The sequence below is a fragment of the Mesorhizobium sp. B2-3-6 genome (genome assembly GCF_006442305.1).
In the GTDB taxonomy this organism is placed as follows: domain Bacteria; phylum Pseudomonadota; class Alphaproteobacteria; order Rhizobiales; family Rhizobiaceae; genus Mesorhizobium.
Genome location: NZ_VFVW01000004.1, coordinates 391,532 through 505,302, shown reverse-complemented (window position 1 = coordinate 505,302; position 113,771 = coordinate 391,532). Strand labels below are relative to the sequence as shown.

Annotated in this window: 100 protein-coding genes, 1 tRNA gene and 1 pseudogene (2 of these 102 running past the window's edge); 44 read left to right on the top strand and 58 right to left on the bottom strand. The window is 63.5% G+C overall.

Features of this window, described 5'->3' with window-relative positions; genetic code table 11:
* Positions 1-521 carry the 5' portion of a TetR/AcrR family transcriptional regulator C-terminal domain-containing protein gene (locus tag FJ953_RS14975; protein ID WP_140624647.1) on the bottom strand. The gene continues 100 nt to the left of window position 1, outside the view, so only the first 521 of its 621 coding nucleotides appear in the window; the start codon lies at positions 519-521; the stop codon falls past the left edge of the window.
* A gap of 80 nt (positions 522-601) precedes the next feature.
* Between FJ953_RS14975 and FJ953_RS14970 the strand changes: the two are divergent.
* Positions 602-1,791 (top strand): annotated as a pseudogene (locus tag FJ953_RS14970) (TCR/Tet family MFS transporter).
* A gap of 24 nt (positions 1,792-1,815) precedes the next feature.
* On the opposite strand, the gene sthA reads toward FJ953_RS14970, so the two are convergent.
* Complete coding sequence (gene sthA / locus FJ953_RS14965) at positions 1,816-3,204, bottom strand: Si-specific NAD(P)(+) transhydrogenase (RefSeq protein ID WP_140494088.1); 1,389 nt, start codon at positions 3,202-3,204, stop codon at positions 1,816-1,818.
* Positions 3,205-3,405: 201 nt separating this feature from the next.
* On the opposite strand from sthA, the gene FJ953_RS14960 reads away from it, so the two are divergent.
* The 3 genes from FJ953_RS14960 (at position 3,406) to FJ953_RS14950 (ending at position 5,802) form a co-directional block, all read left to right on the top strand.
* A complete protein-coding gene (locus FJ953_RS14960) occupies positions 3,406-3,876 on the top strand; it encodes an RDD family protein (protein ID WP_140494090.1) in 471 nt (156 codons plus the stop codon).
* 138 nt (positions 3,877-4,014) lie between these two features.
* Entirely contained in the window at positions 4,015-4,779 is a 765-nt protein-coding gene (locus tag FJ953_RS14955) for an arginyltransferase (RefSeq protein WP_140494092.1), read from the top strand.
* Positions 4,780-4,905: 126 nt separating this feature from the next.
* A complete protein-coding gene (locus FJ953_RS14950; protein ID WP_140583745.1) occupies positions 4,906-5,802 on the top strand; it encodes a DMT family transporter in 897 nt (298 codons plus the stop codon).
* Here FJ953_RS14950 and FJ953_RS14945 read toward each other — a convergent pair.
* From FJ953_RS14945 to FJ953_RS30475, 3 genes are all read right to left on the bottom strand, one after another.
* Positions 5,790-6,989, bottom strand: coding sequence for an AI-2E family transporter (locus tag FJ953_RS14945; RefSeq protein ID WP_140624646.1), 1,200 nt, complete (start codon positions 6,987-6,989; stop codon positions 5,790-5,792). The two genes, FJ953_RS14950 and FJ953_RS14945, sit on opposite strands and share 13 nt — an antisense overlap.
* Before the next feature lie 244 nt (positions 6,990-7,233).
* Positions 7,234-9,486, bottom strand: a complete 2,253-nt coding sequence (gene parC / locus FJ953_RS14940; protein WP_140624645.1) for a DNA topoisomerase IV subunit A — start codon at positions 9,484-9,486, stop codon at positions 7,234-7,236.
* 115 nt (positions 9,487-9,601) lie between these two features.
* Complete coding sequence (locus tag FJ953_RS30475) at positions 9,602-9,853, bottom strand: hypothetical protein (protein WP_181172070.1); 252 nt, start codon at positions 9,851-9,853, stop codon at positions 9,602-9,604.
* Here FJ953_RS30475 and FJ953_RS14935 point away from each other — a divergent pair.
* The gene (locus tag FJ953_RS14935; RefSeq protein WP_140494100.1) at positions 9,798-10,988 is read left to right on the top strand and encodes a hypothetical protein; all 1,191 of its coding nucleotides are present in this window, start codon (positions 9,798-9,800) and stop codon (positions 10,986-10,988) included. The two genes, FJ953_RS30475 and FJ953_RS14935, sit on opposite strands and share 56 nt — an antisense overlap.
* 123 nt (positions 10,989-11,111) lie before the next feature.
* Here the strand turns inward: FJ953_RS14935 and aspS are convergent, their stop codons facing one another.
* Positions 11,112-12,902 (bottom strand): aspartate--tRNA ligase, encoded by a 1,791-nt coding sequence (aspS, locus tag FJ953_RS14930; RefSeq protein WP_181175033.1) that lies wholly within the window; start codon positions 12,900-12,902, stop codon positions 11,112-11,114.
* A gap of 179 nt (positions 12,903-13,081) precedes the next feature.
* A complete protein-coding gene (locus tag FJ953_RS14925) occupies positions 13,082-13,948 on the bottom strand; it encodes a LysR family transcriptional regulator (RefSeq protein ID WP_140624643.1) in 867 nt (288 codons plus the stop codon).
* Here FJ953_RS14925 and FJ953_RS14920 point away from each other — a divergent pair.
* From FJ953_RS14920 to rnd, 3 genes are all read left to right on the top strand, one after another.
* Positions 13,948-14,952: a DMT family transporter gene (locus FJ953_RS14920; protein WP_318012625.1), complete on the top strand. Its 1,005-nt coding sequence runs from the start codon at positions 13,948-13,950 to the stop codon at positions 14,950-14,952. The two genes, FJ953_RS14925 and FJ953_RS14920, sit on opposite strands and share 1 nt — an antisense overlap.
* Before the next feature lie 99 nt (positions 14,953-15,051).
* Entirely contained in the window at positions 15,052-16,296 is a 1,245-nt protein-coding gene (locus FJ953_RS14915; RefSeq protein ID WP_140624642.1) for an MFS transporter, read from the top strand.
* A gap of 75 nt (positions 16,297-16,371) precedes the next feature.
* Entirely contained in the window at positions 16,372-17,523 is a 1,152-nt protein-coding gene (rnd, locus tag FJ953_RS14910; RefSeq protein WP_140624641.1) for a ribonuclease D, read from the top strand.
* Positions 17,524-17,553: 30 nt separating this feature from the next.
* Here rnd and FJ953_RS14905 read toward each other — a convergent pair whose 3' ends face one another.
* The 5 genes from FJ953_RS14905 to FJ953_RS14885 form a co-directional block, all read right to left on the bottom strand.
* The gene (locus FJ953_RS14905) at positions 17,554-17,973 is read right to left on the bottom strand and encodes an MAPEG family protein (RefSeq protein WP_140494110.1); all 420 of its coding nucleotides are present in this window, start codon (positions 17,971-17,973) and stop codon (positions 17,554-17,556) included.
* Between the two features lie 29 nt (positions 17,974-18,002).
* Positions 18,003-18,632, bottom strand: coding sequence for a hypothetical protein (locus FJ953_RS14900; protein ID WP_140494112.1), 630 nt, complete (start codon positions 18,630-18,632; stop codon positions 18,003-18,005).
* On the bottom strand, positions 18,583-20,085 hold the full coding sequence (guaB, locus tag FJ953_RS14895; RefSeq protein ID WP_140494114.1) for an IMP dehydrogenase: 1,503 nt from the start codon (positions 20,083-20,085) through the stop codon (positions 18,583-18,585). The genes FJ953_RS14900 and guaB overlap by 50 nt, the downstream gene beginning before the upstream one ends.
* Positions 20,086-20,222: 137 nt before the next feature.
* Entirely contained in the window at positions 20,223-20,672 is a 450-nt protein-coding gene (locus FJ953_RS14890; RefSeq protein WP_140494116.1) for a PIN domain-containing protein, read from the bottom strand.
* Positions 20,669-20,914 carry a type II toxin-antitoxin system prevent-host-death family antitoxin gene (locus FJ953_RS14885; protein ID WP_140494118.1) on the bottom strand — a complete coding sequence of 82 codons (246 nt, stop codon included), beginning with the start codon at positions 20,912-20,914 and terminating at the stop codon, positions 20,669-20,671. The genes FJ953_RS14890 and FJ953_RS14885 overlap by 4 nt, the downstream gene beginning before the upstream one ends.
* A gap of 209 nt (positions 20,915-21,123) precedes the next feature.
* Here FJ953_RS14885 and FJ953_RS14880 point away from each other — a divergent pair, with 209 nt between their 5' ends.
* The gene (locus FJ953_RS14880; protein ID WP_140624640.1) at positions 21,124-22,545 is read left to right on the top strand and encodes an MFS transporter; all 1,422 of its coding nucleotides are present in this window, start codon (positions 21,124-21,126) and stop codon (positions 22,543-22,545) included.
* A 6-nt stretch (positions 22,546-22,551) separates the two neighbouring features.
* On the opposite strand, the gene FJ953_RS14875 is transcribed toward FJ953_RS14880, so the two are convergent.
* Positions 22,552-23,349: an RlmE family RNA methyltransferase gene (locus tag FJ953_RS14875; RefSeq protein WP_140624639.1), complete on the bottom strand. Its 798-nt coding sequence runs from the start codon at positions 23,347-23,349 to the stop codon at positions 22,552-22,554.
* A gap of 343 nt (positions 23,350-23,692) precedes the next feature.
* Positions 23,693-25,042, bottom strand: a complete 1,350-nt coding sequence (locus FJ953_RS14865; RefSeq protein WP_140624638.1) for a Ppx/GppA phosphatase family protein — start codon at positions 25,040-25,042, stop codon at positions 23,693-23,695.
* 426 nt (positions 25,043-25,468) lie between these two features.
* Here FJ953_RS14865 and FJ953_RS14860 point away from each other — a divergent pair, with 426 nt between their 5' ends.
* The 4 genes from FJ953_RS14860 (at position 25,469) to FJ953_RS14845 (ending at position 28,609) form a co-directional block, all read left to right on the top strand.
* Positions 25,469-26,401 (top strand): lysylphosphatidylglycerol synthase domain-containing protein, encoded by a 933-nt coding sequence (locus tag FJ953_RS14860; RefSeq protein WP_140583754.1) that lies wholly within the window; start codon positions 25,469-25,471, stop codon positions 26,399-26,401.
* A 136-nt stretch (positions 26,402-26,537) separates the two neighbouring features.
* Positions 26,538-26,611, top strand: a tRNA-Gln gene (locus FJ953_RS14855).
* A 148-nt stretch (positions 26,612-26,759) separates the two neighbouring features.
* Positions 26,760-27,254, top strand: a complete 495-nt coding sequence (locus FJ953_RS14850) for a hypothetical protein (protein ID WP_224705650.1) — start codon at positions 26,760-26,762, stop codon at positions 27,252-27,254.
* 350 nt (positions 27,255-27,604) lie between these two features.
* The gene (locus tag FJ953_RS14845; protein WP_140583756.1) at positions 27,605-28,609 is read left to right on the top strand and encodes a L,D-transpeptidase; all 1,005 of its coding nucleotides are present in this window, start codon (positions 27,605-27,607) and stop codon (positions 28,607-28,609) included.
* A 94-nt stretch (positions 28,610-28,703) separates the two neighbouring features.
* Here FJ953_RS14845 and FJ953_RS14840 read toward each other — a convergent pair whose 3' ends face one another.
* A complete protein-coding gene (locus tag FJ953_RS14840) occupies positions 28,704-29,390 on the bottom strand; it encodes a D-lyxose/D-mannose family sugar isomerase (RefSeq protein ID WP_140560557.1) in 687 nt (228 codons plus the stop codon).
* A 186-nt stretch (positions 29,391-29,576) separates the two neighbouring features.
* Here FJ953_RS14840 and FJ953_RS14835 point away from each other — a divergent pair, with 186 nt between their 5' ends.
* Positions 29,577-30,635, top strand: coding sequence for a D-TA family PLP-dependent enzyme (locus FJ953_RS14835; RefSeq protein ID WP_181175032.1), 1,059 nt, complete (start codon positions 29,577-29,579; stop codon positions 30,633-30,635).
* Between the two features lie 24 nt (positions 30,636-30,659).
* Here FJ953_RS14835 and FJ953_RS14830 read toward each other — a convergent pair whose 3' ends face one another.
* From FJ953_RS14830 to hutI, 8 genes are all read right to left on the bottom strand, one after another.
* Positions 30,660-31,424: a heme ABC transporter permease gene (locus FJ953_RS14830; RefSeq protein WP_140624636.1), complete on the bottom strand. Its 765-nt coding sequence runs from the start codon at positions 31,422-31,424 to the stop codon at positions 30,660-30,662.
* A gap of 164 nt (positions 31,425-31,588) precedes the next feature.
* Entirely contained in the window at positions 31,589-33,361 is a 1,773-nt protein-coding gene (locus tag FJ953_RS14825; protein ID WP_140494133.1) for a glucan ABC transporter ATP-binding protein/ permease, read from the bottom strand.
* A 354-nt stretch (positions 33,362-33,715) separates the two neighbouring features.
* Positions 33,716-42,292, bottom strand: coding sequence for a glucoamylase family protein (locus FJ953_RS14820; protein ID WP_140624635.1), 8,577 nt, complete (start codon positions 42,290-42,292; stop codon positions 33,716-33,718).
* Positions 42,293-42,556: 264 nt separating this feature from the next.
* Entirely contained in the window at positions 42,557-43,144 is a 588-nt protein-coding gene (locus FJ953_RS14815) for a HutD family protein (protein ID WP_140624634.1), read from the bottom strand.
* A gap of 11 nt (positions 43,145-43,155) precedes the next feature.
* Positions 43,156-44,826 carry a urocanate hydratase gene (gene hutU, locus FJ953_RS14810; RefSeq protein ID WP_140521725.1) on the bottom strand — a complete coding sequence of 557 codons (1,671 nt, stop codon included), beginning with the start codon at positions 44,824-44,826 and terminating at the stop codon, positions 43,156-43,158.
* Between the two features lie 36 nt (positions 44,827-44,862).
* Positions 44,863-45,678, bottom strand: a complete 816-nt coding sequence (gene hutG / locus FJ953_RS14805; RefSeq protein WP_140583764.1) for an N-formylglutamate deformylase — start codon at positions 45,676-45,678, stop codon at positions 44,863-44,865.
* 70 nt (positions 45,679-45,748) lie between these two features.
* Positions 45,749-47,284, bottom strand: coding sequence for a histidine ammonia-lyase (gene hutH / locus FJ953_RS14800; protein ID WP_140521721.1), 1,536 nt, complete (start codon positions 47,282-47,284; stop codon positions 45,749-45,751).
* Positions 47,281-48,516, bottom strand: coding sequence for an imidazolonepropionase (gene hutI / locus FJ953_RS14795; RefSeq protein ID WP_140557050.1), 1,236 nt, complete (start codon positions 48,514-48,516; stop codon positions 47,281-47,283). The genes hutH and hutI overlap by 4 nt, the downstream gene beginning before the upstream one ends.
* Positions 48,517-48,612: 96 nt before the next feature.
* On the opposite strand from hutI, the gene FJ953_RS14790 reads away from it, so the two are divergent.
* Together FJ953_RS14790 and hutC are read left to right on the top strand one after the other, a co-directional pair.
* Positions 48,613-49,968: a formimidoylglutamate deiminase gene (locus FJ953_RS14790; protein WP_140624633.1), complete on the top strand. Its 1,356-nt coding sequence runs from the start codon at positions 48,613-48,615 to the stop codon at positions 49,966-49,968.
* A 13-nt stretch (positions 49,969-49,981) separates the two neighbouring features.
* Positions 49,982-50,728, top strand: coding sequence for a histidine utilization repressor (hutC, locus tag FJ953_RS14785; protein ID WP_140624632.1), 747 nt, complete (start codon positions 49,982-49,984; stop codon positions 50,726-50,728).
* Between the two features lie 62 nt (positions 50,729-50,790).
* Here hutC and FJ953_RS14780 read toward each other — a convergent pair whose 3' ends face one another.
* Positions 50,791-51,135 (bottom strand): RidA family protein, encoded by a 345-nt coding sequence (locus tag FJ953_RS14780; RefSeq protein WP_056562755.1) that lies wholly within the window; start codon positions 51,133-51,135, stop codon positions 50,791-50,793.
* Positions 51,136-51,356: 221 nt separating this feature from the next.
* Between FJ953_RS14780 and aztA the strand changes: the two genes are divergently transcribed.
* The 4 genes from aztA (at position 51,357) to FJ953_RS14760 (ending at position 54,518) form a co-directional block, all read left to right on the top strand.
* Positions 51,357-52,190: a zinc ABC transporter ATP-binding protein AztA gene (aztA, locus tag FJ953_RS14775; RefSeq protein ID WP_140624631.1), complete on the top strand. Its 834-nt coding sequence runs from the start codon at positions 51,357-51,359 to the stop codon at positions 52,188-52,190.
* The gene (gene aztB, locus FJ953_RS14770) at positions 52,190-53,065 is read left to right on the top strand and encodes a zinc ABC transporter permease AztB (RefSeq protein ID WP_140515812.1); all 876 of its coding nucleotides are present in this window, start codon (positions 52,190-52,192) and stop codon (positions 53,063-53,065) included. Before aztA ends, aztB begins: the two co-directional genes overlap by 1 nt.
* A gap of 28 nt (positions 53,066-53,093) precedes the next feature.
* The gene (aztC, locus tag FJ953_RS14765; protein ID WP_140494154.1) at positions 53,094-54,035 is read left to right on the top strand and encodes a zinc ABC transporter substrate-binding protein AztC; all 942 of its coding nucleotides are present in this window, start codon (positions 53,094-53,096) and stop codon (positions 54,033-54,035) included.
* A 144-nt stretch (positions 54,036-54,179) separates the two neighbouring features.
* A complete protein-coding gene (locus FJ953_RS14760; protein ID WP_140494156.1) occupies positions 54,180-54,518 on the top strand; it encodes a TIGR01244 family sulfur transferase in 339 nt (112 codons plus the stop codon).
* Here FJ953_RS14760 and FJ953_RS14755 read toward each other — a convergent pair.
* Positions 54,515-54,982: an Lrp/AsnC family transcriptional regulator gene (locus FJ953_RS14755; protein ID WP_140494158.1), complete on the bottom strand. Its 468-nt coding sequence runs from the start codon at positions 54,980-54,982 to the stop codon at positions 54,515-54,517. The genes FJ953_RS14760 and FJ953_RS14755 overlap by 4 nt on opposite strands.
* Positions 54,983-55,120: 138 nt before the next feature.
* On the opposite strand from FJ953_RS14755, the gene hppD reads away from it, so the two are divergent.
* The 3 genes from hppD (at position 55,121) to FJ953_RS14740 (ending at position 56,902) form a co-directional block, all read left to right on the top strand.
* The gene (hppD, locus tag FJ953_RS14750; protein WP_140624630.1) at positions 55,121-56,233 is read left to right on the top strand and encodes a 4-hydroxyphenylpyruvate dioxygenase; all 1,113 of its coding nucleotides are present in this window, start codon (positions 55,121-55,123) and stop codon (positions 56,231-56,233) included.
* A 70-nt stretch (positions 56,234-56,303) separates the two neighbouring features.
* Positions 56,304-56,528, top strand: a complete 225-nt coding sequence (locus FJ953_RS14745) for a type II toxin-antitoxin system prevent-host-death family antitoxin (RefSeq protein ID WP_140624629.1) — start codon at positions 56,304-56,306, stop codon at positions 56,526-56,528.
* Complete coding sequence (locus FJ953_RS14740; RefSeq protein ID WP_140624628.1) at positions 56,525-56,902, top strand: type II toxin-antitoxin system VapC family toxin; 378 nt, start codon at positions 56,525-56,527, stop codon at positions 56,900-56,902. Before FJ953_RS14745 ends, FJ953_RS14740 begins: the two co-directional genes overlap by 4 nt.
* Positions 56,903-56,911: 9 nt before the next feature.
* Here FJ953_RS14740 and FJ953_RS14735 read toward each other — a convergent pair whose 3' ends face one another.
* From FJ953_RS14735 to hmgA, 3 genes are all read right to left on the bottom strand, one after another.
* Positions 56,912-57,448 (bottom strand): DinB family protein, encoded by a 537-nt coding sequence (locus FJ953_RS14735; protein ID WP_140624627.1) that lies wholly within the window; start codon positions 57,446-57,448, stop codon positions 56,912-56,914.
* 19 nt (positions 57,449-57,467) lie between these two features.
* Complete coding sequence (locus tag FJ953_RS14730) at positions 57,468-58,481, bottom strand: fumarylacetoacetate hydrolase family protein (RefSeq protein WP_140624626.1); 1,014 nt, start codon at positions 58,479-58,481, stop codon at positions 57,468-57,470.
* A gap of 118 nt (positions 58,482-58,599) precedes the next feature.
* Positions 58,600-59,913 (bottom strand): homogentisate 1,2-dioxygenase, encoded by a 1,314-nt coding sequence (hmgA, locus tag FJ953_RS14725; RefSeq protein WP_140515599.1) that lies wholly within the window; start codon positions 59,911-59,913, stop codon positions 58,600-58,602.
* A 99-nt stretch (positions 59,914-60,012) separates the two neighbouring features.
* Here hmgA and FJ953_RS14720 point away from each other — a divergent pair, with 99 nt between their 5' ends.
* From FJ953_RS14720 to FJ953_RS14705, 4 genes are all read left to right on the top strand, one after another.
* On the top strand, positions 60,013-60,456 hold the full coding sequence (locus tag FJ953_RS14720; protein ID WP_140494170.1) for a MarR family transcriptional regulator: 444 nt from the start codon (positions 60,013-60,015) through the stop codon (positions 60,454-60,456).
* A gap of 158 nt (positions 60,457-60,614) precedes the next feature.
* The gene (locus FJ953_RS14715; protein ID WP_140624625.1) at positions 60,615-61,253 is read left to right on the top strand and encodes a lysophospholipid acyltransferase family protein; all 639 of its coding nucleotides are present in this window, start codon (positions 60,615-60,617) and stop codon (positions 61,251-61,253) included.
* Positions 61,250-62,200 (top strand): phosphatidate cytidylyltransferase, encoded by a 951-nt coding sequence (locus FJ953_RS14710; RefSeq protein ID WP_140624624.1) that lies wholly within the window; start codon positions 61,250-61,252, stop codon positions 62,198-62,200. The genes FJ953_RS14715 and FJ953_RS14710 overlap by 4 nt, the downstream gene beginning before the upstream one ends.
* A 4-nt stretch (positions 62,201-62,204) precedes the next feature.
* Positions 62,205-62,852: a CDP-alcohol phosphatidyltransferase family protein gene (locus tag FJ953_RS14705; RefSeq protein WP_181167398.1), complete on the top strand. Its 648-nt coding sequence runs from the start codon at positions 62,205-62,207 to the stop codon at positions 62,850-62,852.
* A 39-nt stretch (positions 62,853-62,891) separates the two neighbouring features.
* Here the strand turns inward: FJ953_RS14705 and tdh are convergent, their stop codons facing one another.
* Positions 62,892-63,926: an L-threonine 3-dehydrogenase gene (gene tdh / locus FJ953_RS14700; RefSeq protein WP_140624623.1), complete on the bottom strand. Its 1,035-nt coding sequence runs from the start codon at positions 63,924-63,926 to the stop codon at positions 62,892-62,894.
* Between the two features lie 52 nt (positions 63,927-63,978).
* Positions 63,979-65,166, bottom strand: coding sequence for a glycine C-acetyltransferase (locus tag FJ953_RS14695; RefSeq protein ID WP_140494178.1), 1,188 nt, complete (start codon positions 65,164-65,166; stop codon positions 63,979-63,981).
* Positions 65,167-65,473: 307 nt separating this feature from the next.
* Here FJ953_RS14695 and FJ953_RS14690 point away from each other — a divergent pair, with 307 nt between their 5' ends.
* On the top strand, positions 65,474-67,546 hold the full coding sequence (locus tag FJ953_RS14690; protein WP_140494180.1) for an EAL domain-containing protein: 2,073 nt from the start codon (positions 65,474-65,476) through the stop codon (positions 67,544-67,546).
* A gap of 72 nt (positions 67,547-67,618) precedes the next feature.
* Positions 67,619-68,353, top strand: a complete 735-nt coding sequence (locus FJ953_RS14685) for a polysaccharide deacetylase family protein (RefSeq protein ID WP_140557067.1) — start codon at positions 67,619-67,621, stop codon at positions 68,351-68,353.
* A gap of 67 nt (positions 68,354-68,420) precedes the next feature.
* Here the strand turns inward: FJ953_RS14685 and FJ953_RS14680 are convergent, their stop codons facing one another.
* Entirely contained in the window at positions 68,421-68,819 is a 399-nt protein-coding gene (locus FJ953_RS14680) for a MarR family winged helix-turn-helix transcriptional regulator (RefSeq protein ID WP_224655784.1), read from the bottom strand.
* A gap of 146 nt (positions 68,820-68,965) precedes the next feature.
* On the opposite strand from FJ953_RS14680, the gene FJ953_RS14675 reads away from it, so the two are divergent.
* Entirely contained in the window at positions 68,966-69,373 is a 408-nt protein-coding gene (locus tag FJ953_RS14675) for a hypothetical protein (RefSeq protein ID WP_140521694.1), read from the top strand.
* Between the two features lie 126 nt (positions 69,374-69,499).
* Here the strand turns inward: FJ953_RS14675 and FJ953_RS14670 are convergent, their stop codons facing one another.
* On the bottom strand, positions 69,500-71,545 hold the full coding sequence (locus FJ953_RS14670; protein WP_140624622.1) for an NADH:flavin oxidoreductase: 2,046 nt from the start codon (positions 71,543-71,545) through the stop codon (positions 69,500-69,502).
* A 141-nt stretch (positions 71,546-71,686) separates the two neighbouring features.
* Here FJ953_RS14670 and queF point away from each other — a divergent pair, with 141 nt between their 5' ends.
* Positions 71,687-72,148, top strand: a complete 462-nt coding sequence (queF, locus tag FJ953_RS14665; RefSeq protein WP_140515582.1) for a preQ(1) synthase — start codon at positions 71,687-71,689, stop codon at positions 72,146-72,148.
* A gap of 9 nt (positions 72,149-72,157) precedes the next feature.
* Here the strand turns inward: queF and FJ953_RS14660 are convergent, their stop codons facing one another.
* The 5 genes from FJ953_RS14660 to FJ953_RS14640 form a co-directional block, all read right to left on the bottom strand.
* Positions 72,158-72,763 (bottom strand): hypothetical protein, encoded by a 606-nt coding sequence (locus FJ953_RS14660; protein ID WP_140624621.1) that lies wholly within the window; start codon positions 72,761-72,763, stop codon positions 72,158-72,160.
* 4 nt (positions 72,764-72,767) lie between these two features.
* Entirely contained in the window at positions 72,768-73,247 is a 480-nt protein-coding gene (locus tag FJ953_RS14655; RefSeq protein ID WP_140624620.1) for a DUF3828 domain-containing protein, read from the bottom strand.
* Between the two features lie 140 nt (positions 73,248-73,387).
* The gene (locus FJ953_RS14650; RefSeq protein ID WP_140624619.1) at positions 73,388-75,370 is read right to left on the bottom strand and encodes an FAD-dependent oxidoreductase; all 1,983 of its coding nucleotides are present in this window, start codon (positions 75,368-75,370) and stop codon (positions 73,388-73,390) included.
* A 117-nt stretch (positions 75,371-75,487) separates the two neighbouring features.
* On the bottom strand, positions 75,488-77,137 hold the full coding sequence (locus FJ953_RS14645; RefSeq protein WP_140624618.1) for an ABC transporter substrate-binding protein: 1,650 nt from the start codon (positions 77,135-77,137) through the stop codon (positions 75,488-75,490).
* Positions 77,138-77,177: 40 nt separating this feature from the next.
* Positions 77,178-78,725 (bottom strand): trimethylamine methyltransferase family protein, encoded by a 1,548-nt coding sequence (locus FJ953_RS14640; protein ID WP_140624617.1) that lies wholly within the window; start codon positions 78,723-78,725, stop codon positions 77,178-77,180.
* 92 nt (positions 78,726-78,817) lie between these two features.
* Between FJ953_RS14640 and FJ953_RS14635 the strand changes: the two genes are divergently transcribed.
* Together FJ953_RS14635 and mutL are read left to right on the top strand one after the other, a co-directional pair.
* A complete protein-coding gene (locus FJ953_RS14635) occupies positions 78,818-79,720 on the top strand; it encodes a LysR substrate-binding domain-containing protein (protein ID WP_140494187.1) in 903 nt (300 codons plus the stop codon).
* 67 nt (positions 79,721-79,787) lie between these two features.
* Complete coding sequence (gene mutL, locus FJ953_RS14630; RefSeq protein WP_140624616.1) at positions 79,788-81,665, top strand: DNA mismatch repair endonuclease MutL; 1,878 nt, start codon at positions 79,788-79,790, stop codon at positions 81,663-81,665.
* A gap of 37 nt (positions 81,666-81,702) precedes the next feature.
* On the opposite strand, the gene FJ953_RS14625 is transcribed toward mutL, so the two are convergent.
* Together FJ953_RS14625 and FJ953_RS14620 are read right to left on the bottom strand one after the other, a co-directional pair.
* Positions 81,703-82,461, bottom strand: a complete 759-nt coding sequence (locus tag FJ953_RS14625) for a hypothetical protein (RefSeq protein ID WP_140624615.1) — start codon at positions 82,459-82,461, stop codon at positions 81,703-81,705.
* 120 nt (positions 82,462-82,581) lie between these two features.
* Positions 82,582-83,475, bottom strand: a complete 894-nt coding sequence (locus FJ953_RS14620; RefSeq protein ID WP_140624614.1) for an EamA family transporter — start codon at positions 83,473-83,475, stop codon at positions 82,582-82,584.
* A 93-nt stretch (positions 83,476-83,568) separates the two neighbouring features.
* On the opposite strand from FJ953_RS14620, the gene FJ953_RS14615 reads away from it, so the two are divergent.
* Positions 83,569-84,495, top strand: coding sequence for a LysR family transcriptional regulator (locus FJ953_RS14615; RefSeq protein ID WP_140624613.1), 927 nt, complete (start codon positions 83,569-83,571; stop codon positions 84,493-84,495).
* A 116-nt stretch (positions 84,496-84,611) separates the two neighbouring features.
* Here the strand turns inward: FJ953_RS14615 and FJ953_RS14610 are convergent, their stop codons facing one another.
* Positions 84,612-85,169 (bottom strand): hypothetical protein, encoded by a 558-nt coding sequence (locus FJ953_RS14610; protein WP_246674811.1) that lies wholly within the window; start codon positions 85,167-85,169, stop codon positions 84,612-84,614.
* Positions 85,170-85,326: 157 nt separating this feature from the next.
* Here FJ953_RS14610 and FJ953_RS14605 point away from each other — a divergent pair, with 157 nt between their 5' ends.
* Positions 85,327-85,560, top strand: coding sequence for a DUF2093 domain-containing protein (locus tag FJ953_RS14605; protein ID WP_140494196.1), 234 nt, complete (start codon positions 85,327-85,329; stop codon positions 85,558-85,560).
* A gap of 92 nt (positions 85,561-85,652) precedes the next feature.
* Here FJ953_RS14605 and lpxK read toward each other — a convergent pair whose 3' ends face one another.
* From lpxK to FJ953_RS14575, 6 genes are all read right to left on the bottom strand, one after another.
* Positions 85,653-86,684 carry a tetraacyldisaccharide 4'-kinase gene (gene lpxK, locus FJ953_RS14600; RefSeq protein WP_140515566.1) on the bottom strand — a complete coding sequence of 344 codons (1,032 nt, stop codon included), beginning with the start codon at positions 86,682-86,684 and terminating at the stop codon, positions 85,653-85,655.
* A gap of 1 nt (position 86,685) precedes the next feature.
* A complete protein-coding gene (gene waaA, locus FJ953_RS14595; RefSeq protein WP_140624611.1) occupies positions 86,686-88,002 on the bottom strand; it encodes a lipid IV(A) 3-deoxy-D-manno-octulosonic acid transferase in 1,317 nt (438 codons plus the stop codon).
* Positions 87,999-88,790, bottom strand: a complete 792-nt coding sequence (locus tag FJ953_RS14590) for a lysophospholipid acyltransferase family protein (protein ID WP_140521674.1) — start codon at positions 88,788-88,790, stop codon at positions 87,999-88,001. Before FJ953_RS14590 ends, waaA begins: the two co-directional genes overlap by 4 nt.
* Positions 88,791-88,795: 5 nt before the next feature.
* On the bottom strand, positions 88,796-89,041 hold the full coding sequence (locus tag FJ953_RS14585; protein WP_140494203.1) for a DUF4170 domain-containing protein: 246 nt from the start codon (positions 89,039-89,041) through the stop codon (positions 88,796-88,798).
* A gap of 76 nt (positions 89,042-89,117) precedes the next feature.
* Positions 89,118-89,921: a 3'(2'),5'-bisphosphate nucleotidase CysQ gene (locus FJ953_RS14580; protein WP_140624610.1), complete on the bottom strand. Its 804-nt coding sequence runs from the start codon at positions 89,919-89,921 to the stop codon at positions 89,118-89,120.
* Positions 89,908-91,251: a TldD/PmbA family protein gene (locus FJ953_RS14575; protein WP_140494207.1), complete on the bottom strand. Its 1,344-nt coding sequence runs from the start codon at positions 91,249-91,251 to the stop codon at positions 89,908-89,910. Before FJ953_RS14575 ends, FJ953_RS14580 begins: the two co-directional genes overlap by 14 nt.
* A 157-nt stretch (positions 91,252-91,408) precedes the next feature.
* On the opposite strand from FJ953_RS14575, the gene FJ953_RS14570 reads away from it, so the two are divergent.
* Positions 91,409-91,825 (top strand): VOC family protein, encoded by a 417-nt coding sequence (locus tag FJ953_RS14570; RefSeq protein ID WP_140494209.1) that lies wholly within the window; start codon positions 91,409-91,411, stop codon positions 91,823-91,825.
* 26 nt (positions 91,826-91,851) lie between these two features.
* Here the strand turns inward: FJ953_RS14570 and epmA are convergent, their stop codons facing one another.
* On the bottom strand, positions 91,852-92,898 hold the full coding sequence (epmA, locus tag FJ953_RS14565) for an EF-P lysine aminoacylase EpmA (RefSeq protein ID WP_140624609.1): 1,047 nt from the start codon (positions 92,896-92,898) through the stop codon (positions 91,852-91,854).
* A gap of 123 nt (positions 92,899-93,021) precedes the next feature.
* On the opposite strand from epmA, the gene efp reads away from it, so the two are divergent.
* Entirely contained in the window at positions 93,022-93,591 is a 570-nt protein-coding gene (efp, locus tag FJ953_RS14560; protein ID WP_140494213.1) for an elongation factor P, read from the top strand.
* A gap of 37 nt (positions 93,592-93,628) precedes the next feature.
* On the opposite strand, the gene FJ953_RS14555 is transcribed toward efp, so the two are convergent.
* Positions 93,629-94,528 carry an HNH endonuclease gene (locus tag FJ953_RS14555; RefSeq protein ID WP_140624608.1) on the bottom strand — a complete coding sequence of 300 codons (900 nt, stop codon included), beginning with the start codon at positions 94,526-94,528 and terminating at the stop codon, positions 93,629-93,631.
* A 171-nt stretch (positions 94,529-94,699) separates the two neighbouring features.
* Between FJ953_RS14555 and FJ953_RS14550 the strand changes: the two genes are divergently transcribed.
* The gene (locus FJ953_RS14550) at positions 94,700-95,242 is read left to right on the top strand and encodes a dihydrofolate reductase family protein (protein ID WP_140624607.1); all 543 of its coding nucleotides are present in this window, start codon (positions 94,700-94,702) and stop codon (positions 95,240-95,242) included.
* A 97-nt stretch (positions 95,243-95,339) separates the two neighbouring features.
* Here FJ953_RS14550 and FJ953_RS14545 read toward each other — a convergent pair whose 3' ends face one another.
* From FJ953_RS14545 to FJ953_RS14525, 5 genes are all read right to left on the bottom strand, one after another.
* Complete coding sequence (locus tag FJ953_RS14545) at positions 95,340-96,209, bottom strand: patatin-like phospholipase family protein (protein ID WP_140494217.1); 870 nt, start codon at positions 96,207-96,209, stop codon at positions 95,340-95,342.
* The gene (locus FJ953_RS14540; protein WP_181167395.1) at positions 96,206-97,582 is read right to left on the bottom strand and encodes a pitrilysin family protein; all 1,377 of its coding nucleotides are present in this window, start codon (positions 97,580-97,582) and stop codon (positions 96,206-96,208) included. The genes FJ953_RS14545 and FJ953_RS14540 overlap by 4 nt, the downstream gene beginning before the upstream one ends.
* Before the next feature lie 2 nt (positions 97,583-97,584).
* Positions 97,585-98,967 carry a pitrilysin family protein gene (locus FJ953_RS14535; RefSeq protein WP_140624606.1) on the bottom strand — a complete coding sequence of 461 codons (1,383 nt, stop codon included), beginning with the start codon at positions 98,965-98,967 and terminating at the stop codon, positions 97,585-97,587.
* A gap of 140 nt (positions 98,968-99,107) precedes the next feature.
* Positions 99,108-99,662 (bottom strand): 16S rRNA (guanine(966)-N(2))-methyltransferase RsmD, encoded by a 555-nt coding sequence (rsmD, locus tag FJ953_RS14530; protein ID WP_140624605.1) that lies wholly within the window; start codon positions 99,660-99,662, stop codon positions 99,108-99,110.
* Positions 99,659-101,716 (bottom strand): pseudouridine synthase, encoded by a 2,058-nt coding sequence (locus FJ953_RS14525; protein ID WP_140624604.1) that lies wholly within the window; start codon positions 101,714-101,716, stop codon positions 99,659-99,661. The genes rsmD and FJ953_RS14525 overlap by 4 nt, the downstream gene beginning before the upstream one ends.
* 182 nt (positions 101,717-101,898) lie before the next feature.
* Here FJ953_RS14525 and FJ953_RS14520 point away from each other — a divergent pair, with 182 nt between their 5' ends.
* Complete coding sequence (locus FJ953_RS14520) at positions 101,899-102,348, top strand: nucleoside deaminase (RefSeq protein ID WP_140522168.1); 450 nt, start codon at positions 101,899-101,901, stop codon at positions 102,346-102,348.
* Positions 102,349-102,391: 43 nt separating this feature from the next.
* Here FJ953_RS14520 and FJ953_RS14515 read toward each other — a convergent pair whose 3' ends face one another.
* Positions 102,392-103,069: a hypothetical protein gene (locus FJ953_RS14515; protein WP_140494227.1), complete on the bottom strand. Its 678-nt coding sequence runs from the start codon at positions 103,067-103,069 to the stop codon at positions 102,392-102,394.
* A 203-nt stretch (positions 103,070-103,272) separates the two neighbouring features.
* Positions 103,273-106,236 (bottom strand): isoleucine--tRNA ligase, encoded by a 2,964-nt coding sequence (gene ileS / locus FJ953_RS14510; RefSeq protein ID WP_140624603.1) that lies wholly within the window; start codon positions 106,234-106,236, stop codon positions 103,273-103,275.
* A gap of 296 nt (positions 106,237-106,532) precedes the next feature.
* Here ileS and FJ953_RS14505 point away from each other — a divergent pair, with 296 nt between their 5' ends.
* Complete coding sequence (locus FJ953_RS14505) at positions 106,533-106,976, top strand: antitoxin Xre/MbcA/ParS toxin-binding domain-containing protein (RefSeq protein ID WP_140494231.1); 444 nt, start codon at positions 106,533-106,535, stop codon at positions 106,974-106,976.
* 2 nt (positions 106,977-106,978) lie between these two features.
* Entirely contained in the window at positions 106,979-107,413 is a 435-nt protein-coding gene (locus tag FJ953_RS14500; protein ID WP_140624602.1) for an RES family NAD+ phosphorylase, read from the top strand.
* Positions 107,414-107,425: 12 nt separating this feature from the next.
* On the opposite strand, the gene FJ953_RS14495 is transcribed toward FJ953_RS14500, so the two are convergent.
* Positions 107,426-108,196, bottom strand: a complete 771-nt coding sequence (locus tag FJ953_RS14495) for a MipA/OmpV family protein (protein WP_246674809.1) — start codon at positions 108,194-108,196, stop codon at positions 107,426-107,428.
* Between the two features lie 229 nt (positions 108,197-108,425).
* On the opposite strand from FJ953_RS14495, the gene FJ953_RS14490 reads away from it, so the two are divergent.
* Positions 108,426-108,980, top strand: coding sequence for an HdeD family acid-resistance protein (locus tag FJ953_RS14490; RefSeq protein ID WP_140521651.1), 555 nt, complete (start codon positions 108,426-108,428; stop codon positions 108,978-108,980).
* Positions 108,981-109,096: 116 nt separating this feature from the next.
* Here the strand turns inward: FJ953_RS14490 and FJ953_RS14485 are convergent, their stop codons facing one another.
* Together FJ953_RS14485 and FJ953_RS14480 are read right to left on the bottom strand one after the other, a co-directional pair.
* Positions 109,097-110,077, bottom strand: coding sequence for a bifunctional riboflavin kinase/FAD synthetase (locus FJ953_RS14485; RefSeq protein WP_140624764.1), 981 nt, complete (start codon positions 110,075-110,077; stop codon positions 109,097-109,099).
* Between the two features lie 6 nt (positions 110,078-110,083).
* Positions 110,084-110,944, bottom strand: a complete 861-nt coding sequence (locus FJ953_RS14480) for a TIGR01459 family HAD-type hydrolase (RefSeq protein ID WP_140624763.1) — start codon at positions 110,942-110,944, stop codon at positions 110,084-110,086.
* Positions 110,945-111,193: 249 nt separating this feature from the next.
* Here FJ953_RS14480 and FJ953_RS14475 point away from each other — a divergent pair, with 249 nt between their 5' ends.
* The gene (locus FJ953_RS14475) at positions 111,194-113,119 is read left to right on the top strand and encodes a pilus assembly protein (protein ID WP_140624600.1); all 1,926 of its coding nucleotides are present in this window, start codon (positions 111,194-111,196) and stop codon (positions 113,117-113,119) included.
* A gap of 195 nt (positions 113,120-113,314) precedes the next feature.
* Positions 113,315-113,771: the beginning of a TadE/TadG family type IV pilus assembly protein gene (locus FJ953_RS14470; RefSeq protein WP_181165124.1), read on the top strand. It continues 1,520 nt past the right edge of the window; 457 of the gene's 1,977 nt are visible here — the first part of the coding sequence; its start codon is at positions 113,315-113,317; the stop codon falls past the right edge of the window.

Below are 113,771 nucleotides of genomic sequence, written 5' to 3'. Positions count from 1 at the left end.
GCCTGGCTGAGCAGCGGGTAACCGCTTGCCTTGGCATCGAGCGCCGCACCTCGACCCGGGCCGGCCGGATATTCTGCCTGTTCCTCGAGGACGCAGCCCACCGTGTAGCGCCCGACGATCATCAGCAACCGCATGGCCATGACGGAAGGCATGCCGGCCTCGCGCAGAAAAGTGAGGAACCGTTCGACATGTTCGAGATCGCCCGGATCGGCCTCGGTACCGGCATGGACGCGCGCACCGTCGCGATAGGCCATCAAGGCGCCGCGGAAGCTGCGGGCGTTGTTGCGTACGAATTCCTGCCAGCTCTCGCCCGGCAGCGGTACCTGATGTCCATGGCCGCGCCGCAGGATCTCCTCGTTCATTGCGTCGAGCAGGGCGCGCTTGGTCCTGAAATGCCAGTAGAGTGCCGGCTGCTGGACCTTGAGCCGCTGCGCCAGCAGCCGGGTCGAGAGCGCATCGATGCCGACGTCGTTCAACAGCTCGAGCGCCTGCGCGACGATCAGCGCCTTGTCCAGCTTCATATGCACCTCGCTTGCCCAGCCAATTTATCGGTGATAAACGCCACCTTATCACCGATAAATTTTAGGAAAGAAGCATCTCGATAAAAAGGGCCTATCTTGTCGTGCTGACGGCAATGGCGCTGGACGCGGCCGGCATCGGGCTGATCATGCCGGTGCTGCCGGGGCTGTTGCGCGAGGTTGGCCATGTCGAGGACATTGGCTGGATTTTCGGCGCGTTCCTCGCCGCCTATGCCGCGATGCAGGTGCTGTTTTCGCCCCTGCTCGGCGCGTTGTCCGACCGCTACGGCCGCCGGCCGGTGCTGCTTCTGTCGCTTGCCGGGTCGATGCTCGATTATCTGTTCATGACCTTCGCGCCGTCGCTGCCGCTGCTGTTCGTCGGCCGACTGATCGCCGGCATAACGGGCGCCAGCATGGCGGTGGCCTCCGCCTATATGGTCGACATCAGCAGCGAAGAGCGGCGCGCCCGCGCCTTCGGCCATCTGAGCGCCGCTTTTGGCGTCGGGTTCATCGCCGGTCCGGCGCTCGGCGGCCTGCTCGGCGATGTATGGCTGCGCGCGCCGTTCCTGGCGGCGGCAGGGTTCACCGGCATCAATCTGGCGCTGGCCTTCCTTCTGCTGCCGGAGCCGGAGCGGGTCGGCGGCACAGGCGAGCCGCTGTCGTTCAACCCGCTGGCGCCGCTGCGTTGGGCCCTGACTTTTCCGGCCCTCCTGCCGCTGCTCGGCGCCTTTACCGTGCTCGGCCTTGTCGGCGAAGTCGGCGGCACGGTCTGGGTTCTCTACGTACAGGACAAGTTCGGCTGGAGCCTTTTCACCGTGGGCATATCGCTGGCATTGTTCGGCCTCTTCCATGCCGGCGCCCAGGGTTTCGTCGCCGGACCGATCGCCGAGCGCTGGGGCGAAAGGCGAGCGCTCATGGTCGCCATCCTTGCCGACAGCACGGCCTATGTATCGATCGCGCTGGCCTGGCGAGGCTGGATGGCGTTCGCGCTGTTGCCGCTTTTCTGTCTCGGCGGCATCGGAGCCCCGGCGCTGCAATCGTTGCTGACTCACGTGTCGCGGCAAATCACCAGGGGCGATTGCAAGGTGTGCTCACCAGCATGACGAGCCTGGTCTCGGTGTTCGGACCACTCGTGATCGCCATGCTCTATTTTCGCACTCGAATGGTCTTCCCAGGCATGGTGTGGGTCGCGGGCGCGACCCTCTATGTCCTCTGCCTGCCCCTGCTGCTCGCAACCGGATCGCCCACGGCCAAACGGGAGGCGGCGGAGTGAGGATAATAGTGGCTGGCGACAGGGTTATCCCTGCCCCATCCTGTTCCAGGCGTCCAGCCCGGCGATCTTATAGGCCTCGGCCAGCGTGGGATAGTTGAATGTATTATTGACAAAGAAGTCGACCGTGCCACCCAGATTGATCACCGCCTGGCCGATGTGAATCAGTTCGGTGGCGCCCTCGCCGACGATATGCGCGCCGAGCAAGCGGCGTGTCTCGATCGAGAACAGAAGCTTCAGGAAGCCGGTGTTGACGCCCATGATGTGGCCCCGCGAGGTCTCGCGGAAACGGGCCACGCCAACCTCGTAGGCGGCGCCGCTCTCGCGCACCTGTTCCTCGGATTGGCCGACGGTGGAGATCTCGGGCACCGCGTAAATGCCATAAGGAAAGGTTTCCGGCGGCGGCGGCAAGGTCACGCCGAAAGCATGGCACGCGGCTACCCGGCCCTGCTCCATCGAGGTGGAGGCCAGGCTCGGAAAGCCGATCACGTCGCCGGCGGCGTAAATGTTGGGCACGCTGGTCTGGAAGGTGTGCGGATCGACCTTGATGCGTCCCCTGGAGTCAGCCTCGATGCCGACCGCATCGAGGCCGAGGCTACCGACATTGCCGGTGCGGCCCGCGGCGTAGAGCACGATCTCGGAACGTATGGTGCGCCCGTCGGCCAGCGTGACCTCTGCATGGTCGGGCCTGGAGGCAATCTCCTTCACGGCGCTTCCCAGCCGGATGGTCATGCCGCGGTCGCGCATCTGGTGGATGAAGTCGTCGACGATCTCGCGGTCGACGAAATCGAGGATCGTGTTGCGCGGCTCGACCAGCGTCACCGGCACGTCGAGTGCCGAAAAGATCGTCGCGTATTCGACGCCGATGACCCCGGCGCCGATGACCGTCAGCGTGCGCGGCAAGCGGTCGAGCTCGAGCATTTCGTCACTGTCGAACACGCGGCTCTTGTCGAACGGCACGTCGCCCGGCCGGTGCGGCCTGGTGCCGACGGCGATCAGCGCATTGGCGAAGCCGACCTCGCTGTAGTCGCCATTGTCCGATGTCAGGCTGACCCTGTTGGGCCCGAGAAATTTCACCGCGGCGCGGGAGCTCTTGACCGTGTTGCGCATGAACTGGTGCTGCAGCACCTCGACCTCGTGGTCGAGCGTCTTGTGCAGGCGCTCGACCAAGTCTCCGACCGAGATGTCCTGCTTAACCCGATAGCCGCGCCCATAGAAGCCGCGCTCACGCCAGCCCGAGAGATTGAGCACGGTTTCGCGCAGCGTCTTCGACGGAATGGTGCCCGTGTGCACGGAAACGCCGCCCAGGCGCCGCCCCCTGTCGACGACCAGTACCGATTTGCCGAGTTTGGCCGATTGTACAGCGGCACGACGGCCGGAAGGGCCGCTGCCAATGACCAGCATGTCGTAATCCATCCTGCCCGTCCCTGCCCCTTGGCGCTTTTGGTGCGCCGCAACAAGCTAACGCCATGTCAGGCGCGAATTCAACCGGCCCGCCGGCCGCTTCCCCCGCCTTGCGCACCGGGAAAGGCTCGATCTTGATTCCGCCATCAGCCTTTACCATTTTCCCAGCAGGTGGGGCGCAGGCTAAGCAGGCCCCTGTTACGAGGAAATGACATGAACGCTCGCGTTCTCGACGGTGAAATCATCAATACCAGGCTCGACGACGTGAGGGCCTATGAAGGGGTACGCACGCGGCGTGTCCTGGCGGTCATGATCGACTATGTCATTGTCGCGCTGCTCACCATCCCTGTCGCCATCCTGGTGTTCTTCCTCGGGCTTTTGACCCTCGGCCTTGGCTGGATGCTGTTTGGCGTCCTGGTCCCGGCCGTCGCGATTCTCTACATCTGGAACACGCTTGGCAGCGCCGACCAGGCGACCACGGGCATGAAGATGATGGGCATCCGGCTCGATCGGCTCGACGGCAGGCCGATCGACGGGCTCACGGCAGTGGTCCATTCGGTGCTGTTCTGGGCCGGCAACGTCATCCTGTCGCCGCTGGTGCTGCTGGTGACGCTGTTTTCCGATCGCAAGCGCACGCTGCACGACCTGCTGCTCGGCACGGTGGTCAGCCGCACCGGCCGCTGAGGCGCATTTTCGCAAGCATCGCCGCGGCGTCGGCACAAATGTGAAGGCGTCCGCATGGCCACGCCTTCACAATCCTGTTGAATTTTTCGCTTTCCGCGCCAAAGGTAGAGCGATTCGAAGGAGTGTTTCCGAGACTCGATGACGCAGCACCCGACCCAGTCGCCGCAGTTCTTCCTGACCGCGCCGTCGCCGTGCCCCTATCTCGACGGCCAGTTCGAGCGCAAGGTGTTCACGCATCTGGTCGGCGACAAGGCGTCAGAGATGAATGATCTCCTGACCCAAGGCGGGTTCCGCCGCTCCCAGAACATCGCCTACAGGCCGGCCTGCGAAACCTGCCGCGCCTGCGTCTCCGTGCGCATCCTGGCGCAGGAATTCGTCGCCAGCCGCAACATGAAGCGCGTGCTGCAGCACAATTCCGATCTCGTCGGCGCCATGCACAATGCCGAGCCCTCGACCGAACAATATTCGCTGTTCCGCAGCTATCTCGATGCCCGCCACCGCCGCGGCGGCATGTCGGACATGACGGTTCTGGACTACGCCATGATGGTCGAGGACACCCATGTCGACACCAAGGTCATCGAATATCGCCGGCGCGGGCCCGATACTTTCATCACCGGCAAGGGACAGGGCGAGCTGATCGCGGTGGCGCTCACCGACAAGATGGCCGACGGCCTGTCGATGGTGTATTCCTACTTCAATCCCGACTTCGAGGAGCGGTCTCTCGGCACGTTCATGATCCTCGATCACATCGCTCGCGCCAGGGCGATGGGGCTGCCCCATGTCTACCTGGGATACTGGGTCAACGGCTCGCGCAAGATGAATTATAAGATGCGCTTCATGCCGCAGGAGCATCTCGGCCCGAAGGGCTGGGAGCGCTACACCAACGAAGCGGTCTCACGCTGAGTTTTTCCAAGATCCACGTTTAACTGTTTCAACGCAGGGGATGCTGGTCTTTCAGCCGCTTGGCGGGAGAGTGCGTCATTGCGCCGATCGGCTGTCCCATCTGTATTTCATTACGAAAGTTTGCAAATGACGTCCCACAGCGACCACCAGAAGGGCCTTCTGATAACCGCCATTGGCGGCCTAACGCTGACCCTCGACATTCCGCTGATCCGCCTCGCCGATGGCGGCGCATGGACGATCCTGCTCTTGCGCGGGGCCGCCACCTTCATCGCCGCAATGATCACATGGGCTGTCTGGCGGGCGCTGAGCCGAAACGCGCCCGAGCTCATTCCAGGCTGGTCGGGACTTGCGGCCGCGATATGCTACGGGCTGACCTCGATCACGTTCGTCACCGCCGTCTTCTACACCTCGACCGCCGACCTGGTGTTCATCCTGGCCTTCAACACGGTGTTCGCTGCGCTCTTGTCCTGGTTGTTTCTCCAGGAAAAGCCGCGGGCGGTGACGCTCGCGGCGATGCAGGTCATGATCCTCGGCGTGCTGGTAATCGTCGGCGGATCTGTCGGCACCGGACACCTGTTCGGCAATTTCATGGCGCTGTGTTCGGCCTTCTTCATTTCCGTGGCCATCACCATTTCGCGGGCCAGCGGCAAGGACATGGGCTTCACGGCGCTCGTCGGGGTGGTTCCGTCGCTCGTGCTGGCGGCCTTCATGGTGTCAGGTGAAGGCATCCATGTGAGCGCGCCCTGGTGGATCATCTTTAATGGCGCCGTGATCATGCCGATTTCGTTCTTCTGCCTGGCGGCCGGCCCCAAATACATCTCCGGACCGGAAGTGGCGATGTTCTACCTTCTGGAGACCGTGCTGGCACCGGTGTGGGTATGGCTGATCTTTTCCGAAACGCCGTCACGCAACAGCCTGATCGGCGGCGCGATCCTGATCGTCACATTGGTGGTCCATTCGGTGTGGCAGTTGCATGACGGACGCAGGCGCCGCGCCGCACTTGCGGTGCGTCATCCGGCCTGAATCTTCTTCGCCTCGCCGTCGATCTCGATCAGCGACGGCGAGCCTTCCTGTTCAGGGGAAGCAGGCATCTCGTCCATCATTTCCACCTCGCGCAGCCATTCGCGCCAGATCGCCACCAGCAGTGCCATCAGCACCGGGCCGATGAACAGGCCGAGAAAGCCCATCGTCTTGACGCCGCCGATCAGGCCGAAAAAGGTCGGCAGGAAGGGCAGTTTTATCGGCCCGCCGACGAGCTTCGGTCGCAAGGTCTTGTCGACGATGAACAGTTCGACCGTCCCCCAGATGAACAAAGCCAGGCCGGCCACCGGTGAGCCGCTGGCAGCGAGATAGATCGAAACCAGCGTGAAGGACAGCGGTGCCCCGCCGGGAATCAGCGCCATGACCCCGGTGAGCGCGCCAAGCGTCACGGGCGACGGCACGCCGGCCAGCCAGTAGGCGATGCCGAGCACCAATCCCTCGCCGATGGCGATGACGGTCATGCCGGTCACGGTCGAGGAAATGGTCGCCGGCACGACCCGCGAGATGCGCTCCCACCTCGTCGGCAGGATGCGCTCGCCCAGGCGATCGACCTGGCCCGCGAAATGCTCGCCGTCGCGATAGGCGAAGAACAGCGCGATCATCATGAACAAAAGCGTCAAAAGCAGGCCGAAGGCGCTGCCGCCAGCGGCAAGGACGCCGCGATAGATGCTGCCGATATTGGCGCCGCTGACCAGTTGGATCAGTTCGCCGATGCCGCCGGGATGGCCGAAATTGGTCGTCCATTGCTGGTTCAGCCATTCTCCTATGATAGGCAGCGTGGCGATCCAGTGCGGTGTCGGGGCGCCGTGCCGGTTGGTCTCGATCGCCCAGCCGACCCATTCGCGCACCTCGTTGATGGCGTAGGTGCCCGCGAGCGCGATCGGTATGACCAGGAAGGCAAGGATGAACAATATGGCGAAGGTGGCGGCGATGGTGCGGTTGCCGCCGACACCGGCCAAAAGCCGCCGGTAAAGCGGCCAGCTTGCGAAGGCGATGACCAGCGCGGCCAGCACCGGGAACAGGAAGCCGTGGAAGAAATAGACGCCGGCGGCAACGATCAGCACCAGCAGCCAGCGCGCCGCCGAGAGCGGTGGGATGACGGCGGCTCTGAGCGGCGTCGACAGACCGAACAGGCGCTGCCCCGGTTTCTGGATTTTCGCTTCCTTCAAACGCTCGTCTCTCCCCGGCCATCCCGCAGCTTATGCTCTGATATAGTGCAGCAATCGTGACGATAGTTCAAAAGGTGATGGTGAAGCTGCGGATCTCCCCCCTCGAGGGGGAGATGGCCGGCAGGCCAGAGGGGGTAGCCGCGCGTAAGGCGCTAGCATTCTTTGTTCAAAGCGATGAGGTTGCGTCCAGTCGAACCGACCCCCTCTGTCGCCTTCGGCGGCATCTCCCCCTCGAGGGGGGAGATTACCCAAATTTCCCGGTCCTCGGGAAACCCTTCGGCACCATGCGGCCAGCCGACGCGCGGGCGCCGATCCATTCGGCCAATTCCTCGCGCGACCTTATAAAGGTGCGGTCGGCCGAATCCTGCCAGGAAAGGCCGGTCTCCAGCGTAAACGGCTTGAGATCGAGAAGCCCGCCATCCTTGTATTTCTGCAGCCGCACGCCCTTGCCGCGGCTCATTTCCGGAATGTCGGACAGCGGAAACACCAGCATCTTTCGGTTCTCGCCGACGATAGCCAGATGATCGCCGCCGACCGGCACGCAGCGCTTGGCTTCGTCGGGCGCCTTGACGTTCATCACCTGCTTGCCCTTGCGGGTGTTGGCGACGACCTCTTCCTCCGGCACGATGAAACCGTTGGCGTCATGCGAGACCAGCAGCAGCTTGCGCTTCGGATCGTGGACGAAGGCGGTGACGATGTCCTGGTCATTGTCCATGTCGACGATGATGCGGATCGGCTCGCCATGGCCGCGCCCGCCTGGCAGCCGATCGGCGCCGATGGTGTAAAATTTGCCGCCGGTGGTGAACACCAGGATCTTGTCGGTCGTCTGCGCATGGAAGGCGAGTTTCAGGCTGTCGCCTTCCTTGAACGCAAGCTGCGAATGATCGGTCAGATGACCCTTCATCGCACGCAGCCAGCCCTTTTCCGAGACCACCACGGTGACCGGCTCGCGCTCGATCATGGCATGTGCGATGTCGGTCAGGTCATGCTCGGGCGCATCGGCGAACTGGGTGCGGCGCTTACCGAGCTCGGTCTCGGGGCCGAATTTGTCCCGCAGGCTCGCAACCTCCCACTTGATCGTCCCCCATTGCTTGGCTTCGGACGCAAGCAGCGCCTCGATCTGCTTCTTTTCGGCAGTGAGGCCGTCGAATTCCTTGCGGATCTCGAATTCTTCCAGCTTGCGCAGGGCGCGCAGGCGCATGTTGAGAATGGCTTCGGCCTGGGTGTCGGTGAGCGACCAGCGGGCCATCATGACCTGCTTTGGCTCATCCTCCTCACGGATGATCTTGATCACCTCGTCGATATTGAGATAGGCGATCAGGTAGCCGGCAAGGATCTCCAGCCGTCTTTCGATCTCGCCGAGGCGGTGTTTCGAGCGGCGGATCAGCACGTCGCGACGATGCTCGAGCCATTCCTGCAGCACGCCTTTCAGTGACAGGACGTTAGGCACCTTGCCGCGCGACAGCACGTTCATGTTGAGCGGGAAACGGCTTTCAAGCTCGGTGAGCTTGAACAGCGACTCCATCAGGATGCCGGGATCGACGGAACGGCTCTTGGGCACCAGCACGACGCGGATGTCCTCGGCGCTCTCGTCCCTGATGTCCTCGAGCAGCGGCAATTTGCGCGCCATCAGGAGCTCGGCGATCTTCTCGATCAGGCGCGCCTTCTGCACGCCATAGGGGATTTCGGTGACGACGATGCTCCAGGTGCCCCTGCCCTGGTCTTCCTGGCTCCATTTTGCCCGCACGCGAAAGCCGCCACGGCCGGTTTCATAGGATTCGAGGATGGAGGCTCGGCTATCGACGATGATGCCGCCGGTCGGGAAATCCGGGCCCTGGACGAAATCCATCAGCTTGGCCACCGGCGCGTCCCGATGCTCGATCAGGTGAAGGGCGGCGTCGCAAAGTTCGGCCGCGTTGTGCGGCGGGATCGATGTCGCCATGCCGACAGCGATGCCGGACGAGCCATTGGCCAGCAGATTGGGGAAGGCGCCCGGGAGCACCACCGGCTCCTCGTCCTCCTCATTGTAGGTCGGCCGGTAGTCGACGGCATCCTCGGTGATGCCCGCGAGCAGCTCGGTCGCCACATCGGTCATGCGCGCTTCGGTGTAGCGCATGGCGGCGGCGTTATCGCCGTCAATGTTGCCGAAATTGCCCTGGCCGTCGACCAAGGGGTAGCGCATCGAGAAATCCTGCGCCAGCCGCACCAGCGCATCGTAGATCGACTGGTCGCCATGCGGGTGGAACTTGCCCATCACCTCGCCGACGATACGAGCGCATTTGGCGAAGCCTTGGTCGGGGTTGAGGCGCAGCAGGCGCATGGCGTGCATGATGCGGCGATGGACGGGCTTCAGCCCGTCGCGGACATCGGGCAGCGCCCGGTGCATGATGGTCGACAGCGCATAGGCAAGATAGCGCTCTTCGAGCGCCTTCTTCAGATCGACCGGTTCGATGTGATCGCCGCCACCATTGTCAGGCGGCAAAAGCCTTTTTCCCATGGGCTGGAACTAGCCGAGCGGGTGATTCGCGGCAAGAGGGCAAGCCTTGAAGTGGGTGCATGCCCTGCCCTGCAACACGAAGCCGCAGGCAAGCCCGCCAGCCAACATCAATCCGTTACATGCCGTCTCTATTGGGAAGCGCGACGACGCTCGGCGGCCCGGTCTCCAGCATGTTCGGATCGAGTTTGCCTTTCGCCGCGATTTTTGACCATTGTGGCGGGATGCGCCTTTTTCCCGTCCAGTTCGTCACTGAAGGGTGATGGCGCCAAAAATTGAAAATAATTTTCAGGACACTCGCAGGGGCATTCGCGATGACAATCAAACGCTCGACTCTCAGGAAATTCGCCTTTTTGACCTTCTTGCTCACACTGCCGCTGAACGCGGCGCTCGCCCAGGACACCGCGGTCGCCGACCGGCTGAAGGCGGCACTTGCCGCGCAGGGCGTCAACATCTCCTGGACCGGCGTGACCGGCGACAACGCCAGCATGGTGTTGCAGGGCGTATCCATCAAACCGGGCGCGGAAAAAGAGGCCCTTGCGATCGGCGACGTCAAACTCGAAGGCGTGACCGAAGCCAATGGCGGCTATGATATCGCAACCGTGTCGACCTCGGCATTCGAACATAGCACGGACGGCGTCACCCTCAATTTAAGCCCCCTCGTCATCCACGACATGATGGTTCCGGCCAGCGGCGCCAGCGGCCCGCTGGGCTCGCTGATGATGTACAAGTCCGCCGAACTCTCGAACATGAGGGTCAAGATCGCCGACAAGACCGCTTTCTCGATGGACGGGCTTGCCATCGAAATCACGCCGCCGGCCGACGGCCAAGCGATGAAATTCACCGGCACCACCGAGAAGTTCAATGCCGACCTGACGCTGGTCGAGGATCCCAAGTCGAAGGAAGTCATCAACGCACTCGGCTACCAGAACATTGCGGGCAATTTCGAGATGGCCGGCACCTGGCAGCCCACTGACGGCAAGATGGAGCTGTCGAAATACAACATTTCGGTCGAGAATGCCGGCACGCTCGGCATGACCTTCGATCTCGGCGGCTACACGCTCGACTTCATCAAGTCGCTGCAGGAAATGCAGAAGAAGATGGCCGCGCAGCCCGAAGGGGCCGACAACTCGGCGCAAGGCATGGCCATGCTCGGCCTGTTGCAGCAGCTTTCCTTCAACAGCGCCTCGATCCGTTTCGACGACGATTCGCTGACGGGCAAGGTGCTGGACTATGTCGGCAAGCAGCAAGGCATGTCGGGCAAGGATATCGCCAACCAGGCCAAGGCGATCGTGCCGTTCGGCATGGCGCAGCTCAACAATCCCGAGCTGACGGCGCAGGTAACGGCGGCGGTCGGCAAATATCTCGACGATCCGAAGAGCCTCGAAATCTCGGCTAAGCCGCCGGCGTCGGTGCCGTTCGCACTGATCATGGCGGGCGCCATGTCCAATCCGACCGACCTGCCGAAGACGCTCGGCGTCACCGTCAAGGCCAACGAAGACTGATCGAAGCGACCTCGACTTGCTTCAAGATACGAAAAGCCCGGCAGCGATGCCGGGCTTTTGCCTGCGATTCTCAATCGAACGAGTCACTTCGGAGGCTTCTTTAAAGCGCCGTCCGGAGCGCCATCATGCCTCTTTCTTGATCGGTGCGACACGCAGCGACAAGTCGCGAAGCTGCTGCGGCGTGGCTTCCGACGGCGCATTCATCAACAGGTCGTAAGCCTGCTGGTTCATCGGGAACATGGTGATCTCGCGCAGGTTCTTGGCGCCCACCAGCAACATCACGACGCGGTCGATGCCGAATGCCGCTCCGCCGTGCGGCGGGGCGCCGTACTGAAACGCACGGTAAAGGCCGCCAAAGCGCTCCTCGACGGTCTGGCGATCCAGTCCGACCATCTCGAAGGCCCTGACCATGGTTTCGGGCAAATGGTTGCGGATGCCGCCCGAGGCAATCTCGAAGCCGTTGCACACGGCGTCGTACTGGAATGCCTTGATGCCGAGCGGCTCCTGGTTGTTGAGGGCGTCGATGCCGCCCTGCGGCATCGAAAACGGATTGTGGGCGAAATCGATCTTCTTCTCGTCCTCGTTCCACTCGAAGAACGGAAAGTCGACGATCCAGCACAGCTCGAAACGGTCGCGGTCGACCAGGTTCAGTTCCTCGCCGGCGCGGGTGCGCGCAGCACCCGCGAAGGAGACGAATTTCTTGGGATCGCCGGCGACGAAGAAGGCGGCATCGCCATCGGCAAGGCCCAGCTGAAGGCGGATCGCCTCGGTGCGCTCCTCGCCGATGTTCTTGGCAAGCGGACCCGCGCCTTCGAGTTTCTCGCCTTCCTTGCGCCAGAAGATGTAGCCCAATCCGGGCTGCCCCTCGCCTTGCGCCCAGCTGTTCATGCGGTCGCAGAAGGCACGGCTGCCCCCGGTCTTGGCCGGAATGGCCCAGACCTCGGCCTTGGGATCGTTGGCCAGGATGTTGGCGAAGACCTTGAAGCCGGAATCACGAAAATGGTCAGAGACCGCCTGCATCTCGATCGGGTTGCGCAGATCCGGCTTGTCGGTACCGTATTTGCGCATCGCAACATCATAGGGAATGCGCGGCCAGTCCTTCGTGACGGGCTTGCCGTTGGCAAAGGCCTCGAAGACCGATGTCATCACCGGCGCCATGGTGGAAAGCACGTCATCCTGCTCGACAAAGCTCATTTCGAGGTCGAGCTGGTAGAATTCGCCGGGCAGGCGGTCGGCGCGCGGATCCTCGTCGCGGAAGCAGGGCGCGATCTGGAAATAACGATCGAAACCCGAGACCATGATCAGCTGCTTGTATTGCTGCGGCGCCTGCGGCAGCGCATAGAAAGTGCCGGGGTGAATGCGCGACGGCACCAGGAAGTCGCGCGCGCCTTCGGGCGACGATGCGGTGAGGATCGGCGTCGAGAATTCGGTGAAGCCGACCTCGCCCATGCGCTTGCGCATCTCGGCGATGATCTTCGTGCGCGCCACGATGTTCCTGTGCAGCGTCTCGCGGCGCAGGTCGAGGAAGCGGTATTTCAGCCTGATGTCCTCGGGATAGTCCGGCTCGCCGAAGACCGGCAGCGGCAATTCCTTGGCCGCCGAAAGCACTTCGATCTCGCGCGCGAAAATCTCGATCTCGCCGGTCGGCAGGTTGGCATTGGTGGTTTCAGGCAGGCGCACCTTGACCTCGCCGTCGACGCGGATCACCCATTCGCCGCGCACTGTTTCGGCGATCTTGAAGGCCGGCGAATCGGGATCGGCGACGATTTGGGTCAGGCCATAGTGGTCGCGCAGGTCGATGAACAGCAGGCCGCCATGGTCGCGCACGCGATGCACCCAGCCCGACAGGCGAACGGAAGCGCCGACGTCGCTCTTTCTCAACTGGGCACAGGTATGGCTGCGGTAACGGTGCATTGTCATGGGCAAAAGTCCGGGATGTTGGGTTGCCGGCCGAAGCATCGCGGCCCGGCCTGAAAAATTTGCGCGAAAAGCGCATGGGAGGCCCGGTTTGTCAAGGCGAGTGGGCGGAGGGCCAGGGCAACGAACCCGGGTTGACGGGTTCTTTCGGAGCATTCGCCGGCGCGCAGGTCGCCCTATGAACCAAGGCTTGACAACCGCAGGCGATGCGCGAGGTGATCGACGACCAATGCGGCGCTTGCGGAAGACGTTGTGGCCCGATGAAGGCGGATCTCCGCCCCGGGCAGCGGCGGCACATAAGGGCCAGGATGGACATCGCGCAGGCCGGGCGCGAGCATGCTGCCCTTGACCACGGTAACCGCAAGGCCCTGCTCGACGATCGCCTCCGTCGCGGCAAGGCTCGGGCTGACATAGGCCAGTCGCCACGGCCGGCCCGCTCTGTCGAGCGCGTCAGTCGCCCATGCGCGAAACAAGCAATCAGGGTCCGACAACGCGACGGGCAGCGGATCGAGTTCTTCGACAGAGTGGGTCCTCGCCGCCGCCCATATCGCTCTTTCGCGGCATATCAGATCGCCCTCGGCCACACCTTCCGGATGCATGGCGATGACCGCGTCAAATGATGAGCCGAGCCGTTTCAGCAGCCGCGCCGTGAGGCCGATCTCCATTTCGACCTGCATGAGCGGAAATCGCACGGCGATATCGGCGAGGAGGCGTGGCAGGATCTTGGTGCCGTAGTCCTCCATGACGCCTATCCGGATGCGTCCCGCTACCCGTTGGTTGGAGACACGGGCAATCGCCTGCTCGTTAAGTGCAAGAATGCGGCGTGCGTCGATCAGAAACCCCTCGCCGGCGGCCGTAAGCTCGACATGGGCCGTCGATCGACGGAACAGCGAAATGTCGAGGCGCTCTTCAAGGCGCTTCACCTGCAAGCTGACGGTGGCTTGCGTTCGATTGAGCTGCTCGGCGGCTCGCGTGAAAGAGAGCCGCTCGGCAACGACGACGAAAGTCCGCAACAATTCCGGATCGAGACTCCGACTGCTCATTGCGCAAGCTTATCAAGCTCATTGCATTTATTCGATTCCTTTTACCCGGTTTGCCCGATACCGCTGGACTCCGAACTGGCAGAGGGGAAGCGATGGAAACTGGAGGCGTGCTCGCGGCGATTCTCTCCAGCGCCTTTGGCGGCACCGCTGTCGGTGCAACGCGCTATCTCGCGCGTTCGCTGGATCCGCTCACCATCGGCGCGATCCGGTTCGGGGGTGGTTTTCTAGTGCTCGCCGCCGTAGCGCTTCTGCGGCGGGACAAGTGGCCTGCGAAAAGCGATTGGCCGGGCGCCGCCGCATTGGGCCTGCTGTTCTTCGGCCTATTCCCGGTGCTCTTCAACGGAGCCCTTGTCTACACGACGGCGGCGCGAGGAGCTCTGGCGCTTTCGACGCTGCCTGTGCTCACAATGCTCGCAGGCGCGGTTCTAGGGATCGAACCGCCGACGACGCGCAAGATCGTCGGCGTCCTGGTCGCGATGGCCGGAGTGGCTGTCGCGCTTGGCAGCAGCCTGACGACAGCTCCCCAGGGCGCCTGGCGCGGAGACCTCCTGATGATCGCGGCGGCATTCTGCATGGCGCTCTACAATGTCTGGTCGCGACCTTTTCTCACCCGCTGCGCGCCGACATCATTCGCCGCGTTTGGCATGGCCGTCGGCACGGCCTGCCTGTTGGCGCTGTCGACTTTGACTGGAGGCCTGACGCGACTTGCCGCGCTTGAGGCGTCGCAATGGGTTGCCAGCGGATACCTGGCCGTAATTTGCGGCGCCCTGATCTTCTTCCTCTGGGCGTTCGCGCTTGAACGTGCGCCGCCAACGCTGGTTGCCGTTTCAGTTGCCGTGAACCCCGTGACGGCATCGATCTTCGGCGCCGTCTTTCTCGGTGAGCAAATCAATGCAAACCTAATTGTCGGGCTCATCGCTGTCCTCGCGGGAATAGCCATCGCGTCGGGAGCAGCCGGGCGGTTCGCCGTGGGACGTCGAGGAGGCAGGCGCCGACTTCCTTGAACAGAAAGGCGGACACATCCTGTTGGCGCGGGGAATTGCCGCTGGTATTGACGGAAGCGATGGTTCAAGAAGGGATCACAGACATGTGATCGCCTCTTAATGTCCTCCATCCGTCCGCTGATCCCGCTCCTCATCGCCGCAGGCATCCTGCTCGGCGGCAATGGGCTGCAAAGCACGCTGATCGCGCTGCGCGGCGCGCAGGAAGGTTTTTCGGCTTCCGACATCGGCCTGATGGGCACGTTCTATTTCGCCGGCTTCCTGCTCGGCTGCCTGGCCGTCACCCGCATCCTGAAGGCGGTCGGCCATGTCAGGACCTTCTCGGCGCTGGCCGCGGCCGCCTCGGCCGGCACATTGCTCCTGGTTCTGGTCATCGACCCGGTGATGTGGTGCGCGGTGCGTTTTGCCGGCGGTTTCTGCTTCGCCGGCCTGTTCACGGTGATGGAGGCCTGGCTCAACTCCGGGGTCAGCAACAAGGACCGCGCCCGCGTGCTTGCCATCTACCGCATGGTCGACATCGGCTCGGTCACCGGCGCGCAGTTCCTCATCCCGATCTTCGGAGCAGGCGGCTTCGCCATATTCGCCATCATGTCGATGATGATCACGCTGTCGCTGGTGCCGGTATCGCTGGGCGATCGCTCCAGCCCGACGCCGCCGGAAGACGTCAAGCTCGACCTGGCGCGGGTCTGGCGCATCTCGCCGCTCGGCTGTTTCGGCTGCATCGCCGTCGGCGTCACCAACAGCGCGTTCCGCACGCTGTCGCCGGTCTATGCCGAGCAGATCGGCATGTCTGTCGCCGATGTCGTAACCTTCGTCAGCGTCGGTATCTTCGGCGGCGCACTCATCCAATACCCGCTAGGCTATCTCTCCGATCGCTGGGACCGGCGCTCGGTGCTGCTGGCGACGACATGCTGCGCCATGCTGGCAGCGCTGGCGCTTGCGTTCGTGGCGGGAGCCGACCCGTTTCTCAACTTCCTCATCATTTTCATCTTCGGCTGTTTCGCCATGCCGCTCTACTCGCTGTCGGCGGCGCACTCCAACGACCGCGCCGGCGCGGGCGAGTTCGTTCTGATCAACGCCGCCTTGATGCTGTTTTATTCCTTCGGCGCCATTGGCGGCCCTTTCGCCGCATCGACGGCGATGCAGTATTTTGGCCCAAGCGCGCTGTTCGTGTTCAGCGCGCTGGTCTATGCAATCTTCATCGCCGTCATCCTCTATCGGATGCGGGCACGATCGGGCGTGCCGGCTGGCAAGCGCAGCCGCTTCACCGCGCTGTTGCGCACCTCGACGGTTTTCGCCCGGCTGGCGAGAAGAAACGGCGATCCGGACGGGCCGGACGGGCCGTGATGCGAGCGCCAACGCTTGACGAAAGCCTTCCCGGCTGAAATCTAGGAAGACCCTACTCCTGCCAAAAGCGATTTGATGCACGTCATCACCACCCAAAAAGAACTCGAGACCGTTCTCGCCGCTTTCGAAAAATCGGATTTCGTCACCGTCGACACCGAATTCATCCGGGAAACGACCTTCTGGCCGATCCTGTGCCTGATCCAGATGGCGGCGCCCGGAATAACGGCGCTGATCGATCCGCTGTCGCCAGACATCGACCTGAAGCCGTTTTTCAGGCTGATGGCCAATGAATCTGTCGTCAAAGTCTTCCATGCCGCGCGGCAGGACATCGAAATCATCGTCCATCTGGGCGATCTCGTTCCCCATCCGGTGTTCGATACCCAGGTTGCGGCGATGGTCTGCGGGTTCGGCGACAGCGTTTCCTACGATCAGCTCGTGCAGCGCGTCACCGGCGCGCGGCTCGACAAGTCCTCGCGCTTCACCGACTGGCGCCACCGGCCGCTGTCCGAAAAGCAGCTCGACTATGCGCTTGCCGACGTCACCCATCTTATCGAGGTCTACCAGCATCTCAGCGCCGAACTGGAGCGGGAGAACCGCGCCCACTGGCTGAACGAGGAGATGGACGTCCTGACCTCGCGCGAAACCTACGATCCGCACCCCGAGGATGCCTGGAAGCGGCTGAAGATGCGGCTGCGCAAGCCGCAGGAGCTGGCGATCGTGCAGGCCGTGGCGGCATGGCGCGAGCGCGAGGCGCGCGAACGCGACGTACCCCGCGGCCGCGTGCTCAAGGACGACGCCATCTACGAGGTGGCGCAGCAGGCGCCGTGCGACGCGGCCGCGCTGGCCAAGCTGCGCACGATACCGAAGGGCTGGGAGCGCTCCTCGACCGCGGCGGCGCTGCTTGGCGCGGTCAACACCGCACTAGCTCTGCCCAAGGAGCAATTGCCGAAGCTGCCAAAGAGTTTTCAGCCGCCCGAGGGATCGAGCGCCGCCGCGGAGCTGTTGAAGGTGCTGCTCAGGATCGTGGCCGAAAAGCAAGGCGTCGCATCGAAGGTCCTGGCTTCCAGCGACGACATCGACCGCATCGCTGCCGAAGGCGAAGCCGCCGACGTGCCGGCGCTGCAGGGCTGGCGCCGCGCCGTTTTCGGCGAGGCGGCGCTGAAGCTGGTGCGCGGCGAGATCGGCATCAAGTTCGACAAGCGCAAAATAGCGGTGTTCGATTTGTAGGCGGAGCGCCCCAACGAAGGGGAGTACTGCTCAAACCACCCGGAGCAGGTGCAGCGCGAGCCAGATCCAGCCCAGCAAAAGAATCACTGCCCCCAGGGAGAAAGACCGGCTGCGCAGGAGCAGATTGTTGCTGGTCAGGTGAACCCAGGCATGAAAATAGCGGGTCGCGACAAAGATCCACATCAGGGCCAAGGTCAGATAGTTGACGCCGTTGGTCAGGTGCAACATCAGGCACAGCACATAGAAAAGCACCGGCAGTTCGAACTGGTTGCTGAGGTTGCTGGCAACTGTCACGCAGGAGGCCGGCTCGGTCGAGCGCGCCTTGTACTGGCTGACTTTGGCTTCGCCCGACTGGATGGCGACATACCTGCGCCGGGCCATGGCGCCATAGACGATGTAGACCAGCAACACGTGCGCCAGAACAGGCCAGAAAATCGATGTCTGGTTCATGAACCCTCCCCGCCCGGTGCCGGGTCAGATCAATTCTGTTTCTGACCCGCCAGCCAGAAGACGGCGATGACGATCACCGGAATTGCGAGCAGCGCGAATTTGGTGACGATCAGCGCCGAGGCGAGACCCAGGGAATCGGGATTGGCCGACAGGAAATCCGACAGAAGGCGGGCCACGGCGATGTTCTGGGCGTAGTTGGCGATCGTGTAGGGCAGCACCAGGATCAGTGCGAAGATCGATTGCATCTGGCCCGGAAGCACGCGGAAATTCCTCAACCGCCTTCCCGTTGCCAGGATCAGGCTGACCAGCGTCACCGACAACAGCGCGGGGAACAGAAGATCGAAGGTCAGATAGTGCCAGACCAGGATGATCTCGCCGCCGCGCCGGCCGAGCGCCGTCAGCCAGGCCATGCCTTCATCCGGCGTGAAGCCAAAAACGCGCATGTCGAGCGACGGCAAACCGCCACTCAACTGGCGGAAATAGAAGAATTCCATGAGCGTCATGGCGATGAAAACCGCCACCGATGCGGTGCAAAGGGCGGCAGCGTGGCGCGATAGCCGCAAGATGGTCGCGGCCAGATTGCGCCAGAACGTGTACTGGTCGGGCCGATCAGGCTCCGCCGGGATAGTTGGGGCTTTCGCGGGTGATCGTGACGTCATGGGCGTGGCTTTCACGAAGTCCGGCGTTGGATATGCGCACAAAGGTGGCGCGTTCGCGGAAATCGGCAAGGTCGCGGCCACCAACATAACCCATAGCGGCTTTCAGGCCGCCTGCAAGCTGGTGCAGCACGCCAGACACAGGTCCTTTGTAGGGGACCTGCCCCTCGATGCCTTCCGGCACCAGTTTCAGCGTGTCGCGAACCTCCGCCTGGAAGTATCGGTCGGCCGAGCCGCGCGCCATGGCGCCGACCGAACCCATGCCGCGATAGGCCTTGAAGGAGCGGCCCTGGTGCAGATAGACCTCGCCCGGGCTTTCGTCGGTGCCGGCAAGCAGCGAGCCGATCATGGCGGCACTGGCGCCGGCGGCAAGCGCCTTGGCCAGATCGCCGGAATATTTGATGCCGCCATCGGCGATCACCGAGGCGCCCGATTTGTGCGCAGTTTCCACCGCCGACATGATGGCCGACAGCTGCGGCACGCCGACGCCGGCGACGATGCGGGTGGTGCAGATGGAGCCGGGGCCGATGCCGACCTTGACGGCATCGGCGCCGGCATCGATCAGCGCCTGGGTGCCCTCGGCGGTGGCGACGTTGCCGGCCAGGATGCGCACCGAATTGGAGAGTTTTTTCGCCCGCGTGACGGCATCGAGGACACGCTGCGAATGGCCATGCGCGGTGTCGATGACCAGAAGGTCGACGCCCGCCTCGATCAGGCGCTCGGCGCGCTCGAAACCGTCGTCGCCGACGCTGGTGGCGGCCGCGGCGCGCAGACGCCCCTGCGCGTCCTTGGTGGCGTGCGGGTTGAGCTGCGATTTCTCGATGTCCTTGACGGTGATCAGCCCCACGCAATTGCCCTGCTTGTCGACGACGACGAGCTTTTCGATGCGGTGCTGATGCAGAAGCCGCTTGGCCTCGTCCTGGTCGACATTCTCCTTGACCGTGATCAGGTTCTCACGGGTCATCAATTCGTAGACCTTCTGCGCCGGATCGGAGGCGAAGCGCACGTCGCGATTGGTCAGGATGCCGACCAGCCGGCCGCTCTTGTGGCCGCCGGAGCCGCCATTCTCGACCACCGGAATACCCGAGATCGAGTAGGTGCGCATCAGCGACAACGCGTCGGCCAGCGTCGCGTCGGGACCGATGGTGACCGGGTTGACCACCATGCCGGATTCGAATTTCTTCACCTGCCGCACCTGCTCGGCCTGCTCGGCCGGCGAGAAATTGCGGTGGATGACGCCGATGCCGCCGGCCTGCGCCATGGCGATGGCAAGCCTTGCCTCCGTGACGGTATCCATGGCCGCCGACAGGATCGGCACGTTGAGGTCGATGTCGCCGGCAATCCGGGTGCGGATGTCGGTCTGGCCGGGCATGACTTCGGAATGGCCGGGCTGCAAAAGCACGTCGTCAAAGGTCAGCGCCAGCGCGCCGGTGGACGTTTCGATGATTTTTGCCATGGCCAGCCCTTTGAATGCGGGAAAAGCGCTGGACCGGGATGGACAGCGCGACTCTCTTCTTCCCTTTCAGGATTGGCGGTGGCTGGTACCACGTCCCGGCACGGAAGAAAAGCCGATCGTTGCGGACGCTTCAGCTTCTATTGCGAACCAAGGAAAGCATCCAGCAAAGCGTGACGCGGCGATGCAAAGGGGTTGACGACGGTTACACCGCCCCAGGTGAAGCCGTCCTGCAGGTCTTCCGACAGAAGCAGCCGGCAACCCGTTTGGGATGCAGCCGAAAGAATGACGGCATCCCAGATGCCGAAGCGATGGTCCGCCGCAAGATCGACAGCCATCGTCATCACCTCCGGCGTCGTCCCGGCAACCGGGAACGCGTCGCGCCAGCTAAGCAGCGCATCCCGAGCCTCCTTGGGCGACCTTCCAGCCTCGCGGACAAGGACCTTGAACAGTTCACCCAGCACCTGGACCGGAACAATGGCAGCGTCTTGTGGAACCTTGCGCAGCAGTTCGAGAACGTGGTCGCGTTTGGCTACGTTGTTAACGCCCTCTGCGTAGGCAAGAATGTTGGTGTCGAGCGCGACCCTCACAGGTCATCCTCGTAGAGCTCATCGCGGGTCCAGCGTCCTGCATCGGCAACCGGCTGCCGTTCGAGTCGCGACAGCAATGCCGCGCGCGAGCGGGAGGCCACACCCTCGTGCCTCTCCGCAGGCACGATCCGTGCCACCGGCCGACCATGGCTTGTCACGAGGTAGCTCTGGCCCTCGCGTACCTCACGCAGGATGCGAGAAAATCTGCGATTGGCATCGGCTGCCGAAACGGCCTCTTCCATGATCATAACGTCCTGTAGTTATTTTCACTACAATAGGGATAGTGTCCGTTTTTTGCAAGCAATCGCGTATCGCAGCCGCCACCGGAGGTTGCGGTCGCATAAAAGTGACAGCAATTTAACACGACATTGGTGTCCAGCCGTGATAACCGCCCTGCCTGCCGGCAAACTCCCGGTCGGCAACATCTGGAATCAAGCCCGGACGCGTTCCTTTGAACCGAACCATTCCGCTCATATTGGCGGTCGCTCTTTTCATGGAAAACATGGATTCGACCGTCATCGCCACATCGCTGCCGGCGATCGCCCTCGACATCCACACCAGCCCGATCGCGCTCAAGCTGGCGTTGACCTCCTATCTTGTGTCGCTGGCGATCTTCATTCCCATCAGCGGCTGGATGGCGGATCGCTTCGGCGCCAAGAACGTTTTCCGCGCCGCGATCGCGGTGTTCATCGTCGGTTCGGTCGCCTGCGCCGTTTCGGGCTCGCTGCCGGCCTTCGTGGTGTCGCGCTTCCTGCAAGGCATAGGCGGCGCCATGATGACGCCGGTCGGGCGCCTGGTGCTGGTGCGCGCCACGCCCAAGAGCGAACTTGTCGCGGCGATGTCCTGGCTGACCGTGCCGGCATTGGTGGGCCCGCTGGTCGGACCGCCGATCGGCGGCTTCATCACCACCTACTTCACCTGGCACTGGATCTTCCTGATCAATGTGCCGATCGGCCTGATCGGCATCTGGCTGGCCACCCGCTTCCTGCCGGAAACCGAATCGATGGAGACGCCGCCGCTCGATTTCGTCGGCTTCATGCTGAGCGGGCTGGCGGCGTCCGGCGTCGTGTTCGGCCTGTCAGTGATCAGCTTGCCCTATCTGCCGCCGGCGACCGGCTTCATCACCGTGGGCGTCGGGCTGGTGTCGGGCGCTCTCTACCTCATGCATGCGCGCCGTGCCAGGAACCCCCTGCTGGCGCTCGACTTGTTCCGCAACCAGGTATTCCGCTCCTCCGTGCTTGGCGGCGGACTTTTCCGCATCGGCATCGGCGCCGTGCCGTTCCTGCTGCCGCTGATGTTCCAGATCGGTTTCGGGCTGACGCCGTTCCAGTCCGGCATGATTACCTTCGTCTCCGCGATCGGCGCCATCGGCATGAAATTCGTCACAGCGCTGATCTTCCGCGTCGTCGGCTTTCGTCGCGTGCTGATCGTCGGCTCGCTGGTGGCCGCCGCGTCGATCGCCGTCAACGGCCTGTTCACGCCCGACACGCCCTATCTCTTGATGCTGGCCATGCTGCTGGTGGGCGGCTTCATCCGCTCGATGTTCTTTACCGGCATCAACGCCCTCGCCTACGCCGAGGTTTCAGCCGAGGACACGAGCAAGGCAACGCCGATCGCCGCCGTGTTCCAGCAACTGTCGATCGCGCTGGGCGTAGCGGTTGCCGGCGGCATCCTGGAAGTATCGACGGGTATCCACGGCGGCCCGTTGACATTGCCGGACTTCCACACCGCCTTCTTCATCGTCGCGGCAATTTCCGCCGCCGCATCGCTGTCGTTCATGCGGCTGGCGCCCGATGCCGGCAACGCCGTATCGGGCCACGGCCGCCTGACCATGCCCAAGCCGCTGGAACCGGTGAGGTCGCCGGGGGAGTGAGACGGTTCAGCCGTCGCCGTCCGCCGGCCCTTCGCCATGGCTCCGTGCGCTCAAGTTCTTCGAGACATCCACTGGACGTTCCGATCCGCCTGATGGCGGACCGGATTCTCGCCCTTTGAAATCCTTCGCCAGTAGATACAGCTCCACCGACTCATCGCGCGACGCAGGCGGCTTGACGTGGTGGACGGACCGGAAATTCTTCTTCAGCATCGAGAGCAGCTCGTTTTCGGCGCCGCCCTGGAACGTCTTGGCCAGGAAGTGGCCGCCCGGCTTCAGCACCGACAGCGCGAAATCGGCGGCCACCTCGCACAGATGCATGGTGCGGATGTGGTCGGTCCGCTTGTGGCCGGTGGTGGGCGCCGCCATGTCGGACAGCACGACATCGGGATCGCCGCCAAGCGCCTCGGCCAGCTTCCGCGGCGCCTCGGGATCGAGGAAATCCATCAACAGCACCGGCGCGCCGGGCACCGCGTCCATCTCCAGATAGTCGATGCCTACGACATGCGGATTTTCCGCGGTCGATTTGGTCCGCGCGGCCGCGACCTGGCACCAGCCGCCGGGGGCCGCACCAAGGTCGATCACCTTCATGCCGGGTTTCAGCAGATGGTGCTTGTCGTCGATCTCGATCAGCTTGTAGGCCGCGCGCGAGCGGTAGCCGTCAGCCTTGGAGCGCTGGACGTAGGGATCGTTGATGTGGCGCTGCAGCCAGCGGCGCGACGATTCCTTCAGCCCGCTTTTCTTCTTGATCCGCGTCTTCAGCGCGCGAATGCCGGCTGAGCCCGGCTTTTCCGGTTTCTTGGTCATTGGTTGACTTCTTGTCCAAGTTTTCTCGCTTGCCGGGTTGTGGCCGCTTTTCGGCGGCAGCGCGTTTGGCAAACGGCTTCCCCCACTCCGTCGCTGCTTCGCAGCGCCACCTCTCCCCCCTCCGGAGGGAGAGGAAGGGCGCCAAGATTGGCTAGCTCGCGCCATTCCTCTCCCCCGTCGATCGGGGGAGAGGTGTCGAGCGAAGCTCGACGGAGTGGGGGTCGACTGCTCACCGGAGCAACGCTTGCGCCAGCTTGCCCGAGCGTGACTTCTGGACAAACGGAGCCGTTTGTCCGCGAAAACCGGTCGCCACTTTTCGCTGACGCGGTCCTGCGGTTCGGGATCATGTTCTGCCGCGCCCATCGTTGCGCCAGACGCCGTCATCGGCCATCAGCTCGCTCAATATGCCCTCGCGCAAGCCACGGTCGGCAACGCGCAGCCGCTCCGACGGCCACACGGCGCGGATCGCTTCCAGGATGGCGCAGCCGGCCAGCACCAGGTCGGCGCGGTCCGCGCCGATGCAGGGATTGGCGACGCGCTGCTGGAAATCCCAGCCGACAAGTTTTTCCACCATGCGGTCGACGCTGTCCCTGTCCATCCACAGGCCGTCGACGCGGCGGCGGTCGTAGCGCTCGAGATCGAGATGGACGCCGGCCAGCGTCGTCACCGTTCCGGAAGTGCCCAGCAGATGAAATTTCGGGCTGGCCTTGAGGTGGCTAAGCCGATCGCGGCCATCGAAGGCGGCGAGCCGGGCGGCGACGTCGTCGACCATGGCGCCAAAAATCTCGCGCGTCACCGTGCGGCCGCCGAAACGCTCGGCCAGCGAGACGACGCCGACCGGCAGCGACGTCCACGACACGATATGGTTGGCGAGTCGCGGTGAGCGGCGGCCGGTGAGATCGATCAGCGCGATTTCGGAGGAGCCGCCGCCGATGTCGAACAGCACGACGCCCTGCGTGTCGCGCTCGACCAGCGAACCGCAGCCGGACACCGCTAGCCGCGCTTCGGTCTGTCGGTCGATGATTTCGAGCTTGAGGCCAGCCTCGCGCTCGACGCGCTCCAGGAACTCGACGCCGTTCGCCGCCGAGCGGCAGGCCTCGGTGGCGATCAGCCGCGCCTTCCTGATCTTGCGGTTGCGCAGTTTCTCGCCGCAGACCTTCAGGGCCTCGACCGCGCGGTCCATCGCCGGTTGGCCGAGGCGGCCGCTGGCCGTGAGCCCCTCGCCCAGTCGCACGATGCGCGAAAAGGCGTCGATGACACGAAACTGGCCATGACGCGCCGGCACGGCGACCAGCAGCCGGCAATTGTTGGTGCCGAGATCGAGCGCGGCAAATACCGGCAATTCCGGCATCGTCGGGCGACGGGCCCCCGGTTCGGGCCGAGCCACCGCGATGGGCGGTGTGGCTATGCCTGCAAGCGCCGCGCCAGCCGCGGCGGCGCGTGCCGTCGGCGCCCCGTTCGCCGCGGGACGGATATCGTCGCGCGCAAAAACCTTGCGCCCGCGCCGGCGTTTGCGCCTTTTCTTGGCCTTGCCCTTTTGACGGTGGTTCGCGTCGCTCGCCTGCCCGTCGGCGGAGCGTGGCTCCGTCGGGCGGCGTTGCTGCCATTTGGCGGTCCCCGGGCCTGCCGGCCCCGGGGAAGCGCTGGACGCGCCCACCTCCGGCGCGCCGGCGCCGGTGTCGCGGTCTTCCACTGTCGTTCCTTCCGGCGCCGCGCGAACCGGCGAACGGACGCAGCAGGCGCTTCTTTGTTTCAAGTTGCCGCCAGACTAGCAGCGCCGGCCCGGATCACCAAGTGCCGCGTGGCACGAATTTTGCCGGCTGTCCGCAAACCGCCTGCTGCCGCGTCTTACGCAAAGTGGGGGTAAACAGCGACTTTCAGCACAAATGCATGCGGAGACGGTCGCATGGCCGGGCCGATATTCCCGCTCGGCTGTCGATTTTCCGCCTCTCGACGACGATAACGATTGCGGCTTGCCATGGCGGCAAGGGCCGGCGGTTGAATAGCCGGCTTCGATGAGGCATCTCTGAAATAGAGGGGGCAAAGCGATCGGAATCGCCGACCGCTTTCCCGCAATGACAGCGAAGACAACGGGCCCGCAACGCATGGCAGTCAGGCAATGAACTGGAGACGCTATTTCTGGCCGGTCGTCGGCATCGGGGCGGTGATTTTCTCGCTCCTGCTGCTCTGGCACGAATTGCGCGGCATTTCGCTGGATGATGTCTGGGACGGCATTGCGGCGATCCCGGCGCGCGGCTGGATCCTCGCGGGGCTGAGCTCGGTTGTCGCCTATGCCTCGCTCGCCGGCTACGACCACATCGCGCTCCTGCATATCGGCAAACGCGTGTCGTGGCTGTTCGTCACGCTGTGCTCCTTCACCACCTACGCGCTGTCGCACAATATCGGCGGCTCGGTGTTTTCGGGCGCCGTCATCCGTTATCGCGCCTATGGCACGAGGGGATTGAGCGGACAGGACGTCGGCGTGCTGGTGGCGATCTGCTGGATTACCTTCGTGCTGTCGACGGTACTTGCCTCCGGCCTCGTTCTGGTGCTCGAACCGCAGATCATCGACCGCTTCTCCGGCATTGCCCATCACGGCCTGTCGCGGGCTGCGGGCATCGTCATGCTTGCCGTCGTCGCCGCCTACATCTTCGGCAGCTGGCTGCATCTGCGGCCGCTGAAGATCGGCAGCTTTCAGATTCACTATCCGGCCCTGCCGATCGTGGCGCGGCAATTGCTGATCGGCCCGATCGAACTCCTGGCGGCGGCCGCGATCATCTTCTTTGCCCTACCCGGGCCCCATAACCCCGGCTATTTCGTGGTGCTCGGCGTGTTCCTCGTCTCCTTCTCGATCGCGCAGATCTCGCACGCGCCGGGTGGGCTGGGCGTGTTCGAGGTGGTGTTCCTGGCCGGGCTCTCCGACATGGACCCCGTGGGCGTGCTAGCGGCCCTGCTGGTATTCCGGCTGTTTTATCTCATCGTCCCGCTGTTTCTGGGCCTGGGCATCGTGCTCTACTTCGAGCGCTCGCAGTTCGGGCGGACAGGGAGCTGAGGCGCCGCGCCGAAACATCACAATTGAAACACCGGCAGGCTTGACTATTTTCTGCTGGCGGCTACAAGGCAGCGCTCAAGCGGCTCAGCCGCTCGGCCCGCGCGGTTTTCACGTTTGTCGTGATAGTCACGCCTGCTGGGGAATAGGTTAACGGTAGACCCACGGACTCTGACTCCGTTAGTCCTGGTTCGAATCCAGGTTCCCCAGCCAGCTTCACTCCCATCGTCCGCACCAGACCAACCAGCCTGATCCGCCGTCTCGCGATCGAACAGGCAGCCCGATCGCGGGTTGAAATATCGGGACGGCCTCTTACCTCGGTAAAGGGCGGGCGAACAATCCAGCAGATCGGAGAGCGGTTTTGGCGTCTCGCGGGATTCGACTACCGGCTATCCTGTTTCTTCTCACCGGCACGGGCGCGCTCTGGTCCTGCGTCGTTCCCGACGATACGTCCAAGCTTGCGAAAGAGGATCCCACAACGGCTGCCGCCCAAAAGGGAATGGTCGGCCTCAGCGAAGCGGACCTGCGAATGTGCGCGGGGTTCCCCACCGCCACCGCCGACGAAGGAGCATCGGGGCAAATCTGGAGCTACGAGCGTGCGGTGCAGCGGGGCAATGTCAATGTCGTGCTTCCTACCTTCGCGGTGGGCCCCATCCCTTCCGTCGGCGGGTCGTTGAATGTCGCTCCGGGAGGTTATTGCAACACACAGGTTCGCATCGTCGATGGCCGTGTGGCTGAGGTCGCCTATGCGGGCGACAACAACCTTCCAAACCGCCGCGATGGGCTGTGTGTCAGCGCCGTCGACGCATGCGTCGTCTATGCCCGCAAACAAAACAAGGGCAGGTCTGGCAGTTAATGGCGTTCGACACCGGTGCGGGTGAGCCCGGCGTTGCCATAGGCGCTGCACGGGCTGGTGGAATGCCTGACACGGCGCGGCGAAGCGAGGCGTTGCCGGCGCTGCAAGCAAGGTTGGCCAAGACGGATGTACCAATCAGCTCGTCATGCCTGTGCAGGACGAGCGTGCAGCCGGCGCCGAGTTCTTGCCGTTAAGTCTATCATCACATGCATCCGCGCGACCGCCGGACGTCCCGATCCGTATTCCTCATACTGGCGGTCGGTGATCGCGGCTCAAATGCAGGGGGGAATGGAACCAGATCGGCCCTGCAACGTCATAGAAGCAGGTGCTCATGCAGGAGTGTGACGTCGATGACCAGGCTCCTTCTCGTCGCGGCTGTCGTGCTCGCCATGGCATGTGACGTATCGGCGGCGGCAAAGCTGGACGTCGCAGCCGTCAACAACGCGCAATTCGACGACAGCGAAGCAAAAGGCGTCAGTGCGACCGTGCTGAAGGCACAGATCCTTCTGGATCGCGCGCGCTTCTCGCCGGCCCTGATCGACGGCCGCGCAGCAGAGAACTTCGCCAAGGCGGTCCGGGCGTTTCAGGCGGCCAACGGGCTGCCCGCCGATGGTAAGCTCACCCGCCAGACCTGGGACAAGCTGGTCGCGACCTCCCCGAGCCCGGCGCTCGAGACGTACGAGCTGACGCGCAAGGATGTGCGCGGACCGTTTACCAGGCGAATTCCGGCGCGCATGGAGAAAATGGCCCGCCTGCGCAGGCTCGGCTACCACAACGCGGCGGAAAAAATAGCGGAGCGCTTCCACGTCAGCCAACAGTTGCTTCAACGGCTCAACCCTGGCGTCGGCTTCAGGAAGGCCGGGCAAAAGGTGCTGGTGCCTGCCGTCACCCGAGGCGATCCGCCCGCGGGTGTTGCTGAGGTCGAGGTCGACAAGGGCGCGCGCCAGCTTCGCGTGCTCGACCCGTCCGGCAAAGTGCTTGCGGTGTACCCCGCCTCGATCGGCAGCCAGGAGAAGCCGGCGCCGAGCGGCCAGGCAGAGGTCAAACGCGTGGTGCACAACCCGACCTATCACTACGATCCCGACTTCGCCTTCAAGGGGGTCAGGACCAAGCGCCCCTTCACGATCGCCGCCGGGCCAAACAATCCGGTGGGATCGGTGTGGATTGATTTGTCCATCGAAAGTTACGGCATTCACGGGACTCCGGACCCGAGCAAGATCGGGAAAACCTTCTCGCATGGCTGCATCAGGCTGACCAATTGGGACGCCGAAGATCTCGCCTCCGAAGTGCACGAGGGCACGAAGGTCATCTTCACCGGCGAAGCGGTGGGATCAATCGACCAGGGATCGCCGTAGAGGCAACCGGGGGACTCACTTTCACTTGGCTGCTGCCATTGAGGCGCTGCCGGCCTTGGCCGTTAGCCGGCCGGCGCCTCAGTTTACTGCGAAGTTACCCCAGCCACTTCTCATAGTCGGACACCAGCAGGTGCAGCGGGGCGACGTCCTCGTCGATGTTGGAGAAGCGACCGATCGGCTCGCGAAACACATTGTCGGTGAGATCGTCATTGACGGTCGACACCTCGCCGATCAGTACGTCCTTGCCTTCGGCCCAGAAGGCATGCCAGACGCCGGGCAGCAGCGTGACGCTCTGGCCCGGATCGAGCTTCAGCAGCCCGCCCGCCGGCAACCGGTGGATGGTGCCGTCGACAGGCACCGACACCTCGGCCTTGGGATCGATGCCGCCGTCGCGATCGTGCATGAACAGTTCCAGCACCAGCTTGCCGCCGCCACGGTTGATGATGTCCTCGGCCTTGATGTTGTGGCGGTGCATCGGCGACAACTGGTCCTTGCGCGAGATCATGATCTTCTCGGCATAGAGCATGCCCATGCCCTTCTTCATGTCCTCGTAGCGGCCGTTGCGCACGGTGAACAGGAACAGGCCGAGCTCCTTGAACTTTTCCTGGCCGTAGTCGGTGATGTCCCAGCCGAGCCGTGAGGTGAAGATCGCAGAGGAATCGACCTGGCGCGCCTTCATCTCTTCCGGCGACCAATAGGCGAAGGGCGGCATGATGTAACCGAACGAGCGGATGAAAGCGTCGGCTTCGCGGATGATGTCGTTGATGGCGGAGCGTTTCATGATCGTGGTCCTCGTGTCGACTTCTCCGACAAATCGCATAGCCGAACGCCGATGCGGTGTCGATCCGTATTGCCCGATCCCGGCTTGCGGCGTGGCCGCATGGAATCACGGATCCGCTCGGCTGGCCGGGTGACACAAGGCACTTTCAGGGCCATAACCCCTGCGGATTCCACAGGGTGACAGATGATGCCGACCATTCACGACCTCGATACGCCATCGATCCTGATCGACGCCGCGCGCGCCGAAGCCAATATTGCCCGCGCGCAGGCGCATGCCGACCGTCACGGGTTGAAGCTCAGGCCCCACATCAAGACGCATAAGCTGCCCTATTGGGCGAAGAAGCAGGTGGCGGCGGGCGCGGTCGGCATCACCTGCCAGAAGATCGGCGAGGCCGAGGTGATGGCCGATGCCGGGCTGACCGACATTTTTCTCCCCTACAACATCCTTGGCCGGGCCAAGCTGGAGCGGCTGAAGGCGCTGCATGGGCGCGTTACCCTATCGGTGACGGCGGACAGCGTGGAGACGATCGAAGGCTTGGCCGCCACCTTCACCGATGCCGGCCATCCCCTGCCGGTGCTGGTCGAATGCGACACTGGCATGGGGCGCTGCGGCGTGCAGACGGCCGGTGAAGCGGTTGGCCTGGCAAGACAGATCGAGACGGCAAAGGGCCTCGCCTTCGGCGGGCTGATGACCTATCCGGCCGCGGGCCGTGCGGGGGAGGCCGAGGCCTGGCTCGCCGGCGCCAGGCAGGCGCTGGCCGCCTGCGGTCTCGCCTGCGCGCGCATCTCCAGCGGCGGCACGCCCGACATGTGGCGCTCGGGCGAAGACAGCGTCGTCACGGAATACCGCCCCGGCACCTACATCTATCTCGACCGCTACCAGGTCGCCAAGGGCGTCGGCAGCCTCGACGATTGCGCGCTGAGCGTGCTGTCGACCGTGGTCAGCCATCCGACCCGGACGCGTGCCATTCTCGACGCCGGCAGCAAGGCGCTGTCGAGCGACACGCTGGGGCTCGCCGATTTCGGCGAGTTGCTCGGCGTTGCGGGAGCACGGGTGACCAGCCTGAGCGAGGAACACGGCACGGTCACGCTCTCAGGCGATGGCAAGCTTCGCATCGGCGAGCGCGTGCGCGTGGTGCCCGACCATTGCTGCGTCGTCACCAACCTGTTCAATGAGGTCAATTTGATCGACGGCGAGACGGTGCTGGAAACCCTGCCGGTGGCCGCACGTGGGCGGATGGGATGACTTCTTTGGCCAGGCGCGGGTGATTCAAGCCGGCTGACGCTCAGCCTGCCGGGCCGCGACCCTGCGCATCGCAATCACCCGCCGCCGGTGGATTTCGGTACGCATCGCCGTCAGGTGCAGCGCGAAGAACAGCACCGTGAAGCCGATGGCCATCACCAGCAGCGGCCATAGCATCGAGGGGTCGATGGTCGATCCGCCCATGCGGAACACCGAGGCCGGCTGATGCAGCGTGTTCCACCAATCGACCGAGAATTTTATGATCGGGATGTTGATGAAGCCGACCAGCGTGATGATGGCGGCGGCCCAGGCGGCGCGGCCGGCATCATCGAGCGCGCGGGTCAGCGCGATGATGCCGAGATACATCAGGAACAGCACGAAAACCGAAGTCAGCCGCGCGTCCCACACCCACCAGGTGCCCCACATCGGCTTGCCCCAGATCGAACCGGTGACCAGCGCCAGCGCGGTGAAGACGGCACCTATGGGGGCCGCCGATTTCAGTGCGACATCGGCCAGCGGATGGCGCCAGACCAATGTGCCGAGCGCCGAGAGCGCCATCAGCGTGTAGCACATCATGGCCAACCAGGCGAAAGGCACATGGATGTACATGATGCGGACGGTGATGCCTTGCTGGAAGTCCTCGGGCGCGGTGAAGCTCATATAGAGGCCGGCGGCAAGGGTCAGCGCCGCAATCGTCGCCAGCCACGGCACCACCCGGTCGGCAAGCGCCACGAACCGTGTCGGGTTGGCAAGATCGGTCCAGCCGCTCAGGCGTGAAGTGCTGTCGCTCATGCCGCTTTTAATAGCCCGGCTATGCGTCTGGGGCAATCGAGGGAGTGTCGCAGGCCTTGTCACCTCCCCTTGGGGGGTTGCTGCGAAGCAGCGGGGTGAGGACGGCGGCGCTCCCCGACCGGACCTTCGGTCCGACCTCCCACGGGGGGAGGTAAAAGAACCGCTCAGGCGGCCTCGCCCTGTATCGAGCGGCTGAGGCGGCGGACCTCTTCGTCGTTGAGCAGGCCGCCGGCGCGCAGCAGGCTGGCGAAACGGCCGTTGCGCAGCGACAGCTCGGCGAAGCCACCCATTTCGACCACCCTGCCCTTGTCCATGAACACGACCAGATCGGCGTCGCGGACGGTAGTCAGGCGGTGGGCGATGATGAAGGTGGTGCGGTCGCGGCGCAATTCGTCGATCGCTTCCTTGACGCGGTCTTCTGTCTCGACGTCGAGGGCGCTGGTCGCCTCATCCAGCACCAGGATCGGAGCATCCTTCAACACGGCGCGGGCAATGGCGATGCGCTGGCGCTCGCCGCCAGACAACTGGCCGCCGCGTTCGCCGACTACCGTGTCGTAGCCATTGCTCTTGGCCAGGATGAAGTCCTGTGCGGCAGCCGCGTTGGCGGCGGCATGGATCTCGTCGTTGGTCGCATCGGAGCGGCCGACGCGGATGTTGTCCTCGATCGAGCGGTTGAGCAGGCCTGCATCCTGGAACACGGTGGCGATCGAATGGCGCAGCGACTTGCGGGTCACGGTGCGGGTGTCGATGCCGTCGATCAGGATACGGCCGGTGGACGGCGAGAAGACGCGCTGCAACAGATTGATGAGCGTGGTCTTGCCGGCGCCGGTCGGCCCAACGATGGCTACGGTCTGCCCCGCCTGGACCTCGAAGGAGACGTCGTGGATGCCCTGCCCCGAATTGGCGAATTCGAAGCCGACATTCTCGAAGCGGACATGGCCGGTGACGTTCGTGAGATCGCGCAGCCCGTCCGGTTCGGCGGCGTCGGCCGCCGAGTCCTCGAGATGGTAGAAATCCTCGAGCTTGGCGCGGGCTTCCGAAATCTGGTTGGCGAATGCCGACATCTGGTCGAGACGTGCGATCAGCAGCGTTGCAAAACCGGTGAAGGCGATGACGTCGCCGATGCGCAGCTGGCCGTGGGTGACCAGATAGGCGCCGATCAAAAGCACCACCATCATCGAAATCGTCGACGACAGGCGATGCAGCGCATTGGCCATGGCCCACCAGTCGAGCACAGGGTTCTGCGCATCGAGCAGGTTCTTGACGTAGCGGCGCAGCGTATCGGCCTCATGGCCGAGGCGGTTGTAGCTCTGCAAAACGGCGACGTTGCTGACCGAGTCCGTCACATGGGCGAATACGGTGTGATAGTGGCGCTCCACGGCGGCCTGGCCTGCCTTGGTCCGCTTCATCACCAGCCGGCCGATGCCGACATAGAGCACGCCGAGAGCCAGCAGCACCATCGACATGCGCACGTCCATGCTGAGCGCGGTCGGGATCAGCAGGAACAACGCGACGGCCGTGGACAGATGCTGGCGCATGAATTCGAGCCAGAGACTAAACAAGGTCTCCACGGCACGCAGCAGCGTGTGCAGGGAATTGGACGTGCCGCGCTGATGATGCCAGGCGAGCGGCATGGTGATGACGCGCTCGAAGGAGTCGCAGAGCACTTCGCTGCGCCGGGCGTGGGCGAAGCGGTCGGCGCCGCGCGCCACAAGAACGAACGCGATGATGTTGAAGGCGCCGAGGCCGGCCCAGAGGGCGAGCGTCGAAAAGACGGAGCCGTGTGCGGAAATCGCGTCGATCACGCGACCGAACATGATCGGCTCCAGGATGGCGATGATGGCCAGCGCGACATTGGCTGAGCAGATCAGCGCCACGCGTTTCCTGTCAGCTGCCAAATAACCGAGCGCTCGCCAGTAGATTTGCAGAAGGGACACTTCAGCTACTCCGCCAAAACATTTATTGTGCACCGCACCATTTCTTGACACGTATCGGTTAACGCGTCGCAAAACAATGCCCGTCTATCCCTTCCGTTCCCGTTTAGCGAACAAAAGATGACGACGATGCGAAATCTCACGTGATCACCTAACGGGTTGAGATAAAAGGTGAAATGTCAGCCTTGCGGCAAAATCATGGCAGCCGCTGAGCGCTGCCACATTTTTAATCACGGGGAACTTGCCCGGCATGGCCCGACCGGATCCGCCGGCTGCCCAAGCGGATATCTGCAAATAGACAAAAGACTATCCCGCGCATTCCGGAGGATGCGCGGGACAGGGTTGAAGCTGTTGATTTTACGAAGGTATCTTCACGACAACTTCGACCTTGCTACCAGCCTTCGGTTGGAAAGACGCGGATTTCGTCTTCGAACCATCAACTTCAAGCGAGATCGACTTGGTCTTTTTGTCGCGGACGACACGCACCGTGACTTCGGCCCCCAGCATTTTGAGCGTGGCGGCGTAGCCATCCCAATGGCTGGGCAGTTTCGGCCTAAACGTGATCTGCTTTCCATGCCGCTCGATGCCGAGAATGCCTTCGACCGCCGCCCGGTACAGCCAGCCCGCCGAGCCCGTGTACCACGTCCAGCCACCGCGGCCGCCCTTGTTGTCGCTGGCATTGCCGTCGCCGGCGTAGATATCGGCCGCAACCACGTAGGGCTCGACGCGGTAGCGCTCTGCCGAGGCCTCGTCTAATGCGTGGTTGACCGGGTTCAGCATCGAGAAGCAGCGATAGGCTTCGTCGTTCAGCCCCATTTCGGCCAGCGCGATGACGAACCAAGTGGCGGCATGAGTATACTGGCCGCCATTCTCGCGAACGCCCGGCGGGTAGCTCTTGATGTAGCCCGGATCCTTCTTCGTCTTCGAAAAGGGCGGCGTGAACAGCTTGAGGATCTTGAGTTCGTCGTCGACGAGCAGCTTGGTCGCCTGCTGCATCGCCGTCGTCGAACGCGCCGGATCGCCCTCGCCCGAGAGCACGCTCCAGGACTGGGCGATGGAGTCGATCCTGCACTCCTGGGATGAGCGCGAACCGAGCGGCGTGCCATCGTCAAAACTCCCGCGCCGATACCATTCGCCGTCCCACGCCGTGCTCTCCAGCGCGCGTTTCAGCGCGTCGGCATGCTTTGCCCAGGCCTGCGCGTGCTTGGCATCACCCTCCGTCTTGGCCACGGCGGCGAAGTCGCCCAGCGTCCGCAGCAGGAACCATCCGAGCCAGACGCTCTCGCCCTTGCCTTGCTCGCCGACGCGGTTCATGCCGTCATTCCAGTCGCCGCCGAGGATCAGCGGCAGCCCGGCGGAACTGCTGCGCGCAATGGCAAGATCGAGCGCACGCGCGCAATGCTCGTAAAGGGACGCCGTCTTTTTCGAAATTTCGGGCGTGAAGAAAGCATCGTGCTCGCCCTCGCCCAGCGGCTGTCCATCGATGAAGGGCAGCTGCTCCTTCAGGATGGTGGCGTCACCCGTCACCAGCAGGTAGCGCGCGGTGGCATGGGCCAGCCAGACCACGTCGTCGGAGATCAGCGTACGCACACCCGCCCCGGTGCGCGGCAGCCACCAATGCTGCACGTCGCCTTCAGGGAACTGCCGACGCGCCGCGTTGAGGATCTGGTCTCGCGCCAGTTTGGGATCGTGCGCCAGCAGAGCCAGCGTGTCCTGCAACTGGTCGCGGAAGCCGAAGGCGCCGCTGGCCTGATAGAAGGCAGAGCGGGCGCGGATGCGGCAGGCGAGGCTCTGGTAGGGCAGCCAGTGGTTGACCATGGCGTCGAGCGCCTTGTCCGGCGTTTCGACCTGAATGGTGTCGAGGAAGCCGCGCCACTCGCGCTCGTTGTCGGCCAGACGCTGGTCGAAATCCCTGCCCCGATGCTTGCGCACCAGGGCGCTCGCTTCCGCGGCCGAGCCGGCGTCCCCGAGCAGCCAGAACAGCGTGACGTCGCCGCCGGCCGGAACATCGATGTCGCGGGCGATTGCAGCGCAGGGATCGTCGCCGGCCTCCACGCGGCCTGACAGTCCCGCGCCGCTCAGCACCGCCTGCGGAAACTCGCTGGTGCCGTGCCGGCCCAGGAATTCAGTCCGGTCTGCTGTCACCGAATGCACGCCGTCATCGGCGGCGAGGAAGGCGACGCGCTCCCCGAAATCGAGCCCGTAGGGGTTCTGTGCCAGCAAGGCGCCGGTGGCGGCATCGCGCGACGGAACGATGGTCGCCGCCGTGCGCGAGCGATGTCCGCCCAGCACCCATTCGGCATAGGCATAGACGCGCAGCCTGGCCGGCGCCGGGCCGGCATTCTGGATGCGCAGGCGGGAAATCTTCACCGGGTCGACCGGGTCGACGACATGGGTGAGGTCCATCGACAATGAGCCGCGCTTCGACCGGAAGGTGGAGAACCCTTGGCCGTGCCACGTCTCGTAAGTCATCGACGGATCGCGCACCATGGCGGCGAGCGGCGAGAATGCCCGGCCACTGGCGTGATCATAGATATAGATGCCCTCACCGGGCCGGTTCGAAACCGGATCGTTCGACCACGGCGTCAGCTGGTAGTCGCGGCTGTTGCGGCTCCAGGTGAAGGCAGCGCCTTCGGCGGAGACGTGGAAGCCGAACGAGGCGTTGGAAATAACATTGATCCAGGGCTGGGGCGTGGTGCTGCGGCCGGCCAGGCGCACGACATAATGCCGCCCGTCGCCCTCGAAACCACCGAACCCGTTCCATTGGCTGAGCCCGTGCCCGTCCGCCGCTAGGGCCTGCGAGCCAAAGGAATGTGTCATAGACGCCAATTCAGGCAATGCCGCCGGCTGCTGGGCATCGCGCGCCTGCAAGGCGGCCACCTCGGCCCGCTCGATCTGATCGAAGATGGTGCCGTTGCGCGTGTGCAGAACCACGCGGGCAACCGCAAGCAGCGTCTTGTAGGTGGTCTCGTCCATCAGGTCGCGGCGCACGGCGAATATGTGCTGGCGCGGTCCGAGCTCCTTGCCGCGCAAACGGCTGTTCTCGCATAGGGATTCGACCGCCCGCTGCAGGTCCTGCACATAGGAGGAGGCCTGTTCGTTGACGACGACGAAATCGATCATCATGCCACGGGTGCGCATGTATTCCTGGAAACGCAGTGCCTGCGCGACGATTTCGAGATCGGCGACGTCGCCGATCCTGACCAGGAAGATCGGGAAATCGCCCGAGATGCTGGTCGGCCACAGGCTCGACTGCTTGCCCAGTCCCGAAGCGATGGATTCTGCCGGCAGGCGCAGGAATGGATCCGGATAGATCAGGTAGCGCGCCAGCTTCTGTACGTTGGCGGCGTCGGCCAGGCTGAGGCCGAGATGCCGGGTCTGCACCTGGCTGCGCGTCCAGGCGAGCATGGCCTGGCGGGCAAAGCTCTCCGGGTGGTCGAGCCGGGCAATGGCCTCCTCCAGCTCCGCGCGGTTGGAACCGACGACGGTCCAGAAGGTCAGCGATATCTTCTTGTTGGCGGGCACGCGCACCTGGCGGCGCAGCGAAGCGACCGGATCGAGGGTAAAGCCGGAATGGCCGCCAAGCCGGGCGCCCGGATCGAAAGCCGCAGCGTCGACGATGGTGCGGCCACGGCCGATAAAGGCGCGCCTGTCGGTCTCGGCTTCGGCGTCGCGCGCCGGACCGGACGGGTCGGTGACGAAATGCACCATCGTCACGTCTGGCTCGCTGGTCTCGCGCTTGCGCCGCGTGGCGAAGATCGCCCCATTGTTGGGGGCAATTTCGGTCTCCACGAACATTTTCGAGAAGGCGGGATGGGCATTGTCGGATACCTCCAGGCCCAGCACCAGCTCGGCGAAGGAGGTCACTTCGATGTGACGGTCGGTCGGTCCCTCGTTGAACAGCGTCACGCGGCGGCCTTCGCCATTGCCTTCCGAGATGACGATGCATTCGACCTCGGAGCGCAGCGTGCCGACCAGTTTGACGAAGCTCGCCTTGTCGTCGGAGAACAGCGTCTGGGTGCGCTCCTCGGCCGCGCGCTTCGGCTCCGCCGTCGCCGACCACCAGTCGCCACTGCCTGCGTCGCGCAAGAAGATGTAGGAGCCGAGCCGGTCCTCGGTCGGATCCGGCTGCCAGCGCGTGACGGACAGATCGCCCCACCGGCTGTAGCCGGAGCCTGTCGCGGTGACCATCACCGAATAGCGGCCGTTCGACATCACGTTGGTCGAACGCAGTGCCCGCACAGGATCGAGCACGATGCGGGTGTCGGGACTCTCGGTTTCGGTCTCGTCCTTCGCCCGTTCGTCCGCCTCGGTTCTGACGGTCGCAGTCGGGATGTCGCGCGGCGCCCTCTCCTGGAGCAGAAGTTCGGCCGACTCGATGACCGGATCGCTGTGAAAACGGTCGCGCAGGCGACCCTCGAAAATGGCATCGGCGACCGCCGCGATCGACATACCGGAATGGTGGGCCATGTAGTTCTGCACGACGACGTGATCGGTGCCTTCCGGCACGCGCTGCGGCGTGAAATCGACCGCGTCGTAGTAACCATGGCGGCCAAGCGCGCCGAGCTCCCGCAGTCGCGCTAGGTTCTGCACCGCTTCGCGCGGGTTGAACTGCGCGGCCAGCACGGTGGCGTAAGGCGCGATCACCGTGTTCTGGCCAAGGCCGCGCTTCAACCCGAGACCAGGCACGCCGAAATTGGTGTACTGGTAGGTCAGCTCGCGGTCGCGGGCGTTGTAGGCCGCTTCCGAGATGCCCCAGGGCACGTTCTTCTGGCGGCCATACTGGATCTGACGTTTGATGATCAGCTTGCTGGTCTGGTTGAGAATCGAACCTTGCGGTTCCTTCATCACCAGCGGCGGCATCAGATACTCGAACATCGAGCCGGACCAGGACATCAGCGCGCCCTGGAAGCCTATCTCGACGATCGGCCGGCCAAGCCGGAACCAGTGCTCAGTCGGCAGGTCGCCCTTTGCGATGGCGAACAGGCTGGTCAGCCGCGCCTCGGAGGCCAGAAGATCGTAGCAGCTCTCGTCGAGCTGGTGCTCCTCGACCCGGTAGCCGATCGACAGCAGCTTGCGCTCCGGCCGCATCAGGAACGAGAACTCCATCTCGAAGGCGAAGCGGCGCGTGCGCTCGCGCAGGGTGAGCAGCTTGGCCCGCAGCGCCTCGACCGCGTTGTCGTCGCTGTGGGCGTCGTGGACATGCGCCTCGCAGGTCGCTTCGAGCCTGGCCGCCCAGTCGACGATGACATCGCTCTGTGGCGATGCCGCCTCGGTGTGGATGGCGGTGGCGAGCTTGCGGATCTCGCCGGCCAGCACAGCCAAATTGATGGTGCGGATCGAGGCCATTTCCGGCTGCGCCTTGATGGTGTCGACGGCGCGCCGCATGCCGTCGAGGCGGTCGGCAAGGCGCTGGCGCAGCGGCCGCAGCTGACGGCGGTCGTCGGGCAGCTCATCCAGGCTCTCGCCGAGGATGGTCACTGTGTCGAGGATGCCCTCGAAATCGCCTTGGAGATGAACGGACGGCGCCTCGGCCCATTCGGCGCAGGCCGCCGCCACCGCCACCAAATGGCCGGCGAGATTGCCGCTGTCGACAGCCGAGATGTAGAGCGGATAGAGCGGCTTCAGTGTGGTGGTGTCGTACCAGTTGAAGAGATGGCCGCGGTTGCGCGGCATGCTCTCGATGGTCGTCATGGTGGCATCGATGCGGGTGATGGCGTCGGACAGGCTGATCCAGCCGAAATCGCGAGCCGAGACGACCGACAGGAGATAGACGCCGATATTGGTCGGGGAGGTGCGCGGCGCGACCACCGGCGCCGGGCTCTCCTGGAAATTGTCCGGCGGCAGGTGATGATGCTCCGCCGTGACGAAGGTTTCGAAATAGTGCCAGGTGCGGCGCGCCACGGTGCGCAGCGCATGGATGTCGGCCTGCGAGATGCGCAGCCGGTCCTCGGTCTCGGCCGAGCGGCTGATCCAGCTGGCGATCGCCGGGGAGCCGATCCAGAACAGAGCGAAGAAAAAGGCGACGAAGGCGCCGGTGGAATCGGCCAGCACCGGAATGGCGAGGCCGACGAAGCCGATGATCACGGCGCCGTACATCATGCCGTAGTAGGAGCCGATGTCGTTGTCGCCGGCCTTGTGCGCCTGCGAGGCGGTGCGCCATTCCAGCAGGTTCTGCCGGGAGACGAACAGCCGGTAGAGCGTGCGCACGATGGCGTCGCCCATCATCCAGGCGTTATGCGCCATCAGCACGATCTTCAAGGCCACCATGGCGGTGCCGAAGGCCACGTCGCGCGCCAGCGCGGAGAAATGGCCGCGCGGCGTCTGGTCACCGCTCTTGGGCAGTATGGCGTTGACGACGTCGAAAGTGGGCGCCATGAACAGGCTGAGGATCAGCAATGCCTGCCATTGTGCTGCCTGCGTGAAGGGCAGCAGCGTCCAGCCGGCGATCGCCGCCATCACCCAGAAGATCGGCGTCAGCGAGCGGCGCAGATTGTCGACCATCTTCCAACGCGACAGCGCCGGGACGCCGGAGCGCGGATCGAGGATGAAGCCCAGGAGCTGCCAATCGCCGCGCGCCCAGCGATGGTGGCGCGAGGCGTCGACCGAATAGCGGGTCGGGTAATCCTCGACCAGTTCGACGTCGGTGACGAGCGCAGAACGCGCCAGCGCGCCTTCGAGCAGATCGTGGCTGAGGATGGTGTTTTCCTCGATGCGGCCCTGCAACGCGGCCTCGAAGGCATCGACGTGGTAGAGGCCCTTGCCGGTGAAGGAACCGTCGCCGAAGACGTCCTGGTACAGGTCGGACACCGCAAAGACATAAGGATCGAGGCCGCGATTGGCCGAGAAGACCCGTTGGAAGAACGACGCCTCGTCGCCGCTGGTCAGCGAAGCGGTGATACGTGGCTGCAGGATCGTGTAGCCCGAGGTGACGACGCGCCTGGTGGCATCGAAATGCGGTCGGTTGAGCGGGTGGCAGAGCTTGCCGACAAGCGTAGCGACCGCATCGCGGGTGGTGCGCGTGTCGGCGTCGAGCGTCATTACGTGAACGACTTTTTCCGGCAGCGGCACATCGAGCGGCAGGAAGGTGGTGTCGCTGTCGCCGCGCAGCAGCAGGTCAAGCTCGTGCAGCTTGCCGCGCTTGCGCTCCCAGCCCATCCAGCATCCCTGCGCGGCATTATAGAGCCGGCGCCGGTGCAGGAGATAGAAGCGCGGCGCGCCTTCGGCGGGATAGCGGGCGTTGAGGCGGGCGATCTCGTCACGGGCGAATTCGAGAATCTCGGTGTCGGCCGCGTCGATCTCGGTCTTGCTGTCGGGCCAGTCCGACAGCAGGGCGAAGTGGATCTCGTCCGCCAGATTGGCGAGGTAGTGCACTTCGATGTTGCGGATGTTTTCCTCGACGTCGTCGCGCGAGCCGATCAGCGACGGCACCACCACCAGCGTGCGTGCCTCGGACGGCACGCCGTGCCTGTAGTCATAGCCGATAAGGCGCGTCGGCTTGAGGAACAGCGAGACAACGGTATTGAAGAAAGCGAGCGCGCCTTCGCTGGCCGGCACGGCAAACAGCGCCAGCATCAAGACGATCGAAGGCACAGACAGGCCGAGATTGGCAAGGGCATTGCCGGACACCACCAGCAGCAGCACGGTCAGCGCAAAGACCGGCAGGACGATGCCCAGCCATCCGGTCTTGGCAAAGGTGCGCTTGACGGTCTGACTGACGGTCGGTCGGTAGCCGATCGCCTTTTCCAGCTCCAGCCGGCGTGGCCCGACAAGGAAAAAACCGACATCCGTGTGCGCTAAAGGAGCCGCAAGGCCATCTGCGCCGTCGGCGGCGGATGCAATTTCGTTGGTGATCTGGCCGGCCAGTTCGATCGCTTTTTCGGCGACGCGATATTCCGACAGATTCGAGCGGCGGGCCAGCTCTTCGATCGCGGTCCGGTACTGGTCACGCGAGAAGAAATCGAGCGCGGCGAAGTCGGTGCGCTCGCGCAGCACCGTGTCGATACGGCTGACGCCCTCGAACCACACCGTCCAGTCGATATCGTTGATGAGACGCAGGCCGCGTATGATGTTGCCGGTCGTCACATTGCCGCTGGACAGCGTATGATGCTCGGAAATGATGATTTCCTCGGCGTCCGAGCCGGTCTTCTCGAGTTCGCCTTCCAGCCACTCCAGCGCCTTGCCTGCATTCTGCGAGCCGTCGCGCAAGCGGTAGAGCAGTTGCGTGGCAAAGGTGGTGTCCTGGGCGTGCGCGCTGAAATTGGCCAGGATCGCTTGCCGGTCGCGGGTATCGTCGGTCGCCAGCACCTTGTCGGCGACATCATTGGCGATCTGGCGCATCTGCCGGGTGCGGTTGACCCTGACCGCAAGGCGGCGAAGATTTTCGATCAGAACGAAGCGCAACAGCGACGGCAGCGCCCAGAGTTCGCCGATCTTCAGCGGCTCGACCGACTGGAAGCCCTGGACGATGGCCTTGAACATGGTCGCGGAGACGGAACTGTCGGAATGCGCCACATAAGTCCAGGCCAGCGCCAGCGCGCGCGGCACGCCGCCGCCGTCCGGCAGCTTCAGCGTCGGCAGTTGACGATAGAAGCGGCGCGGCAGGTCGCGCTTGACCTGGAAAATGGTTTCCTCGACCAGATAGTTGTTGTCGAGCAGCCATTGCGCCGCGGGCGTGATGGTCTCGCCCCTCGCCTGCGCGGCGTTGGTCGAACGGTAGACTTCGAGGATCTTCTTTGCGCTGTCGCGGATGCGGGCCTGGAAATCGAATGGCGTCAGGCCGAACAGATCCGCGAGATCGCCCTTGGCCAGGCTTTCACCGAGCAGCCGAAGGCGTTCCTCCGGCAGGAAAATGGATCTTATCGGTTCTTCCGTGATGGGCGGGAAGCTCGCGCTGGTCTTTTCGATTTGTGCTGGATTCGTCTGAATATTCATTGAAAATTCCGTAAGCGGGCACTCAGCGGCGTCACCGCCACGGCAATGGCCCTAAAACCGATTCAAATGCAATTGGTTGCATGCCCAGCTTTTGCCGAAAATTGTTTCCGCACCACGACAAGGCATCGTCTTTCGACAGTTTCAAAGACGAACACTCCTCACTCCCGCCGACCGATCGACGGAAAGGATTCAGGCTTTTTCGTGATCCCGGCTGGAGCTTACCCTATATTTCGCCGGCATCACGATCATGTTTGGAAACAAGCGTTAATCGTTGGGTCGAATGCCATCGATCCGGACCACGAATACTGTCGGGTGGTCGATGGGCTTGATGCGCAGGCCAGCTGTGGCTGAGGCAGTCAGGAGTGCGTCGAGGTGGCTAAGGCGAATAGGCTCTGCGGCGGAAACCAAGACTTCCCCACCCAGGCACAGGACGAGGGTCGCCCGGCTTTCAGTTCCGATTTCCAAAGGGTTCGAGATTACGAGGCGTTCGACGGAATGCCTCATGCGGCCGCGACGGGTCATTACGTTGAGATCGGTGATCGGGCCGGCGATCAGTTCGGCACTGGTCGGCCGGTCGGCTGGAAAGGAAAACGGCGCTGAAGCGGCGGTCAGGCACGCCGGCGGCTCGCCGGCGACATCAAGAATGATCCCCTCGCCTTCCAATACCGACAGGGTGCGGTCAATGCCGGCAAAGCTGGAGAACGGCCCGCTGCCTTCGACGCGGGCCATCGAGACACGCCAATCGAAGGTGTCGAGCCCGGCATCGGCCGGCGAGACGGCGATTTCCGTCGTCACGCCGCCGCCGTTCTTCCACGGCATCGATTTGTATTCGGCTGCCCGCAGGACGCGCATCGGTCGGCCTACTATCCCAGAATGCCGGGCAAATTGAGCTGATGCTCCCTGGCGCAATCGATGGCGATGTCGTAGCCGGCGTCGGCGTGCCTCATGACGCCGGTCGCCGGATCATTCCACAGCACCCGCTCCAGGCGCCTGGCTGCCTCAGGCGTGCCGTCCGCGACGATGACCATGCCTGCATGCTGGGAAAAGCCCATGCCGACACCGCCGCCATGGTGCAGCGACACCCAGGTAGCGCCCGATGCCGTGTTGAGCAGAGCGTTGAGCAGCGGCCAGTCGGAAACAGCATCCGAGCCGTCCTTCATCGCCTCTGTCTCGCGGTTCGGCGAGGCGACCGAGCCGGAATCGAGATGGTCGCGGCCGATGACGACAGGCGCCTTGAGTTCGCCTTTGGCGACCATCTCGTTGAAGGCGAGGCCCAGCCGGTGGCGGTCGCCGAGGCCGACCCAGCAGATGCGCGCCGGCAAGCCCTGGAAGGCGATGCGCTCGCGCGCCATGTCCAGCCAGTTGTGCAAATGGGTGTTGCCGGGCGTCAGTTCGCGCACCTTGGCGTCGGTCTTGTAGATGTCCTGCGGATCGCCGGAAAGGGCCGCCCAGCGGAAGGGGCCGATGCCGCGGCAGAACAGCGGCCGGATATAGGCCGGCACGAAGCCTGGGAAGGCAAAGGCGTTCTCGAAGCCTTCTTCCTTGGCGACCTGGCGGATGTTGTTGCCGTAGTCGAGCGTCGGCACGCCGGCGTTCCAGAAGGCCACCATCGCCTCGACATGCTCGCGCATCGAGGCGCGGGCGGCTTTCTCGACTGCTTTCGGGTCGGACGTGCGCTTCTCGCGCCACTCGGCCAGCGTCCAGCCCTTGGGCAGATAGCCGTTCAACGGATCGTGCGCCGAAGTCTGGTCGGTGACCATATCGGGGCGCACGCCGCGCCGCACCAGCTCGGGCACGATATCGGCGGTGTTGCCGACCAGGCCGACCGACTTCGCCTCGCCTGCCCTGGTCCAGCGCGCGATCTTCTCCAGCGCCTCGTCAAGCGTATCGGCACGCTCGTCGACATAGCGGGTGCGCAGCCGGAAATCGATGCGGTCGGGATCGCATTCGACGGCCAGGCAGCAGGCGCCGGCCATGACGGCCGCGAGAGGCTGGGCGCCCCCCATGCCGCCGAGGCCGCCAGTCAGGATCCATTTGCCCCTGAGATCGCCGCCATAGTGCTGGCGTCCGGCTTCGACGAAGGTCTCGTAGGTGCCCTGCACGATGCCTTGCGTGCCGATATAGATCCACGAGCCGGCCGTCATCTGGCCGTACATCATCAGGCCTTTCCTATCGAGCTCGTTGAATTTCTCCCAGGTCGCCCAATGCGGCACCAGATTGGAGTTGGCGATCAAAACGCGCGGCGCGTCGGGATGAGTGCGGAAGACGCCGACCGGCTTGCCGGACTGCACCAGCAGCGTCTCGTCCTCGCCAAGCGTCTTCAGCGAAGCGGCGATGCGGTCGAAATCGTTCCAGGTGCGCGCCGCCCGGCCGATGCCGCCATAGACGACCAGTTCGTTGGGATTTTCGGCGACATCGGGATCGAGATTGTTCATCAGCATGCGCAGCGGCGCTTCGGTCGTCCAATACCTGGCATTGAGCTTGTCGCCGCGGGGGCTGCGCACTTCGCGGATGTTGTGGCGAGGATCGGTCATGTCGTCACTTCCCTTTCAGATGAGTGCGGCGAGGCGTCAGCTCTCGACCCACGAAATCGCGGTCTCGAGGATGGATGTCAGCGTGGCGCGGATCGGCGCGGCGAAGGCGGCGTCGTAAGGCACCGGCCAGTTGTCGGGCGCGCCCTTGCCTTCGGGCTCTCGCATGTAGCCGCGGTTGGACAGTTCCATCTGCAGCGCATGGACGCCGTTTTGCGGCTGGCCGAAATGGCGCGTGATCCACCCGCCCTTGAAGCGGCCATTGACCACGAAGGTCTCGCCGGTCTCGGCCAGGATCCCGGCGACCTTTTCCTGCAGCGCCGGATCCGTGCTCTTGCCGTCATTGGTGCCGAGATTGAAGACCGGCAGCGTGCCATCGAACAGGCGCGGCAGCACAGAGCGGATCGAGTGGCAGTCATAGAGGACGATTTTGCCATGCAATCCGCGCAGCCGGTCGATCTCGGCCTGGAGCGCGGCATGATAGGGCATGAAGAATTTTCGGCGGCGCTCGTCGATTTCCGACGGTCCCGGTTCCTCGCCTGTACGGTAGAGCGGATCGCCATCGAAGGTTTCGGTCGGGCAGAGGCCGGTCGTCGCCTGACCAGGGTAGAGCGAGGCCCCGGACGGATCGCGATTGACGTCGATGACGGTGCGCGAGATGGCGGTGTGCACGACGGTGGCGCCAAGACCTGCGGCAAAATCATAGAGCTTGTCGATCCACCAGTCGCAGTCGCGCTGGCCAAGCCAGCTCGAGACCAGCCGGTTGTCGAGACCGGCGAGATCGATGCCGGTGTGCGGCATGGAAACCAGCAGCGGTGCGGTGCCTTGATTTACCGTCAGCCAAGGAGGTGTCATGCGAGATCTCCGCAAGTTGGAGCTCTACGGCTGGGATGCGAAGGAACGAGACCTATCATGCCAAGCACTCTCATGAGGCAATCCCCGGCAGCGCCACCGCGCTCGCCGCCTTCACCGCCGCACCGCTTCGCACCATGGCGATGGCTTTCTCCATGTCGGGATGGAAATGCCGGTCGTTGTCGAGATGCGGCACCTCGGCCCTGACCAATTTGCGCACCGCTTCGAGTGCGGCGCTGGAAGCGAGCGGCGCGTGGAAATCGCAGCCCTGGGTCGCGGCCAGCAACTCGATGCCGATGACGGCCGTGGCGTTCTCGACCATGCCGATCAGCCGGCGCGCACCATGTGCGGCCATCGAGACGTGATCCTCCTGGTTGGCCGAGGTCGGGATCGAATCGACGCTTGCTGGATAGGCCTTCTGCTTGTTTTCGGAAACCAGCGCTGCCGCCGTCACCTGCGGGATCATGAAGCCGGAATTCAGGCCGGGCTTCGGCGTCAAAAAGGCGGGCATGCCCGACAGCGCAGGGTCGACCAGCATGGCGATGCGGCGCTCCGACAGCGAGCCGATCTCGCAGACGGCGAGTGCGATCATGTCGGCAGCGAAAGCCACCGGCTCGGCATGGAAATTGCCGCCCGACAAGGCGGTGTCGTCCTCGGCGAAGATCAAGGGATTGTCGGTGACGCCATTGGCTTCCGTGCCGAGCGTGTCAGCCGCCTTGCGCAACACGTCGAGGGCCGCCCCCATCACCTGCGGCTGGCAGCGCAGGCAATAGGGATCCTGCACGCGCTCGTCGCCGACGCGGTGCGATTCGCGGATGGCGCTGCCGGCCATCAGACTGCGTAGCGCATTCGCCGTCTCGATCTGGCCGCGATGCTTCCTCAAGAGATGGATGCGCGGATCGAAGGGGGCGTCCGAGCCCCTGGCGGCGTCGGTGGACAGTGCACCCGCGACCAGTGCCGACTGGTAGAGAACTTCGGCCTCGAACAAGCCCGCCAGCGCGTAGGCGGTCGAGAATTGCGTGCCGTTAAGCAGCGCCAGCCCTTCCTTGGCGCCAAGGATGACAGGCTCCAGCCCATGCGAGACGAAGGCGACCTTGGCCGGGAAGCGGCCATGCGGCGTGAAGCATTCGCCGACGCCGATCATCACGGCCGTCATGTGTGACAGCGGCGCGAGGTCGCCGGAGGCGCCGACCGAACCTTGCGCCGGCACCACCGGGATGACATCGTTGGCCAGCATCGCTTCCAGCAGCTCGATGGTGCGCGACCGCACGCCGGAGGCGCCCTGCGCCAGGCTGGCAAGCTTCAAGGCCATCATCAGCCTGCAAACAGCGACCGGCATCGGCTCGCCGACGCCGGCGGCGTGCGAGAGCACGATGTTACGCTGAAGCGTTTCGAGATCCTGGGCAGGAATGCGGACGCTGGCCAGTTTGCCGAAACCGGTGTTGATGCCATAGACCGGCTCGCCCTTGGCGACGATGCGTGCGACAGCCTCCGCACTCGCCTTGATCTTTGGCCGGCAGGCATCGTCGAGCCTGGGCACGGCGCCGCGATAGATGGCGCGCCAGTCGGCCAGGGTCACGTTGCCGGGTTTCAGTACGAGTTCGGTCATTGTCCTCTCCAGATGCGCGCGTGCAAGGGGTTGAAGCCCATGCGGTAGACGAGTTCGGCAGGGCGCTCGATGCTCCAGATCGCTAGATCGGCGGATTTGCCCGCCTCCAGCGTGCCGGTCTGTCCGAGCAGACCCAGTGCGCGGGCGGCTTCGCGGGTCACGCCAGCGAGGCATTCATCGACCGTCATGCCGAACAAGGTCGCCGCCATGTTCATGGTCAGCAGCAACGACGTCAGCGGCGAGGTGCCGGGATTGTTGTCGGTGGCGACGGCCATCCTGACGTCATGCCTGCGGAATAATTCGATCGGAGGTTTCTTCGTTTCGCGAATAAAATAGTAGGCGCCGGGCAGGATCGTCGCCACGCTGCCCGATGCAGCCATTGCCGCCGCGCCTGCCTCATCGGTATATTCGAGATGGTCGGCCGACAGCGCGCCATAGCGCGCGGCAAGCTCGGCGCCATGCAGGTTCGACAATTGGTCGGCATGGAGCTTTACCGGCAGGCCAAGCGCCTTTGCGGCTTCGAAGACCCGTGCCATCTGCTCGACCGAAAACGCGATGCCTTCGCAGAAACCATCGACGGCGTCGGCAAGCCCGTCGGCAGCGATGGCCGGCAGGATCGTGGCGGTGATGAGATCGATGAAGGCGTCCTTGTCGCCCTTGGCTTCCGGCGGCAAGGCATGGGCGCCGAGAAAGGTCGTGCGGATCGTCACCGGGCGCTCGGCGCCCAAACGGCGCGCCGCGCGCAGCGACTTTTTCTCGTTTTCCAGGTCAAGGCCATAGCCGGACTTGACCTCGACGGTGGTGGCGCCCTCCGCGATCAGCGCATCGAGACGGGGCAGTGTCTGAGCGACCAGTTCGTCCTCACCCGCGGCACGCAAGGCCCTGACCGACGAGACGATGCCGCCGCCGGCCCTGGCGACCTCCTCATAGGTGGCGCCGGCCAGCCGCATCTCGAACTCGTTGGCGCGGTCACCGGCATGGACGAGATGGGTGTGGCAGTCGATCAGGCCGGGCGTGATCCAGCGGCCCTCGCAATCGACGATCTCGGCACGCTGCTCGAACGCCGCCGGAATATCGGCTTCGGCGCCGGCATAGACGATGGTGCCGTCACGCGCGGCGACGGCGCCCTTTTCGACGACGCCCTGCCCTGCTGCCCCTTCGGCAAAAGTCGCCAGGCGCGCATTGCGCCATATGCGAACCGCCGCCGCCCGGCCCCTGCTTTCTCCAGCCATCATATTTTCCCTTTGAAAGGATGGCGATTATGTATATACATATTAAAAAGCACCGCAAGTGCTATTGTCATCATAAGCCAGGATTCGGAGAACAACGTGACGGCGATCTTTGCGGAACAGGCGCTTCTGCCGGAAGGCTGGCGAAGCAATGTGCGCATCGCCCTGGGCGGAGGCCGCGTTGCGGCAATCGACGCCGGGGTTGCGCCGAACGCCGTCGACGAGCGCCACGCCATCGTCCTGCCGGGCATGCCCAACCTGCATAGCCACGCGTTCCAGCGCGGCATGGCCGGACTTGCCGAGTTGCGCGGCCCGTCGGCCGACAGTTTCTGGAGTTGGCGCGAGGTGATGTATCGTTTCGCGCTGTCGATGACGCCCGACCAGGTCGAGGCGGTCGCCACCCAGCTCTATGTCGAGATGCTGGAGGCCGGTTTTTCGCGCGTGGGCGAATTTCATTATCTGCATCACGACCGTGACGGAAAGCCCTACGCCAACATTGCCGAAATGGCCGAGCGCATCGCGGCCGCCGCCGCAGAAACCGGTATAGGCTTGACGCTGCTGCCGGTCTTCTATGCTCACTCTTCTTTCGGCGGCGCGGCTCCCAACGAAGGTCAGCGTCGATTCCTCAATGATGTTAACCGGTTTTCACGCTTGCTTGAGAAAAGTCGCGAATGCGTTCGCGCCTTGAATCAAGCGGTCATCGGCGTCGCCCCCCATAGTTTGCGTGCCGCGACGGTCGAGGAGTTGCGACAAGTCGCTGCGATGGCGCCGGACGGACCGATCCACATCCACGTCGCGGAACAAGTGAAGGAGGTCGAGGACTGCATTGCCTGGTCGGGCGCGCGTCCAGTCGAATTTCTGCTTGGCCATGCCAATGTCGACCCGCGCTGGTGCCTGATCCATGCCACCCATATGACCGATTCCGAGACCATGGCGATGGCAAAAAGCGGCGCGATCGCGGGGCTGTGCCCGATCACCGAAGCCAATCTCGGTGATGGCATTTTTGCGGCGCCGCTGTTCGCGCAACATGGCGGCCGCTTCGGCGTGGGCTCCGATTCCAACGTGCTGATCGGCCTGCCGGACGAGCTTCGGCAACTCGAATATTCGCAGCGTCTTGCCCACCGCGCCCGCAACGTGCTGGCGGTCGCCGGCGGCTCGACCGGCCGCGCGCTGTTCGACGCAGCGCTTGACGGCGGCAGCGTCGCCCTTGGCGCCGGCGCCTCGCGGATCGCCATTGGCGCATCCGCCGATCTCGTCTCGCTCGACCACAGCCAGGCTTCGCTTGCCGGCAAGACCGGAGACGCGATCCTCGACGCCTGGATCTTCGCCAACGGCACCAAGATCGATTGCGTCTGGGTGCACGGCCAAAAGCAAGTCAGCGGCGGCAGGCACGCCAGGCGCGACGCCATCGCGGCGCGTTTCCGCAATGTCATGACGGCGCTTTCGGCAGGCTGATCAGGGACAGCCCATGAACATGGTGGCGACAGCGGAGACGGAGGGCGGCGAGACGGTGTCGCTGCATCAGCGCATCCTGTCGGACATAAGCGAGAAAATCCTGTCCGGCGCCTGGGCGCCGGGGCATCGCATCCCGTTCGAGCACGAGCTGACGGCCGAATATGATTGCTCGCGCATGACGGTGAACAAGGCGCTGTCGCAGCTTGCCAAGTCAGGACTGATCGAACGCCGCCGGCGCTCAGGCAGTTTCGTGCGTCGGCCGCAATCGCAAGCGGCGGTGCTGGAAATCCATGACATCAGGATCGAGGTCGAAGCGCTCGGCCTGCCCTATCGCTACGAGCGGCTTGCGCGCCTGAAGCGGCGCAGCAGCGCGCAAGACCGGTCGCTGCTCGGGCTTTCCGCCTCGGGTTCGGTGCTATCGCTGGAATGCCTGCATTTCGCCGGAGAACGGCCGTTCGCGCTCGAAGAGCGGCTGATCAATCTCTCCGCCGTCAAGGAAGCCGGCGAGGAAGAGTTCCTGGATATTGCGCCGGGCCCGTGGCTGATCGGCCGTGTGCCGTGGAGCGAGGCCGAGCATCGCATTCGTGCTGTTGCCGCCGACGAGCGTGTTGCCGATGCCCTCGACATCGGCCTTGGTGCGGCCTGTCTTGTGGTCGAGCGCCGGACATGGAGTGCCGAGCACCCGGTCACCCATGTGCGCTTCACCTATGCAGCCGAGAGCCACACGTTGGTGGCAAGATTCACGCCGTCACACGGATAGCATCTCTTCCCTTCTCCCCTTTTTGCCTTCGCAAGGAAGGGGAGAAGGGAAAGCGCAGCGCCTCAGATCGCCGCGGTGATAATGATCTCGACCAGATATTCCGGACCGGCGAGCTTGGCTTCGCCGGTGGCGCGTGCGGGTGTGTGGCCCTGCGGCACCCACTTGTCCCATTCCGAGTTCATCTCGGCGAAGGTGCCCATGTCGGCCAGCCAGATGATCGCCTGGACGATCTTGGTCTTGTCGGTGCCGGCCTTGGCCAGCAATTCGTCGATCGTCGCCAGAATATCGCGAGTCTGCGAGGCGACATTGCCGCCCGGCTCTCCGACCTGGCCGGCCAGATAGACGGTATTGCCGTGAATGACGATCTGGCTCATGCGCGGGCCAACATCGATGCGACGAATGCTCATGGGAGGTTTCCTTCCTTTGTGGTCGCGCCTCTTTAGAGTTGGCACCGGCTTCGGGCAAGGCCGAGCGTTCCAAATCCCCTTGGACCAGCAGCGCCGGAGGGTCACGGCAAGTTGAGCCGGCAGCCACAATTCCGCTCGATTGGCTTGTTGACTAATGTAATAACATCACATATCCAATCGGCGCTGCCCGGCAGCCGCACTACCGCCCCACGGACCGTCAAATGACCGAAACCTGCCTGACATTCCGTGACCTGACGCTTGGCTATAACAGCCATCCGGCGATCCATCATCTGGACGGCATCATACGCAAAGGCTCGCTGACCGCCGTCGTTGGCGCCAATGGTTCGGGCAAGTCGACGTTGATGAAGGGTATCGTCGGCGTGCTGAAGCCGATGGCCGGCGCTGTGACGCGGGCGCCTGGCGTGCGCGCCGCCTATCTGCCGCAGCAGTCGGAACTCGACCGCAGCTTTCCGGCCCGGCTCGTCGATCTGGTCTCGCTCGGCCTGTGGCCGAAACGCGGGCTGCTCGGCCGCCATACCAAGGAGGATCGCCAATCCGTCAGCGAGGCGTTGATGGCGGTCGGCCTTGGCGGCTTCGAGACCCGCCCGATCGACACGCTGTCGGGCGGCCAGTTGCAGCGCACCTTGTTTGCCCGCGTGCTGTTGCAGGATGCGGATCTAATCCTGCTCGACGAGCCGTTCAACGCCGTCGATGCAAAGACGATGGGCGATCTTATTGCGCTGATCAAGCGCTGGCATGGCGAGGAACGCACAATCATGGTCGTCGTCCACGACCTCGACCTTGTCCGGCAGAATTTTCCCGAAACGCTGCTGCTGGCCCGCCAGCCTGTCGCCTGGGGCGAGACGAAGGAGACGCTGCGGCCTGAGAATCTCCTGCGGGCCAGGCGCTTCCATGAAGCGTGGGAAGAGAACGCGCCATGGTGCGAGCCGGGCGGACCCGATCATGACCATGACGGACATGATCACAATCATGATGAGCCTGCCCATGCACAGGATCGTCACCACCATCATGGCGCCGGACCAAGGGCTGCATGATGAACGTCTTCTACGAACTCTTCATCGCGCCTTTCGCCGATTTCGCCTTCATGCAGCGGGCGCTGTTCGGCTCGTTGATGCTGTCGCTCGGCGCCTGTCCGGTCGGCGTGTTCCTGATGTTACGGCGCATGAGCCTCTCGGGTGACGCCATGGCGCACGCGATCCTGCCGGGCGCCGCCGCCGGCTTCCTGCTTTACGGGCTGGAAATCCTGCCGATGACCATTGGCGGCCTGATCGCCGGCATCGTCGTTGCACTCGGCGCGGGCGCCGTCTCGCGATTCACCATCCAGCGCGAAGACGCCTCGATGGCCGCCTTCTACCTGATTTCGCTCGCCGTCGGCGTGCTGATGGTTTCGGTCCGTGGCTCCAGCGTCGACCTCATGCATGTGCTGTTCGGTACGGTGCTGGCGCTCAACGATGAAGCGCTGACGCTGATCGGCGGCATCGTGCTGGTGACGCTTGCCAGTCTCGCCGTCTTCTGGCGGGCCTTGGTCGCCGAATGCCTCGACCCGCTGTTCCTGCGCTCGGTCAGCCGGTGGGGCAGTCCGGTGCATTTCATTTTCCTCGGCCTCGTCGTGCTCAACCTCGTTGGCGGCTTCCAGGCGCTGGGCACGCTTCTGTCGGTCGGACTGATGATGCTGCCGGCCGCCGCGGCCCGTTTCTGGACCGTGCGCGTCGAACCGATGTGCGTGCTGGCCGTGCTGATCGGCTTTGCCTCCTGCATCGCCGGACTGCTTCTGTCCTACCACGCCTCGCTGCCCTCAGGCCCGGCGATCATCCTGTCGGCAGGCGTCGTCTATTTCGCCTCGATCCTGTTCGGCACACGCGGCGCGCTGCGCGCCCGCATCATCCATCACCGTCATCGGACGGCCTGATCCACCCCAGCCTCCAAGGAGACCGCCCATGTTGAAATCGATCCGCGCCGCCCTTACGATGAGCGTTATAACATTAACTGCTCTCGACGCGTCGTCGGCCTTTGCGGCGCCCTTGAAAGTGGTCGCAAGTTTTACCGTCATTGCTGATTTCGCCAGGAATGTTGGCGGCGACCGCGTCAACATCACCACCATCGTGGGACCCGACGGCGATGCGCATGTCTACGAGCCGAGCCCGGCTGATGCGGTAGCCATGGCGGGCGCCGATCTGGTGCTGGTCAACGGCCTGCATTTCGAGGGCTTTCTACAGCGGCTGGTCGATGCCAGCGCCACTAAGGCCTCGATCGTCACTCTGACCAAGGGCGTGGCGGCGATCGACTTCAAACCGGAATTCGCCGATGCGGACGCGGCGGAGGGCGCGGGTACCGGCGGCGGCAAGACGGTCACCGACCCACATGCCTTCCAGTCGATCGCCAACGCCAAGATCTATGTGAAGAACATTGCCGAAGCGTTCTGCGCGGCCGACAATGATGGCTGCGTCAGCTACCAGACCAACGCCGCGGCTTACACAAAGAAGCTCGACGCGCTCGAAAGCGAGGTGAAGGCGGCGATCCAGTCCATCCCCGAGGCAAAACGCGTTGTCATCACCTCGCATGACGCGTTCGGCTATTTCGAGCACGAATACGGCCTGACCTTCCTAGCGCCGGAGGGCGTCTCGACGGATTCCGAACCGTCGGCCGCCGACGTCGCCAAGCTGGTCGAGCAGGTCAAGCAGGACAAAGCGGCGGCGATCTTCGTCGAGAACATCACCAATCCGCGCCTGATCGAGCAGATCGCCAGCGAGACCGGCATCAAGGTCGGCGGCACGCTCTATTCCGACGCGCTGTCGCAGCCCGAAGGCCCGGCCTCGACCTATGTCGACATGATGCACAACAACATCACGCAGATCAAAGGCGCGATCCTCGGCAGTTGAGCCGCTCCGACCCAACCGGGCCCTCGCGGCCCGGTTGGATTTTCCGGTCAGCACTCGCTATTTGGCAGAGAAATCCCTCGGCGTGGATTGCCGGCCGTGCCGGGGAGTGGCAAGACTGCCCAACCAGATTGCGAGGACACCACAATGGAATACCGCGAGATCAGCGAGGACTATTCGGTCTCGGGCCAGATCCAGCCCGAGGACGTCGCCGCCATCAAGGCAGCCGGCTTCAAGAGCGTGATCTGCAACCGGCCGGACGACGAGCAGCCCGGCCAGCCTTCGGCCGACACGCTCAAGGCCGCAGTCGAGGCTGCCGGGCTTGCCTTCCGCTACATCCCCGTCATCAGCGGCCAGATCACGGCGGAGAATGTCGAGGACCAGGGACAAGCGCTCGACGAACTGGAAGGCCCGGTGTTCGCCTACTGCCGTTCCGGCGCCCGCTGCACCAATCTCTATGGGCTGATTCAGCAGTCGAAGGGTTAGATCGGCAGCGCGCCCGTCTCCTTGAGCGTCTCGAGCACAATCGCCGTCTTGACGTGCTGCACAGATTCGTGGGGCAAGAGCACGCCATTGACGAACTCCGACAATGATTTCAGGTCGGGCGTAACCACCTTCAGGATATAATCCATTTCGCCGGTCAGCGCGTGCGCCTCCTGCACTTCGGGCAGCCGCGCCACCAGTTCGCCGAAGCGCCGCGCATTGTCGCGGTTGTGAGTGGCCAAGGTCACCGAGATGACGTTGACCAGCGAAAAGCCCAGCCGGTCGCGGTCAAGCACGGCGCGATAGCCCTTGATATAGCCGTCCTCCTCAAGCCGCTGGCGGCGGCGCGAGCATTGCGAGGCCGAGAGGTTCACCCGCTCCGAAAGGTCGTTGTTGGTGAGCCGTGCGTCACACTGCAACAGCGCCAATATCTTGCGATCAAACTGATCAAGACGCGTATCATTCATGATACTTCCAAAAACCATGCACATTTCATGCATCAGATAAACATTTCAAGCGTTTGAATGCAAGCACCGTGCGACCTGCCCGCGCTATGATGAGTTGAGATGGCCCATCCAGGCCAAGCCAGCTTCCGGAGGATTATCATGGGTCCCTTCCCGCACGACGCCCCGCCCGCCAAGATCAGCAAGACCAACCCTGCCGGCACCGACGGTTTCGAGTTCGTCGAATTCGCGCATCCGGAGCCGCGGAAGCTGGCCGAGTTGTTCACCCGCATGGGCTACGTAGCCGTGGCCAGGCATCGCACGAAGGACATCACCGTCTGGCGGCAATGCGACATCAACTATGTCGTCAACGCCGAGCCCAGCTCGCATGCGATGAAGTTCGTCGACAAGCATGGCCCATGCGCCTCCTCGATGGCGTGGCGGGTCGTGGACGCCAAGCATGCCTTCGAACACGCGGTATCGAAAGGAGCCACGCCTTACGAAGGCGCCGACAAGACGCTTGACGTGCCGGCGATCGTTGGCATCGGCGGCTCGCTGCTCTACTTCATCGAAACCTATGGCGAGAGGGGTTCGGCCTATGATGCCGAATTCGAATGGCTGGGCAAGCGCGACCCCAGGCCGGAAGGCGTCGGCTTCTATTTCCTCGACCACCTCACGCATAATGTCTACCGCGGCAACATGGACAAATGGTGGGATTTCTACCGCGACCTGTTTGGCTTCAAGCAGATCCATTTCTTCGACATCGACGGCAAGATCACCGGGCTGGTCAGCCGGGCGATCACCTCGCCCTGCGGCAAGATCCGCATTCCGCTCAACGAGTCCAAGGACGACACCAGCCAGATCGCCGAATATCTGAAGAAGTACAATGGCGAGGGCATCCAGCACATAGCGGTGGGCACCGACGCGATCTACGAGGCCACCGACAAGCTTGCCGCCAACGGGCTGAAATTCATGCCCGGCCCGCCGGAGACCTATTACGAGATGTCGCATGCACGCGTGAGCGGCCATGACGAGCCGATCGAGCGCATGAAGAAGCATGGCATTTTGATCGACGGTGAAGGCGTGGTCGACGGCGGCACGACGAAGATCCTCTTGCAGATCTTCTCCAAGACCGTGATCGGACCGATCTTCTTCGAATTCATCCAGCGCAAGGGCGACGAAGGCTTTGGCGAAGGCAATTTCCGCGCACTGTTCGAATCGATCGAGCAGGACCAGATCAAGCGCGGCGTGATCAAGGTGCAGGCCGCGGAGTAGATCGATCCCGACCAGGCGGCTTGCGGTTCGATAAATTATGACCTAAATTATGGTCACAAAGGATCGAGCCATGAATGTTTCCATCGCCGAGGCCAAGGCCAAATTGTCGGAACTCGTCAGCCGCGCGGAAGCCGGTGAAGAGATTGTACTCACGCGCCACGGCAAGGTGGCTGCGCGTATCGTGCCTCCGGCAGCGGCGGAACCCTTGCCGCGTATCGGCGCGTTGAAAGGCAAGATCTGGATTGCGGACGATTTTGACGAACTCGGCCCCGAATGGGACGAGTACATCAAATGACGATCGGCCCGTTTCTCGCCGATACACATATCATCCTTTGGTCGATTTCGGACGATCGACGTCTCAGCAAGCACTACCGCGCCATCCTGGCTTCGGAAGCGGTGGTGTTCGCCAGCGCGGCAAGCGTCTGGGAAATTGCCATCAAGCGCTCAATCAGAAAACTCGATGCGCCGGATGATCTGCCAACACTGCTTCCAAGGATGCAATTTCAGCCGCTCGCCGTCACCTTCCAGCATGCGAACGCTGTCGCTGGCCTACCCCACCACCATGGCGATCCATTCGACAGACTACTGATTGCGCAGGCGCAAATGGACAAACTAACCATCATGACATCCGACCCGCATTTCGCCCGCTACGACGTCGCCCTGACATAAGCAGTGGTCTCACAAACCCAGCCGTCCAACCTCCTCCTGCCTCAGCTTCAAATCATAATCGAGCAGGAACTCGTCGAGTTGCGGCGGCGCGACCGACGTGCCGGACAGCATCGCGTGCACCTGGCCGCGATGGTGGATGTCATGCAGGAAAACATGGGCGAGGATATCGCCGATCTTTTCCGGGATCATGCCGTCTCCACGCCGGTCAGTAACGACATGGCGGTCGAGGTCGGCTTCCAACAAGGCATCGCAGAAGGTGATCAGCCTGCGGTCGAACTTGATCTGAGCCACTGACAAGTCGGCTGCGCTATCGAACGGCACGAAACCATCGTACACCGCGGCGCCGATACCGCCCTGCTCCAGAAAATCGAGATAGAGAAGATCGACCGCAAGGATGTGGTTGAGCGTCGCCCTTATCGACGGGAAGAAGCTGATGCGATTGGCTTCGAATTCACCAGGCCCCAGCATAAGCACGGCGCGGTAGAGCCGGTCGTTCGACCAGCGATTGTTGCAGGCCATGCGGCGCAGATGATCAAGCAGGTTCATCCTTCAACTTCTTGCGCTCTCACCCTTCATATTTCTCGACCGTCTGCTCGATGGCGCCGAAGATCGAATGCCCGGCCTTATCCTTCATCTCAATGCGCACCGTGTCGCCGAAACGCAGAAACGGCGTCTTCGGCTCGCCTGTCTCGATGGTCTCGATCATGCGCAGTTCGGCGATGCAGGAATAGCCCGCGCCGCCGACCGCGACAGGCTTGCCAGGCCCGCCGCCGAGCTTGTTGGAGACGGTGCCGGATCCGATGATGGTGCCGGCCGCCAGCGGCCGTGTTCTCGCCGCGTGCACGATGAGCGCGGGGAAATCGAAGGTCATGTCGACGCCGGCATTCGCCCGGCCGAAAGGTTTGCCGTTGAGGTCGGCAAGCAGCGGCAGGCTGACCTTGCCGCCGTCCCAGGCCTCGCCCAACTCGTCCGGCGTCACCGCGACCGGCGAGAAGGCCGAGGACGGCTTGGACTGGAAGAAGCCGAACCCCTTGGCGAGTTCCGGTCCGGTAATGGCACGCAGCGTCACGTCGTTGACCAGCATCACCAGGCGAATTGCCTCCCGCGCTTTTTCGAGGCTGGCGCCCATCGGCACATCATCGACAACGACCGCGACTTCCGCCTCCATGTCGATGCCAAAGGCCTCGTCGGCCATGCGGATCGGGTCTCGCGGCGGGATGAAGCTGTCGGAGCCGCCCTGATAGATCAGCGGGTCGGTCCAGAAGCTCGCCGGCATCTCGGCACCGCGTGCTTTTCGCACCAGCTCGACATGGTTCACATAGGCCGAACCGTCAGCCCATTGATAGGCGCGCGGCAGCGGCGAATGGGCATTATGTTCGTGAAAGCGCGCCGACGGCACCGCATTGCTCTCGAGCGACTCCGCCATTGCGGCCAAATGCGGCGAAATCCGCCGCCAATCGTCGAGCGCCGCCTGCAGCGTCGGCACCAGGAAGGAGGCATCAGTGAAGCGTGTAAGATCGCGCGAGACGACGACGAGCTTTCCGTCGCGCGTCCCGTTCTTCAATGTGGCAAGCTTCATGCGGTTTCCTCTCCTGACGCGGCCTTGCGCCGCAAGGCCCACAACAAGGCTGTTATGGGCAATCGTCAAGCCGCCGGCTCAACTTTCCTGAAGGCAGTTTTCCGGCGGCAGCGATCCTTCAGGACCAATCGCCCTCGGGCGTGCCATTGAAGCGCTTCTTCAGATCGGCCCAGCAGTCGATGTAATTGTCCTGCCTGGTGTCGAGTTCGGCAGCGTAGCGGGTCAGCATCTGCGGGAACCGGGTCTCGAACATGAAGGCCATGGTGTTGTCGAGCTTGACCGGTTTCAGATCCGCGCGCGAGGCCTTTTCGAAGCCAGGTGCATCCGGGCCATGGGCCAGCATCAGATTGTGCAGACTGATGCCGCCGGGAACGAACCCTTCTTCCTTGGCGTCGTACTGGCCGTGAATCAGCCCCATGAACTCGCTCATGATGTTGCGGTGATACCAGGGCGGGCGGAACGTATCCTCCGCCACCAGCCAGCGCGGCGGAAAGATGACGAAATCGATGTTGGCGGTGCCCTCCTCGCCGCTCGGCGCCGTCAGCACCGTGAAAATCGACGGATCGGGGTGGTCAAAGAGGATCGCACCAACCGGCGAAAACGCCGCCAGATCATATTTATAGGGTGCATAGTTGCCGTGCCACGCCACCACATCGAGGGGCGAATGGCCGATTTCCGTGACATGAAAATGTCCGCACCATTTGACGATCAGCCGGCAGGGCGTCTCCTTCTCCTCAAACCAGGCGCAGGGCGTCTTGAAATCGCGCGGATTGGCCAGGCAGTTGGCGCCGATCGGGCCGCGGTCGGGCATCGTCAGCTTGGCGCCGTAGTTCTCGCAGACATAGCCGCGCACTTCGGCATCGACCAGTTCGACCTTGAAGACGAGGCCGCGCGGCAGGACCGCGATCTCGCCGGGCCTGAGCTCGATGACTCCCATCTCGGTGACGAAGCGCAAGGCGCCCACCTGCGGCACCACCAGCAACTCGCCGTCGGCGTTGAAGAAATGGTCGTCGACCATCGACCTGTTGGCGACATAGACATGCGCCGCCATGCCGGTCTGCCCAAGCACGTCGCCGGCGGTGGTGATCGAGCGCATGCCGGCGATGAAGTCGGTCGGCTCCTTCGGCATCGGCACCGGGCTCCAGCGATACTGGCCGAGCGCCAGCTCATGATCGCCGACATTGGGCGCACTTTTCCAGAAGGGATAGCTCACCGACTTGAAGCGCCCGGTATGTCTGACGCTCGGCCTGATGCGGTAAAGCCAGGAGCGCTCATTGGTGCCGCGCGGCGCGGTGAAGGGCGAACCGGAGAGCTGCTCGGCATAGAGGCCGTAGGCCGGCCGCTGCGGTGAATTACGCCCGTGCGGCAGCGAACCCGGCAGGCTTTCGGTTTCGAAATCGTTACCGAAACCCGGCATGTAGGAAAAGGCCATCGCTTCCTCCTCGCGAATGCTTGACCAAATTGGTTTCATTTGTAACCATCCAAAATGTAACTATCAATGCCGTGCGCGGGCATTTCTCGATGGCTGGTCATGGAATCCGAAATCCTGGAACTCGAAAGCTTTCTGCCCTACCGGCTGTATCGGCTGGCCGATGCGCTGAGCCGCGAATTCTCTCGGATCTACAAGGAGCGTCACGGCCTCACACGGCCGGAATGGCGTACGCTTTCGGGGCTTGGCCAGCGCGGCACAATGACCGCGACGGAACTCGGCGCGCAGTCGGCGATGCACAAGACAAAGGTTTCGCGTGCCGTGGCGGAGCTTGAGCGTCGCCGCTGGCTCATCCGAACCACTGACGAGAACGATCGCCGCGTCGAGCACCTGGCGCTGACCAGAGCCGGACTTGCGGCCTATAGCGAGATGGTGCCACTGGCGAAGGCTTTCGAACGGGAGCTGCTGGCCCAGCTGAGCGCCGACCAGCAAGCCTCCATCGTCAAAGGCGTTGCGTCATTGGAAAGCGCGTTGGGTCTGAGATAGCGGCTATCGGCAGATAGAATATGAGACGGTGGCTCGACGCGACAGCGCCTTGAAGCAGAGACTGTCTGGCGGTCATTTTCGATCGCTGCTTGCTCGGTGGCGGATTTTCAGCGCTGTATGTCAGCCAGTGATCATCGACGGGCGAATTGGGGGGAAGGATGAAGTCGCTGCTCGCGAGGCCGGTGGCCGTGGTCGTCTTGCTGTTTGCCCGAGCCATCACCGCCGTGCGGCCGTTTTGGCATGAAGGCAGATTGCCTCGGCGTCGCTCGATCTTCTTTGCCAATCACTCCAGCCATGGCGATTTCATCTTGATCTGGGCTGTTCTGCCGCCGCGCCTGCGGCGGCGGGTGCGTCCCGTAGCGGGTGCCGACTACTGGCTGAAATCAAAAGTCCGAGCCTTCATCGGCCGTGACGTTTTCAATGCCGTCCTGATCGAGCGCAATCGCGATGGACGCACGCTGGATCCTGTCGAAAGCATGGGAGAGGCGATGAGGGAAGGCTCTTCGCTCATTCTCTTCCCGGAAGGCACGCGCAACCAATCCGACGCGTCCTTGCAGCCATTCAAGTCCGGGCTGTTCCATTTGGCGGCATCGCACCCGGATTTCGAGTTGGTGCCGGTATGGATCGCCAATCTCAACCGGGTGATGCCGAAAGGGGAATTCGTGCCTATCCCGCTGATCTGCACCGTGACGTTCGGCGAGGCAATGCACCTGGCTGACGGCGAGAGCAAGGATATGTTCCTCGAGCGGGCACGTGGGGCGCTGCTGGCGCTGGCACCGAAAAAGGCAGCGGAATGAGCTCAACCCAATTCGATATGATGGTTCTCGTGCTCGGCGTCTGCGGGATCCTGCTCGTGGCCTCTTTCGTGGGGCATATCCTGGAGCGACGGCTGTCGCCGGAAGGCTCCAACCCAGCCATCGAGAACCTCAACGCCCGTATCAATGCCTGGTGGGTAATGGCGATCCTCATCGCCATAGCATTCATCGCCGGGCGGATCGGCGTCCTGCTTCTCTTCGGCTTCTGTTCCTTCGCGGCACTTCGCGAATTCGTGACGCTGACCAATACCCGGCGTGCCGACCACTGGGCGCTGGCCACGGCGTTTTTCGTCGTGCTGCCGGTACAGTATGTGCTGCTCTGGATCGAGGACTACGAGATCTTTTCTGTTTTCATCCCGGTCTACGCCTTCCTGTTGATGCCCATCATCTCGGCCATACGGGGCGACACCCAGCACTTCCTCGTTCGAATTGCCGAGGTGCAATGGGCGCTGATGATCTGCGTTTTCTGCGCCTCCCACGTCCCGGCTCTTCTGACGTTGCATATTCCCGGCTACGAGGGTCGCAATGTGCTTCTGATAGCCTTCCTTGTCATCGTCGTGCAATTGAGCGACGTACTGCAATACATCTGGGGAAAGGCGATCGGGCATACGAAGATCGCACCAAAGCTTTCGCCGTCCAAGACGCTTGAAGGTTTCCTCGGCGGCGTTGCAAGCGCCAGCCTCATCGGCGCTGGCCTGTGGTGGATCACGCCGTTCTCTCCGCTTCAGGCGGGCGCGATGGCCTTCCTGATCACGCTGATGGGTTTTTTCGGCGGCCTTGTGATGTCCGCCATCAAACGTGACCGCGGCGTGAAGGATTGGGGCCATCTGATCGACGGCCATGGCGGCCTGATAGATCGGCTGGATTCGGTGGTTTTCTCCGCTCCGATCTTCTTCCATCTCACTCGTTATTTCTGGTCACCGGGATGAGGCAGTGATGAACACGGGCGATCGCAGACCACTTGCAAGCCGCGACACGCGCTGGGCACAAGCGACGGCCAGACGTCTCGCCGCACTCTCCGTGACCCCCAACCAGATTTCGCAGGCCAGTATCCTCGCCGGCGCGCTGGCAGGCACGGCCTTCTGGCTTGGCGGGCAGAGCGGCGGCACTTCTCGTTTGCTGCTGTTGCTGGGCGCGGCGCTGTTTTGCCAACTGCGGCTGCTGTGCAATCTGTTCGATGGCATGGTCGCCGTCGAGGGCGGCAAGGCGTCGGCCGACGGGCCGTTCTGGAACGAGTTCCCGGACAGGCTCGCCGATATCGCCATCATGGCCGGCATAGGTTACGGCATCGGCATGCCTGGCCTTGGCTGGGCAGCGGCCTGTTTTTCGGTTCTCACCGCCTATGTGCGGGAATTGGGGCGGGCCAACGAGACGCCGAGTGATTTCACCGGACCGATGGCCAAGCCACATCGCATGGCAGTCGCAACCGTCGCGGCACTGCTATCTACCGGAGAATTCCTTTGGAATGGCCACAACGAAGTCTTGACGCTTGCGCTCGCCGCCATTGCCATCGGCGCCGCCGCAACTGCGTTGCGGCGCGCCTGGCGACAGGTGCGATGGCTGAAAACCAGGCGACCCTAGCATCGCCTGCCTCGAAGCCTGAGACTCCCGGCGCATCGATTACCAGTCCATCACCACCTTGCCCGAACTGCCGCTGCGCATCGCGTCGAATCCAACCTGGAAATCATCGATGCCGATGCGGTGCGTGATCAGGCCTGAGACGTCGAGCGGGCCCTGGACCAGCGCGATCATCTTGTACCAGGTCTCGAACATCTCGCGGCCATAGATGCCCTTGAGATGCAGCATCTTGAAGATGACCTTGTTCCAGTCGATCTCGAACCCGGTCGGCGCAATGCCGAGGATGGCGATCTTGCCGCCATTGTTCATGGTGTCGATCATGTCGCGGAAGGCGGGGGCTGCCCCCGACATTTCCAGGCCGACATCAAAACCCTCCGTCATGCCGAGCGCCGGCATCACGTCGCTCAGTTTTTCCTTGGAGGCGTCGACGACGTGCTGGACGCCAAGCTTGCGCGCAAGATCCAGCCGAACCGGATTGATATCGGTGATAACGACCTTCCTGGCGCCGACGCATTGCGCCACCAGCGCGCCCATGATGCCGATCGGCCCGGCGCCGGTGACCAGCACGTCCTCGCCGACCAGATCGAATGACAATGCGGTGTGAACCGCATTGCCCAGGGGATCGAAGATCGCGGCGATCTCGTCCGGCACATCGTCGGGGATCGGCACGACATTGTGCTGTGGGATCGCCAGGTACTCGCCGAAGGCGCCCGGGCGATTGACGCCGACGCCGAGCGTGTTGCGGCACAGATGCCCCCTGCCCGCGCGGCAGTTGCGGCAATGTCCGCAGACGATGTGGCCTTCGCCCGACACGCGTTGGCCGACCTTGTATTCGGTGACCGCGGCGCCGAAATCCGCGACGGTGCCGACGAATTCATGGCCGGTCACCATCGGCACGGGCACCGTCTTCTGCGCCCAGTGGTCCCAATTGTAGATGTGGACGTCGGTGCCGCAAATCGCGGTCTTCTTCACCTTGATCAGGACGTCGTTGGGGCCGATTTCCGGCACCGGCACCTCTTCCATCCAGATGCCCGGCTCGGCCTTGGCCTTCACCAGCGCCTTCATCATGTTCGACATTCTTTTGTCCCTTGAATCTCTTGATCCGGAAGCGGTTTGCGGCGCCGGTCGCTCAGGAAATCACACCTAGTTCCTTGCCAACCGCACCGAAAGCCTCGACCGCCCGATCAATGTCGGCGCTGGAATGCGCAGCCGACATCTGCGTACGGATGCGCGCCTGGCCCTTGGGCACCACCGGGAAGGAGAAGCCGATGACATAGATGCCGCGTTGCAGCATGCGCGCCGCCATCTCCTGCGCCAAGCTGGCATCGCCCAGCATGACCGGGATGATCGGATGGCCGGCGCCTGCCAGCGTGAAGCCGAGCTTCCCCATCTGTGTCCGAAACCGTTCCGCATTGGCATATAGGCGCTCGCGCAGGGCATCGCCATTGCGGATCATGTCGAACACTCTGATCGAGGCGCCGGCGATCGCCGGCATCAGCGTGTTGGAAAACAGATAGGGCCGCGAGCGCTGGCGCAGCCAGTCGACCACCTGTTTCTTGCCGGACGTGTAGCCGCCGGAAGCGCCGCCCAGCGCCTTGCCGAGCGTACCGGTGATGATGTCGACCCTGCCCTCGACGCCGCAATGCTCAGCCGAGCCGCGGCCGTTCCTGCCGACGAAGCCGACCGCGTGACTGTCGTCGACCATGACCATGGCATCGTATTTTTCGGCCAGATCGCACACACCCGCGAGATTGGCGATGATGCCATCCATCGAGAACACGCCGTCGGTGGCGATCAGCCGGAACCGGCAATCCTTCGCCTCCTTCAGCCGCGCCTCGAGATCCGCCATATCGTTGTTGGCGTAGCGGAAGCGCTTGGCCTTGGACAGCCTGACCCCGTCGATGATGGAGGCGTGGTTCAGCGCATCGGAGATGATGGCGTCCTCCTCGCCCAGAAGCGTCTCGAACAGTCCACCATTGGCATCGAAGCAGGAGCCGTAGAGGATGGTGTCGTCCATGCCGAGGAAGGACGATATCGTCGCTTCCAACTGCTTGTGCTCCTCCTGCGTGCCGCAGATGAAACGCACCGAAGCCATGCCGTAGCCGTAGCGGTCGAGCGCGTGCTTTGCGGCCTCGCGCAGGTCGGGGCTGTCGGCGAGGCCGAGATAGTTGTTGGCGCAGAAATTCAGCACCTTCTCGCCGCCGACATCGATCTCAGCCGACTGCGTGGAGGAAATCACCCGCTCGGACTTGTACAGTCCGGCCGATCTGAGCCCCTCAAGTTCACCGTCGATATGGGAGAGAAATGCTGCGGTCATGATCGTGCCTCGTTTGACGTGGGCCGACTGTCGTCCCGCACGCACAAAAAATCCACCGCAAAAGCGACCGGATCAGGTGGCTGGGTAATGTCGAACGGATGCCGCAGGCATGGCTCGAGGGACGATCCGGATCACATGGGGCCGGCGAATGTTCAAATGCGGACCGGCCGCGAAAGAGGCCGATAACCATTTCGCGACCTTTAAGCCTTTCCCCTTGTCGGCCAGCTGTCGATTTCCAGTCCTGTTAATGTTTGCAGTTCAATGATGCTCATATAGGAATCCGTTGGCGAGAGGGCCGCCCCCCAAGATGTCGCAGCAGCCGGTGCAAACCGTTTCAGGCAAGCTCATACTGCTGATCAAGGCTGGTTATTGGCTGGCGCTGCTGATCATCGCCGCCATGGTGGTGGCTTCCTTCATCCTGCTGCAGCAGGTGATGGCCACCCAACGGCACAACCATACGCTGCTCGATATCGTCAGCACGCAAAAGACGCTGTCGCAGCGCATCGTCTTCCTCGCCGGTGCGACCGGTGCTGCTTCGCGCGACAAGCAGCCGGCGCTCGTCAACGCGCTCAAGCAGGCGACGGCGGAGTTCGAAACCAACTATGACCTGCTGCTCAAGCAGACGGCCGCCGATCCAAAGTCGCCGGCCAGGCTCGATCCGAAGACGATCGAGAACGTCCTTTTCGGCAAGCCTTTTCATCTCGACTATTTTTCCGTCGGGCTGGTCGCCAATGGCGAACGCCTGGTATCGGCCTTCTCGTCCCAACTCGCACTCGGCGACAATGGAGGCTACAAGGGCGGTTACGAACGCGTCACCCTCGACGCCTCGGTCGCCAACGCAACATTGTCGGGCTATTCGGCGCTGGGCCAGCGCATCAGCGCTTTCGCCGACGAACGATCCGAAAAGATGCTCGATCTGCACCGCACGCTGTTTTACGCCACGATCGGCGTCATCGTTCTGGTGGCGCTGTTCATCTTCCGGCCCATGTCAAACGCGATCCTGCGCAAGACGCGCGAACTCGTCGATGCGCGCAATTCGATGGCCTTCATCGCCGTTCATGACGGGCTGACCGGTCTGCACAACCGCACATTCCTGACCGACCATTTCGACACGCTGATCAAGAGCGCGCATCGTCGGCGCGAACGTCTTGCGGTGGTGCAGCTTGATCTCGACCGGTTCAAGCAGATCAACGACACGCTCGGCCACGCCGCCGGCGACTATGTGCTGGTCATCACGGCCCAGCGCATGCGCGATTCCTGTCGGGCGTCGGATCTGTGCGTGCGCCTCGGTGGCGACGAGTTCGTGATGATCCTCAACGGCGCCGGCGGCAGCGAAGACATCAACATGCTGGCACGGCGCATTCTTGCGCACATCAACGAGCCGATCGTCTTCCAGGGCACGACCATTCTACCGGGCGCCAGCGGCGGCATCGCCGTCTATCCGATCGACGCCGACAACGCCCAGGACCTGCTGGTTCACGCCGATCTGGCGCTTTACTCCGCCAAGAAGATGGGCGGCGGCAATTTCTCGTTCTTCTCCGAGGAATTGCGTCGCGAACTCGATTATCGCAAGCAACTCGAGCACGACATCAAGGTTGCCATTTCACAGCAGGCATTCCAGGTCTATTTCCAGCCGCAGGTTTCACTGAGCGACGGCACGATCAGTGGCATCGAGGCGCTGGTGCGCTGGAACCATGCCGAGCGCGGCATGATCTCGCCTGGCGAATTCATTCCCGTCGCCGAGAAATGCGGTTTCATGCCTGATATCGGCCGCATCGTCATCAGCAAGGCGATCAACGAAGCCGCCGAATGGAACCGCGACGGCATTGCTTTCGGACGACTTGCGGTCAACGTATCCGGAACCGAATTGCGCGAGCACGACTTCGATGCTTTCCTGTTCGAGACGCTTGAGAAGGCCGGCCTGCCGCCGCAGAAACTGTCGCTGGAAATCGTCGAATCCGTCATTCTCGATGACGAGAAGACAGGCATCGCGGCAAAGCTACGCCATATCAGGGCCGCCGGCGTCCATCTTGAGCTCGACGATTTCGGCACTGGCTACGCGTCGCTCAGCCACGTCAATCCCAACGAGATCGACCGGCTGAAGATCGATCGCCGCTTCGTCCAGAACATCCATGAGAACGGTGACAACTCCAAGATCGTGCGCGCCATCACCGAGCTCGCGCGCGGCCTTGGTATCTCGATCGTCGCGGAGGGCGCCGAGACCGAAGCCGAACTCGATTCACTGATGGCCATCGGATGCGACCAGGTGCAGGGCTACTCCATCGCCTTCCCGATGCCGCAGGACAAAGCCCGTGACTGGCTGAGCGCCCGCATGCCGAAGAAGGCCAGGCTAACGGTGCTGCAGGGAAGCCTGGCGTAGGCAGCCCTCACCCGCGCTTGACAACTCATCACCGAGATGGCGCCCTGTGACGATCGCAAACGGGTAGTCCCGATGCCGCTTCTGCTTGCTTTGCTGACCATGCTCGCCGCATTTCCCGCTTATGCAGTGGATCGCACCATCTATCTGACTTTCGATGACGGACCGCTGAACGGCACCAGCAACATCCTCGACGTGCTGGAAGCGCAGCAGGTGCCGGCGACGTTGTTCATGGTCGGCATGCATGCGCAGGCGAGCGCGGGCAACAAGGCATTAGTCAGACGCGCAAAAGCTCTGCCGCTGGTGACGGTCGGAAATCACAGCTACAGCCACGCCAACAACCGCTACCAACATTTCTATGCCGATACGGAAGGCGTGGTGGCAGACATGCTGCGGGCCAACGCCGTGCTCGGGCTCGCTCCGGCGGTTCATGCGAGGCTGCCTGGGCGCGACGTGTTCAGACTGCCCTCAATGTCGAAGAACGACACCTCGCTCGGCCTTGCGCAGGAAGGCCGGGAGGAGCCGGACTACGAATTCGTCGCCGCTTCCGGCTTCTATCTCTATGGCTGGGACCATGAGTGGGTGCATGACGACACAGGCAAGCCGGTGCAGAGCGTCGACCACCTGGTCAGCGAGATCGATCACCTGTTCGGCTATGGCCGCTTCGTCAAGCACGGAAAGATGATCCTGCTCATGCATGACGAGATGTTCCAGGACGGCTTCGACGGCAAGACGAAACTGGCCATGCTGATTACCGCGCTGAAGCAGCGCGGCTATGCCTTTGGGACAATCCAGAGTTATGACGACTGAGGCGGTGATCCGGCTTTCCTACAGCGCGTAGTGTCGAAGAGATTCACGCGGCGCGCCTTGGACATCGTCAGCTTTCCACGTTGGCCCGCAAGGTCGCCAGCACTTGCGCAAACTCCGCCAGCCTGTCGTCTGACAGGCCCACGCGCAGCCGCTTGTCGAAGGCAAGCGCCGCCTTGCGCAGTGTCTCGAACATCGCTTCTCCGGCCTCTGTCAATTCGACCAGATGGACCCGGCGGTTGACGGGATCGCGGCGGCGCGTCAGCAATCCTTGCGCCTCCATCGCGTTTAGATGATGGGTGAGCGTCGCTCCCTGTATGCCGATCATTCCGGCGAGCTCGCGCTGGTTGGCTAGCTCGCTCGATTTGACCGACAGCAGAGTAAGCCAGACGGGCAACGTGCCGCCCGCTTCAACCAACGCGGTGTCGAAGGCCTGTGCAACAAGCTTGGCGGTGCGGCCGAGATTCATGCCGACCGGCGGGCGTTCAAAGGGCGTCATGGCAAGACACTAGACGGTGTTTTCCACGGATGGAACTGGCACTCATTTATACATTGACATCTAACAGTTAGATATCTAACTATTTAGGCGACGGCGGGCAAGAGAGGAGAGCTGGTATGCAATATGTCTACATCATCACCATCGGTCTTCACGTCATGGCGGGGGTGTTCTGGGCCGGCACCACCATCACGCTGGCGCGCGACCCCGAGATCCGGGCTGAACGCTTCATTGGACCGCAAATGGGAGCGGCCGGCATGGTGTTTCTCACCGGTGCGCTGCTCTGGTATTTTTTCCATGGTGCCTATTTCGGCTCGATGGAAATGGTGCTGGCCCTCGGCATCGTTGCCGCTTTCGCCGCGGCTGGAGTGCTCAGCACCATGGTCCGCCGCACCAGCACGCAGCTTGCTGGCGCCGACGCGGCCACCGAACCTGCCCTGCGCGCGAAGATGGCCCAAGGCGAGCGAATCGCCGCCTGGCTGCTGGTTCTCACCGTGCTCTGCATGGCCACCGCCAGAATGTTCTGATCACGAATCGTACGGTGCCGGCGCAAGCAGGCGGCGTACGCGGCGCGCAACGAACCAAGGCAGCAGATGGCTCTCCTTGCGGAGGTTCCGTTGCGCCTCCTCGAAATTGTTAGCGACAGCAGCCTTTCAAATCCTTAGCCCGAACCGGATGCCGTCATAGATGGCGGCGTGGATGTTGCGCGAGGCGACGGCATCGCCGATGCGGAACAGCACGAAAGATCCTTGCGGATTGCGCTCGGGAAAAATGTCGCCGCCACTCACCAGCCGCTCATAGTCTATGGCGCCGCCGTTCGTCGCCAATGGCTTCAGCGAGAGATAAAGGTCGTCTAGCGGCGCCGTGCCATGCTCGACCACCACCTGGTCGACCCGCCGCTCGCCGCGCCAGCCGTCGGCGAAATCGGAGGCAAGCTCGGCAACCAGTTGATTGCCCTCGCGGCGCACCGAGCGCAGCCTTGTGTTGATAGTGATGGTGACCCCCTTCTCCTGGAAGGCGCGCATGTAGGGTACGTGGTTCATGCCGCCCATTTCCGGCGCGAAGAATCGCTCCGGCGAAACCAGTTCCAGCTTCGAACCGGCAGCCGCGACGAGTTCCGCAGCGCCCATTCCCTGATGGCCTCCATTGTCGTCATAGAGCAGCACGTTTTCAGCCGGCTTGACGCTGCCAGCCATGATGTCCCAGCTCGATGTGACAAGAGTGTCGCCCGCCGTCAGCGGCGGATTCTGCGGCAGTCCGCCGGTGGCGATCACCACGACATCGGGCGACAACGCCAGAACGTCGTCCTTCTCGGCCCAACTGTCGTAGCGGATCTCGACGCCGAGCCGGTCGAGTTCGGCCAACCGCCAGTCGACGATGCCGATCAATTCCTTGCGGCGCGGGTTCTGCGTCGCCAGCCTGACCTGTCCGCCGGCCTGGCCCGATGCCTCCAGCACCGTCACCTGATGGCCGCGCTCCGCGGCCACGCGCGCTATTTCCAGTCCGCCTGCACCAGCGCCGATGACGACGACTTTTCGCTTTGGTCCCTCGGCCTTGGTGATGATATGCGGAATGTCCGCCTCGCGGCCGGTCGCCGCATTGTGGACGCAGAGCGCCTCGCCGCCTTCGTAGATGCGGTCGAGGCAGTAGGTGGCTCCGACACACGGGCGGATTTCGTGCTCGCGCCCTTCCATCACTTTGCGGACGATGTGCGGATCGGCGATGTGGGCGCGGGTCATGCCGACCATGTCGAGCTTGCCGGCGGCGATGGCGTGGCGCGCAGTTGCGACGTCGGAAATTCGCGCCGCGTGGAAGGTCGGGAATTTCGTCGCCGCCCTCACCTCGCCGGCGAAGTCGAGATGCGGCGATGAGCGCATGCCGGTCACCGGAATGACCTTGGTCAGTGCCGCGTCGGTCTCGATCGAGCCCCGGATGATGTTGAGGAAATCGACCTTGCCTGATGAGGCAAGCCGCCTGGCGATCTCGACGCCCTCCTCTTTCGACAGGCCTTGCGAAAAATCCTCGTCGGCGACCATGCGTATGCCGACGACGAATTTTTCGCCGACGGCCGCCCGCACGGCGTCGAGCACCATGTCGGTGAACCGCAGCCGGTTGTCGAGCGAGCCGCCGAACTCGTCGTCGCGATGGTTGGTGGACGGAGACCAGAAGCCGTCCATCAGATGGCCGTAAGCCTCGAATTCGATGCCGTCGAGACCGGCGGCCTGGCAGCGCTGGGCGGCGGAAGCATAGTCGGAAACGATGCGTTCGATATCCCAATCCTCGATGGTCTTGGGAAAGGCGCGATGCGCCGGCTCCCGCACCGGCGAAGCCGACAGGACGGGCAGCCAGTCGGCCTTGTTCCAACCGGTTCGACGGCCGAGATGGGTGATCTGGATCATCACCTTGCATTCATGCTCGTGGCAGGCGTCGGTCAGTTCCGCGAGCCATGGCACGATCCCGTCATCATAGAGATGCAAATTGCCGAAGGCGGCCGGGCTGTCGCGTGAAACGATGGCCGAGCCGGCGGTCATTGTCAGCGCCATGCCGCCCTTGGCCTTCTCCGTGTGGTAGAGCCGGTACCGCGCCTTGGGCATGCCGTCTTCCGAATAGGCAGGCTCGTGGCTGGTCGACATCACCCGGTTCTTCAACGTCAGATGCTTGAGCTGATAGGGCTGGAGAAGCGGATCGTTGCTGGTCATCGTCTTCCTGCGGTTTCAAATTGTGTTATTGAGCGGCCAGATGCGCCGCCCCTGAGTGGATTGCGGCGTTTATTCCAATCTTCGTTCGCGCCGACCGCCATGGAAGCGTGCTTCCGGCGACAGGCAGGCAAGGAGCCGTCCATGATCGATACCAAAACCCTCACCCAGCTCGGCGCGCATGTCGAGACGCCACAGAGCCCGGAAGCGGCGGTCCTGGAAACCGTGCCGTTTTCGCGCGGCGACGGCCCGCCGGCCATCGTGCGCTTCACCTGCCCGGAATTCACCTCGCTGTGCCCGGTCACCGGCCAGCCTGATTTCGCCCATATCGTCATCGACTACGCACCCGACGCGGCTCTGGTGGAATCGAAGTCGCTCAAGCTGTTCATGACCTCGTTCCGTAATCATGGTGCTTTCCATGAGGATTGCACCGTCATGATCGGCCGCCGCATCGTGGCGGCAACGAGCCCGCTATGGTTGCGCATCGGCGGCTATTGGTATCCACGCGGCGGCATTCCGATCGATGTGTTCTGGCAGACGGGCGCGCCGCCGGAAGGCGCCTGGCTGCCCGAGACCGGAGTGGCGCCCTATCGCGGGCGAGGCTAGCTCGAACCATTATTCGCATTGGTACTGGCTGAGCGCCCATTCACCGGTCACCGATAGCAGGTCCGATATCTTCCATTCGCCGTCGACCCTTTTGAACTTCCACTCAAGGCGGTGCGGGTTGCCGGCGACGACGAAGGCGACGATGACCTTGGCCTGGTCGCCATTGATCGCCTCGAGCGTCTTCAGGCTCTTGTCGATCTCGGCCTTATCATAGTCGGCATTGTCGAGCGCCATGTTGGGGTCGAGGCACTCGCCCTGCCCGGATTTGCGCAGCGCATCGCTCTTGTCGAGCACCGTTTTCGCCGGATCGACGAAATGGCGGCGCTGCGACGGATCGACCTCCAAGCCGACCTGGTCGTAGAATGGCCGGACCACAGCTGTCGGCGAGCCCGGCTGAATTGGGGCGGCAGGTTCGCTCGGCGAGGCAGCCGGTGGTGTTGCCGGCTCGGCGGCTGCGCGAGGTGCAGGCGCTGGCGGCGACCCGTTGGCGTCGGGCGCGGTGGCCGCCGGAGCGTTTGCCGGCGGCGCGCCGAGCAGCCCCTGCGCGGCGGCGCCACCCAAGTCCGCCGCCATCATGCACACGGCCGACAGCGCCAGGAACCAGCGGCGGGCCATCGGATCACTCCGGATCTTGGCCCGCCAGGCATTCGAGCTGGCTCAGCGTCCAGTCGCTGGTCTTCGATGCGATGTCCGATATCCTCCACTTGCCGTCGATCTTCTTCAGCGACCAATGCATTTCGCGTTGTGCATCGTCTCCTTCCGGAAAGAGACTGAAGCTCGCCACCACCTGGGCAGTATCGCCATCCACCATCTCGGATACTTTCAGGGTCTTGGAGACGGTCTTCTGGTCGAAATCCTGCGCATCGAGGCCCGGATCGAAATCGATGCAGGCGACCTGGTCCGGATTCTTCCTCGTTGCCTGATCGTTGAGGTCGAACAGTCTCGTCACCGGTTCGGTGAAGCGATCCCGGTATTTTGCGTCGGCCTCGAACTTGACCTCCGGAACATAGAAGAATTTCACGGCGTCCGACGCCGGACCGGCCAGGGCGACAGCGGGAAAGGCCGTCGAAAGGGCGGCAAGGAGCACTGTCAGTCTCATGCAGAATCTCCGGCTTTTGATGGCTTGGCGCAATCCAGTAGCACGCATCCTGCATATCGGCTTTTTTGCGGCTCATGAAGCCCGAGGGCGGCTCGCCGCCGATGCAGGCCATCCGACAGGCGCCCGTGCCAAGACTGCGATCAGAGACCAAGCGCCACCTTGCGTCCATCATGGATGGCAAAAGCCGCCTGCCTTGAGGCGGTACAATCACCAATCGACGTGTGGGCAATTTTGCGCCTGTCGAGCTCGATGGAAAGCATGTCGGCTGCCATACTCGTCGTGGCGAAGATCAGCGCATCGGCTTCGACGTCCTGCTCGGTTCCGTCGAGCAGGGAAGCGACCCTGGCGGCCTTCCCGTCCCAATGAACGATGGCGCTCTCGGTCAAAAACCGCACCCGCAGCCTGGCGAGTGCGCGGCGCAGCGGCGCGTCGACTGCCATTCGCTGAAGCTCTTTGCCAACCAGGGCGTCAGGTGTCACAAGCGTCACATTGTGACCGTCCTCGGCGAGTTTCCAGGCGGTGCCGCACCCTTTCCAATTGCCGCCATCGTCGAGCAAGATAACATTTTTGCCTGGTCTCGCCTCACGGGCCATCACGGCTTCGGCCGAGAGAACCAGCCCGCCGCCCGGGATGCTTTCCCACTGCGGCAATGCCCGTTGGAAAGCGCCGTCTGACGGCATCGAGCCGGTTGCGATGATGACGTGGTCCGCGCCTTCGCGCTCGACATCCTCCGCCTCGACATATTGTCCGTACCGGACGTCGACCTGAAGCTGGCTGAGCTGGCGCTGGTACCAGTCGATCAGATCCAGAATCTGGGCGCGGCGCGGTTGCAGCCCCGCAAGGCGGAACTGCCCCCCAAGACGGTCGGAAGCCTCGGCCAGCGTGACACGATGACCGCGTTCGGCTGCTACACGCGCCGCTTCGAGGCCGGCGGGACCGCCGCCGACGACCAGTACGCGCTTGGGTTGGCTAGCCGGGGCGAAGCGATCTCCGCCCCATTCCCATTCCCGCCCCGCCGAGGGATTGATGACGCAGCTGATCCAGTAGTCGCGGCTGCGTCGGCCCCAGCACATCTGGTTGCAGGACAGGCACCCGCGAATGTCTTCCGGCCGTCCGGCGGCGGCCTTTGCAGCCAGGTGCGGATCGGCGATCTGCCCCCGCACGATGGAAACCAGATCAGCGTGGCCTTCGCTCAGCACACTTTCGGCATTCTGCGGGATACGGATGTGACTCTCGGCGGTGACCAACGCGTGGCGCACGGTGGATTTGAGCACGGACGCCAGGTCGGCGCCGAGCTTTTCCGGATAAACAAAGGTCGGGATGATTTTGTAGAAATCGAAGTAGGAGCCCGTTCCACAAGTCACATAATCCATCAAAGCATCGCGGTCGTGGAGGTCGATTATCTCGGTCAATGCTTCGCGCTTCAGCGCCACTTCGACTTCCGGTTCGTCGTTGACCGCAAGGCCGATGATGAAATCATCGCCGCATTCCCGGCGAATTCTGCTCATCACCTCACGGCTCATCCGGGTGCGATTTTGAAGGCTGCCGCCCCACCGGTCGTCGCGGCGATTCGACCAGGGCGTCCAGAACTGGTCCAGCATCGAATGATACGCCGCCCAGACCTCGACGCCGTCGAAACCGGCCTCGCGGCAACGGCGCGCCGCCTGTACGAAACCGTCGATCGTTTCTTCGATCTCGGCTTCGGACATTCGATGCGAACCGTCAGAGTCGTGATAACTCGGCAGTCCGGAAGGGGACCAGCCGGCATGGAACGAGTTGTCCGCGTCCGCGTGCTGACCGACATGATAGAGCTGCTGGATGGCGACGGCGCCATTGCCGCGGATCGCTTCCGTCACTTTGCGGAAATGGGGGATCACGCTGTCGTCGGAAGGACGGAAGTTGCCGCGGGTAAGAACCGCGGCCCGGTGCACCGGCATCGGCTCGACGACGATCATGCCCGCGCCGCCGATAGCGCGTTCGGCATAATAGCCGACATGCCGTTCTGTCGGCAGTCCCTCTACCGCCATGTTCGCGGTATGGGCTCCGAACACGATCCTGTTGCGTAAGGTCTTGCCGCGCAGAGCAATCGGCGTGAACAACCGGTTGAAGACCTGCCCAGACATGTACCGCTCCTCATAAGCCTTAGCGGCAGCACCCGAGCGCCAGCGCCCGCGGCCAAAATCGATTTTTACCGGACAGCCGGCACCTGAAAGGGTGCCGGCATTCGCCAACCATTGCAGCTAGGCGTCCAGCCAGACGTTCTGGAGGTCCATTTCGAAGGTCTGGTGGACGCCGTAGTTCTTCACCTTCTTGCTCGTATGACTGTAGAGCTTCTGCCAGAACGGCTGGATGATGACGCCGGAATCCTGGAGGATCTGCTCGACATCCTTCATCACCTCCTTGCGCTTGGCGACGTCGATCAGCGATAGCGCCTGCTTGAGCTTGGCGTCGAAATCGGGATTCGAATACGCCGATTCATTCCAGGCCTCGCCGGTGCGATAGCCGAGCGCCAGCACCTGGACGCCGAGCGGGCGCATGTACCAGATCGTCATCGAATAGGGATATTTCGTCCAGTCGTTCCAGAACGTCGAGCCCGGCAGCACCGTCCGTTTCACCTTGATGCCGGCCTCGCGAAGCTGGCCCGCGATGGCATCGCCGGTGTTCTTCTGCCAATCGTCCTCGATGGTGATCAGCTCATGCTCGAAATCGGCCTGCCCCGCCTCCGCCATCAGCTTCTTGGCGCCAGCGGCATCACGCTCCTTCTTGGGCAGTGGGTAATATTCCGGATGGATGGGGCTGACATGGTGGTTTTCGCCGACCGTGCCGCGACCGCTATAGCCAAGCTGCAGCACCGCGTTGTTGTCGACCGCCATCTGGAGCGCGTTGCGAACACGCTTGTCGTCGTAGGGTTTGTGCGTGACGTTGGTGCGCGCAACCAGGGTGGTCGCGGTCGCCACCTCCGATTTCTCCAGCCCCATCTTGTCGAGGATGTCGATAAAATCGGCGGGCGACTCGAAATTGAGGTCGATTTCGCCGGAATCGAAGGCATTCACCGTGGCGTTGAAGTCGGTGCCGTAGTCGATGAATTCGACGCCGTCGAGCGGAGCTTCGCCGCCCCACCATTTGCCGTTCTCGCGGCGCTTGACGACAGCCTTCTGGCCAACATCGTAAGAGACCAGCTCGAAGGGTCCGGTGCCGATCGGCTTCTTGATCGGATCGGCGCCATCGGCATCGAAATTGCGGTGGACGACGAGCGCCGGATAGTCGGTGAAGTTCGGGATCAGCGAAATGTCGGGCTCGGAGAGCTTCAGCTTGACCGTGTTGTCGTCGATCTTGGTGATCGCGCCGTCCCTTGCCTTGCCGGTCTTGGCGTCGATCAGCGCGCCGACACGCGCGGCCATGGAGTTGCCGGCGACGCCCTTCTCGCACCAGCGCGTCACATTGTGCACCACATCATCGGCGTTGAAGGTATCGCCATTGTTCCAGGTGATGCCCTTGCGCACGTGCAGCGTATATTCGGTGGCGTCGTCGTTGATGTCCCAGCTTTCGAGCAGCACCGGCTCGAAGGTGAACTGCCTGGTATAGCGCACAAGCGGCTCCAGCCAGGTGCGCGAGATGTTGGCAAGCTCAACCCAGTCATAGGTGCGCGGATCCTTCTGCGCCTTCACCGACATCGAGACATGCAGCGTTCCGCCCTTCTTCGGCTCCTCGGCCAAGGCGTTCGTCGGCGCGGCAAGACCGATCATGCCATAGGCCAGAGCCGTCGATGCCCCGAAGGCGCTTGCCAGCGCCAGGAATTCGCGTCGGTCGATCCGACCCGCACGCGCCTCCTTTGCCATCGCCTCTATGGCGCTTGGAACACGATCACCATTGCTTTTGAAAAGCGTCATTTTTTTCCTCCCTTGTGGTTCCCGTCAGATCTTCGTCCTGTCAGCTAACGCTGTCCGGCAGTTTCTCCTCGCGCAGCGCGATAAAATCCCTGAGACCGTCTGCGATGCCCTCATCGAGCTTCGGCTCCTCATAATCGGCCAGCATGTTGCGCGCTTTCTCGCGGCCGCGCGTGTCATGGTCCTTCGCCCCTTCGGCCTTCCACTGTTCGTAGGAGTTGAAATCCATGATGCTGGGCATGAAGAAGGCTCGCTCGAAATGCTCGAGCGTGTGCTGTGTGCCGAGGAAATGGCCCTGCGGCCCCACCTCGCGGATGGCGGCCATCGCTTCCTTGAAATCGTCGAACGGCAGCCCGCCGGCATATTTGTACCAGCCGACGAGCTGTTCGCAGTCGGTCGCGAATTTCGAATAGCCGCAGGTGAGACCCGCCTCGAGCCATCCGGCCGAGTGCCAGATGTAGTTGGCGCCGGCAAGGATGGCGGCATGCATAAGCATGTTCGCCTCGTAGCCGGCCTGGGCATCGTTCAGCTTCGAGCCGACATGGAAGCCGGACGTGCGCCACGGCAGGCCGTATTTCCGTGCCAGCGCGCCCATCAGGTACATCATCTGCGCGGCCTCCGGCGTGCCGCCCATCGGAGCGCCGGTCTTCATGTCGACCGTGACCATGAACTGGCCGTAGATTTGAGGCGAGCCCGGACGCAGGAGCTGGGTGAACGCTACACCGGCAAGCGCCTCGGCATTGACCTGCGCCACCGCGCCCACGGCCGAGGCCGAGGTCGAGGCGCCGCACAGCGCGAAGGGCGCCAGGATCAGCGGCTGATTGTGACGGGCATAGACCTTCATCGCATCCAGCATGGTGGCATCCCATACCAGCGGTGAATTGCAGTTGGTGATCGACACCAGCACAGGGTTGTCGCGCACGTAATCCTCACCGAACACGATGCCCGCCATCGCCATCGTGTCTTCCGCCCGATCCTTGGAAGTCACGATGCCCATGAACGGCTTGTCGGAATGCTTCAGCGCCGAATGGATGATGTGGAGGTGACGCTTGGGCACCGCTATTTCCATCGGCTCGCAGATGATCGAGCTCGAGGAATGCAGGGCCGGCGCCATGTAGGCGAGCTTGTGGAAATTGTTGAGGTCGGCGAGCGTGCCGTAGCGCCTGACATTGTCGAGGTCACGCACATAAGGCGCGCCATACATCGGCACGAAGATGGAATTCTTTCCGCCCACGCGCACCGTACGCTCAGGGTTGCGCGCGTTGAGCGTGAACTCCGACGGCACCTTCGAGACGAGCTCCATCAGCAAGGCGCGGTCGATCCGCACTCTTGTCTCGGAGACGTCCGCGCCGGCGGCCTTCCACATTTCGATGGCCTCATCGTCGCGGAACTCGCATCCGACGTCCTCCAGGATGGCGAGCGATTCCTGGTGTATGAGTTCCACTGCCTCGTCCGGCACCATCTGATAGACGGGGATTTGGCGGACCAGTGTCGGAAACGACGTTACCGGAGCTCCCCGCAGCGCCTTGCGCCCCAGGCGGCCGCCGGCTCGACGATTGGAGTGTTCGGTCACAGCGGCCGGTGCGTTCATGGCAACTCCATTCCTCTTATACCTCGCAGCCTAGACGCACAAAACAGGAATGTGACGCTGGAAAATCCTGATCTCTTGTATAAGCTCTGCTTATGCGAAACCTGCGCCACCTCCTGCCCTCGGCCGGCAGCCTGATCGTCTTCGAGGCGGCGGGCCGCCTGTCGAGCTTCACCGCCGCCGGGCGAGAGCTCGGCATGACCCAGGCCGCCGTTTCCTACGCGGTGCGCGGGCTGGAGGAACAGCTCGGCGCCAAGCTGTTCCAGCGCCGTCACCGGCAGGTCAGCCTGACGGAGGCCGGCGAGCGTTTCCACGCCGACGTTTCGCTGGGCCTGTCCCACATCCGAAAGTCGGCGGAGGATCTGCGCCTGCAGGCGACCGGAGGCCACGTGACGCTTGCCGCCTCGACTGCGTTCGGCTCCTTCTGGATGATGCCGCGGCTGCAGCAGTTCCGCGACGAACTGCCGGGCATTGATCTGCGCATCCAGACCGCCGACCGCGACCTCGACATCATCGCAGAGGGCATCCCGCTTGCCGTGCGCGGCGGCGAACCGAGGGACTGGCAGGACTATCATTCGCTGCCGCTTGCCGACGAAGAGATCTTTCCCGTCGCCGGCACCAGCTACGCGGCGAAGTTCGGCCTGCCCAAATCGGTCGCGGAACTGGCCACGCACCGTCTCATCCATCTTGAGGAGCCCTATCGGGAGGCGGCGAGCTGGAATGAGTGGTTCGAATCGGCTGGCGCCCGTCTCGGCGATACCGCGCGCGGCCTGCGCATCAACGACTACGGGCTGGTAATCCAGGGCGTCATGGAAGGGCAAGGCATCGCGCTCGGCTGGCGCCACCTTGCCGAGCGGATGCTCTCGACGGGACTGCTGGTGCCGGTGACGGACCATGTGCTCAAGACCGGCAAGGCGTTCTATGTCATCTGGCCGAGGAACCGGGAGCTTAGCGAGAATGCCCGCAAGGTACGGGATTGGCTGGCAGCGCAAGCGTGAGGTCGTTCACTGTTTTCACCGTACTTCACCCTCGCCCGCTCGGCACGAATCCGCCTATACTGTCACCATGCCCATACGCCAGCTTTCTGAAACGATGATCAACCAGATCGCCGCCGGCGAAGTCATCGAGCGTCCGGCAAGCGTGGTGAAGGAACTGGTCGAGAACGCGCTTGATGCCGGTGCAGGAAAAGTCGAGGTCGTCACGTCAGGCGGCGGGTTGAACCTGATCCGTGTCACCGATGACGGCTTCGGCATCCCCGAACAGGAGCTTTCGCTGGCGATTGCACGCCATTGCACCTCCAAGCTTGCCGAAGACATCCACGACATCCGCTCGCTCGGCTTTCGCGGCGAGGCGCTGCCATCGATCGGCTCGGTGTCGCGGCTGTCGATCCGCTCGCGCACGGCGGCAAGCGACAGCGCCGCCGAGATCGGCATCGAGGGCGGCAGGATCTCGCCCGTCAGGCCGGCGGCGGCCAATCGCGGCACCACCGTGGAGGTGCGCGACCTTTTCTTCGCCACCCCGGCAAGGCTGAAATTCATGAAAGGCGAGCGCGCCGAAAGCTCGGCGACCAGCGACGTGGTCAAGCGCATCGCGATCGCCTTTCCGACCGTTCGCTTCACGCTCACCGGTTCCGACCGCTCGACGCTGGAATTGCCGGCGACCGATGACAGCGCGGAAGGCAGCCTGCGCCGCATCGCCCAGGTGATGGGGGTCGAGTTTCCCGACAATTCCATTGCCATCGATGCGATGCGCGAAGGCGTGCACCTGACCGGTCATGTATCGATCCCGTCCTTCACCCGCGCCAACGCGCTGCAGCAATATGCCTATGTCAATGGCCGGCCAGTGCGCGACAAGCTGATCGCCGGCGCTATCAGAGGCGCCTTCGCCGACGTCCTGCCACGCGACCGCCATGCGGTCACGGTGCTTTTCCTGACACTCGACCCGGCGATCGTCGACGTCAATGTCCACCCAGCCAAGGCCGATGTCCGCTTCCGCGACCCCGGCCTGGTGCGCGGGCTGATCGTCGGCGCCATCCGTCAGGCGCTTGGCGAAGCCGGCATCCGCGCCGCCACTTCCGGTGCCGCCGGCATGATGGCGGCGTTCCGGCCGGGAGCGGCGTCATACGCCCATGGCGGCCCGGCCAATGGTCACCGCAGCTACGAAGCGGCCTACCGCGCCTCGGGCTCTGCCGGTTTCGACCGCGCACGCTCGCCGCAACGGCCACTCGACATGGAGTTCCAGGGTTCAGGATTCGAACGAAACGGCGGGTTCGGCGAAAACGAGCAGGCGGCGTTCGATGCCGGCCCGATCGCCAGCGCCGACGCCCGCGCAGGACAGGGCGAAGCGGCGGAGACGCTGCTTGGCACGGTGCTCGGTGCGGCACGGGCGCAGGTGCATGAGAACTACATCGTCGCCCAGACCAGGGACTCACTTGTCATCGTCGACCAGCATGCCGCGCATGAGCGGCTGGTCTACGAGGCGTTGAAGAACGCGCTGCACGCGCGCGCCGTGCCGTCGCAGATGCTGCTTCTGCCGGAGATCGTCGACCTGCCTGAAGAGGATGCCGAACGGCTCGCCACGCATTCCGAAACGCTCGCCCGCTTCGGGCTCGGCATCGAGCGTTTCGGGCCGGGCGCCGTGGCCGTGCGCGAGACACCGTCGATGCTGGGCGAGACCAACGTCCAGCAATTGGTGCGCGACCTCGCCGACGAGATCGCCGACAACGACACCGTCGACACGCTGAAGGAAAGGCTGGACAAAATCGCGGCGACCATGGCCTGCCATGGTTCAGTGCGTTCCGGCCGCCTGCTCAAGGCCGAGGAGATGAACGCGCTGCTGCGCCAGATGGAGGCCACGCCCGGCTCCGGCACCTGCAACCACGGCCGCCCGACCTATATCGAACTCAAGCTGGCGGACATCGAAAGGCTGTTCGGGCGGCGGTGAAGTTTGGCCCTATGTCGGCAAGGCCGGGCGCCATCGGTCACTTCTTTTGCTGGTATTTCCTGGCGGAACGATTGAAAATGTAATCCATCGTGTGTCCGTTGCCGCCGCCACGAAAGTTCACGGAGATGATGTCCTTGCGACGCTCCACCCATTTCTGGACGTTCATGTATATAGGCGTCATCAACATGCCCGCATCGCAACCATCGTCATCGAAAGGGATTTGCTGGACGACCTTGCCGCTGGTCTTCTTGATGACCTGCATTTTCGTCATGCAAATCCCTGAACCGGTGTTTGTGTAAAGTCCGGCAAACCGGTCGGCAGCGGTCTCAGCCCAAAAGGGAATTTCGACAGTTCCGTCGAGTTTCGCCTCGCCCGTGTCGTCCAGGCTTGCAACCTTCTTCAGCGTGACCGGAAATTTGTCCGCGCCTTTGCGCCAGGTCCCTCTCGCACCGCTTTCGCCGATGTCGAGGGAAAGCGGGCAATTCGTGGTATCGACTGGTGTCTTCGATCCCATCACCATGATGCGTTCAAATTCTTGGTCGTCCGAAATCGCGCACAGCGAGAGCTTGGTGCCGCTGACCGTGCCATAGAGCGCGATCGGACTCTGCCCGGCGTCGTAGAAGTAGCTTCCCTCGACCGTTATGCCGCTGCCGAAGCTGTCATATGTCTGAAGCGATAAATGAACGGGATCGGGCCCTATCGACCCTTCGTAGTTCTCCACGTGATACCAGCCGGCGACAGCTTCTTCGCTCAGCAGCAGCAAGCAGAAAAACGCGGCCACGAACGCTCTTCCCATCCCGAGCCCCTCCATCAGCGCAAATCAGGATAGCGCGCCTTATGCCCGTATCACAGGGGCTGTCGGTTGAAGCAGCGCGACTTGTGGATTTGATTCGGGAAACAGCCGCAACTCTCTGATTTATCGCTTCAAATTCACTACGATGACGCCCCCTAGCGCCAGCGCGCCGCCAAGCAGGCCGAGCAGCGTCGGGACTTCGCCCAGCCAGAAGAAGCCGATCAGGGCGGACATGGGAGAGACCAGATAAAGGAAGTTCGAGGCACGCGCCGCAGGCAAGCGCGAAAGCGCCGTCGCCCAGGCGGCATAGGCGATCAGGCTCGGCACGACGCCGAGATAGATGACAGCGCCCAGCCCCGCCATATCGGCGACCGCCGCCTGCGAGAAAGCTGCCGGCAGGAAGGGCGCCAGGCAGAGCGCGCCGAGCACCATGTTCGAGGCCGCGATGGTCAGTGGATGGTGACGGGCGAACAGCGGCTTCTGCACGATGGTGTTGACGGCCGAACAGAGCGCCGATCCCAGCACCAGAAGCGCACCCGTGTCGAAATGCAGGCCCTGTCCGTCGGCCATGGCGATAATGCCGATGCCGCTGAAGGAAATGGCAGTACCGACCCAGGCCATCGTCGAGAATCGTTCGCCGAGCAGCGCCATCGCCATGATGGCGGTGAAGATCGGGCTGACATTGATGATGAATCCGGCAGCACCGGCCGAAACCGTCAGTTCGCCGAAATTGAGCATGGCGGTGTAGAGCGCGACGAAAACGGCGCCGCCAAAGGCCAGGCGCCACAACTCGCCTATGCGCGGCAGCGTCGGCCGCCTGACAGCAAGGAAGATCGCCGCAGGTACCGCGGCGATGGCAAAGCGCAGGGCGCCGAGTTCGAGCGGCCCGAACGCGGCGAGGCCAGCCCGGATCGCCGGAAAGGCGGAGGCCCAGCCAATCACCGTCAGCGCCACCGCTACGGCCGCGGTGGTGTCCATCCGCTGTGCTGGATTCAACGTGCTCGTCATCGCCCTCATCTCATCGTCCTCCCGTTCTTTCGCCTCTCGATGGGGAGAAAACGCTTTTTCGGACCAATTGACAAACGACCAAATCGAGGGTCAGCTGTGACTATGGATCACAGCTTAGACGGCATCTTGCCGCTCGAGACACTGCGCGCCTTCGATGCAGCGGCACGCACGGGGAGTTTTTCGGCAGCCGCGCAGAGGCTCCACCTTACCCATGGCGCTGTCAGCCGGCAGATTGCCAAGCTGGAGGACTGGCTTGGCCTGAAGGTTTTCGAACGCGGGGCGCGCGGCGTGACGCTGACGAACGAAGGCAATCGCCTGCATCTCAGGACCACAGAAGCCTTCGCGTTGATCTCGGTCAATTCGGACCGTTGGGTTGAACCGCGCGGCACCGCAGTGGTGCGGCTGGCTTCGATCCCCTCGGTAAGCGGCCTATGGCTGATGCCACGCATGGCGGCGCTTGAGAATGATCCCACCCGCCTGCGCATCGTGCTGGATGTCGACAACCGCCAGGCCGATCTCGCCGACGAAGGCATCGATCTGTCGGTGCGCTGCGGACGCGGCCGCATCCCGGGCCGCGTTTCGATGCAGTTGTTCGAGGAGTATCTGTTTCCGATCGCCTCGCCGAGCCTCGCGCCTGAGATCGGTGGCGGCGACCCGGCCCGGCTGCTCAAATTCCCGCTGATCAACGATTCCGACGCATCCGGCTGGCGCGCCTGGTTCGCCGCGCGGGACATGGATTACCGGCCGCGCCCGCAGGATCGCCGCTTCGAAGACTACAATCTGGTGCTCGATGCCGCGGCGCACAGCCTGGGCATCGCCCTGGCGCGCCCGCCGCTCACCGAACACCAGATACGGTCGGGGCGCGTCGTGGCCGTCGACGACCGCGTTGTGCTCAATCCCGTCTCCTACTGGCTAGATCGTCCCGCCGGGAGGCCCCGCGCCGCTGCCGCCGACCTGTCGCGCCGCATCGCGGCGCAGGCCGGTGTGTCGGCGGAAAAGATCGAACACTTCATCGAAGCCGACACGTAGGTTTCAGAGCAGTTCACCGTTTCACGGAAACGGCGAACCGCTCTATGTCTTTGTTTTGCGCAATTCCATAGGGAAAGCGCTACGCGCGTTTCCCGGGAAAACCGTACACACTTGCTTTAGCGAATGGCCAACCAGACAAATGCAATGAGCGCGGCAACCAGCAGGCCCGTTGCGATGGGGCCGATGCCGACCGCGCCTTGTTCGCGATTCCCCGGTGCGGCTCCCTTTGGTTGGCCGGTCATGCACCCCGGCACCACATTGTCGGCTGACGCCTTTTGCACGACGGATACCCGCGGCGGGACGAACGCCGGCCACGAGAGCGGCGCGGGCCGGGCAGCGCCGCCGTCTTCGGCTCTTGTGACGGCCACTGGCACGCCGCGCTGAGCCTCGTCACCTGGCGACGCCTGCTTACGCGCCGAAATCTCGGAAACGGCCTTTTCGGCGGTGTCCATGTCCGGCTCCATCGCCGCCTGATAGGCCCGTACGATCTGCGGTGCGGCCAATTGCTGCGACGTCTCGGCCGACGCGGGCGGCAGGGCCGCCAACGCTTCCAAGGCCGGTTGCGGGCGCAAGACCGGTAGCGGCGGTCGCAAGGCCACCTTGACCAGCGCTGCCTTGAGCACATCGGGTTTCGCCGGCGGCACCGCCTGCGGCGTCATCGCCTCCTTGAGCAAGGAAGCCAGCCGAGCGGAAGAAATGTCCATCATGTCCCCACCAATGGTACTCTTCGGCTCATCAAATAGGATATCAGCATTGCCTCGAGCTTGTCCCATGCTTGACCTTGCCGGCAATTTGTGGCGATGAACTCGGCATGAAGCTCGGCACCAAAGCATGATGAACCGTTTCGAAGGCCCCGGCGGCAAGGAAGCCCGTATTCGCTATCTCGACGGCGACTTCCAGGTGACGAGCCCGGGCGCGTTCGTGCGCTGCGCGGTGACCGGCGAAAGCATTCCGCTCGACGAGCTGAAGTACTGGAGCGTTGAGAGGCAGGAGCCCTACATCAACGCCGCGGCCTCATTGCGCCGCGAGATCGAGGCGCATCCGGAATTGCGCAAGCGAAGCTGAGCAAATCCCGGAATGCGCAGCCGTTTCTGTCCGCCGTTGCGTAAAAACCAAGAAGCAGAGCGGGTCGGCGATTCCATCGAAGGCTGAACGCCTTAGCCCTTAAGCTTAAGCTTACGCTGGCGCCAGGCATCGAGCGTCTCCTCGATGATACGTTCGGGAACGTGGTCGAGTTCGAAGACCGCGTCGATTTCCAGCACGTCGAGACGATCGAGAAAGTCCTTCGAAGCGCCGTGGCGCAGCCGGGCGGCATCCTTGGCGGTGGTGATGAGGCCGAGCCCTTCGGCGCGCGCGGTGGCCGCCAGTTCAGCAAGCTCATCCTCGGCGTAGAAATGATGATCCGGAAACGGCCGCTTCAAAGCCACCTCGCCGCCGGCCTCCTCTACCGTGTCGAAGAATTTCTCGGGGTGGCCGATGCCGGCGAAGGCAAGATAACGTTTGCCGGCGAGGCGCTCCTTGCCGCTCGGCTCGGTGTGAGCCTCGAAGATCGGCCGGCCGGCGCGCGCCGCCTGGCGCACCACCGCGTCGGCGGCGGTGCCGTCACCCATCTTCAGCAACCCGCTGGTGAAGACCAGCTGATCGACGACCCTGGCCCTGAGCGGTCCGCCCGGGATGACACGGCCGTTGCCAATGCCGTAGCGCGCGTCGACGACGACCAGCGCATAGTCGATATGGATGCGCGCGCTCTGGAAACCGTCATCCATGATCAGGAAATCGCAGCCATGGTTTTCCATGAGCAGCCGTGCTCCGGCAGCGCGGTGCGGCGTCACTGCCACGGGCGCGTGTTCGGCCAGCAGCAGCGGCTCGTCACCGACATGCCTGGCGCTGTCGTGTTTGATGTCGACGACATGCGGCTCGGCGAAGGAGCCCCCATGGCCGCGCGAGAGGAAACCGGGTTTGAGCCGCATGCGCCTGGCGTGTTCGGCCATGGCGATCGCCACCGGCGTCTTGCCCGTCCCGCCGACGGTGAAATTGCCGATGCACAGAACCGGCGCTTCGATCTTCTCGCGCCTGGCCCGCCGCATGCCACGGCCGGCGACGAATGCATAGGCGGCCGACAGCGGCGACAGCGCGAAAACGCGCCAGTCCGGCTCCTCCCACCAGAACGGCGGTGCTTCGGAGGCCATTTTACCGCCCGTTCGCGCCCTTCAGGCGCGCCTTGACGACCAGCGGCTGGATATAGGGCTCAAGCGACTTCAGCGTGCGCGCCAGCGCGCCGCGCATCTCATCGACGGTCGCGGCGCCGGCCGCCATCATCTCATGGCGCGCGACTTCGTTGGTGAGCAGGAAGTTGACCGCACCGGCCAGCATGTCGCGGTCGCGCACCAGCTTGGCGCCGCCGCTGTCGAGCAGGCGCTGGTAGGCCTCGCGGAAATTCTGCACGTTGCGTCCGGCAAGGACCGCCGTCTCGAGCATGGCTGGCTCGAGCGGGTTCTGGCCGCCTTCAGAGGTGAGCGAACGGCCGACAAAGGCGATCTCGGTCATCCTGAGATAGAGTCCCATCTCGCCGATCGTATCGCCGAGCAGGATGTCGACATCGGGCCCGATCCTGTCGGCCTTGCTGCGCCGCGCTACCTTGAGGCCCATGCCGGAAATCTGCTCGGCCAGGGCCCCGGCGCGGTCGGGATGGCGCGGGACGACGATCGTCAGCAGGCCGTGGTGACGCTTGTGCAGCATCGCATGAACCTCGGCGGCAACCACTTCCTCGCCGTCATGGGTCGAGATCGCCGCCCAGGTCGGACGGCCGCCAATCTGCCGCTGCAAGGTGGCCAGCGCCCGTTCGTTGACGGGCGGCGGGTTGGTGTCGACCTTGAGATTGCCGGAAACGGTTACCGGCCGGGCGCCGAGCGCGCGGAAACGCTCGCCGTCGACATCGGACTGGGCAACGACATGGGCAAGGTTCTCGAACAGCGCCTCGGCGATGTTGGGGCGCTTCTTCCAGGACGTGAAGGAGCGGTCGGACAGCCTGCCATTGACCAGAACCTGCGGCACGTGGCGGGCGCCAAGCTCGAGAATCGTCATCGGCCAGATCTCCGATTCGGCGATGATCGCCAGATCCGGCTTCCAGTGGTCGAGGAAACGGCTGACCGCCGGCTTGAGGTCGAGCGGCACATACTGGTGGATGATGCGGTCGCCCAATCTCTCGTCGGCGACCTTGGCCGACGTTACGGTGCCGGTCGTCAGCACGATATTGACGCCGTAGTCGAGTATGCTCTCGACCAGGGGAACGACAGCTATGGTTTCGCCGACGCTCGCGGCGTGGATCCAGATAACAGGCCCATCGGGGCGAGGCCGGCCGGCGACGCCGTAGCGTTCGCGGCGGCGGTTGCGGTCTTCCTTGCCGCGCGAGGTGCGCCAGGCAACATAGGGTCCGACCAGCGGATAGGCGACAGCGCCCGCCAAACGATATGCCGTCAGCATGGTACGCGCCCAGCGACCGCTCATCGCGGGGCATCCACGAGACGGTAGGCCTCGGCGGTCGCGGCATTGAGCGAGGCCGTCACTTCGAGGCGCTTGCGCTCCATCTCGGCGTCATCGGCATTGGCCGGCACGAAAACCGGTGTACCGATGATGATGGACGAGCGGCCGAACGGCAGGTTGATGGTCGTCTTGTCCCAGCTCTTCTCCAGCACCTTGCGGCGGCTGGTGGCAATGGCCGCCGGCAGGATCGGCCGGCCGGAGAGCCGCGCCAGGAGCACGATGCCAAGCCCCGCATCGCGCGGCGTGCCATGGGGGATGTCAGCGATCATGGCGACGTTCTTGCCGGCGACGAGCGACTTTTTCAGGGCGATCAATGCCTTGGCGCCGCCCTTGTCGAGATGTTTGGCATTATCGCGCCCGCCGGAGCCGCGTACGGCCTCGATGCCGAATCTCTCGATCATCAGGGCGTTGAGTTCGGCATCGGCACTGCGCGACACCATGGCGACGAGCGGCCTGCCCTTGGGGTAGTAGGCCGGCGTCAACAGATGCTGGCCGTGCCAGAGCGCAATGATGCCGGGCTCGAACTGGGCATAGGCACCGCCGGTCAATTTCGCCGAGCCGTCGACGACGCGGTTGGTCAGGCGCACCAGCCGAACGAACTGCGCCAGCAGGCCGACGATGATGTTTTTGACGAATCGCGACTGCGCCAGCGGCTTGCGGATCCTGCGCCAGAAGGCCTTGGTGGCGCGGCTGCGGCCCCTGCCCGTCGGCGTAGCCTGGCCGGGCGGCGCTTTCGCCAGATCATTATCCATCGAAGTCAACCGACAGCCTTGTGGTCGGGGTCCAGGAGCCGATGCAGGTGCACGACGAAATAACGCATATGGGCATTGTCCACGCTGGCCTGCGCCTTGGCTTTCCATGCCGTATGGGCGGATTGATAGTCGGGATAGATGCCGACGATGTCGAGCGCGTCAAGATCGCGGAATTCGGTGCCGCCAAGCTTCTTCAGTTCGCCGCCGAACACCAGGTGCAAAAGCTGTTTCTTTCCGTCTTCCGCGGCCATTTCGGTCCTTCACATATTGTGAGTTTGTGACAGGTCTAGACCAAAGCCGCCGACTTTGGAACCTTCGATAATGCTTTCAATCATCCAGTCCGGCAATGACGCCCACGAGCACCGCCAGCAGTTCACCGCTGCCGGCGGCGAGCGCGCCGTGGCGGGTCACCTCGCCGGCATAGAGCGGCGCGCGGCCATGCAGGTCGAGCAACTGGCCGCCCGCCTCGCGCAGGATAAGGTCGGCGGCGGCGATATCCCAGTCGTGCGCGTTCGGCTTTACGAAAGTGGCATCGAGCGTGCCGTTGGCGATCATTGCCAGGCGATAGGCAAGCGAAGGGCTGTAGGGCGCCCGCTTCAGCCGTTCCTGCCAGCCGGCCGGTATCCTGTCGAGCAACTGCTTCAATCCGGAAATTTCGGCCTTGTCGCCGGGCTGGCGCACCGCGATGCGCCTGCCGTTACGGAAGGCGCCCTGGCCAGGCAGCGCCCAGTAAGTCTCGTTAAGCGCCGGACACTCGAGCACGCCGGCAAGCGAACGGCCATGCTCCACGACGGCGACGCTGACACACCAAGTGCGCTGGCCTTCCAGGAAGCCGCGGGTGCCGTCGATCGGATCGACGACAAAGGTTCGGCGCGCCGAAAGCCGCACTGGATCGTCGACCGTCTCCTCGGACAGCCAGCCATAATCCGGCCGCGCCGCAAGCAGGGTCTGGCGCAAATACGCATCGGCGGCGTGATCGGCCTCACTGACCGGCGAGGTCCCGCCCTTCATCCAGACCTGCGGGCTGTTCCCGAAGTAACGCATGGCGATGACGCCGGCCTCGCGGGCAGCGTCGCGCAGCAGCGGCAGATCCTCCGTGGCGCCAGTCGTGGTCAGATCATGCTCCGGCAAGGGTCATGCCTTCGATCAGCAACGTGGGGGCGGCGGTGCCGAAATTGCGATCGAGATCGCTTGCCGGCACCATGTTGAGGAACATCGTCTTCAGGTTGGAGGCGATCGTGACTTCGGCGACGGGGTAGGCAAGCTGGCCGTTGTCGATCCAGAACCCGGAAGCGCCGCGGCTGTATTCGCCGGTCACCATGTCGACACCTTGCCCGAACACCTCGGTGACGTAGAAGCCCGTCTTGAGCGAGGCGATCAGTTCTTCCGGCGAGCGCTCGCCCGGCTCGATGGCAAGATTGGTCGAAGACGGCGAGACGGACGAGCCGCTGCGCGAACCGCGTCCATTGGTAACGAGACCCAGTTCCCGCGCCGCCGAGGTCGACAGGAACCAGTGGTTGAGCACACCGTTCTCGATCATCAAAAGCTTGTCGCCTTCGACGCCTTCGCCGTCGAACGGACGCGAGGCCTGGCCGCGCCGCCTCAGCGGCTCGTCGGTGACGGTAATGGCCGATGCAGCCACCTTTTTGCCCATCATGTCGCGCAGGAACGACGTCTTGCGCGCGACGGCAGCGCCGTTGATGGCGCCCGCGAGATGGCCGGCAATGCCGCGCGCCACGCGCGGATCGAACACCACGTCGACCGGTCCGGTCGCGGCCTTGCGCGCGCCGAGCCGGCGCACGGCGCGTTCCCCGGCCTTGCGGCCTATGTCTTCCGGCGCATCCAGGTCGGCAAAATGCTGGCGCGAGGAGAATTCATAATCGCGCTCCATGCCGGTACCCTCGCCGGCGATGACGCTCGTGGAGCGCGAGAAGCGCGAGGCGACATAATGGCCGAGGAAGCCGTGCGAGGTGGCCAATACCAGCCCTCCGAGCCCGGCGCTGGCATTGCTGCCCGCCGAATTGGTCACGCCTTTGACGGCCAGAGCCGCCGCTTCCGCGGCCAGTGCCGCTTCCTTCAACTGGTCGGCCGATACTTCTGTTGCATCGAATAGGTCGAGATCGCGCGTCTGCCTGGCCAGCAGCGCCGGATCCGCGAGGCCCTGGTTGGGATCTTCGGGAGAGACCCTGGCCATGGCGACGGCACGTTCGGCAAGCGCCTTCGGATCGGACGCGGCAGTCGCGGAAACACTTGCCACCCGCTGGCCGACAAAGACACGCAGCGAAACGTCGTCGCCTTCCGAGGCCTCGGTGTTTTCGACCTTGCCCAGCCGCACCGACACACCGGTCGAGCGGCCACGCACCGCGACGGCATCCGCGGCATCGGCGCCAGCTTTTTTGGCAGCCTCGACCAGGGCCGCGACGCGGTCGGTCAATCTTGATGCGTCCGATATATCGCTCATGCGCGTGATCCTGCTGTTGCGGCTGGCCCGAGAGCCGCCGTCCCCCATCTATTGTTCCGGTCCGGCTTGTGCAATGGCACAAGCTTCAATCAAAATGCATCGGTTCAGCCGCCCATCGCGAAGCGCGGCACCGCATCGCCAGCACGGAGCATTTCCAATGACGCCTTTCCATCTTGCCTTCCCGGTCCGTGATCTCGATGAAACACGCGCTTTCTATGGCGAGGTGCTGGGTTGCGCCATCGGCCGCTCTTCGGAGACCTGGGTCGATTTCGACCTGTTCGGCCACCAGATGTCGGCGCATCTGCGGCCACCGGCCGCGCCGGCTGCCAGCGACGGCAAGGTCGACGGCATGGCGGTGCCGATCCCGCATTTCGGCGCCGTGCTTTTGATGGATGACTGGCAGCGGCTTGCCGCGCGGCTGGAAGCACGCGCCGACATAGACTGGCTGGAGCGGCCGATGATCCGCTTCAAGGGAGAGCCCGGCGAACAGGCGACGCTGTTCATCCGCGATCCCTCGGGCAACGCGCTGGAATTCAAGGGCTTTCGTTCGCTGGAGCAGATTTTCGCGCATTGACATGGTGCAAGCCGTGGCGCGCGGACTCAGGACCCGGCAACAGGCGTCCAGATCACATCCTCGATTTTTTGCGCGCCCGTGGCCAGCATCGCCAGCCTGTCGAAGCCGAGCGCGATGCCGCTGGCCTGTGGCATGACCGCGAGTGCCGCGAGAAAATCCTCGTCCAGCGGATAGCGCTCGCCATAGACGCGCTCTTTCTCGTCCATTTCCATGATGAAGCGCCGGCGCTGCTCCTCGGCGTCCGTCAACTCGCCGAAGCCGTTGGCAAGTTCGACGCCGCAGCAATAGAGCTCGAAGCGCTCGGCGACGCGGGGGTCGCGTGGGCTCGGTCGCGCCAGAGCCGCCTCGGCGACCGGGTACTCGCAAAGGATGGTCGCGCGGCCGATACCGAGATTGGGCTCGATCTTCTCCACCATCACCCGGCTGAACAGGTCGGCCCAGCCGTCGTCGGGCGCGGTACGCAGGCCGGCACCGATCAGGGCCTGATGGAGCGAATCGCGGTCGGTGATGCCGTCGGCGCTGACCGTCGCAAGCAGATCGATCCCGGCATGGCGCGCGAAGGCGTCCGCCACCGTCAGCCGCTCCGGCTCCGCGAAAGGATCGCAGTCGCGGCCGCGAAAGCTGAAGCGCGTGGCCCCTGCCCTTGTCGCGGCCAGCGCCAGCAGATCCGCGCAATCCCGCATCAGGCTCTCATAGGCTTCGCCGACCCTGTACCATTCGAGCATGGTGAATTCGGGATGGTGCAAAGGGCCACGCTCGCGGTTGCGATAGACCGGGCCGAAGCTGAAGATCCTGGTCTCGCCGGCAGCGAGCAGCTTCTTGCAGGCGAATTCCGGCGACGTGTGCAGATAGAGCGGCTTGCGCTGCCCGTCCGGCGCGACCGCCTCGGTTGCGAAGGCCGCCAGATGCGCCTCGTTGCCGGGCGATATCTGCAGGGCCGATGCCTGCACCTCGATGAAATCGCGACGGGCGAACCAGTCGCGCAAGGCGGCGGCAAGGCCGTTGCGCAGCATCAGGCGCGAACGGCGATCGGCATGCACATGCGGCGTCCACCAGGGCGAAGCGGCGGTCATGGGCGGTTTGAAGGCGCGCTGGTTCGCGTTGGGGGCTGGCGGTTCGCGCCGAGATGCGCTAGGCCCCCATCCAGCGCCGCGCAAGCCGGCAAACGCCCGTCAACTCTCGCAGGATAAAAAACCGTGGTGAAAGTCATCGCCAGTTCGCTCCGCAAAGGCAATGTCGTCGACAAGGACGGCAAGCTTTATGTGATCCTCTTTGCCGAAAACATCCACCCAGGCAAGGGCACGCCCGTGACGCAGCTCGACATGCGCCGCATCGGCGACGGGGTGAAGGTTTCGGAACGCTACCGCACCACCGAACAGGTGGAGCGCGCCTATGTCGAGGAGCGCGAGCACACCTTCCTCTACGCCGACGGCGAAGGCTATCACTTCATGAACCCCGAGACCTACGACCAGGTGGCGGTGTCGGAAGCCGTCGTCGGCGATGCCGCCCCCTATTTGCAGGAAGGCATGCCGGTTCAGGTCTCGCAGTTCAACGGCATCGCCATCTCCCTGGTGCTGCCGCAGCGGGCCACCTTCGAAGTGGTCGAGACCGAGCCCACGACCAAGGGCCAGACGGCGTCCTCTTCCTACAAGCCCGCCCTGCTCTCCAACGGCGTGCGCACCGCCGTGCCGCCGCATATCGCGCCAGGCACCCGCGTGGTGGTGATGACGGCCGATGGGTCCTATGTGGAGCGCGCGAAGGACTGAGGCGAACTCTTACGTCTACCCGGAAGCCAGCGCCGCCTCACTGTTTGAAACAGTGTTCGCGATGCCATTGCAGGAAGCGAGGATGTGGGCGCTCGACCTGCCGACGGGGTGGAAGCGCGCGGCGGCTCCTGTTTATGAATCCCTGCACACTCTCCAGGTCGTTAACCTGCCTTGATACCAGTATTTCCAGATCATCGGACAGGCTGATCAATCCGCGATCGAACATCCAATGCGCTGTGCCGGATAGCGCGATGCCATTGTTGACGATGTCGGGTCCGTTCTTTTCAACCGGTCGAATGTGGGCGGCAGAAACTTCCGCCCGGCCGCCGCCATTTATCAACTTGAGACCTGAGATCGCGCAACGCTCGTCATAGGCGCGCAAGACAACGCGACGAAAAATGCGATCCCGCACAATTCGCGATCCGATATAGCTTACACGACTACGGCCCTCCTCGAACTGGAATGGAGCCTTTTCGTCCTGAAACCCGGATGAAATGCCGATCTGATCCACACGTGGCAGCAACGGCTCATGGTCGTCAAAGCCCAGATCGATAATGCGATTGAAGTCGCTTGGACTGATTGGTCGGACGGCCGATTGGGCGCGACCAGAAATCCTTCCTTGGTCGTTAAGCAGGCCGCGTTCAACGAGACCATCCGTCCCATTGAAGGGAACAGGAGTGGCCAAATCGAGGTAGGTTCCCGGCTCAATCAGAGCCAGATACATACCAAGCGCTACTGGATCTGGGAGAACCTGCTGGACCTTGGCTACGGCGAAATAGCCACGGGTATCGTCTACTTTGCTAGGTTCGTAGTAGATGATCCAGTCACCGACGCATGCTTCCACACGACGCAGATACTGGCTAGGAAACTGATATCGCTCAGCGGGACTGTCATCGTAGATCGAATCTGACCGGTGAATGAAGACCCCGAATCCCATTATCTTCCTGCAGCTTGGGGGATACCCGTGGAGATGTAGCACCAAAACTCGATCTTGGGAGCTTACTCTACCTTGAGAAACTCCCCTCTCCGATAAACTTCCCCGGATTTTTACAGAGCTGTCGCAAATGGCTCGCGCAGTTCGTCCTTTGGGTGAAGAAGGAGAACGCCAATGAGAAAGCTTATCGTCACCGAATTCATCAGCGTCGATGGCATCGCCGAAGTCGAGAAACTGCCTGGCGTGACCTGGAACGACGAGATGAACAGGTTCAAGGAGGACGAGCTGGCTGACAGCGGCGCCATGCTTTTGGGACGCACAACCTACGAGATTTTCGCCGGCTCGTGGCCGAGCGAAACCGGAGACTTCGCCGACCGGTTCAACGCGCTGCCGAAATACGTCGCGTCCAGCAGTTTGAAGGTGCTCGACTGGAAACCGGCCGAGCTGCTCAGGGGGCCGCTGCCGGAGGCGGTCAGGACACTGAAGCTAGGTAGCGGCGGCAACATCTATGTGCATGGCAGCCTCAGCGTCGCACAGGAACTGTTGCGCCATGGTCTGGTCGACCGCGTCAGGCTGCTGAGCTACCCCGGCACCGTTGGCCAAGGCAAAAAGCTGTTTCCGGCCGGCGATCCGGTGTCGCTTGAGTTGATTTCCGCCAAGCCATTCAGCAATGGGGTGGTGGCGCTGGAGTATGCGCCGGTGCTGGCGAAATCGTAATCGGTTAGAGTGCCCTTCTTCCAGAGAGGACTGGAGGGCGCCTGGCTTTCGGGATCAAAACTATAGCGGTGACGTGAGGCAACGTGTGGACCTCGCGTCACCCGGTCTGCTTTCCCCGTCTTTGCTCGACAGCAGCACTTTCCCTAGCCTCCACAACCCTCTCCACCTCGCGCTTCAGCTGGTCCTTGATATCCGCCGTCTCGGTCATCAGGACCTCGATCTTGAGGAAGTCGAGCACGCGGTATTTGGACACCGCCGGGCGGATCAGGATGTCGGGCTGGCACTGCTTCAGCTTGTTGGCGATGATCGACTGCATCATCAATTGAGTGGCGCCGAACATCAGGTCGACGGAGGTCGGCCGCCTGTGGTCGGCCTCTTCCGGCGCGCCGACCACGTCGACGCCGATGATGATGTCGGCATCATCCTCGATAAGGTCGAAGGGCACGGGGTTGTAGATGCCGCCATCGATCAGCAGCCGGCCGTCGCGCATCACCGGGCGGAACACGGCAGGAATGGCCGCTGACGCCGCGAGCGCCGAATGCAGGTCGCCTTCGGCGAACACGGCCAGCTTGTGGCCGAAATAGTCCGTCGCCGTCACCTTCAGCGGGATTTTCAGCTCGGCGAAGGTTTCGGGAATGGCTTCGGGCAGGAATGCCTTGAGGATGCGTTCGACATTGAACTGGCTGACGCGGATGCCGGCCTGCATGGCCTCGGCGATGGTGCCGGGCCGCGCCCGCCACATGCGGCTCGCCACCTCGGCGCGACGGCCGAGGATCGAGCGGGCATAATCGTGGATGTCCTTGCCGGTCATGCCGGAGGCCATGCCGGCGCCCATGATGGCGCCGATCGACGAGCCGGCGATTGCGACCGGCCTGATGCCCAGTTCGTCCAGCGCCTCGATGACATGGATGTGCGCCAGACCGCGCGCGCCGCCGCCGCCAAAGGCGATGCCGAAGGTGAGGCTCATCCCTTATTGGCTCCGGCCAAGGGCGGTCCGACGACCATGATGGTCGGCTCGGCCGACAAAAGCTTCTTCGCCGCGGCCTTGACCTGGTCGAGTGTCACCGCGTTGATGAGGCCGGTGCGGCGCTGAATGTAATCGACGCCGAGGTCGTCGAGCTGCAGCTCGACCAGGGTCGCGGCGATGGCGCTGGAGGAATCCAGGTTGTTGATGGCGTAGGCGCCGATCATGTATTTCTTGGTCGCCGCCAGTTCCGCGTCGGTCGGGCCGTCCTCGGCAAGCCGCTTGACCACGTCCCGCACGATGCCAAGGGTTTCGGCGGCCCGGTCCGATCGTGTGCCGGTGGTGACGATCAGCGCGTCGGCATGGTCCTGGTTGATCAGCGAGGAATTGACGCTGTAGGCCAGCCCGCGCTTCTCGCGCACCTCCTGGAACAGGCGCGAGGTGAAGGTGCCGCCGCCGAGAATCTCGTTCATCAGAACCGCAGGGAAGAAATCCGCCGCCTTGCGCTTCACGCCAGGCCAGGCAAGCTGAAGCGAGGTCTGCGGCAGGTCGTAGTCGACCTCGATATGCCGCGCCAGATTCGGCTCGACGTCGGCAACCGGCGCGAGCGCCTGGTTCTGCGGCAGCCCGCCGAACACCATGTCCAGTTTCTTCTTCAGCGTTTCCGGGTCGATGGCGCCGACCACCGCGACATGCAGCCCGCTCCGCGCGAAGACCGCCTTGTGCAGCGCCTTCAGATCGTCCCGCGTGATGGCGGCGATGCTCTGCCTGGTGCCCTGATCGGAGCGCGAATAAGGATGATCGCCATAGAGCGCGCGCGCCCATCTGTCCTGCGCGATCGTGTCGGGGTCGTTCTCTCCGGCGATGATGCCGGACAGGATCTGAGCGCCGATGCGATCGATCGGCGCCTGGTCGAAACGCGGCTCGTTGACCGCCAGCCGCAGCAGGTCGAACGCCTCGTCGCGCTGCTCGGCCAACATGCGCATGGAACCGTAGATGCCGTCGCGGGTCTCCTCGAAGCTCATCTCGGCGCCGGCGTCGTCGAGCTTCACCTGGAAGGCGTCGCTGTCCAGAGGGCCTGCGCCTTCGTCGAACAGACCGGTCATCAGATTGGCCAGCCCTTCCTTGCCCGGCGGATCCTGCGTCGAGCCGCCCCCAAAGACGAAACGGATGGCCACCATCGGCACCGAATAGTCTTCGACCAGCCAGGCGGTGACGCCCTTGGGCGAGGTGACCTGCTGGATGTCCATGGCGCGGGCGGCAAGCGCCGGCAGGACCAGGAAGAAGATGGAAAGGAGCAAAGTGACAAGCGCTGCGCGTGCCCTCCCTTCTCCCCGTTTGGGAGACGGGAAAGAGCCGTGTTGCTCGCTCTTCATCATCAATTCCCCGCCTGTTGCTGCGGCAAGAGATAGCCGGTCGTCGACCGGGCCAGCACCAGATAGCGCGCGGCGACGGCCTTGATCTCGCCGGGAGTGATGTTGCGGATGCGCTCCGGCCATTGCTCGATGTCCTGCACATTGCCGCCGGTGGCAAGCTCGGCGCCATAGATATTGGCCATCGAATCCTGTTTGTCGCGGGCGAAAACCATCGAGCGGACATAGCGGTCCTTGGCCTTGTCCAGCTCCTTGACGGTGACGCCTTCCCTGGCGATGCGCACGACCTCCGCGTCGACGGCCGCCTCGACATCGACGAGCCTGGCGTCGCCGCGCGGCGTGCCATAGACGGTGAAGTTGGTGTCGTCCAGCATGGTGCCCTGGAAATAGGCCCCGGCGTTGGAAGCGATGCCTTGCCTGACCACCAGCGCCTGATACAGCCGGCTGCGGTTGCCGCCGCCCAGTATTTCCGCCAGCAGGTCGAGCGCCTCGGCTTCGCCGGGCTTGGCCGTGTGGTAGGACGGCACCACCCATTGGGTGGAGAAATTCGGCACGCTGACGCGGGCGTCGGACAGCGTCACCGTGCGCCTGGTGTTCTGCTCCGGCTCGACCGGGCGGACGCGCGGCGGCAGGTCGGGCCCGCGCGCGATCTTGCCGTAGGTTTTCTCGGCCAGAGCCTTGACCGTGTCGGGCTCGACGTCACCGGCCACGATCAGCACCGCGTTGTTGGGCTGGTAGTATTTGTTGTAGAAGGCGATGGCGTCGGTGCGGTTCAACTGCTCCATCTCCTGCATCCAGCCAATGACCGGAATTCGGTAGGGCTGGTTCTGCCACAGCGTGGCGTCGAGTTCCTCTTCGAGCACCGCCTCGGGACTGTTGTCGATGCGCGAACGGCGCTCCTCCAGGATGACGTCGCGCTCGGTCTTGATGACATCGTCGGTGAGGATGAGGTTGCGCATGCGGTCGGCCTCGAAGCTCATCATCAGCTCGAGCGCCGACGGCGCCACCGTCTCGTGGAAGGCGGTGTAGTCGTAGGAGGTGAAGGCATTGTTGGAGCCGCCTATGTCGGAGACGGCGCGGTCGAACTCGCCGGCGGCGCGATTGGCCGTCGCCTTGAACATCAGATGCTCGAAGAAATGGGCGATGCCGGATTTGCCTGGCGGCTCGTCGGCGCTGCCCACCTTATACCACACCATATGGGTGACGATCGGTGAGCGATGGTCGGGAATGACGACCACTTCCATGCCATTGTCGAGCAGAAAATCCGTTACCTTGAACTCGGCCGGCCGCTTGTCGGCGGCGAAGGTCGCCGGGGCCAGTCCGGCAATGACCAAAGCCAGCGATGTGGCCAAGAGCGTCTTGCGCAGCCATTCAGCCTGAAATGTCATCAATGGCTCCGGTTTCTCATGACGGACGATAGGCGGCGAGCCGATGTTGTGAAAGTGAATTGTTGATTACTGGCATGGCACGACCTGCTCCCCTGGGAAGAGGGCTCGCATTCCATCTTCGCCCGCAAATGAAGCTTAACTCAGGCGGCCTCGACAAGCCGGATCAGCGTCTCGCCATAGTGGCGCTCGTCGACAACTGAAAATCCCGGTCCCGGCTCGAAAGGCGCCGCCGCTGCCTCCTCGACCACGCACAGCGCGCCGGGACGCAGCCAGCCGCCTTGCTTGGCCGACCTCAGCGCGCGTTCGCCAAGACCCTTGCCGTAAGGTGGATCGGCGAAAACGAGGTCGAACGGCGCCAGCGTGCCGGCCTCGCCCAGAGCCGTCGCATCGCGCCGGAATATCTTGGTGCGGCCGGTCAGGCCGAAGGCCTCGACATTGTCGCGGATCAGGCCGCGGCCTTCGGCCGACTCCTCGATGAAGACGCCATAGGACGCGCCGCGCGACAGCGCCTCGAGCCCGAGAGCGCCCGTGCCTGCGAACAGGTCGAGCACGCGCGCGCCCTGCAACCGATCGGCAAAGCGATGCGCCAGCACATTGAAAACAGCCTCGCGGGTGCGGTCAGTGGTGGGGCGGATGGCGCTGCCGCGGGGCGTCGCCAGCGGGCGCCCGCGAAACTCGCCGCCGACGATCCTCATTTCGCCCTTGGACCCTTGAAACCGCCGCGCGGCCGCTCGCCGCCGCCGCCCGGACGTTCGCCACGCGGCTTGCCGAACGGCTTGGGGCCGCCCGGCTTGCCGCCGGGCTTGCCATAGGCCGGCTTGAAAGACGCCTTACGGGCCTTGGCCTCAGCGGCTTTGGCAGCATCCGCCTCCGCCCTGCCCTTGCCGATTGGGCGCGCGCCCGGCGCCATCCAGACATTGGCCTTGCGCTGGCCGGGCGGCTCGATCGGCCGCTGCTCGCGCTCGGATTTCTTGCCGCCCGGTTTGCCGCCAAAACCACCGCGCGGCTTGTCGCCGAAGCTACCGCGTTCGGGTCTCGGGCCGCGGTCGCCAAAGCTTTTTTCCGGCCTCGCGCCTCTGTCGGGGCTGGTCGACAGTTTGCCCAGCGCCTCGTCACGGCTGCCTTCGCGGCGCTTGCGGTTCTTGATCAGGCCGCCCTCGCCGATCGGCCGGTGGTCACCCTCGCGCGAAAATCTCGGCCGCTCGGCCTCCTCACGCCGCGGCTCGAACCGCCGCACCGGCAAGTTGGAAAACGGCTTTGTTATCTCGGCATCGAAATTGGCACCGGATTCCTCTATCAGGCGTTCGCCGAGCTGATCGCGCAACACCTTGCCCTTGATCTCCAGCACATGGCCTTCGGGGAGCTCGTCGAGCTGGAACGGGCCGTAGGAGATGCGGATCAGCCGCGTCACGTCGAGGCCGAGCGCGCCGAGAATGTTCTTGACCTCGCGGTTTTTGCCCTCGCGCAAGCCGATCGTCAGCCAGGCGTTCGAGCCTTGCTCGCGATCGAGGCTCGCCTCGATGGCGCCATAGAAGACGCCGTCCACGGCAATGCCTTCGCGCAAACCCGCAAGCGCACTTTCCTCGACCTTGCCATGGACGCGCACCCGGTAACGGCGCAGCCAGCCGGTGGCCGGCAGTTCGAGCACGCGAGACAGGCCGCCATCATTGGTCAGCAGCAGCAGGCCTTCGGTGTTGATGTCGAGCCGGCCGATGGTCATCAGCCGGGGCAATTCAGCCGGCAGCACGTCGAAGACGGTCTTGCGGCCCTCGGGGTCGCGGTTGGTGGTCACGACACCGGCAGGCTTGTGGAACAGGAACAGCCGAGTGCGCTCGATCGGCGGGATCTCCATGCCGTCGAGATGGATGATGTCGCCCGGCATCACATTGAAAGCCGGCGAAGACAGAACCCGGCCGTTGACCTTGACGCGGCCGGCCGCGATCAACTCCTCGGCGTCGCGGCGCGAGGCAAGCCCGGCGCGAGCCAGCCGCTTGGCGATCCGCTCGCCGGCTTCCTCGGGCGCCTCCGCAGGACGCGGACGGGACTTGAAACCGCCTTGCGGCCGGTCGGCAGCGAAATCGCGCTTCGGACGGTCTGCGAAATCGCGCTTCGGACGGTCAGAGAAGTCGGGCTTGGGCCGATCGGCAAAATCACGCTTAGGACGATCGAAGCGTCTTTCACCCGTCGCACCTTCAGCCGCCATTGGCCGCTCGCCGCGCGGTGCATACGGCTTGCGCGGGCCTTCGCGGTTTTCATAAGGCTTGCCTTGCGGACGCGGACCCTTGTTGAAGGGCCGCTCCGAGCGCCCGCCTTCCCCGCCCTCGCGCGGCTTGTACTCACGCTTCTGTGGCCGTTCGCCATCGGCGGCCATTGGACGCTCGCCACGCGGTGCGTAGGGCTTCCGCGGGCCTTCGCGGTTTTCATAAGGCTTGCCTTGCGGACGCGGACCCTTGTTGAAGGGCCGCTCCGGGCGCCCGCCTTCGCCGCCTTCGCGCGGCTTGTACTCACGCTTCTGGGGCCGTTCGCCATCGGCGGCCATCGGCCGCTCACCGCGCGGCGCGTAGGGTTTGCGCGGCCCTTCGTGCTTTTCGAAGGGCTTGCCGCCGTCGCCACGCTTGGCAAACGGTTTCTTGGCGCCGAAGGCTGGCTTGCCGCCTTTGCCGGCATCGCGCCCACGCGCGCCCGCCGGTTTCGGACCGCTTTTGCCCGGACCCTTCTGGCGCGGAGTTTTCTTGTCGTTGTCGTCCATGTGGCCTTTGTCCGTTTGCGCTGCTACAGCGTGGCGCATCCTTTCGGGCGCGCAACGAACGCTGTAGCATTTTTGATTTGGCGCATGATCATTTCCGAAAACCGTACCCGATTTTCGAGGTTATGCGCTCAATAACAGGATCACCGTCGAGTGGCGAGGAGATAATCGGAATGGAAACCCGCGTGAAGCGGCCCGATTTCATGGCGCTGGCGCTGGAGGAGGCGCAAGCGGCAGCCTCGCGCGGCGAAGTGCCGGTCGGCGCCGTCATCGCCAGCGCCGGCACGGTCGTGGCCAGTGCCGGCAACCGCACCCGGGAGCTTGCCGATCCGACGGCCCATGCCGAGATGCTGGCCATCCGCGAAGCCTGCCGAAGGCTGTCGAGCGAGCGGCTCACCGGACACGATCTCTATGTGACGCTGGAGCCTTGCGCCATGTGCGCCGGCGCCATCTCCTTCGCCAGGTTGCGCCGGCTCTACTTTGGCGCCGCGGACGAAAAGGGCGGCGCGGTGGTCAACGGCGTGCGCTTCTTCGCTTCGCCGACCTGCCATCACACGCCCGACATCTATGCGGGCATCGCGGAGGCCGAATCGGCCCTGCTGCTGAAGGATTTCTTTCGGGAACGCCGCGACTGAACGGGGTGCGATACCCGTCAGCAAAGCAAATGCGCCCCGCTTTTTACAGGGACGGCAGCCAGTCGAACCAGCCACCCTTCTTGCCTTCCGCCTCTCTCTTCAGGCGGCGTTCCTTTTTGTACTCGTCTTCGCCGAGTTCGTTTTGCGGCGCCGTGCCGGATGCGACGCGATAGGCAAGGGGCGGTTCGCTCAGATATTTGCGGGTATTCGGATCGCCCTGCTTGCTTTCGGCAAGGCGGCGCTGGATATCGGCGGCGCGGCCCTTGTCGGAATCGGCAGGCGTCCAACGCGGCGGGTGACTCGAGCCGGATTCTTCCATCGCCTTCTTCACCGAGGCGGGATCCGTCTGCACGTCGTCGACGATCTGCGACTGGTAGGACGGATCATCCTGGTGTGCGGTGGCGTCGGCGCGCAGGCGGGCACGGCGCTGCTCGGGCGATTCTGGCCATTCGGCGCTTGCGGTCTCGATGCTATCCTGTGGCGCCGGCAGCGCTTCCTTCTGACCAGGCGCGGGCTTCACCAGGGTGGGACGCGGCTTGTAATCGATGTGTTCCTTGCGCTTCGGCGCGAACGAAAAAGCGCCCGTGAGATCGCCGGCCAATTGTTCGCCGGCGGTCTTGTCGGTGCCGTAGGTCGGAGAACCGACACAGCCGGACAGAGCGAGCCCCGATGCGACAAGCGGCGCCAACAGCGCGAGGCGCGCGTTAAATCTCTCGGTCATGCCAAAAAGTCCCACTCTAGACAGCCTCTCGATCGCCGCCGGTCCCAAGGTCCGGTCCCCATCGTCCAAGCACTTGCGCCGAAAATCCGGCGACAATTTGTCTTCCGGAGTTTCGCGTGTTTACCTCAACCACTCGTTAAGGGCAACGCGCGGACGGATTTGCACCGACCGGCGTGGCATTTGTGCACCGATATGCCTGGCCTTCAAAGCCGGCCGAGCGCCCTAAGCTCATGCAGCACGGCGGCGTCGCGCGCCGAGACATCGGGAAAGGCAGGATCCTGCCCGACATCGGCGGTGTAACGCCACGACCGCGCGCATTTGACCAGGCCGCGGTCCTCGGCCTTTTCGATCACCACGGCGACGCCCTTGACGTCTTCGAGCGTGAAGGCGCCTTGTTGCACCTCGCCATGGGCGATGATGAGATCGCTGGTGATCGCCATTTCGGCCATGTCGACATCCGATATCGCCGCCTCGAGCGCCGCATCGTCGATGGTGACGACGGGAACCGCTTCCAGCGACGAGCCGATCACCTTCTGGGCACGCGCGATTTCCAGCGCACCGGTGACGACGCGGCGCACCTGCCGCACCTTACGCCATTTCTCCGCCAGCGCCTCGTTCTTCCAGTTTTCCGGGATCGCCGGGAACTGGTCGAGATGTACCGAGACGGCATCGGGATGGCGGTCGAGCCAGGCCTCTTCCATGGTGAAGGGCAGCATCGGCGCCAGCCATCTTACCAGGCAGTCGAAAAGGTGGCGCACCACCTGCACCGAGGCCTTGCGCTTCGCGCTCGACGGCGCATCGCAGTAGAGCGCGTCCTTGCGAATATCGAAATAGAAGGCCGACAACTCGACCACCATGAAATCGAGGAGCGCACGGGTGATGCGCTTGAACTCGAAGGCATCGTAGCCCTGGCGCACCACCTCATCGAGTTCGGCGAGGCGATGCAGCATCAGCCGTTCCAGCTCCGGCATCCCTTCCAGCGGCACCTCCTCGCCATCGTCGTGGGCGAGCGTGCCCAGCATCCAGCGGATGGTGTTGCGCAGCTTGCGGTAGGCGTCGATGTTGGTTTGCAGCACGTTCTTGCCGAGGCGCTGGTCTTCCCAATAGTCGGTCGTCACCACCCACAGGCGCAGGATGTCCGCGCCGGACTGCTTGATCACGTCCTGCGGGACGACGGTGTTGCCGAGTGACTTCGACATCTTGCGGCCGTCCTCGTCCATGGTGAAACCATGGGTGACGACGGTGTTGTAAGGCGCCCTGCCCCTGGTGCCGCAGCTTTCGAGCAACGAGGAGTGAAACCAGCCGCGATGCTGGTCGGAGCCTTCGAGATAGACATCGGCCGGCCATTTGAGGTCCGGACGATCCTCCAGCGTGAAAACGTGGGTCGAGCCTGAATCGAACCAGACGTCGAGGATGTCCGTCACCTGCTTCCATCTGGAGGCATCGTGATTGCCGAGGAAACGGTCCTTGGCACCGGCGGCGAACCAGGCATCGGCGCCTTCTTTCTCGAAAGCGTCCATGATGCGCTGGTTGACCGCCTCGTCCTGGAGCACATTGCCGTCGGCGTCGGCGAAGACCGCGATCGGCACGCCCCAGGCGCGCTGGCGCGACAGAACCCAGTCGGGCCGTTCCTCGATCATGGCGCGGATGCGGTTCTGCCCCGCCCCTGGCACGAAACGGGTGTCGTCGATCGCCTTCAGCGCACGGCTGCGCAGCGTCGTGCCGTCGCCGAGGTCCTTGTCCATGTGGACGAACCATTGCGGCGTGTTGCGGAAGATGACCGGTTTCTTCGACCGCCAGGAATGCGGATAGGAGTGTTTCAGCCGACCGCGCGCGAACAACGCGTTGCGCTTGATCAGCTCATCGATGACCGCTTGGTTGGCATTGCCCTTCTTGCCGTTGTCGTCAAGAACGCGCGCCGCGCCACCCTCACGATCCGGACCGAAGCCCGGCGCGTCCTTGGTGAAAAAGCCGGCATCGTCGACGGTGAACGGGATCGCGGTGTCGACGCCGCGCGCGCGCAGGTCCGGGGCCGCGTCCATCCAGGCGTCGAAATCCTCGCGACCATGGCCCGGCGCCGTGTGAACGAACCCGGTGCCCGCATCATCGGTGACATGGTCGCCGGCAAGCATGGGCACCGGAAACTCGTAACCGCCGCCAAGACCCTTGAAGGGATGCGAAAGCGTAAGACTTCCAAGCTCTTGCGCCGACACGCTGCGAAGACGATTCAAGGTGACTTTGGCCTTGACCGAAGCCTCTTCGGCCAGCGTATCGGCAAAGATCAGCTTTTCGCCCGGCTGCGGGCCGAAGGCGTTCTCGGCTGCCGTGACCTCGTAGAGACCGTAGTCGATGCGCGGCGAATAGTTGACGGCACGGTTGCCGGGGATCGTCCAAGGCGTCGTCGTCCAGATGACGACATGGGCCTGCAGCAGATCGAGAGCGCCCTCGGTCAGTGCGGCCTCTCCGTCAGCCACGGGGCGCACCAGACTGGCGACCGGGAACTTCGCCCAGATCGTATCCGACTCGTAGTCCTGGTATTCGATCTCGGCCTCGGCGAGCGCGGTGCGCTCGACGACACTCCACATCACCGGCTTGGAGCCGCGATAGAGCTGGCCCGACATGGCGAATTTCAACAGTTCGCCGGCGATACGCGCCTCGGCGTGGAAGGCCATGGTCGTATACGGGTTCTTGAAGTCGCCGATGACGCCAAGGCGCTGGAATTCCGCCCCCTGAACGCCGATCCAGTGAGCGGCGAAATCCCGGCATTCCTTGCGGAACTCGTTGACCGGCACCTCATCCTTGTTCTTGCCCTTGGCGCGGTACTGCTCCTCGATCTTCCATTCGATCGGCAGGCCGTGGCAGTCCCAGCCGGGCACGTAATTGGCGTCGCAGCCGCGCATCTGGAAGGAGCGGTTGATGACGTCCTTGAGGATCTTGTTCAGCGCATGGCCGATGTGGATGTTGCCGTTGGCATAAGGCGGGCCGTCATGCAGCACGTATTTCGGGCGACCGGCGGAGGCCTTGCGCAACTTGCGGTAGAGATCCATCTCCTGCCAGCGCTGGACCAGCACCGGCTCCTTCTCGGGCAAACCGGCACGCATCGGGAAGTCCGTCTGCGGCAGGTAAAGCGTCTTGGAATAGTCGATCGTTTCAGCTGTATCGGTCATTGATCTGCCATTGTGGATTGCCCGGCGGCAAGGGAGCTCGGGCCTGAACTATCATGATCTGGAAAAAGCGCGAGGGGTCGCGCGCAAGATTCCCGGCGGCTCCGACAGCTCTCAGGCCGTCCGGAACACCGGGCTGGTAATTCGTATCGTAATCGCGACGGAACGCGAGACCACTGTCATGGCCGCGCTTTTAAACGAGGTGGGCCAGCTTGGAAAGCCCGAACTCCAAGGCACTCGCCTTGCCGCTTGTGCCAATTGCGCATATATGTTTGGGCAAATGGCACCGGAGGCGCGTCATGTCCAATCCGCATCGCAAGGTCCACGTGCCGGCTGCCAGACGGGCCGCCCGTAAGGAGAAGGTCGAGCGTGCGCAGGATGGCTTGGTCCGGGATGCCGCAACGGGGCAATTCCTGGTCAGCTTCACCAAGGTGGAAGAACTCCGCCACCGTGGGTTCAGCAATGACGAAATCTACAAAATCGTAGGATCGCGGCGCACTTTGGCGCGCAGGAAAGAACGCAATGAGAAACTGAGTATTGCCGAGTCCGATCGCGTCATGCGCATCGAGCGCATTTCCACAATGGCGGATCGTGTTTTCGGCGACCACGAAAAAGCGCAACGTTGGTTGCGCAAACGCAGCCGGGTGCTCAACGAAGCGCCTATTACGCTCCTGCAGTCGGAAACCGGTGCTTCCCTGGTGGAAGAGGAACTGCATCGCATCGACTATGGCATTTTCGCCTGACGATGCGTCTATGGCGTATCTCCAACTTCGCCGACCTGTCTGGCCGGGGCGGCATGCTCAGCGCCGGCCGTTGGAACATCAAGGGCACCGCCATTGTGTACTGCGCGGATCATCCTGCCACCGCGCTTCTTGAAATCCTCGTTCATGTCGACGCGGAAGATTTGCCGCCCACGTTCCAGCTCCTGGAAATCGAAGTGCCTGACGGCGTCTCCATTGCCATCCCCGATCTGCCCGAGGGCTGGAAAGACAATCCGGCCAAGACACGCGAGATTGGCAGCGATTTTGTCAGTGCCGCCAGCCATTCGGTCATGGAAGTGCCTTGCATGATCGTTCCCTTCGCCAGAAACTATGTTCTCAATCCCGCCTTGCTGGAACGCGAAGGCATCGCCATCGTCGGCACCACAAGTCATCAGATCGATACGCGATTGCTGGAATAAGGCCGATACCGGCTACATCTTGAAATCGAAGCGATAGGTCGTCGATACGCCGATCATGAACTGGTTGCGGTCGCCGCGCTCCTTGACCAGGCTGGAATCGGCGGCCGGGCCCTCAAGGCGTGAATATTCGCCGAACAGGCTGGCGGTCATCGGGTCGGTCACCTTCCAGGTCACCGCACCGCCAAGGCCGACCGATTTCAGGCCGCCGCCGGGATTATACTGGTTCAACCCCGAGGCCACGGCTTCCTGCGCGTCGACGCCGTAATAGGCGTCGAAATATTTGGCGGAGGCGAACGAGACGCGCGGCCCGCCAGAGATCCTGACGGTTGGCGTCACATCGTAAAAGGCGTCGGCGGCGATGTCGGCGACGAAGCCGTTATGGGCGCGGATGCCGTGCCGCAGCTCGGCACGCGCACGTAGCCAGTCCGTCGGATAGAATTCGAAGAAGCCGCCCACCTCGCCGCCCCAGCGGACCGGATCGAGGCCCTTCAACTCGTCGGCATCGCCATCGTCGCGCGAGAACAGGAACTTGCCGGTCAGGCCGGCGCGAACGCCGCCGTCATCGACCAGCGCCAGCGAAATGTTGTCGTTGCGTGAGGTGAAGCGGGCCGCCGGGCCAGCCTTGCCCAAGGAGATGATCGGCGAGGCGCTGAGCAGGTACTTCTTGCCGCCCTCGAAATTGGGCGCCACCATGCCGGTGGCGCCGACCGTCAGATACCAATCGCCGGACAGCCAGCCGAAGGCGCCCTCGCCGGCATCGGCCGCACCCGAGGTAGCCAGCATGACGGTAGCCAAGGCTGCAGAAATTTTCCCGACCGGACTCATGGCTACCCCATTAACACAATACGATTGTCTTTCGGTCACAGCTTTGAAGAGGCTTTGGTAAAATTTGATTTAAGGTCGAGACGTCCGGCTCGCATTGCTTGCACCATCCGGCCGCCGTCGGCTGGACGCGGGTCGGCACCAAGGGTAACTTCATCCCCTGCTGGCGGTCCTCGATGGAGATGGCGACATGACCTTGCACGGCGATGCACTGAAGAACGCGATCGGACAGACGCGAGGAAAGTGGGGGTGGTTTGTTGGTCTGGGCGTGTTGCTGCTGATCCTCGGCGGCATTGCCTTTGGCAACCTCTTCATCGCCACGGTGGCTTCCGTCTATGTCGTGGGGTGGCTGATGCTGGTGGCCGGCATCATCGAGATCATGCATGCCTTCGGGGTCAAGACGTGGGGCCGCTTCTTCTACTGGCTGCTCAGCGGATTGCTCTACGCGGTCGCGGGCTTTTTCGCCTTCGACAACCCGCTGCTGGCCTCGGCGGTGCTGACCTTCTTGCTGGCCGTCGCGCTTGTCGCTTCCGGCGTGCTGCGCGCCTGGGTCGGCTACAGCCACCGGCCTGAGCGCGGCTGGGGCTGGATCGTCGCGGCCGGCGCCATCAGCGTGATCGCCGGGTTGATCATAGCCATGGGCTGGCCGGTCAACAGCGTATGGGTGCTCGGCCTGTTCCTGGCAATCGACCTGATCTTCCAGGGTTGGACCTTCATCGCCGTCGGTCTGGCGCTGAAAAAGTAACGTCTGATTCGAGCATGATCTAACCCGAAAACCGGGCGCCACTTTTCGGGATCATGCTCATTTTGTTAAAGCATGATCTTGCCCGAAAACCGCACTCCACTTTTCGGGACCATGCTTCAAAAAGCCATGGCCGCGTCGAGTTGCGAAAGCGGCTTGACGCCGGCCAGCAGTGCTCTCGCCTCGGCCTCGTCGCGCTTCATCTGCGCGACCAGCGCATCAAGCCCGTCGAACTTGACCTCGCTGCGCAGGTAACCGAAGAACGACACCTGGCAGATCTCGCCATAGAGGTCACCGGAAAAATCGAATATGAAGGTTTCCAGAAGCGGCGCGCCATCATCGTCGACGGTCGGACGGCGGCCAAAGCTGGCAACGCCATCATGCAGCCTTCCGTCGGCGCGGCGAAAGCGAACGGCAAAGATGCCTTCCCTGAGGGTGGCCTCGGCGGGAAGCCTCATGTTGGCGGTCGGAAAGCCGAGCGTTCGCCCCAGTTTCTGGCCGCCCACGACTTCGCTCTCCACCGTGAAGCGATAGCCGAGCAGGCCGGCGGCCTCGGCCACCGCGCCTTCGCACAGCAAGGCGCGGATGCGGCTCGATGAAACCACCTCGGCGCTTTCGTCCCGAAATGCATCGACCAGCGTGACGCCGAAGCCATGGCGCTCGCCAGCCGCCATCAGATAGGCCGGCCCGCCCTGGCGGTCCTTGCCGAAATGGAAATCGAAGCCGGTCACGGCATGGGTGATGCCAAGCGTTCTCTCAAGCACGTCGGTCACGAAGGCTTCCGCCGATAGCGAGGCGAAGTCGCGCGTGAAAGGCTGTTCGACGAGCGCGGCAAAGCCCAGCAGCGACAGGAGCCGCGCCTTCATCGGCGGCGGCGTCAGCACGAACAGCGGTATCTCGGGCCTGAATATCTTTCGCGGGTGCGGTTCGAAAGTCAGCACCAGCGCCGGCACGCCACGCCGCCGCGCCTCCGCCAATGCCCGTTCGAGCACCGCCTGATGACCGCGATGGACACCGTCGAAATTGCCGATCGCGACAACGCCGCCGCGCAAATCGGCGGGCAGCGGCGCGGTTGCCGAAAGGTGCTGGAAAGCGTCCATCGCCATCTACCGCAGCCTGGGAATGACGGCTACTGGATGATAGCCGTGCCTGTCAAGAAACGCGGCGAGCCTTGCCGGATCCGGCTGCGATGCATCGCCATAGTCGCGGGCATGAATGCCGCCCGAGACATAGAGAACGTCGAAACCGTTGTCGGCGGCGCCCTTGATATCGGTCAGCATGCCGTCGCCGATGGCCAGCACCTGGCGGCGCTCGACCGGCCGGCCAAGGATCTCCGCCACCTCCTTCATTGCCACATCATAGACGGGCGCATAAGGCTTTCCGGCTATCAGCGTGCGGCCGCCGAGCTGCGCGTAGTCGCGTGCCAGGGCGCCGGCGCACCAGATGATACGTTCGCCGCGCTCGACCATGATATCCGGGTTGGCGCAGATGAAAGGCAGGTTCCTGGCGCGCAACCGCCGCAGCAGCTCCGCATAATCTTCGGGCTTCTCCACTTCGTCATCGAACAGGCCGGTGCAGACGACGCCGGATGCCTCGAACTCCTCGACGAGATCGACGTCGAGCCCGTCATAGAGGGTGAAGTCTCGCTCGGCGCCGACATGGAAGATCTTACGCGGGCCTTCCACGATCAGGTCGCGGGTCACGTCGCCCGAGGTGACCACGCGGTCGTAGGCCGATGGGGGAACGCCGATGACGTTCATCTGGGCCACGACGTCGGCGCTGCGGCGCGGCGAATTGGTGATCAGGACAACGGGAATGCCGGCCGTACGGGCAGCCGCCAGCGCCGACGCAGCCGCGGGAAAATGCCTTTCGCCATTGTGCACCACGCCCCAGACATCGCAGAGAATGGCCGAATAGTTCTTCGACACGTCTTCGAGCGAACCGATGATGTCAGGCGAGGCCGCCATGCCGTATCCTTCAGTCATGATCGTTGCGGTGCCGCAGCCGACGGTTCGCCGCAGCCGGTTGGAATTATCCGAACCGGCCCAGCCTGTCACCAGCTTTCGCCCGCCTGTACCGGCATCCACCACCGTTCACTGGTTGGTTAACGAGCTTTGAAAGTGCAGGCTGACCTTGGATATATTCCAGAAACCTGAAATTTAACGATTTATGACACCGTCCCCACTGACTATCGATTTGGCGGGGCAGCTGTGACAATGATCCGAAGATTCGGACGCGACCGGCGTGGCAATTATGCGCTGATGACCGTGCTCGCCATGGTGCCGCTGATGGGCGCCGTGGCGATCGCCGTCGACTATACGGAAATGGTGGGCCAAAGGCAAAACGCCTTGAACGCCTTGGACGCGGCCGGCTTCGCCACGGCCCAGCAGATCGTTGCCGGCGCCAGCGACGCCGACGCGGTGGCCTATGCCAAGAATTTCTTCGAAGCCAATCTCGCGCATATCGATCCGGCCAACACCACGCTGGCCGTGACGCTGCCCAACAACAACACAGGCGGCGGGACGCTGAAGCTCTGCGCGACCTTGGTCTACAAGCCCTATTTCGAGCCGACGGCTAAACTACTGCTGGGCGGCAGCGTCGGCAGCACCGATATCGGCTTCAGCACCTGCTCCGAAGTGCGCCTGAAGAACACGCTGGAAGTGTCGCTGGTGCTTGATAATTCCGGTTCGATGAAGGAGCTCGGCAAAGGCTCGAACAAGGTGCGGTTCGACCTTCTCAAGAGCGCCGCCAAGCAGTTGGTCGACCAGTTGGCCGGCCAGGCCCAGCAGATGAGGCAGGTCACCAAGCCGGTCCAGTTCAGCCTCGTTCCCTTTGCCGCCTCGGTGAATGTCGGTCCGGGCAACGGCTCGGCGGCGTGGATGGACACGACCGGCATATCGCCGATCCATCATGAGAATTTCGACTGGACAAACACGATGACCCAGATGAAATCTCCATGGGGATCGACCAAATACGCAGAGAACATTGCCGGCATCTGGTACGCGAAAGGCACCGGCTGGGACGCGAGCCAGAAAGACCAGCCACTGACCCGGTTCTCGATCTACAAACAGATGAAACGCATTTCAGCGTGCAGTCTCAAGAATTGGGACGGTACTTGTGCATCGAACGCGACCTTCACCTATGCGCCGGTCGCGAGTTGGGGTGGCTGCGTCGAGTCGCGCCCATATCCATACAATATCCAGGACACAGCTGCATCGACGACACTGCCTGCAACGCTTTTCGTGCCTATGTTCGCGCCCGACGAAACCGACCGCGTCGATAGCTCTTCAAGGCCAGCCAATAACAATTGGGATGTCGACGCCCCAGTGAGTTCAACCGCGTCCGATGCCGCACGCCAGCGCTATATGCCAAAATATTTCGACTGGGTGAACAAGGTGACGCCGGCCTACGGCATGGACGCCGGGCCGAACACAAGCTGCAGCACGACGGCAATCACGCCACTGACCGATGTTTCCACGACAGCCGGCGCAACTTTGATCAAAAACGCCATCGATGCCATGGCCGACGACGGCGCCACCAACGTGCCGGAAGGCATGGCCTGGGGCTGGCGGACCCTTTCCAGCACGGCACCCTTCACCGAGGGCCGGCCCGAAACGGAAAGAGGCAACGACAAGGTACTGATCGTGCTGACCGACGGCGCCAACACCTACTACACGCCGACCTCGGTGACGGCGCAGACCTACTCTGGAACCAATTGGAATTATGGCGGTAACGACCTGGCTGGCAGCAAGGCGATCTATTCGGCTCTCGGTTACGTCGTCCCCTACAGCAACGGCTACAGCTACGGCCGCATGTTCCTCGGAACGGATGTCACCAAGGACGACTACAGCAACGCCAACTACACCAAAGCGATGAACGAGCATTTCACTGCGCTGTGTAACAACGCCAAGGCCGCCGGGGTCATGGTCATGACCATCGCGCTTGATCTGGACGCCACCAAGACAGCGGAGAAAACGCAGATGGATGCGCTGAAGGCCTGTTCTTCGGATTCCCGCTTCAGCAAGGACAAGACCGATCCGAGCAAGCCGATGAAGCTGTTCTGGAATTCGACGGGCGCAACGCTGTCCGACGATTTCAAGGCGATCGGCAACGAGCTGTCCAACCTGCGCATCGTCAGCTGATCCGACGAATTCCACGTCGACGCCCTGCATCCGGCGGGGTGTCGTTTTTTGGAGGCACCGGGGGGCCGCTCCAGATTGGTTAGTGCTTGGTGAAGCGCGAACCAAGCAATCGAGCGGTTTCCCAAACCCGTCCTTCAGCGTTTTGTGGAAAGCTGGCGTCGATCGAGAATCCGCCGGCGGGGGCCGCTGCAAGACATGCATGAAATCTGGCGTCAGTTCCGCCGCGACAGGCGCGGCAACTATGCTCTCATGACGGCCTTCGCGATGGTCCCGCTGATGGGCGGGCTGGCGCTCGCGGTCGACTTCACGGAAATGAACCGCCAAAAGCAGACGGTGTTGAACGCGCTCGACGCCGCCAACTTCGCCACGGCACGCCGCGTGACGGAAGGCGCCACCGACGACCAGCTGAGGGCCTATGCGCTCGACTTCTTCAACGCCAATCTGAACGATGTGGATGCCGCCAACACGACGCTCAACCTCACTTTGCCCAGCAACGCCGCTGGCGGCGGAACAATGAAGCTTTGCGGCACCTTGACCTATAATCCTTACTTCCTGCCAACGGCGAAGATACTGCTCGGCGGCACCGGCGCCACCAATATCGGCTTCACCGCATGCTCGGAGGTGCGGCTGAAGAACACGCTCGAAGTGGCGC

Excerpts from the sequence above, each read along its gene's own strand:
- sthA (WP_140494088.1), bottom strand. The coding sequence starts at position 3,204 with ATGGATTACGACATGCTGGTCATTGGCAGCGGCCCTTCCGGCCGTCGT.
- FJ953_RS14960 (WP_140494090.1), top strand. The coding sequence starts at position 3,406 with ATGAACGCTCGCGTTCTCGACGGTGAAATCATCAATACCAGGCTCGAC.
- FJ953_RS14955 (WP_140494092.1), top strand. The coding sequence starts at position 4,015 with ATGACGCAGCACCCGACCCAGTCGCCGCAGTTCTTCCTGACCGCGCCG.
- FJ953_RS14950 (WP_140583745.1), top strand. The coding sequence starts at position 4,906 with ATGACGTCCCACAGCGACCACCAGAAGGGCCTTCTGATAACCGCCATT.
- parC (WP_140624645.1), bottom strand. The coding sequence starts at position 9,486 with ATGGGAAAAAGGCTTTTGCCGCCTGACAATGGTGGCGGCGATCACATC.
- FJ953_RS14935 (WP_140494100.1), top strand. The coding sequence starts at position 9,798 with ATGACAATCAAACGCTCGACTCTCAGGAAATTCGCCTTTTTGACCTTC.
- aspS (WP_181175033.1), bottom strand. The coding sequence starts at position 12,902 with ATGCACCGTTACCGCAGCCATACCTGTGCCCAGTTGAGAAAGAGCGAC.
- FJ953_RS14925 (WP_140624643.1), bottom strand. The coding sequence starts at position 13,948 with ATGAGCAGTCGGAGTCTCGATCCGGAATTGTTGCGGACTTTCGTCGTC.
- FJ953_RS14915 (WP_140624642.1), top strand. The coding sequence starts at position 15,052 with ATGTCCTCCATCCGTCCGCTGATCCCGCTCCTCATCGCCGCAGGCATC.
- rnd (WP_140624641.1), top strand. The coding sequence starts at position 16,372 with ATGCACGTCATCACCACCCAAAAAGAACTCGAGACCGTTCTCGCCGCT.
- FJ953_RS14905 (WP_140494110.1), bottom strand. The coding sequence starts at position 17,973 with ATGAACCAGACATCGATTTTCTGGCCTGTTCTGGCGCACGTGTTGCTG.
- FJ953_RS14900 (WP_140494112.1), bottom strand. The coding sequence starts at position 18,632 with ATGACGTCACGATCACCCGCGAAAGCCCCAACTATCCCGGCGGAGCCT.
- guaB (WP_140494114.1), bottom strand. The coding sequence starts at position 20,085 with ATGGCAAAAATCATCGAAACGTCCACCGGCGCGCTGGCGCTGACCTTT.
- FJ953_RS14885 (WP_140494118.1), bottom strand. The coding sequence starts at position 20,914 with ATGGAAGAGGCCGTTTCGGCAGCCGATGCCAATCGCAGATTTTCTCGC.
- FJ953_RS14875 (WP_140624639.1), bottom strand. The coding sequence starts at position 23,349 with ATGACCAAGAAACCGGAAAAGCCGGGCTCAGCCGGCATTCGCGCGCTG.
- FJ953_RS14860 (WP_140583754.1), top strand. The coding sequence starts at position 25,469 with ATGAACTGGAGACGCTATTTCTGGCCGGTCGTCGGCATCGGGGCGGTG.
- FJ953_RS14845 (WP_140583756.1), top strand. The coding sequence starts at position 27,605 with ATGACCAGGCTCCTTCTCGTCGCGGCTGTCGTGCTCGCCATGGCATGT.
- FJ953_RS14840 (WP_140560557.1), bottom strand. The coding sequence starts at position 29,390 with ATGAAACGCTCCGCCATCAACGACATCATCCGCGAAGCCGACGCTTTC.
- FJ953_RS14835 (WP_181175032.1), top strand. The coding sequence starts at position 29,577 with ATGCCGACCATTCACGACCTCGATACGCCATCGATCCTGATCGACGCC.
- FJ953_RS14830 (WP_140624636.1), bottom strand. The coding sequence starts at position 31,424 with ATGAGCGACAGCACTTCACGCCTGAGCGGCTGGACCGATCTTGCCAAC.
- FJ953_RS14820 (WP_140624635.1), bottom strand. The coding sequence starts at position 42,292 with ATGAATATTCAGACGAATCCAGCACAAATCGAAAAGACCAGCGCGAGC.
- FJ953_RS14815 (WP_140624634.1), bottom strand. The coding sequence starts at position 43,144 with ATGCGCGTCCTGCGGGCAGCCGAATACAAATCGATGCCGTGGAAGAAC.
- hutU (WP_140521725.1), bottom strand. The coding sequence starts at position 44,826 with ATGACCGATCCTCGCCACAACATCCGCGAAGTGCGCAGCCCCCGCGGC.
- hutG (WP_140583764.1), bottom strand. The coding sequence starts at position 45,678 with ATGACACCTCCTTGGCTGACGGTAAATCAAGGCACCGCACCGCTGCTG.
- hutH (WP_140521721.1), bottom strand. The coding sequence starts at position 47,284 with ATGACCGAACTCGTACTGAAACCCGGCAACGTGACCCTGGCCGACTGG.
- hutI (WP_140557050.1), bottom strand. The coding sequence starts at position 48,516 with ATGGCTGGAGAAAGCAGGGGCCGGGCGGCGGCGGTTCGCATATGGCGC.
- hutC (WP_140624632.1), top strand. The coding sequence starts at position 49,982 with ATGAACATGGTGGCGACAGCGGAGACGGAGGGCGGCGAGACGGTGTCG.
- FJ953_RS14780 (WP_056562755.1), bottom strand. The coding sequence starts at position 51,135 with ATGAGCATTCGTCGCATCGATGTTGGCCCGCGCATGAGCCAGATCGTC.
- aztA (WP_140624631.1), top strand. The coding sequence starts at position 51,357 with ATGACCGAAACCTGCCTGACATTCCGTGACCTGACGCTTGGCTATAAC.
- aztB (WP_140515812.1), top strand. The coding sequence starts at position 52,190 with ATGAACGTCTTCTACGAACTCTTCATCGCGCCTTTCGCCGATTTCGCC.
- aztC (WP_140494154.1), top strand. The coding sequence starts at position 53,094 with ATGTTGAAATCGATCCGCGCCGCCCTTACGATGAGCGTTATAACATTA.
- FJ953_RS14760 (WP_140494156.1), top strand. The coding sequence starts at position 54,180 with ATGGAATACCGCGAGATCAGCGAGGACTATTCGGTCTCGGGCCAGATC.
- FJ953_RS14755 (WP_140494158.1), bottom strand. The coding sequence starts at position 54,982 with ATGAATGATACGCGTCTTGATCAGTTTGATCGCAAGATATTGGCGCTG.
- hppD (WP_140624630.1), top strand. The coding sequence starts at position 55,121 with ATGGGTCCCTTCCCGCACGACGCCCCGCCCGCCAAGATCAGCAAGACC.
- FJ953_RS14745 (WP_140624629.1), top strand. The coding sequence starts at position 56,304 with ATGAATGTTTCCATCGCCGAGGCCAAGGCCAAATTGTCGGAACTCGTC.
- FJ953_RS14740 (WP_140624628.1), top strand. The coding sequence starts at position 56,525 with ATGACGATCGGCCCGTTTCTCGCCGATACACATATCATCCTTTGGTCG.
- FJ953_RS14735 (WP_140624627.1), bottom strand. The coding sequence starts at position 57,448 with ATGAACCTGCTTGATCATCTGCGCCGCATGGCCTGCAACAATCGCTGG.
- FJ953_RS14730 (WP_140624626.1), bottom strand. The coding sequence starts at position 58,481 with ATGAAGCTTGCCACATTGAAGAACGGGACGCGCGACGGAAAGCTCGTC.
- hmgA (WP_140515599.1), bottom strand. The coding sequence starts at position 59,913 with ATGGCCTTTTCCTACATGCCGGGTTTCGGTAACGATTTCGAAACCGAA.
- FJ953_RS14720 (WP_140494170.1), top strand. The coding sequence starts at position 60,013 with ATGGAATCCGAAATCCTGGAACTCGAAAGCTTTCTGCCCTACCGGCTG.
- FJ953_RS14715 (WP_140624625.1), top strand. The coding sequence starts at position 60,615 with ATGAAGTCGCTGCTCGCGAGGCCGGTGGCCGTGGTCGTCTTGCTGTTT.
- FJ953_RS14710 (WP_140624624.1), top strand. The coding sequence starts at position 61,250 with ATGAGCTCAACCCAATTCGATATGATGGTTCTCGTGCTCGGCGTCTGC.
- tdh (WP_140624623.1), bottom strand. The coding sequence starts at position 63,926 with ATGTCGAACATGATGAAGGCGCTGGTGAAGGCCAAGGCCGAGCCGGGC.
- FJ953_RS14695 (WP_140494178.1), bottom strand. The coding sequence starts at position 65,166 with ATGACCGCAGCATTTCTCTCCCATATCGACGGTGAACTTGAGGGGCTC.
- FJ953_RS14690 (WP_140494180.1), top strand. The coding sequence starts at position 65,474 with ATGTCGCAGCAGCCGGTGCAAACCGTTTCAGGCAAGCTCATACTGCTG.
- FJ953_RS14685 (WP_140557067.1), top strand. The coding sequence starts at position 67,619 with ATGCCGCTTCTGCTTGCTTTGCTGACCATGCTCGCCGCATTTCCCGCT.
- FJ953_RS14680 (WP_224655784.1), bottom strand. The coding sequence starts at position 68,819 with ATGAATCTCGGCCGCACCGCCAAGCTTGTTGCACAGGCCTTCGACACC.
- FJ953_RS14675 (WP_140521694.1), top strand. The coding sequence starts at position 68,966 with ATGCAATATGTCTACATCATCACCATCGGTCTTCACGTCATGGCGGGG.
- FJ953_RS14670 (WP_140624622.1), bottom strand. The coding sequence starts at position 71,545 with ATGACCAGCAACGATCCGCTTCTCCAGCCCTATCAGCTCAAGCATCTG.
- queF (WP_140515582.1), top strand. The coding sequence starts at position 71,687 with ATGATCGATACCAAAACCCTCACCCAGCTCGGCGCGCATGTCGAGACG.
- FJ953_RS14660 (WP_140624621.1), bottom strand. The coding sequence starts at position 72,763 with ATGGCCCGCCGCTGGTTCCTGGCGCTGTCGGCCGTGTGCATGATGGCG.
- FJ953_RS14655 (WP_140624620.1), bottom strand. The coding sequence starts at position 73,247 with ATGAGACTGACAGTGCTCCTTGCCGCCCTTTCGACGGCCTTTCCCGCT.
- FJ953_RS14650 (WP_140624619.1), bottom strand. The coding sequence starts at position 75,370 with ATGTCTGGGCAGGTCTTCAACCGGTTGTTCACGCCGATTGCTCTGCGC.
- FJ953_RS14645 (WP_140624618.1), bottom strand. The coding sequence starts at position 77,137 with ATGACGCTTTTCAAAAGCAATGGTGATCGTGTTCCAAGCGCCATAGAG.
- FJ953_RS14640 (WP_140624617.1), bottom strand. The coding sequence starts at position 78,725 with ATGAACGCACCGGCCGCTGTGACCGAACACTCCAATCGTCGAGCCGGC.
- FJ953_RS14635 (WP_140494187.1), top strand. The coding sequence starts at position 78,818 with ATGCGAAACCTGCGCCACCTCCTGCCCTCGGCCGGCAGCCTGATCGTC.
- mutL (WP_140624616.1), top strand. The coding sequence starts at position 79,788 with ATGCCCATACGCCAGCTTTCTGAAACGATGATCAACCAGATCGCCGCC.
- FJ953_RS14625 (WP_140624615.1), bottom strand. The coding sequence starts at position 82,461 with ATGGGAAGAGCGTTCGTGGCCGCGTTTTTCTGCTTGCTGCTGCTGAGC.
- FJ953_RS14620 (WP_140624614.1), bottom strand. The coding sequence starts at position 83,475 with ATGAGGGCGATGACGAGCACGTTGAATCCAGCACAGCGGATGGACACC.
- FJ953_RS14615 (WP_140624613.1), top strand. The coding sequence starts at position 83,569 with ATGGATCACAGCTTAGACGGCATCTTGCCGCTCGAGACACTGCGCGCC.
- FJ953_RS14605 (WP_140494196.1), top strand. The coding sequence starts at position 85,327 with ATGATGAACCGTTTCGAAGGCCCCGGCGGCAAGGAAGCCCGTATTCGC.
- lpxK (WP_140515566.1), bottom strand. The coding sequence starts at position 86,684 with ATGGCCTCCGAAGCACCGCCGTTCTGGTGGGAGGAGCCGGACTGGCGC.
- waaA (WP_140624611.1), bottom strand. The coding sequence starts at position 88,002 with ATGAGCGGTCGCTGGGCGCGTACCATGCTGACGGCATATCGTTTGGCG.
- FJ953_RS14590 (WP_140521674.1), bottom strand. The coding sequence starts at position 88,790 with ATGGATAATGATCTGGCGAAAGCGCCGCCCGGCCAGGCTACGCCGACG.
- FJ953_RS14585 (WP_140494203.1), bottom strand. The coding sequence starts at position 89,041 with ATGGCCGCGGAAGACGGAAAGAAACAGCTTTTGCACCTGGTGTTCGGC.
- FJ953_RS14575 (WP_140494207.1), bottom strand. The coding sequence starts at position 91,251 with ATGAGCGATATATCGGACGCATCAAGATTGACCGACCGCGTCGCGGCC.
- FJ953_RS14570 (WP_140494209.1), top strand. The coding sequence starts at position 91,409 with ATGACGCCTTTCCATCTTGCCTTCCCGGTCCGTGATCTCGATGAAACA.
- epmA (WP_140624609.1), bottom strand. The coding sequence starts at position 92,898 with ATGACCGCCGCTTCGCCCTGGTGGACGCCGCATGTGCATGCCGATCGC.
- FJ953_RS14555 (WP_140624608.1), bottom strand. The coding sequence starts at position 94,528 with ATGGGATTCGGGGTCTTCATTCACCGGTCAGATTCGATCTACGATGAC.
- FJ953_RS14550 (WP_140624607.1), top strand. The coding sequence starts at position 94,700 with ATGAGAAAGCTTATCGTCACCGAATTCATCAGCGTCGATGGCATCGCC.
- FJ953_RS14545 (WP_140494217.1), bottom strand. The coding sequence starts at position 96,209 with ATGAGCCTCACCTTCGGCATCGCCTTTGGCGGCGGCGGCGCGCGCGGT.
- FJ953_RS14540 (WP_181167395.1), bottom strand. The coding sequence starts at position 97,582 with ATGAAGAGCGAGCAACACGGCTCTTTCCCGTCTCCCAAACGGGGAGAA.
- FJ953_RS14535 (WP_140624606.1), bottom strand. The coding sequence starts at position 98,967 with ATGACATTTCAGGCTGAATGGCTGCGCAAGACGCTCTTGGCCACATCG.
- rsmD (WP_140624605.1), bottom strand. The coding sequence starts at position 99,662 with ATGAGGATCGTCGGCGGCGAGTTTCGCGGGCGCCCGCTGGCGACGCCC.
- FJ953_RS14525 (WP_140624604.1), bottom strand. The coding sequence starts at position 101,716 with ATGGACGACAACGACAAGAAAACTCCGCGCCAGAAGGGTCCGGGCAAA.
- FJ953_RS14515 (WP_140494227.1), bottom strand. The coding sequence starts at position 103,069 with ATGACCGAGAGATTTAACGCGCGCCTCGCGCTGTTGGCGCCGCTTGTC.
- ileS (WP_140624603.1), bottom strand. The coding sequence starts at position 106,236 with ATGACCGATACAGCTGAAACGATCGACTATTCCAAGACGCTTTACCTG.
- FJ953_RS14505 (WP_140494231.1), top strand. The coding sequence starts at position 106,533 with ATGTCCAATCCGCATCGCAAGGTCCACGTGCCGGCTGCCAGACGGGCC.
- FJ953_RS14500 (WP_140624602.1), top strand. The coding sequence starts at position 106,979 with ATGCGTCTATGGCGTATCTCCAACTTCGCCGACCTGTCTGGCCGGGGC.
- FJ953_RS14495 (WP_246674809.1), bottom strand. The coding sequence starts at position 108,196 with ATGCTGGCTACCTCGGGTGCGGCCGATGCCGGCGAGGGCGCCTTCGGC.
- FJ953_RS14490 (WP_140521651.1), top strand. The coding sequence starts at position 108,426 with ATGACCTTGCACGGCGATGCACTGAAGAACGCGATCGGACAGACGCGA.
- FJ953_RS14485 (WP_140624764.1), bottom strand. The coding sequence starts at position 110,077 with ATGGACGCTTTCCAGCACCTTTCGGCAACCGCGCCGCTGCCCGCCGAT.
- FJ953_RS14480 (WP_140624763.1), bottom strand. The coding sequence starts at position 110,944 with ATGGCGGCCTCGCCTGACATCATCGGTTCGCTCGAAGACGTGTCGAAG.
- FJ953_RS14475 (WP_140624600.1), top strand. The coding sequence starts at position 111,194 with ATGATCCGAAGATTCGGACGCGACCGGCGTGGCAATTATGCGCTGATG.